This is a genomic window from Streptomyces sp. NPDC097595, assembly GCF_044761525.1.
Taxonomy (GTDB): Bacteria; Actinomycetota; Actinomycetes; order Streptomycetales; family Streptomycetaceae; genus Streptomyces; species Streptomyces drozdowiczii_A.
Window position 1 is genome coordinate 1 of record NZ_JBIWCN010000028.1, and the last position, 105,635, is coordinate 105,635.

Genomic DNA, 105,635 nt, shown 5'->3' on the forward strand with positions numbered 1-105,635 from the left:
CGACGCCGGGCCGCCCAAGCAGCAGACCCGCTTCCGGTACGGCGAAGACCCGAACGCGAGCGGCGACAAGGGCCGGGCTCTGATCCAGCGCCCCGTCCTCCGCCCGCTCCCACCGTCTGGAACCACCATGTCCGGCAAGCACCAGTCCTCCGCGCCCACCGTGAAGTTCCCGCACCGCAGCAGGCGCGGCGTCCTGCTCGGCCTGTCCGTCCCGCAGTTGGCCGTCGCCGGGCTCACCGGCCTTCTCCTTCTCGCCGTGATCCTCGCCCGCGGTGCGGTCGGCGCCCTCCAGCTCATCCCACTGTGGGCCGTGATCGCCCTGCTCGTCTTCGTCCGCCACCGAGGTCGTGCTCTGGCGGACTGGGCCCCGATCGTCGTCCGGTACGCGCTGCGCCGGATGCGAGGCCAGCTCGTCTGGCTCACCCGGCCCTCCCGCCGGCCGATCCGCGAGGGCCTGCTCCACCTTCCCGGCACCGCTGCCAGCCTGCGCGTGACCACTGCTCCCGACGGCAAGTACGGCGCCGTCCACAACCCGCACACCGGGACGCTGACCGCGGTGGTCAAGGTCTCCTCCCGCGCCTACGCCCTGCTCGACCCCGGCACCCAGCAGGCCAACGTCGGCGGCTGGGGACGCGCGCTGGCAGCCCTCGCCCGTACCGGACAGATCGCCCGCATCCAGGTGATCGAGCGCACCATCCCCGACTCCGGCGACACGCTGCGCCGCTACTGGGAAGAGCACGGCCGACCCGCCACCCCGACGGCCGGCGCGATCTACAACGAGCTGATCCAGAGCGCCGGGCCCGCAGCCGCCCCGCACGAGGCGTACGTCGCGGTGTCCCTGGACACCAAGGCGGCCCGCCGGCTGATCAACCAGGCCGGCGGCGGTCTCACCGGTGCCTTCAGCGTCCTCACCCAGCTCACCTCCACGTTCGACCAGGCAGCGCGAACCGCAGGGATCACCCCGACGGGCTGGCTCACCGCCCGCGAGATCGCCGCAGTGGTACGCACCGCCTACGACCCGAAGGCGGTGGGGGCACTCGACCGCTGGTCCACTGCCGGTCGCCCCGAGGCCGAGCCCGCCGCCGCCGGCCCCGTCGTGGTCGTCGAAACTGCGGACCACATCGCCACCGACACCGCCGTGCACGCCACCTACTGGGTGGAGAACTGGCCGCGCACCGAGACCAGTGCCGGCTTCCTGCACCAGCTCCTGTTCACCGGCGGCGTCCGGCGCACGCTGTCGCTCTCCTACGAGCCGAAGAACCTCGACGCCGCCCTGCGCGACGTGCAGCGCAAAAAGTCCAGCGTGATCGCCGACGCCGCCGAACGCGCCCGGCGCGGCCAGGTCGACTCCGAGGCGGACTCGATCGAGTACCAGGACATCAAGTCCCGCGAACGCCAGCTCATCGCCGGGCACGCCGACGTCGCCCTGACCGGTCTGCTGACCGTCTCGGCCGACACCGAGGACGAGCTGCGCACCGCCTGCGCCGTCGTGGAGACCGCCGCTGTCGGCGCCCAGCTCGATCTCCGGCCGCTGACCTGGCAGCAGGCCGAGGCGTTCACCGCCGCCGCCCTGCCGCTCGCGCTCGCCGCCTGACCCTTCCCTTCGAAAGAGCACCCTCATGTCCCGCACCGCCAGCCCGACCGCGCAGGACTTCGTACCCTTCGCCACCGCCGCGCTCGACTTCCACCGGGCACTCAACATCCCCGGCGGCCCGCTGGTCACCACCCGCGCCGAGCTGGACGCCCTGCACGCCCACCTCGTCTCGCTGTACGGGCTGCTCGACGCCCACACCGGACGCACCGGGCAGCTCGTCGCGGTCGAGGGCGACCAGCTCCGTGCTGCCCGCACCCGCATCTGGCAGGCCGCCGAGCACCTCCACGCCGCCTACCACGCGGCGCCCCGGCCGGACTCCGGCGAGATCCCCGCACCGGAGGCGTGCCAAGCCGGCCTTCCAGAGGGCGCACCGGAACTGACCATCTGCCAGCGCCACCAGCGCACCGCGCATCTCGTGCGGCGGCGCACCACCCCGGCCGACCTGCACGCCCCGTTCACCGGCCTCGTCCGCCGCTGACTCACCCCTCACCTGGAGAAACGTCATGCCCCGTACCCGCGCCAGTGCTTCCCCTCTGTTCGTGCCCCGTAAGACGACACGCGCCGAGCAGCGGGCCGCCCGAGCCGGTTTCACCGAGGCCCGCCGCCAGGCACGCCGCGCCGGAAGCCCGCCCAAGCATCGCGCCGAGCAGACCCTCGACCCGGATCTTCGGCCCACCTATCCGCTCGCCGGTCGCCCCGGTCCGGCCTCCGCCCGCGGCGGCAAGCTCGCCCTGCCCGCCCACCGGATGACCACCGCGACAGCCAGCGGCGCGTACCCGTTCGTAGCCGAGGGCGGCCTGGGTGCCGAAGGGGTGTTCATCGGCCGCGATGTGCACGCGGAGGCGGCTTTCTGCTTCGACCCGTTCTCGCTCTACAACAGCGGCAGGGTAGAGGGCTTCACGAACCCCAACGCGGTGCTGGCCGGGATCATCGGCATGGGGAAGTCGGCGTTGGCGAAGTCGATCGCCACTCGGTCGATCGCCCATGGCTACCGGATCTACATCCCCTGCGATCCCAAGGGGGAGTGGACCGGTGTCTCGCAGGCCCTCGGCGGCTACAGCATCGCCCTGGGCCCGGGGCTCCCCGGCCGGTTGAACCCGCTGGACGCCCCGGCCCGGCCCGCCTCCGTGAGCGAGGAGGACTGGTTCACGGAGGTTCGCAAGCGCCGTCTGCTGCTGCTGGCCAGCCTCGCCCGCACCGTGCTGAAGCGCGACCTGCTGCCGATGGAGCACACCGCCCTCGACCTGGCCCTGGATCTGGTCGTCGCTGACGCCGCCAGCCGGGGCACGGTGCCGCTGCTCGGCGAGATCGCGCACGTACTCGGCTCCCCCGAACGCCTCGACCAGGCCCTCGGCCACCAGACGGGGCACCTCGGTTCAGCCGCCCAGGACCTCGCCCATGCCCTGCGACGTCTCGTGCACGGCGACTTGAGCGGCATGTTCGACGCGCCGAGCACCGTGTCGTTCGACCCGACCACACCGATGCTGTCCATCGACCTCTCCCGTCTCGGCGGCTCCGGTGACGACACGGCACTGGTGCTCGCGATGACGTGCGCGAGCGCGTGGATGGAGTCGGCCCTCAGTGATCCCGATGGCGGTCGGCGCTGGGTGATCTACGACGAGGCGTGGCGGCTGATGCGGCACGTCGGGCTGCTGGAGCGGATGCAGAGCCAGTGGAAGCTCTCCCGCGGGCTGGGCATCGCGAACCTCATGGTGATCCACCGGCTCAGCGACTTGCTCTCGGCGGGCGACGCCGGTTCACGCGGCCGAGTCCTGGCCGAGGGGCTCCTCGCGGACTGCAGCACGCGCATCATCTACCGCCAGGAGCCCGACCAGCTCGCCGCCGCTGCCTCTCTGCTCGGCCTGACCGGCGTCGAGACCCAGGCGGTGTCCGCCCTGACCAAAGGCCGAGGTCTGTGGAAGGTCGCCGGCCGCTCGTTCATCACCCAGCACATCCTCCACCCGGCTGAGCGGGAGCTGTTCGACACAGACGCCCGCATGGCCGCCTAGCCCAACGACCAGCACAGCAACGGGAATCGATCATGTCTGCTTCTTCCACTCCTTCCTCCGGTGACAACCAGCCGTCGCAGGCCACCGACCTTTTGGCGTGGCGACGGCACCTTCCTGCACTGGCCTTGGCCGCCGCCGGGATCAACGAGGCGTGCGACGCCTGGGACGCGGTTTCGGACTCGCTCTGCGACGCGGACGGCTGGCCGCTGGACGACAAGATCTACGGGGACGGGAAGGTCAAGCGGGACGCCGAAGCGTGGAAGCACGCCGAGGTGTTCCTTGACCACGGACCCGAGGTGCTGGCCGGGGTCCGCGCCGCCGCCGACGGCCCCGACTACGTCGAGGGACCGATCAGTGACGACCTCCGTCGGATACGCGGGATCGACACCATCCTGTTCCGGGCGGATGAGCTGCGGCACGAATGGGCCGACGTCATGGCGCTTATGGACGGTTCGCAGCCGAGCGTGCTCCACCTCTACCAGGAGCGTGCCGAGGAGCACCGCAACACCGAAGGCTGGCACTACTCACACGAACTCGGCTCCAAGGGAACGGCGTTGGTGCGCGTCGGCGAATATCTAGCTCACCGGGCGGACACCGAACGGCCGGCGCAGACCGAGCGGGCTCGCGTCGCCCTGACCCGCTCGACGCACAACGCCCCTGCCGGATCGCCTGCTTCGCCCCAGGTCCCGCCGGCATCGCAACCGCCGGCTCCCGGTCGCTCGCGGTGATCCCTAGCACGCAGTCACGGCAGCGCCAAACTGCCCGATTTCCGGATCCTCATGGACCACCGCACTCCTTCAAGCTCCACGCCCCGTCGGCTCCCGCCGTGCGGCGGGACGTTCGCAACGGAGAACTCCATGCACCACGAAACCCCGCCCTCGACCGCTAGGTCCGATCCGCGTCGCCTTCAGGCTGCCCTCTGTTCCGCGCTCGGGCAGCGCGGCCTGGAGGGCACCGTCGAGTACGGCCTCAGCGACTACATCGTCCACGCCGAGCTTCCCGACGGCAGTTCGCTGATCATCTCGCCCCCGCAGGAGCCGCCCTCCGAGCACCCCGAGTCCCCGGAAAGCTGGATGGTGACCCGCCACCGGTCCGCTGAACCTTCCGTCTACGAGGTGATCTACGACTCCGAGCCGGACGGTCCGCATGCGCGCCACGGCGGCAGCGTGCCGGATCTCCTCTCCGCTGTCGACGCCCGCCTGGAGCAGCTTGGCGTACCGACACGCCAGGAGCAGGAACGTTCCAGCAAGGCGCACGCCGCCACCGTGCTCCCGCCCGACTCCGCTCCATCTCGGACGAGGGTCGCTCTCGCCTCTTCGCCGTCGGTCGGCCAGCGCGTGCTCCCGACCGGTCCGCCGCCGGAGTCTTCCGCGCGGGCCGCGCCGCCGTCGACCAGTTCCTCATCCGCCCCCCGGCTCTGACCGACCGCGATCCAGGAGTCCTCCGTGCACTGCACCCTCAGAACTGATCCGCCCGTCGCCCGCACCTGTAACCGCACCCGCCTCGGATGGATCTGCCATGCCCAGCCACTACGACGTGCTGCCCGACCTGGCCTTCGGCCACCACCCCGTCCACGGCATCGTCGCCGCGAACCCGAAGAACCTCGCGGCCAGCACCTGGATGCTCAAGGGATTCGACTTCCATCCCGTCCCCGACCAGCCGACGTTGTACGCGCTGGCCGACCAGAACCGTGACGGACACGGCCGTACGAGCCGGGCCATCGAGCTGCTGCGCAAGGCTGGCTACCAGGTCGATGTGGACGTCGCACTTGACCCTGCACTGGCGCCCGAAACGGCACAGGTACGCGACCGCGGTCCGCTCGGTGAACCAGACGTCGCCTTCGCCGATCACCCGCAGCTCGGCATCGTCGCAGCCCTCGACGACCGTGTCTCCGGCCTCAGCGGGCTCGCGCTGATAGAGGACGGCTGGCGGCACAACTCGAGCCTGGACATCTACACGCTCCCCGCGACCACCGATCGCGTCGAGGCGCTAGGGAAATTCGCCGACGCCACGGTGGCCCTGCACCGTTCGGGGCTCCAGGTCGCAGTGCAGCCCCGCCTCGCTCAAGAGGTGACGGCTCGGCCCCGCCCTGCCGCCACGCCGGCCGTCGGCCGTGAGCGCGGCCGTGGTCCCGCTCGCGCGTCTCCGTTGAGCGCCGCCGCGCTCGCCGCCAGCCCGGCCCGTGCCGGTATCCCGGGCAGGGCGCCGGTCCCCGCCGCCGTCACCACACCGGCGGTCCGGCCGGTTGACCCTCGCATCGCGTACTCCCGCGACCGCTGACCCAACTTTTCAAGGAGGCCCTCCTATGACCGTTGTTGGTAAACCTGGCTATCAGGAGTTACGGAATGCTTGCCGGGATGCCGGACGTCAGCACGACGGCCGCCGGATCTCGATTGGACAGCCGTGATGTTCACCGCGGTCAGCAGCAGGTGTGACCGCAGGTTTCCGGTGGACATTCGGTGAGCGGAACTCGTTGCTCGCCGGAGAAGATCTCCCTCACCTCGCGCACGGCGTAGTAGACCAGGACGTATCCGGCTGCCGTGTCGGCCCACCGCCAACCGAAGGCGCTGTTGAAGACCAAGCCGAGCAGGCCGGCAAGCGCGCCGTCGATCAGCGTGACGCAGCCCTCGGTGGTCAGGACCAGGTTGTTCAGCGCCGCACCGGTGCGGGCCTTGCCGAATGCCACAGGGAACATCACCGCCGCAGTGGCTGAAGCCTTTTCAGCGTTGCCTCTCCAGGGTGACGACGGCTTTGGTGACGACGCTCATTCGGTTGGGGTTGATGCGGGAACTGCGGAAAAACTGCCAGGACTTCAGTCGTGCCATGCCGCGCTCTGGGCCAGCCGGTCGAGCAGGCCGGTCAACGAGACCTCAGCCGCCTCAGCGGGGGGCCCGACGCTGCATCCGACGTGTACCCGAGATGAGCCGGCAGAGCCGGCGCGGGCAACACCATTTCGCCGCGCCCGCGTACCGGGCGCGTCCGGTCGGGAGAGATCAGAACTCGCGGTTACGCAGGACCACTTCGGGTGTCGGCGCTATGGTTTCGGGTGCGGAGCGAGTGAGCGAGGGGGCGGCAATGCGTTTTCTGTTTGTCCATGGCACGGGTGTGCGGCGTGCACGGCACGACGTACTTTTGGCGCGGATACACGACGCTCTCACCGCCAGGTTCTCCGATGCGAACGTGACGTCCTGCTACTGGGGCGACCGCTTCGGCGCGACCCTGAGCGCCGGGGGCCTCTCGGTGCCCGGACTTCAGCAGACGCGCGGCGCTGCCGACGATCTCCTCACCGTCGCTCCACCGGACCGGGAGGCGGCCGAGTGGGCGCTGCTGCTGACCGACCCGCTCTGCGAGGTGCGGGTGCTGGCCGAGATGGGCTGGGACGCGGGCGACGACTTCGCCATGCCGGGTGTCCGCTCCGCGGGCGCAGTGGTTCTGGAACTCCTGTCCGGACTGCCGCCCTGCCCCGAAGAGACCGACGAGCTAGGCCGACTGCTCCACGACACCAGCCTGTACGGGGCCTATCCGCAGGCGCTGACGGACATCGCCCACGCACCGGAGGCGACCCGTGCCGCGGGCCGGGCTGAGGGTGATGCCTCTGCGAGGGAACTCGCCGTCGCCGCTGCCAGAGCCGTCGTCGCGGCGGCGCTGGCAGTGGCCGGAGCCGATGCCGACTGCACCGGCGACGAGCGCGACCGGTTGGTGGATCTGCTCACGGCGCGCCTGGGCGGCGACGCCCGCGGCGTCGCCGGCCGTGCAGGGGCCGTTCTCGGCAATCTTGCCCTGCGCATGACGACCCAGCCCGCCCTCAACCTGTGGCGCGGTCCCCTCACCACCAAGTCCACGCCGTTCCTCGGTGACATCCTCCGCTATCAGGCCAGGGGCGCGGCGCTGCGGAACCTCCTCCACGAGCAGATCACGGCGGAGCCCGGACCTACGGTGCTGATCGGCCACAGCCTCGGTGGCATCGCGCTCGTGGACCTACTCGCCCTCGCCGCGGCCCGGGGCGAGCCGGTCCCCGGCATCGAACTGGTCGTGACCGTCGGCTCACAGGCGCCGTTCCTCTACGAACTCGGCGCCCTGACCGCGCTGGCACCCGGTGAGCCGCTGCCGGCCGGCTTTCCCCGGTGGCTCAACATCTACGACCGGCAGGACCTCCTCGCCTTCATGGCGGAGCCGGTGTTCCCCGAGGACCCGAGGGTCACCGACCACGAAGTCAGCAGTCGCCAGCCGTTCCTGCCGTGCCACAGCGCCTACTGGAAACTGGGCGCCGTCTACGACCGGATCGCGCACGCCGTCGCAGAGATCGCGTGATGGCCCACACGATGCTCCCGGCGGCCGTACGCCCCGAGCGGACCTTCGCCTTCGTGGCAGGGGTCGAGAAGTACGGGATCAGTGGCAAGTGGGATCTGCGCGGGGCGGCTCGCGACGCCCTGCGCTTCAGCGGGTGGCTCACTGGGACCGCGCAGGTGCCGCACGAGAACATCCGGCTGCTGCTGTCGCCGCTCGAACCGGACGCGCTCGACTGGTCCGCTACGCCCCGGCTGGCCGCCCTCAAGGACACGTACCGCCCAGCGACCGAGCAGAACGTCATAACGGCGCTGGTGGACGACCTCGCGCAACGCGACGGCGACCTGCTGTGGATCTTCTGGGCCGGACACGGGTACCTGCTCGGGCGGGACATGATCCTGCCCTGCGAGGACGCCAGCGCGGGACTGATCCGGCACCTCAATCTCGACTCGATGCTGCGCTGGTGGCGCACGGATGCCGTCCGTAGACCCCGCTTCACGCTCCAGGCCGCCCTGGTAGACGCCTGTCGAATCGACGCACCCCGCGACGACCGCTGGAACTTCGGCAGCACCGACTACGGGGGCGGATCGACCCAGCCGTGGCGGCGCCAGTTCCGGCTCTACGCGGCCCGAGAGGGTGAGGCGGCGAAGAACGACAGGGAACGCGCTGCCGGGCAGTTCACCGAAGCCCTGCTTGCCGAACTGGAAGACCGACCACTGCCCGAGGGGACGAGCGAACTCGCGGAGATCGGCCGTGCCGTCCACCGCCACTTCAAGCAGCTTCACGAGCGGGGCGAGGGCTGGCAGCTGCCCGAGTTCGTGGTGGACCGGGACTGGGACGGCTGTTCCTTCCTCGATGTCCTCGGCGACACCGACGGCCCCGTGCCGAAGGCGGGTCGACTCGACCAGAACGCCTGGGACGGACTCGGGGAGACGTTCGGCGACCGACCCCTGCCCCGCTGCACCTACGACGCCTACGCCTGGGCGTTCAAGGCCGCCGGGTGCACGACACCGGTCCGCGCAGGCCTGCCCGCCGACACCCTGATTGAGGTGGCTCAGGATCTCGACGAACGGCAGGGTGGACGCCTGGACGTGCCCCTCGTCGTGCCCTTCGTGCGGTTTCTCGCGCAGCGGTGCGGACTCGCGGACCTGGCGTGGTCGAGGCAACTGCGGGAATGGGAGGAGCTGACCCGGGAGCGTCTGGGGGTGCCGGCCCTGCCGCCGCCCCCACCGCCGCCGCCGCGCACCACCGTGCTGCACGTGCGCCTCGATCCGGCCGCCGACGGGGACCGCCACCTTGTCCGGATGTGGCTGCGCCGCGACACGACCGAGGTCATCTGGGAGTCGGCGGGCCAGCCGCTCACCCTTGATGACGTCAGGGACAAACTGGTCCGGCAACTGAGCCACGTCTCGGCTGCGTTGGGCGCGACCGCTGCCGACGGCGAGTACCCCGTGGTGGAACGGGTGGAGTTCCATGTACCGTTCGACCTGCTCGACATCCCCTTCGACCAGTGGCCGGTCCCGCGCGGCAGGACGGGCAGCCGACCGCGTCCGCTCGGGGTGCTCCACGAGGTCGTCGTCCGCTGCCCCGACGAACGCCACGACGCCCGAGCGCCCTGGCGACGCAAGTGGACCTGGCTGCGCACACATGGCGGGCGGCATCCCTCCGCCGTGCGCGTGGTGGACGACACAGAGGTGAACGACGACCTCGCCGTCGACCTGAGCGCGCACGCCGACCCCGCGTGCGTAGTGGCCCACACCACCGGCACGGGCACGCAGGACGTAATTGACGCCCTGCTCGAAGGGGGTGTGCCCGTGGCCGTGTGGCGGCGCGACGGACCCGCCCGCGACAGCGCGCAGGAGGTCGCCGCACTGCTATCCCCGGACCGCGGACTGCCCGCGGACCTCAACGTGCTGGCGCTGCCCGGCACCATCCGCGACCTGCGGCGCAGCGCAGCGGCCGGCCGATCCGTCGACGGAGCTGACCAGTTGGTCCTGCTGTGGGACGATCCCGACTGCACAATGGACCACCGGTCCCTGGCCTGAGGAGCGACGGAGACAGTGGTGAAGGACTGGTGGATCTACCAAGGGCTAGGCAGTCGGGAGGAGAGGCTCAACCGCCTCATGGAGGCGCCGCCACCACCCTGGCGTAACTTCTCCGGTACTCCCGACCCCGGTTACACCCCGCCCGGTTGCTCTGGAGCGGCCTGGCAGCGGACGGTCGACCGCGGGGAGGGCTATGTGCCCGACGAGCTGGGGAAGGACGTCGTCAACACCGCTCTCTACCTGCGCAGGCCGCTGCTGATCACCGGCAAACCGGGTGTCGGGAAGTCGACCCTCGCCCACAGCATCGCCTCCAACTTCGGCCTCGGGCCGGTGTTGCACTGGCCCGTCACCAGCCGCAGCGCCCTGCGTGACGGCCTCTACCTGTACGACGCCATCGGTCGCCTCCAGGAGGCGAACCTGGAGCAGTTGCGCACGCCCGCGTCCGACGGCGGCCCGCGGTGGTCCCGCGCGAGCCACGTCGCGCCGCCGAGTGCCGCGTCCATCTCCCGCTTCCTGCGGCTCGGACCGCTCGGAACGGCCCTGCTGCCGCAGGACCGGCCCAGGGTGCTGCTGGTGGACGAGATCGACAAGAGCGACATCGACCTGCCCGGCGACCTGCTCACCGTCTTCGAGGAAGGCGGCTTCACCATCCCCGAACTCGCCCGCCTGGGGGGCGAGGAGCCCACGGTGAAGATCGCGACCGACGATGCCGGAGGCGACTGGGTATCGATCGACAGCGGTCGGGTCCAGTGCCGGTACTTCCCCGTCGTCGTCCTGACCAGCAACGGTGAACGGGACTTCCCGCCGGCCTTCCTGCGCCGCTGTGTCCGCCTCCATCTGGAGGTGCCGGACGCGGAGAAGCTGGCCCGCATCATCCGTGGCCGGCTCGGCGTGGACATCGCCGAGCACGACGAGTACCAGCAGCTAGTCCGGTCCTTCATCGACCGCAGCGCGGACGGCGACCTGGCCACCGACCAGCTCCTCAACGCGATCCAGCTCAGGCTTAGCAGGGCATGGACCGGCGAGGAGGACCGCGAACGCTTCCTCGCCACCGTAATGCACCACCTCACCGGGCCGTCGGCATGAGCTCCGTCCGCATGCCCCGTGCCGCCCGGTGATCGAGGAACTGCTCGCCGCCTTCGCCGACGGCGGTCCGGACGCAGGACCGGACGAGATCGCAGACATCCTGTGGCTGGCCGCCCGGGTGGACGCCGCCCACAGGCGTCCGGTCCCAAGACTGCACGGCCCGGGGGCCCACGGCCGCGACGCGGCGGCACGGCGGGAGGGCACGCGTCACGGCACACCGACGATGTCGACGCAGCCTACTGACCAACTGTTCCCGCCCGCCGTGCGCGAGCGTTCCGACGGCTACGGCGACGGCGGTCCCGGAGCAGAGGACGGGCTCCGCGGCGTCCCGCTGCGCTTGGCCCGCGCCGAGATGCTGCACGAGCCCCTGGCCGTGATGCGTTCCCTGCGCCGGGTCGGCAGGCACTCCGACGGCGGAACGGGGGAGGAGCTCGACGAACAACTCACCGTGGAACAGAGCATCGAGCAGCTGATGCCCTCGCCGGTACTGCGTCCCGCCCGGACACGGGGGTCGGACCTCACGCTCGTCGTGGACGCGCACCATTCCATGCTGCTGTGGGATGACCTCACCGAGGAGCTGCGCCGGGCCTTCACGCGCAGCGGTGTGTTCCGCGACGTCCGCACGTGGTTCCTGACGGGCACGGCGGCCGGTGGGACGCCCATGGTCGCCCACCGGCGCGAAGCGGCACCGCGCCATCCGCAGGAGCTCGCCGACCCGTCCGGGCGCCGGCTGATCCTCGTGTGCACGGACCTGGTGGCAGGCGGCTGGCGGGAGTCCGGTGTGCAGAGCGTGCTCCGCCAGTGGGGCAGGCACAACGCCGTGGCCGTGCTGAACGTACTCCCTGAACGGCTGTGGACTCGGGGCGCCGTCCGGCCCGACACCTTCGCGGTCCGGGCCGACCAGCCCGCCGCAGCGGGCCGGACCTGGCAGCTCGGGGCCACCGCGCGGCGCCCGCACCGGCGCGGAAAACGGGCGGTGGCCGCCGCCCCGGCGGTCGCACCCGTCGTCTCAGCGTCCCCGGACAGCCTCGCCCGGCTGGCTCACCTGGTTTCGGGGGACGGCCGGTGGTGGAACATGCATTGCCTCCGGCTCGACGCCGCCGCCCCGCCGGAGCAGCCGGTGGCTGCCCCTGGCCCTACGGCCGTCGGGCTGGACGCGGTCGAGCGCTTTAAGGCCGCCGCGTCCCCCACGGCCCAGCAGCTCGCGGCGCACCTGGCGGCCGTGCCGCTGACTCTGCCCATCATGACGCTTGTCCGCCGCTCCCTGCTGACGGACTCCGACCACGGCCACCTGGCAGAGGTCGCCCTCGGAGGGCTGCTCGAGCCTTGGAGCGCGCAGCCCGTCGGCACGGGGCCGGACGACCTGCACTTCGACTTCCTGCCCGGTGTCCGCGAGGCTCTGCTCGGCTCCCAACTCCGCGGGGACGTCGCCGCGGTGCGTGAGTTGGTCCGGCGCGGTGTGTGGGAGTACATCGCCCGCAGTCGTTCCAGCGGCCGGGAGTTCTCCGCGACGCGGGTGACCGGAGCGACAGTCGGCAGCCGCCGCGTGGATGCGGGACAGCAGCCGTTCGCGGAGCGGCCGGCGCTGCCGGTGGCTGCCCCACCGACGGACACCGAGGCGGCATCCGGATTCCAAGGGACCGGGCAGAGCACGGACTTCGAACCGTCCGCTCGTCTCGTCGCGCTGAGAACAGGGCACGGCTCGGGCATGAATTCCGGTGCCGGTGTTCTCTTGACACCCCGTCTCGTGCTGACCTGCGCCCACGTGGTGAACGCGGGCACAGAGATGTGGGCCGTGGGCAGGGACGGCCGGGAGATCGCCTGCACCACCGTGTGGACGGGGCAGGGGTCGCTGGACGCCGCCCTGGTACATGCGGAGGAGAGCATTCTCGAAGGCGAGGAGTGGGAACGTCTCCTTCCTTCACGGCTCAGGTGGGGGCGCCTGCCTGACAGCGGTCCGATACCCGTGCGTGTCAGCGGCTTCGGACGGTCGGGTGAACAGAGGGAACTGCTGGGGACGACGCTGCCCAAGACGCGGACGATCACCATCGAACTCATGGCACCCTTCGAGAGCGGCGATCTGATGGGGCTGTCCGGCGCCCTCGTGTCCCGTGACGGCTTCTTCGTGGGAACGGTCGCCCGGCGACACACACAGCGTCCCCAGATCGAGGCGGTGTCCGCTGCCGAGCTGCTCGAGGACACGGGCTTCCGCCGAGCGCTGGCGACGCACATGACGACCCCGTACGAGATCGAGGACCTGGGCGGCGAGCCGGCCCCGCATCCGTCGCCGGAAAGCCCTGCCGTGTGCCTGGCCATCGAGATAAAGGAAGTCAGCGGCGACACCGACGCGCCCTACACAACTCCGGAGGCACGGCATGACATCAGGGAGTCCCTTACTGCGATCATGCGGCGGACAGGCATCGACGGTGTCGTCACCGAAGTGGCCGGAAACGGTGCGGCACCAGATCTGTTGATGATGCTGGACGGCCCGACGGCCGTGCAGGATGTGGGCCGCGTGCTGGCCGAACTGCAGACCGTTGTGGCTGGGCGCCCTTATATGACGGTCGCGGTCGCGGTCTCTCTCGGTGAGGTGACGGACACTCGCCTGGGGCTCGTCGGTGGCGCGGTGTCGGACGCCGCCCGGCTCGTCGGCGACCCGTTCTTGAACGCCCAGCTGCGCCAGGCGGCGCGCTTCGTCGATTCGCCCGTGTACCTCGCCGTCTCCGACGCTATGCGCGACCGGATCGCCGTAACGCTGGGTCCCGCCTGGGAAGACCGACTCGTGCCGCTCGGGGGGCGTTCGGAAGCGGAGCCCGGGGGCGGCTGGCTATACGAGGGTCCCGTCGAGGCACTGGGGCGGGCGATCGGCGCCGCCGCGGCGGCTGAGGGCGGCCCGACGGGGCCGGGACCCTCCTGGGTGCGCTGCGGCACCGGGGCGACGGCGGAGGATCCGGACGGCTGCACCGGAATCAAGCTTCCTGGGTGCGAGAAGTGCCTGGCCCACGTGTCCGACTCCGAGCGGGCCGCGTTCTTGGCCACACTCGCGCCGGGCGCGTCGGTCGACTTCTCGGGGACGACGTTCACGTCCCAGCTGCTGAACGAGGTTGTGTCGGCGGTCCGGGAGGCCGAAGGGGGCCGAGTCCGCCTGGGCCGTGCGATCTTCAACGAGGCGGTACTGCCCGGGATGCCCCTGCAGCAGGCCCTCTTCGACGAGGCGTCGTTCAAGGGGGCCACGTTCGGTGGCCGGGCCCTCTTTGACGAGGCGGTGTTCCGGTCGGGTGCGCATTTCGGCCACGCGACATTCCTCAGCAGTGCCCTGTTCAGCGGCGCACGGTTCGAGGGCGGTGCCTCCTTCGAGTACGCGACCTTCGTCGGTGACGTGGACATGGGTGACCTCACGGCGGAAGGGGAGGTCACGTATCACCACGCCACTTTTGGCGGCGATGCCACATTCCAAGAGGCTGTTTTCCGGGGCCCTCTCTCCTTCGACTACGCCACGTTCCAGAGGCGTTCGTTCTTCACCCGGGCCGAGTTCGGCCGCCGAGCCGCGTTCGAATACGCGACGTTCCAGCGGCGCACCGGCTTCGACAGTGTCCACTTCCTCGAGCGGGTCTCGTTCGACTACAGCACGTTCGATGATGGCCTGGAGTCCCTCGAGGCGTTGTTTGAGGACCGCGCCTCCTTTGCCTACGCGACCTTCAACGGCCCGGTCCTGCTGGCCGGTGGGAAGTTCAGAAGCACGGCGTCCTTCGACTTCTCCACCTTCCTGCGCCCCCTCCTCTGCAGAAGCCTGTTCTTTCACGGGCACGCCGGTTTCCGCAGGGTCACGTTCCGCGAGGGTGCGGAGTTCAGCGACGTCACCTTCATGGAGGGTGTCGAACTCCCTGGAGCCCTCGTCGCCGGCGAACGGACCGATCTCGAGGTTCCGCCCACCGAGCCGGAAGAGTGACCGCCTACAGAGCCCTGCCCCGTCACGACCGTCGGAACCCTTCGGTCGGCGCGATCGTCGCGATCAGAAGAAATCCAGGTCACCGCCACCCTGGACCCGACGGTACACGCCGAGGTGAGCGCGATGCGGGCCGCCTGCAGGCAACACATCGCCTCTGCAAACGCACGCGGAAGCTGGCGCCACGTACAGCCAGAGGTAGCCACGAAGATGACCGTCGCCAGAACCGCACGGTCGCCAGCCCAACGCCGCCCTTCACCCTGCGGACGCCTCACCTCCGTGGGCGGCACCACCGCCGGAACAACACCCACAACTCATCCGGCACCAACCGTTCACTCAGATCCGCCATGCACAGACCAATGAGCCTTCACGCCATAAGAAGCGATGTCTAAGACCGTGTCCTACGTGGGGCGGGCTCGTTGGGCTCGTCATGGGGCGGGGTACGTGGAGTTGGATTGTTCCGGACGGGCTATGGGAGATCGCCGAGCCGCTGATCCCACCGTCGAAGGTGCGGCCGCAGGGCGGCGGGACGCAGGACACGCCTGATGAGACGCTGTTCGCCGCGATCATCTACGTCCTGGTCAGCGGATGCGCCTGGCGGGCCTTGCCGCCGTGCTTTGGGATATCGAAGTCGACAGCCCACCGCAGGTTCCTGATCTGGTCGAGAGCCGGTGTCTGGGGCCGACTACACGAAGAGATCCTGCACCGCCTGGACGACGCCGGCCTGCTCGACCTGTCCCGGGCCGTGCTCGACTCCGCGCATGTGAGGGCTAAAAGGGGGGCGAACTCACAGGTCCGAGCCCCGTGGACCGGGGCAAGCCGGGTTCCAAGATGCACGTCCTGTCGGACGCGAACGGACTGCCCCTCCTCGTCGGCCTCTCCGCGGCGAACACCCACGACAGCCTCGCCCTGAAGCCCATGATCACAGGTCACCAAACGAGACACGACCCCCACCGCGGCCGCTACTTCAAGCCCCAGCGCCTGCATGCGGACAAAGCATACGACGTCCCCCACCTGCGGAAGTGGTTATGGGGCAAGCACATCGGCGTGCGCATCGCCCGCAAGGGAGTCGAGTCCAGCGAACGCTTAGGGCGCCGAAGATGGGTCATCGAACGCACCATGTCCTGGCTCACCGGCTACCGCAGACTCAACCACCGCTACGAACGCCAACCCCGCAACTACCTGGCCTTTCTCGGCCTCGCCGCCGCCCTCTGCTGCTACAAACGACTCCGCCGACTCACCACATAGGACACGGTCTAAAGGTCCTACGCGAGCACGAACCGGAGTACGTACTGCTCGACGGGACGCTCGCCGAGTGCGACCGTGTGGGCGACGGCCGCGCCGACTACTCGCACAAACATCGTCGCCATGGCGTGAATGTGCAGGTCGTAGCCGATTCGATCGGGCAGGCACTGTGGATCTCCCCGGCCCCGCCAGGCCGGCGCCACGACCTGACCGCGGCCCGCGCTCACCGCATCATCCGGATCTGCGAACGCCAGGGTATCCCGTCCTGGCCGACCGTGCATATCAGGGCGCCGGTCCCTAGGCCACCACCACGCACAGACGGCCACCCGGCGGACACTTACCCAGCCAACAGACGGTCAATCGGGCCCTGGCCGCGTCCCGGGCACCCGTCGAACGGGTTATGTCTGCTGAAGTTTGACGGATCTTCTGAAGATCCCGGATCAGCCCAAACCGCATGATGTCAGTCGCCAAGGCGGTCTTCGCCCTGTAAAGGCAACGCTGAAAATACTCCCTGCGGTCCAAGCGATGCCGAGCGGGTCCGACCAGCCGACGGAGAACCCCTTCTTATGCCCGATCGGGTGCCGGGCTAGGGCGGCGCCCTGGCCTTCTCTGGCTGCCACCGCACGGCCCATACCAGCGATCCTCGGCCGGGCCAAAACCCAGATTTGCCGGACGCTCTGCCCACTGGCCCACCTCCAACGGGTCCTTCGCTCCCTCTGCCCCGGAGACTCCCGTGCCTACCTCGATCACCATCACGTCCGAGTTCAGCGGCAGCGTCGTTGCCAAGGGCGCTGCCGATGACCTCTCCGCACAGCTCCTCCGCCACGCCGGCTTTAAGCAGATCGACGACTGGCACGGCCGACGCCATCGCCTGCCCACCACCACTCCGCTCGCCGACCAGGTCGCCATCGCCACTCATGCGGCCGAGATGCTCCGAGCCGCTCGCTACGACGTCACCCTTCCGCCCTCTCTCGACACGGCACGGATGAGCCCTCCAGTGCATGCGCTCGGGCCCTACGCCGCCGGAGCCGAACTTCTCAGCATCACGGAGCAGATCCGGGCGGCCGAAGACGGGGCCAGCCTTCAACGAGCAGTTGACCACCTCCTTCACCCCGAGCACGGTGCGCTGGAGCGTGTCCGGGAGGCGCTGGAAGCAGCGGGAGAACAGGTCAACGACTTGGACGACGACGCGTATGCGCTCGCCGACCGGTTCGGCTTCGCCTCGGAGTTCGTCAGCTCGGCCCAGTCCGAACTCGTCGACTCCGAGGCCGAGCTACGCCGCGTCGGCGACGCTTCGACGAGCTACTCCCCAGCACGGACCGTCCGTGATCACCGTGGTGCCGCTCTCGCCACTTCTCCTGCGGCGAACCAGGCCAAGGTCTCCTCGGCGTCCAGTTCCCAGACGGCGCCTTGCTCTGCGACGGGTCACCCACCGCGCGCCTCAACCCCCCGACGGTGACCCCGGCCGCCCTCTCCGCCGTCGGCCTCCAGTACGTCGCGCGCCCCCGCTCGACTCACCCGTCAAGGACCACTCACCCGAAGAGGCAAACGTGCCCGAGTACTACTCCAGCATCGGCGAGGCCGTCGGTGCGGCCATGCAGCACAACATCCGGCTCGCCCACCGCAGCGTGGCACCGGGGTCCGACAAGCCGCTGCAGGTCAGGCACCTGCCCAGCGCTTCCGCCGATCCGTACTCGGTTCGCGGGATGATTTCTCGCCTCCACGAGGACGCCTCGCCCGATGAGGTGGCGGGCATCATCGAGGAGGTCAACGGCGCGCTGGTCGGGGCTCTGCCCGAGCTGACCGAACTCGTCGCCTCTGCCGCCGACTGGACTCGCGCCCGTCTCGACTTCGACGACCCGCATCACAATCCGACTTTCGAGACGTGGACCCGACTGGCAGCCGCGTACGGGATGCTCCAGGACGTTCGTGAGCAGTTGGAAGTCGCCGAGGACGGTCTCGCTGCCTGTCCCGCAGAGCGCACGGACCCCCGGCACCACCAGATGGTCAACGTCTTGCGCAGCCGGGAGTTGCTCGACGATGTCCTCGGTGCCGAGGCTGCTCCTGTGCCGTCCGCTGCCCAGAACGTCGATTCAGACCGGCAGCGGGCGGCCCGCGCCTCCTCGCCGCGTGCCGGAACATCGCCCTCGACCGGCAGTCCGCCGGCCACCGCAGCACCTCCGCCCGCGCCTCGTTCTGCCGGCCGACCCCGCTGAAACGTTCCGCCTCAGACGTCCAGGAGTACCCCCATGATCTGCACGAGAGCCGAGTGCGCCCCGCCCCTGCCCGCTCGCACACCCAAGGAACGCCGTGCCTTCCCCGCGCACCAGCGCGCCCTCGACCACCACCGGGTCGGATGCGCTCCTCTACCTCCTGTTCGGCATCCTCGGCGCCGCCATGGCCTTCGGCTCCCTGGTCTGGCTGACCGGAAATCTCACCAACACCTTGGTCGGGAGCGGGACATGGGCCCCCTTCCGCATAACGGACGCGCTGCTGCACCCGGAGGTGATGTGGCCGGCCTTGAGCACCAGCATGCTGATGGTCAGCGCCCGCGTCGTCCCCGCCCTGTTCACCGTTGCCCTGGTCGTCACCGCTGCCGTGTTGTGGATTCGCTGGCGTGCCGGGTCCAAGTCCGGCCTCGCCCGCAAGGCGGACTTGGCGCCGCTGCTGGACAAGGAGATCGTCGCCAAGGCGAAGAGCCTGCGCCCGAGCCTGGGCGGCCGGGAGAGTAAAAGAGGTCCTGCCCGCTGACCGCGGCATCCTGCTCGGCACCCTCGACCCCGGTCGTGCGGAGATCCGCGCGTCCTGGGAGGACGTGATCGTCGCGATCATGGCCCCGCGTTCCGGCAAGACGTCCGGGCTGGCGATCCCCGCGATCCTCTCGACACCGGGTCCAGTCCTGCTCACCAGTAACAAAGCCGCGAACGACGCCTTCACCACCACGGTGGACGCCCGTGCCGAGGTCGGCACGATCTGGACCCTCGATCCGCAGCAGATCGCCCACCACCCGCGCGAGATGTGGTGGGACATCCTCGCTGACGCCCGCGATCTTGCCGGGGCTAAGAGGTTGGCGGGGCACTTCGTGACCGCGAGCGTGGACGAGTCCAGCGGCTCCGACTTCTGGTCGACCGCCGCGAGCAACACCCTCGGTGCCCTCTTCCTCGCCGCCGCGTCCCACCGGCGGCCGATCACCGACGTCCTGGCCTGGCTCGCAATGCCGGCCGACCGCACCCCGGTGGACCTGCTCACCGACGCCGGCCACCATGCGGTCGCCGCCCAGCTCCAGGGCACCGTCTCCGGCGCGACCGAAACGCGCGACGGCATCTATGAGACCGCGAGGCAGTACGCGAGCTGCCTGCTCGACCAGGACGTCGCCGCCTGGGTCACCCCCAACGACGACCTTCCCGAGTTTCAGCCGTTCGCCTTCGCCACGTCCCGCGACACCTTGTACCTGCTGAGCAAGGACGGCGGCGGCAGCGCGTCGGCGATCATCGCGGCGGCGGCCGACGCCGTGATGCGCGCGGCCGTGATGGTGGCCGAGCGCTCCGGCGGGCGACTCGACCCGCCCGCCCTGTGCGTCCTCGACGAGGCGGCGAACGTCTGCCGCATCTCGGACCTCCCTGATCTCTACAGCCACCTGGGCAGCCGGGGCATCATCCCGATGACGATCCTGCAGTCCTACCGTCAGGGCCAGCGGTGCTGGGGCGAGGCCGGTATGGACGCCCTGTACTCCGCCGCCACCATCAAGATCATCGGATCGGGCATCGACGACGCGGACTTCGCCGACCGGCTCAGCCGTCAGGTCGGCGATCACGACGTCCAGACCACCTCGGTGTCGACCAGCGAGGGCGGCAAGTCCACCTCGGTGAGCATGCGCACCGAGCGGATCCTTCCGCCGGACGCCATCCGCGCCCTACCCAAGGGCAAGGTGCTGCTACTGGCCACCGGCATCCGGGTCGCCATGCTCAACCTCAAGCCCTGGTACAAGGAGCCCTCCGCCAAGGTGGTCGGACCGGCTTCCGCTCGCGCCACGAAGGCCATCACCGAGCGTGCCCTCGCGAAGAGCATCGACCAGGACGATCTTGGACTGTCGGCATGAGCGCGCCCGCACCACAGCAGGGGCGGTTGGCCCACGCTCCGGTCGTCCTGCGCGGTGGACGGTGGTGGCTTGACGGCGGGGCAGGCTCGGTTCCCGCCTCCGATCCCGCCTTCACCACTGTCCTAGACAACTTCGCGCTGTCGATGGCCGCTGCCGACCAGGCAGTCGCCGACCTCCTCATCCGGCAGGACGAGGCGTCCTGCGTTGATCCCGGAGGCCGGTGGTGAACCCGCTGATGAGTGCAGAGCAGGCGGTCCTCGGTGCCGCACTCCTCGACCCCGAGCAGCTCACGCACCTGGAGTGGCTCGCTGCGGACCACTTCTATCGGCCCTTCCACCAGGCGCTGTTCGCCGCCCTCCGCAAGCTGCGCAACGACGGGCATCCCGCGCTCTCGGTCGATGGTCCGTTGCCGCTGTCGTGGGTGACCGACGCGGTCGAGGAGGCCGGACAGCACGTGCGCGGGCTGACCGCGGTGTACGCCCACACCCTGATCCAGGCGTGTCCCCGAACCGAGCACGCCCCGGTGTACGGCCGCATGGTGCTGGAGGGGGCGATTCACCGCACCGTCGCCCAGCACGCGATCCGTCTCCACCAGGCGGCTCGGGCCGACGCCGTTCAGGGCGAGGTCGAGGGAGCGTTGCGCACGGCGGACGTCTTGACCGGCGTACTCACCGATCTTGCGCGTCGCTGGGGAGCCGACCCTCGACCGGTCCCACCCACCGCTGGGCCCTCCGCCGCCACCAACACCCTGCCTCCCGCACAGAGCGGCCAGGTCGCCGAAGACGAGCGGTTCCTTCTCGCCGTACTCGCCGAACAGCCGGGGGCCATGGGCGAGGTGGTGGCCTGGCTGCGGCCGGGAGACTTTGCCGACCCGACCCACGGGCAGCTCTACCGGTGCCTGGGCGCGCTGCACCACCGGGGCGAACCCATCGACCGGATCACCCTGCTCTGGGAGGCCCAGCGACGCGGTCTGCTGGCCGACGGCACTGTGTCGAGCGAGCAGCTGACCGCCGTCTGCGAAGGCACGGTCCCCGGAAGCGCTGACTGGTTCGGACAGCGGGTGATGCGCTCCTCCGTCACCCGCACCGCCGCCGCCTCCGCGCGATCCATCCGGACCCTGGCCCAGGACGAGGTTCTGGGGCCCGGCCGGCTGATCAACCACGCCCTGCACGAACTCGGTCCGCTCGACGAAGTACGTGCCCGCTGGGCCACCGCGAACAGCAGTCCGGCTCCGAAGGCCACGGCATCCGCTCCGTCGGCGGCCGAGCCGCCGTCCGACCGAATTAAGGCCGCCCGCGCCCGCAGCACACCACGCCCAGGCGCGTCACCCCCAGCCCCGGCCAGCCGTCTCCCCACGCTGTCGACGGCCCGACCACCCTCGCGCGGCCACCCGTGAGGCCCCCTCCCCACCAGCCTCTTCTGCCTCTGGAACTCGTCTTGATCTACCCCATCTCCGCGCCCGCGCTGGACCTGCGCGCCTCGGCCCCGAGCCTCGCGGCCCCGTTGATCGGGTCTCTCTGCTCGGGGTACGGCGGCCTCGACCTGGGTGTGCAGTCCGCGCTCGGCGGCACGCTCGCCTGGCATGCCGAGGTCGACCCGAACGCCTCACGCATCCTGGCCCGCCACTGGCCCGGCGTCCCGAACCTGGGCGATATCACCGCCGTCGACTGGTCCACCGTCCCCCGGGTGTGCGTCCTGACGGCCGGCTTCCCCTGTCAAAGACGTCTCGGTCGCCGGCCGCCGGGCCGGACTCAACGCCCAGACCCGCTCCGGGCTCTGGCTGCACGTCGCCCGTGCGGTCGCAGCCCTCCGACCCTGCCTGGTTGTGATCGAGAATGTGCGCGGCCTCCTCACCTCCCCCGCCGGTTCCCCTGGCGACGTGGAACCCTGCCCGTGGTGTCTGGGAGACACCGCAGGTCAGCCTGCTCTGCGGGCACTCGGTGCCGTACTCGGATCCCTGGCCGACCTCGGGTACGACGCGAAGTGGCTCGTGCTTCGCGCCTCCGACGTCGGGGCCCCGCACCGCCGCGAGCGGACCTTCCTCGCTTATCTGGACAGTTTGGGGTTCTGTGGCGGTGGCTTCCTTCGATCGGGTGTCACCCTGCCGAGTGGGGGGTCGTCATCTCCTTGCCGTGCAGTGTCTGGCGCTCTCATCAGCGACAACACAGAGCTGGCCGATGAACTCGCGGTAGCTGTCGGGGGCGTCGCGGTCCTTGCTGGGCGGTCCATCGATCCACTGCTGCCAGAGTCCGTCCGGGGTGAGGAACCGGGCCGCCTGGCCGGCACCGGGCCGGGTGTCAAGCAACAGGAGCGCGCCGAGGGCGGCTGTCTGGTCGTAGTAGAGGTCGGGGCGGCGCAGGTAGCGGTCGAGGTAAGCGACCAAGAGGTCGGCGTCGGCAGGGGTGCCGAAGGTGGCGAGGGCGACGCAGTAGGCCTGCCCCGCGTAGGGTCCTTCGCTGGCGAGCAGGAGTTCGCCGAGGCGTTCGCGGAACTCGGTCCTGCCGGAAACGGCGATGAGCCAGACTGCCGTCTTGCGCTCGCGCCATCCTCCGTCGAGCAGGACGTCCAGTTCGCGGGGGCTGATCTCACTGGCGGCCTTACCCAGCTTCCGCGTGAATTTGGCGCGTTCGCGCCCGCTCATGCCGAGAAGGCTGCCACCGAGTTTGAGGTACCGCCGGTCGGGTGTGACGTAGCGGCGGATCAGCTTGAGCAGCTCGGATTCTTCGTCAGCATGGTGCATGGCGGCATCCTGTCGCGGACGAGGCTGTTCGACCAGCGATCTGGCTGGGTTGCCGACTCAGCCGGTCGGCTCGTCGTGGGATTCGCCGAGGTCGTCGAGGAGGCTCGTGATGCGGTCGGCGACCCGCTGGTGGCGTTCGATCTCGCGATCCCAGCCTCGGTCCTGGGCATCGGCGATCAGTTGCCGTTCGACGCAGAGGCGTTCGCGCAGCCGGGGTGCGTACTGAGGTGTGGTGACGAACTTCGCGCAGCTCAGGTAGAGGTCGCACTCGCAGGGACCTTCCTGGGGCAGACGCAGGCAGCGGCCGAGTTCGAGCTCGGTCTTGTAGAAGTTGGTCTTGAGCCAGTCCAGCGCGTCCTGGTCCAGCTGCCCGGAGCGCAGAGTGTCGGCGAGCGGCCCGGCGATAACCGCGCCGGGCTTGAGCACCGCCTGGTAGTCGGCCAGGACCGTGGGGTCGGAGATGTGCGTGTAGGTCATCGACATGCCAGGGCTCTTGTGGCCAAGGACCTTCATGATGGTCTGCATCCGGGCACCCTTCTCCGCGAGTTGGGTGCCCAGGGTGTGCCGGAAACGGTGCGGATGGATCGCTGGTTTGCCGACGCCGTTGAGGATGCCGAGCTCCTGGCAGATGGAGCGGAGCGGGTTGGCGAAGAGGTAGTCGGGACCCGCGAGGCGGCCGTTGCGAAGGAACAGGTAGCGCACCGGGCGTCCGAGATCGGGGTCGTGGATGCCGCGGTCGTGCTGGGTCTGCCGCAGTGCGACCAGCGCGCGGATGGCATCGGCTGCTTCCTCGTGGAGCGGAACGGTGCGTTCCTTGAGGGCCTTGCCGGCCGCGAGCCGCAGCCGTGGGGTGCCGTCCGGGTAGGCGTCGAGGCAGTCGAGGTGGAGTTTGCGGATCTCGGTGCGGCGTGCGCCGCTCCACCGGGCGACCAGCAGCGCGCACCGCTGCAACAGACAGTCCAGTTGCCGGACGCGGTCCATGACCGGCGCGAGCTGGTCTTCGGGGATGAATCGGGGGACGCGCTCGACGACGCGGGGCATGTCGGCGTGCGTGATCAGAGGGCGGGCCGGGACGTCGTCCCATTCTGCGACGGCGGCATGGCGGAAGAACACGGCGACAGTCGAGATGATGCCGGCCCGGTAGGCCCGGCTGAGCGGCTCGTCGGGATGCTTGATCTTGCGCAGCCGGTGGACCGACTCCATGAACGCGACCAGGTCGGCGCGGCCCAGCTGGTCGAGGCTGTCGATGTGCGGGCGCTCGGTGTCCAGCCACAGGCCAAAGCGGCGCAGCCCGCCCCGGGTGCTGGACATGCTCTCCGGCCGCAGCACCAAAGCACGTTCGACGAGGAAGCGTTCGAAGACGGCGTCGATCCGCGGTTTGGAGCACAGCCGCGGCGGCGGAATCGTCTCCTCCCGCAGGGGCGGCCGGTCCGTGATGCCGGTGTGGAACAGCGCAAGGCCGGTGCGGAAGGCGTTGGTCGCCCAGGCCAGCTTGAGGGTGGGGCAGTGGTCTGCGCCGACGACCTGGAGCAGGCCGGGGATGCGTTCGCAGTGGCGGATGGCGTGCCGCATCTCCTCGACGTCGTCACCGGTGAGCGTGTTCAGGTCGGCATCGCCGCGGTGCAGGGCCAGCCGGATCAGGCCCCAGGGAACCCGGAATCCCTCATCGTCGCGGACGTGGCCGAGCGCCAGCAGGCTCCCGCGCAGCCGCTCGCTGTGTTCGCGCAGCGGCAGCCCGAGTTGATCGGCGACGTGGAACGGCTTGAGCACGCCGATGCCCAGCAGCCAGCCCCAGTCCATGCGCAGTCGGCTGGTGAGAGCGAGGTAGGTCAGGTAGTGGCGGGCGTTGAAGTTGATCCATCCCGCAGTCGCGTCGAAGCCGGGCTCAGGGGCCAGGCGCCGGTTCTGGCCCTCGCCGTTGCGCCAGCCCAGCCGGACCCGCAGCGGCTGCGTGAACCAGGTTTGCAGGTCCGGGTAGGTCTGGCGGAAGCGCAGGTGGAACTGGGCGTGCTTGCGCCGCCACTGGTCGCTCATCGGCAACGAGGCAACGAAGGCCGCGTACTCAGCCTCCGGGCAGTGCCGGGGAGCCCAGCGTGCGGGGGTGTCCGGTGATGATGCCGCCCGCAGAGGTGCGTTCGCGTTCACGTGTCCCGTTCTCCGATCGCCCGGCGGTAGTCCTTGACGACCTCGGGATCGCTTACCCGGGTATAGACCTTCATCGAGTCGGGCGTCGCGTGGCCGAGCCGGGTCATCAGCGTCAGCTCCCGCATACCGCCCTCGAACATCCTGGTGGCGTGGGTGTGCCGAAGGCTGTGCGGGGTCAGCCACGCGTCCCGCACCCCGGCCCGCTGGGCGGCCCGGGCGAACATCCGCACCAGCGCGTCGTAGCCCAGCGGCTCGCCCCGACGCGTACCTCGGCCTCCGACCAGGAACACCCACGGTGTGTCCACGTCGGACGGACGCTCGCGCATCACGTAGGCGTTCAGCGCCGCCAGCGCCCGCCCCTCCCACAGATCGACCACACGGTCGCGGCGCGACTTCTGCCGCACTCCGCGCGGATGATCGTCCCGCTTGCGGACCGTCACCCGGCGCTGGCCGTAGGAGATGTCCTCCAGTTGCAGTCCGAGCACTTCCCCTGGGCGCAGCCCGCCCTCCCACATAACCTCCAGCAGCGCCAGGTCGCGGCGGGTACGCAGCTCATCGAGCAGGGCCCGGTAGACGTCGTTGGGCATCGGCCGCGGCACCGGCTCCACTGTCTTAACCCGCAACACCCGGCGCACCGGCTGCTGCCGGCGAGCGTTCATGAGCGGTGGCCGGTAGCGGTCCGGCACTCGCGCCGCGGCCTGGTCGACGTTCTTGACGATCGGGTTATCCCGGCCGGCGTACTGCTCGCTGACGATGAGGAACTCGTAGAACGACGACACCGCGGCGAGCACCCGATTGCACGTCTTCGGCGACAGCAACCGCCCCTCGCCGGTCACGACACCGAGTTCCAGGCGCTGCGTGCGCCGCGACGACGACACCAGCCGCAGCCACTCCAGGAACTCCACCGCCCGCGCCGGTGTGAACTCGCCAGCTGCGATCCCGTGTTCCTCGCAGAACAGGTACAGCTTCAACAAATCGTACGCGTACGCACGGACCGTGTTCGTCGAGTACGCACGCACCGTCAACAACTGCAAGAACTCGCCGACTTCAGCCACCGGCTCACCAGCCGCGTCCACCAGCCGCACCTGCGGCTGACCGGCCACGGCATCGGGCACCTTCACCACTCGCACGGCCGGAACCCTACGCACACCGCACAGCGTGCACAGTCGCTGAATCAGGCGAATCGTCCAGATAACTTCGTCGCATGGTCCGCCGGGCACCCTGCTGAAGACGCCGACCAGCAACATCGGGAAGAACGGCGGCAGCCAGCATCCATCGAAGCGGAAGAGCGGGGGGCACGGCCCGAACCTGGCCGACGAGGTCGAGTGGCTGCTACTGCCGACCCCGAAGGCGTCGGACGGAATCAAGGGCTCGCCGAACCAGCGGCACGGCAATGGCGACATGACCCTGCCCAGTGCCGCTGCGTCTCTGTTGCCGACCCCGAGGGCCAGCGACACGGGCACCCCGGGCCGCCGCCCCGGGCAGGGATGGCGGCCTCCCTTGTCGGCGGTGGTCCTGCCCCTCTGGGCGGAGGAGACGCCGGAGGCGGGGGCGCGGACCGGCGATGGGGAGCGTACGGATCCGCCATCACCCGATGGGAGAGCCTCACCCGCCCAGCCCCGGCCCCCACGGACGCGGCCGGTCGGCTCCGCGCGGACTTCGTGGAGTGGATGCAGGGCCTCGACGCCGGCTGGGTCACCGCGACTCCGGGGCTCGGCCGTCCAGCGCAACTCACCGCGCTCGGCAACGGCGTTGTCCCACAACAGGCTGCGCGTGCCTTGCAGTTGCTGGCACCCCCCTTTCCCCGCTGTCCCCGCTGTCCCCGCTGCGCCGACCGATAGCGCTCCACTACCGCGTTCTTCCGGCCGGACCAAACCGCTGATTCTCCGGATCCTCTCGGGCATGTCGCCGTCTCACAGATGGAGCACACCCCCATGGCCGACACCAGCCCGACCTCCCCCGGCCCCGAGCCGTACCGCGTCCCCGACGCAGACCTCGACGACCTCGCCAGCACCCTCGCCAAGACCATGGCCGAGGTCAGGCAGCACGGCGTCATCCTCGACCGCCTCGGCTCCGAGCCCGAATCCGGCGCCATCCAGACGCCGGACGGCGCTCCGGAAGCCGAGGCAGCTGACGGCAAGAAGCCCGACGGCCCCGCCTCGGTGTTCATCCTCGCCCTGGGCGGCGAGGCCTACGCCGTCGAACTCGCTGCCCTCAGCGACTGGGTGAACTGCCTCTTCCTGCCGGTGTACGGCCGAGAGGTCAGCACGAGCCGTCCCTGGTGCGCGCACTGGCACGAACACCCCGAGGCCGTCGCCCGGCTCCACGCACTCTGGCTCGCCTGGCAGCAGTTCACCGACACGGAGGCCGGCCTGTCCGGCCCGTCGACCTGGCACCGCGACCACCTGGACCAAACCCTGGCGCACTTGCGTGCACCCGACGGACCCTTCGCGGCCTGCACGACCAGCGCAACTCGCCCCAATCACCGGGTGCTAGCCACCCCGGCGCCCGAGCAGGCGGGGGTGGCGGCGTGAACGGCATCCTCGACTTCGACCTCGACGATCTCTCGCCGGTCGACGACGACTCCGAGGAAGCGATGGAGGCTCTCTGGGCTGGCGACTTGACGGTGCTGTCCCAACACCACACCACGCCCAACAGTTCGCACAGCTTCGTCCTCGCCCACGACCGTTCGGTCACCTGGGGGGTACCCGGCGAGCCACAGCTCGTTGCGATCGCGGTCGTAAGGGATCTGCGGCAGTCCGCGTTCACGTTCGAGACGAGTCACCACGCCACGGCGTCCTTCGCGCAGAACTGGCTGGCAGAACGCGGCTGCCCGCTCGAACGGATCGCACTGCGCGGTGGCGACTACGTCGAGCCCGCCGACGACCTCACCGTCCAGGTGGAACAGCAGATCCAGAAGTCGGGCACCCGCTACGAGGTCCTCGACACCTATACCTCTGACGACAATCCCAGCGAAGCGTGGACACTCGTCAACGACTCCCAGGCCACCCAGGCACCGGTTCGCCTCTTCTACGAGGAGTGGAACCACGATGCCGGCACGTACACGATGCGCGAGGGCGCCTTCCCCGACGTCGGCGTCGCCCAGACCTGGCTGGACGAGCGCAGCGAACCGCTGCCCGAGCCTCCGGAATACAGCGACCACAACGGTGCTGTCGTCCGGGCCCACATCGCCCGCATCGCTCTCTCTCGGTCCGCCGGTACCTCTCCGACACCGCAGACCGGGCTCGGCGCGCCCCGAGCGACAGCGGCGGTACCGGTTCAGCGCGCGGCCCAGGGGAGGCTGCTGTGAGCCGCGCCCGCTTCGCCTTCGCCGCGCACCCTGACGCCATCGCCGACCTGCGGGTACTCCCTGCTGTAATACGCGATTTGGCTTTGCTGGAGCTGCAGAACCTGGTCCACGGAAGCGACGACTGCTTGCCGTTGAAGGGCCGTCTCGCTGGCTTCCACAAGGTGTACGTCGACCCGGAGGTCTCTTACCGGCTGGTCATCCAGTTCCGCCAGGCCCCACCGACCTCGACCCACAAGCGCGAGATCTACCTCGTGGCGGCTGGCAGCCGGAAGGACTACGCGGTCTACCGCGCGGCCCACCTGCGGACCGGCCCCCAGCAAGGGGTCGGCCCGGACTCCGCCACGGAGGCCCGCGTGCAGGCCGCCCGGTCTCGCTCGACGCTCACCGCCGAACGGCCGACCACGGGCCGCGCGACTGCCCCGCCAACAGCGCCGCCCTCGGCCACTGCTTCCCGAAAGGCCGCCCAGCGATGATCAACGACCGTACTGCGCTGACCCGTTCAGAGCTGGCGGATCTCCTCACCGAGGCCGCTCAGAACGTCGCCGCCATCCCTGCCGCCGAGTACCCGACGGCTGCCGCCCGCTCCTACCTGCACCCCGTCTTGGGTCCTCTGGCCGCTGGGCCCCGTGTGATCACCGGGCTGAACGACCGGTTCGAGGGCTTCATGGCCGCCGAGCCACGCCCCGCTGGTTCGGCGGGCCTGTTCGCTCTGGCCTCATACGCCTCCGCGCTGGGGTGGCTCACCGAGTCGTTCGCCGAGCTGACCTCCTCGGTCGACGAGATCTGTACCCGCGTGGGCATCCCTACGGAGCCTTGCGCCCCGATCATCGCCGCATCCGGCGGGACCGAGCGGGACGACGAGTTCGACTTCGCTTTCAGCGTCCTTGAGTTGGAGGCGGTCCGCAACGCAGCCGACGCCGCCGGCCTCGCGCCGGACGACTACGTCGAGGTTCTCTCCCAGTCGCTGCTCGCCGCCGCCCGGATCACCGACGCCTGCATGGAGATCTCCAGCGGTCTGCTCGATGACGCCGATCTCCTTCGCGAAGCGAGCGACCGCCCTCGGCTCGGCGACGACCCCGGGAGCCTGCCCGCTCTGGTCCGCTCCTTGCTCGCCCGAATGGAGGCGACGGAGTGAACCCGTACGACGCAGACACACACCCTGGGCCTTATCTCGTCGTCGAAGTGCTCGGTGTCGGGGATGTCAGCGTGCCCGCCCTCGCGCCCGGTCCGGGGGAGCCGCTGCACCAGGCCGCTACGCGCGTCATCGAAGCCGCGGCGGCGTTGGACGAGCGACACGAGAGCGTGCTCGCCGCGGTCCGGCGGTCGCAGCGGCTGCTCGGAGGTGCTGGTCGCGGTGAAGTCGGCCGCGCCCAGGTGTCGTACGCGCTGCTGCGGACCGCACTCCCCGAACTCGGAGACATTCTGGCGCAGCAAGACCGGGCGTACAGCCAGCTCGTCGAGTCCCTGTCCGCCTACCGCCGGCTTCCTTCCTCGCCCGAGCCTGCACAACGCGCGACCAACAAGAGCCATGGGCAGGGCCAGAAGACGAGGCCCGACCGGGACGACGACTGGGCCGTCGCCGGGGAGCGCGGGTTGGTAGCCCTCGAAGCCGTTACGGCCGGAGGCGTTCGCTTTCGTCGCAACGCGATCGGCGAGGACCCGTACACCTCGCGGGAGAAGGCCCAGCGGCAGGACCCGGCGGTCTTCCCGCAGACCGTGCAGCGGCTGGTCGCCGACGGGCTACTGCATCAGGACATCACCGAGAACGTGTACCGGCCCGGCCAGCTTCTCTCGCTCACTTCGCAGGGGGAAGCCGCCCTGCGTGATGGTCGCGCGACGACCTCACGGGTGTCCGCCGCCCTCGGCCGCACCACCACGCAGACCACGTCAGGCGCGCTCGCCGACTCGGCCGCCGCGCCCGTCGCCAGGACCTCCCTCGCGACCCCACGCTCACGCTGACCTCATCCCGGTAAGGACCCACCATGCCTACCCCCGGCCTGCCTCCCACCTTCTCCATCGCTTCCATCGACGCCCAGCGCGTCGAGGAGGCTCTCGCCCGGATCGGGCCCAAGTGGACATCCTGGACCGCGATGACCCTGGCCCAGGTGAACGACCCGTGCGCGTCCGCGACGTTGCTGCGCAGCTCCCCTTCTTCAGTGAGCAGTTCGTCGGCAAACGGCTGGCCACGATGCACGCTGACGGACTGGTGATCCGCGATGACGACCGGCGGGGCGCGCCGTACCGACTCAGCGCGCTCGGCACGTCTCTGGCCCCCGTCCTCCGCACGGTGTCGGACTGGTCCCGCACCCACCTGACACAGGAACCGATGGCCGAAGCCGAACGTGTCGAGGACGCGCTGCGCCGCTTGCATCTTCGGCATTCGACTGCCGTGATTCAGGCCCTCGACTCGGCTGACGGCCAGATGCGGTTCGTTCACATCGCCGAGGCGGCCGGTCTGGACAACGGCCTCGCACGGCAGCGACTTGTCCGGCTTCAGACCGATGGCCTGGTCACGCGGACGGGCTCCCGGCACGGAGACCCGTACGTGCTCACCGATGCCGGCCAGGCGTTGGGGGCCGTCTACGCGAGTATCGAGCACTGGAGCCAGCCCTTCGCCCTGCGAAGTGGAACAGCGCCAGTGGCAGCAACGCGCTCCCACGTCGGTATTCCGCTGGGGGCGGGGGCCGACAGCGCCCGGACCGCGGCGGCCCTACGGCGGAGCGCCGCCGCGTCGAACGTCATGTTCAGCCACGCGCCTCAGCCGGAACCGCGGGTGCCGGCGGCCGTGACCGCTCAGTCGGCACCGGGCCGGGGCCGGTGACGGGGGTGAGAACTAAGGCCACTCGCCGCCGCTACGGCATCCGCGTGCGCTCCGGCGGCTCCCGCCGCTGCACACGCGGATCCGTTCTCCTCCTTCGCTTCCGGAGACTCGACCATGTACGCCCCTGATGACCCGACCCGGTACCAAGAGGTATTGGTCAGCCCCATGTATCTGGCTGGTTCCAACGGGACCGGCGAGTCTGGCTTCGCGCCCGTCGCCCACTGGCCTCATCAGTACCTCGATGAGGGCCCCTGCCAGCTCCTCGTGACCTCTCCCGACCAACGGATTCGGATCGGCTGGTTCGGCGACGACTTCGAACTGTGGAAGATCAGCGCAGCCGAGGACGCCTTCTCGGCGCCTCGCTGGACGGCGACGTTCAACCACGTCACCCCGGCCGAGATGGTCGCCGGTCTCACCGCCGCACTGGTCCAGGACTACGACGAAGCCCTCGCCTCCGACACCCCCGGCCGCTTCTTGACAGGGCCAACCGTCCCCTGGAGGGACACCGTCCGGCCGCTGACCGATGCCGGCTGGAACGTTGACGGAGCTGCTGAACTCGGCACCGTCGAGATCATCGCTCCTGACGACCAAGCGGGCATCCTGATCGATCGGCGCGGCTACGGCTCCGACCGCACGACCGTCGAGCTGTGGGCTGGCCCGCCGGGCTGGAGCACTCGTGCCGAAGCGACGTTCACGGCCCGCACCCCGTCCCACTTGATCGCCGCAACCGCCGCTGTGATGGCGAAGTCGACCCCGGTGGTCCGCGAGCGCCACCAAGTCGACAGGCGGATGCAGCACTTGGTCACCATGACCCCTGTCGCTTCGGCCACGCCGATCGCCGAGGCTCAGGTCCCGCGCGCTCCGACTCCGCTGGACGTACGCCGCACCGCGGTCACCCAGGCCGTACACCGTGCCGCGCGGGCACCACGCACAGCAGCCGACCTCCGGGTGATGGCCGCGCAGAGCCGCTCCACGGGGGCGGCGCAGAAACGGACGGGACACCCCGCGCCCGCTACCTCTGCCCAGCTGCCGGCCAGCTCGCCGACGCCCCGGCGCGGACGCTGACTCCCACCCCAGGCCGCACTCCACTCGCGACCGTCCCCGCGCAACAGGAGTTCCACCATGCTCGACCAGGCCACGGCCATGATCGAGAACGCCTGGGGCCAGCCCATCGAAGCTCTTGAGGTCCTAGGGGCCCGCCGCCCCAGCAGAGGATCCGCTCCTGCGCTGCGCCATGCACACCCGCGCGGCCCTGGCTATCACGGACAGCGCGGTAACCGTTCACCAGGACCGTCTTCACGCCCTGTCCCGGCATGGGTACGTGCCTGACTTCTACGAACTCGACCGGATCACCGAAACGGCGGTCAAGTCCGCGTCGCCCCTGCGGAGAGCCGTGCGTACCTCCAGGCGATCCGGCGCGTGGTGGAGGCTCGGGAGGCCGCCGCACCCGAGGTTGAGGCACCGGCGGTTCGGCTGGCTCAGGCCGCTATCGCCCGCTCCGGGCAGACGCGGCACGCCCCGGGGGCCGTGCCCGAACCGTCCTCTCCGGCGGCGGTCGTAGGGCCGTCAGTGCCCACCACGGGGCCCCGACGTTGAACGCTTAGCTCTGATTCCCGTCGCGGTGGCCCTCTTCGGCCCGGGGGCCCACCGCGCGGGCCAGCTCCTCCACTGTCAGCTCCACGCGCCGGCCTTCGGCGACCCGGCGCTCCACCGTCTCCTCGTCCGGCCTCTGGTCGGGCTGTGCGCCGACTCCCCACTGGCAGTCAGCGACCTTCGCGATGTCGCCTACGGTCCACGGCCGCGCGGATCTTGCGCTCCAACCCGGCGTCGTCCCAGTGTCTGCTCGTCTCGGCCATCGCTGTCCCCACTTCTCTCGCCTGCGGCCCGTCACCGCAACCCATGTAGGACAACTGCGGTGACCTGTCCATTCCCCGGTCTCCCGTCACCTGCCGACGACCCCGAGTTCGCCCACGGCAGACGTCACTCCCGGGGAAACGACTACGCACTTCGGCATGACGCATGCCAACGTACGGATGTCGGGAAAACCGCAGGTCAACGAAGGGATCGCCCAACCGTGAGCACCTCTGCCGCCCTCCTGCCCGCCGTAGTCCGCCCCGAGGCGAACACCCCTCACTGGCTTTCCTCCGATCACTGCGCGGGTCCGGTGCTAGACCTCCTGGGCGATCTCGGGTGGGCGGTCGTCGACACCCCGGAGGCCAACGTCCACGCCATCAGCCCCGACGGCCGCGACTACGTCGGCTGGCTCCCCGAAGACCCGGCCGCCTGGAAGCGCGACATCGTCTGGCACGTCCGGGTACGGCCCGCCGACGGCGACGCCTGGGTCCAGGAGTTCGGTCTCTACACCCCCTCCGAGGCCGTCGCCGGGTTCCTCGCCGCCCTGGTAACCCACCACTCGTGCTGACCTTCGATCAGGCCCTCCCCCTTCTCATCGGCTGGCCTGACGGCTCTCGTGCCGTCGGGCCGACCGGCCCCGCCCGTACCCGCCGTTTCCGGAGACTCCCTTGCCCCAATACCTGACCGTCGGCCACCTACTCCGCCAGCTCCAGGACCTCGACCCCAACCTGCCGGTGCGCTTGGCCGTCAACCCCGACTTCCCCTTCACCCACTACGTGGGGACCGAGGTCGTCGTCCAGGACGGCAGGGCGTTCATCCCCGACGACGGCCAAGAGGACTACCTCCCCACGTCGGCACGCAACGCCCTCAACTGGTCCTGACCCCTTCCCCATACACTCCGGAGGCTCCCATCTCGTCGTACGTACTCCCGCTGCACGGTCTCGCCGTACGTCCCATGCCGGACGGCGTGCGTGGCGCGCTGGTCCAGCGCGTCTCCGCAGCACCCGACGGGCCCCTCGACGTCACCTGGCGCACCACCGGAGCCCCGAGACTCCTCTTCGGCCGCATCCTCCTCCGCTGGGAGCCCGCCTCCCCAACGTTCTGGGACGTCACAGCCCACCTGGGCCTGGCCACCACCGAGGTACACCTCGCCTCTTGGCCCTCCGCCCCGGACGGCTGGCCAAGTCTGATTCGCCCGACCCTCCACGAGGTGACCGGCCTCTGCGCCGCTCTCGCGTTCGCGACCGACGCCCTCAACCTCTCGCCCCGTCTCGCCGAGGTCTGACTGAGAACCGCAGCAGGCCGCCCCTCGCCAACAGGGGCGGCCTCGCTCTGCGTCCAGCCGCGTGCCACGTACGCACGTCCCGGACGAATGTGCACTCCTGCTCAACAGGCGCAGTCGTCGTAGTCTTGATATTGACAGCCTTCGCACGGGACACCGATGCGCAGGGGGAACGACATTCTCGCGCGGCCAGCAGTTGCACTCGCCCATCTTCCCCCAGAGACGAAAACGACTCTCGAGCTCGTCAAGCGGCGCGGTGCCCGCTCCACGCGCGGCGACGCTCGGGGCCTGCTCCTCGGTCACCCGCTCCGCTCGACTTTGTCCTTGGCCCACCACAGGAACGCGGCCGAGTGCTGCTGGTTGGCGAAGCCGTCTCCGACGAGGGTGCGCAGGAGGTCGTTGCTCCAGAGAATGAGGCGACCGCGGGTCCAGCTCACCGATTCGGGTGCCGGAAGCTCCAGGCCGTAGACCAGCCGCGCGATCTCGCGCTTGCCGCCCGCATCCGTCATGTACTTGAGGATCGTGAGGAACCGTTCGGGACGCATCACGCACAGGACCTTCGTGAGGAGGGCTTCCTTGAAGCCTGTCATGGCGAACCGCTTCGTGCCCTCCAGCAATTGCTGGAGCCGTTCCTCCAGCGGCACCTCGTCAGGTCCGTGCAGAAGGTACTCGATCGTCGAGCGGGTCGACTCGGCCGCCGCGGCATCGCCCATGTCGTTCCAGGCGGAATTGAACGTGGCCTGGTTCCCGGGTCGCGCGCCGATCTCGGAGTTGGCGAAGTCCTTGAGTATCTGCGGGTTACATGCCCGCAGCCCTTCAGGCGTGAAAACCCCTTGGTACTTCGACCAGTAAGCAGCCACGCGCGAGTCGAAGTCCGGCTTGACGGCGAGATAGCGCGCCTTGAGCCGGGCCACGCGCTCCAACCGCTCGGGATCGACGTCCTCGGGCTTCGGGAAGCTCGCCCTGAGAGCCTCGAAAGAGCGGGCCACTTGCCGCTGCGCTGAGGCGGGCTCGCCGTGCTCCCACTCGAAGCCGCATCGATGTCTGAGCACCCGGCGTCCGCCGTCGAGCGTCGCGCGCACCTCGATGTCCTCGTCGTCACTGCACAGTGGACACATGGCCAAGGACATGGCTACCCCCTGTTCTCATCGCGCCGCCGCCCACCCCTGAGCCAGCCGACTTCAGTCGGTTCGAAGAATGTGGCAACACGGCCACACCGATGGGAAGCGTATCCATCGCAGCCGACATTGGTGGCGCTCCGCCCTCTCTACCCGCAGAACGGCGGTAACTGACAGCGGTGTTCCGGTTGTCGGCAGCCGCGCCGAGAAGTGCCAGCAAACTTCCCTGGGAGCCACTCCATGCCGCCGGATGTACCCGTGCCGGTCCTGGCCGATCCGGGATCGGCTCGGTGCATTCCGGCTGAACCGCAGGGCGTCGAGACGTACACTGCGGCGGTGAGCGCCGACGTCGGCCTTCCGTCGCGCGCCCCTTCGAGGAGGAGATCGCATGCAAGACCCTTCGGACTCGATGGAAACCGTCGAGCCTGAGGAGGGCGACCGGAGCGGTACCGGCGGCTCGCTCACCGCGGGCGATCCGGCACCCTGCCCGGAGCCCGACCCGTCGGCGGCGTCGACCGCCCTTGTGGAGGTCCTTCCGGGGGTTGCCGTCCTCTTCGGCGAGGTCCCCGCGGAACTCGGGCCCGATCTCATCGACTTCGGAATCGTACCGGCCACTGACCGCCTGCAGATCTCTACCGTCCTCGCCTCGATCGGGAACGCGTCGACCGCCGTCGGCGGCCTCGCAAACGCGTTCGCCAGCGCACAAGGGCTCTACCGGCTCAGCAGCGCGACGCAGTCCCTGCTGAAGACCGGCGCAACCCTCGCCGTCAAGGACGGCGCGAACCTCGGAACAGTGATGGTCCCAGGCCGCTTCATCGCCCAGGCCCGCTTCATCCCCGTGACCACGGTCAGCGCGGCGCAGACCGCCGCCGCGCTCGGGCCGGCGCTGGCCATGGTCGCTCTCCAGATGCAGCTGAGCGAGATCACCGGCCTCGTCAGGACCAACATCGAATTGACGAGGCAGGTGCTCGCCACCGTCCGCAAGGAGCAGCGGTCTGAACTGGCGGGGCTCGTCGAGACCATCACCCGCGCGGTCGAGCAGGCACGAGAGCTCGAATCGGTCCCCGTCACCCTGTGGGAGAACGTCGCGGGCAGCGAGGCGGCTCTGCGTAAGCAGCTTGAGCTGTACCGCGGGAACGTCGCCGGCCACATCGAGCAGATCGACCGGTCCGATCCCCGTCGCCGCCGCGAGTACCTCCAGACGAACGCCGAGGCCATCGCCTTTGACGCCTTCGCTCTCCTGGACTGTCTCAAGGCATGGGTCGGATACAAGGCGCTCCAGGCCGGGAGGGCGAGAGACGTCGGCCGCGATGATGCCGCCGAGGCCCGGCTCGTCGACGTCATCATGCGCAACACCCGCGAGGAGTTCGACTCCGTTCTCGCCGGAACGACGAGCCTCGTCGGCTCACTGGCGCAAGAGCTGCGATTCGCCGCCCTGCTCCCCGGGCGCGAGCCCCTGTCGCAGTCGCTGCCGGGGAAGCGGAAGGACGCGAAGGCGGCCCGCGAGATATCCGCCCGTCTCCTGGAGGCGATCGAACCCCTCGCCGACGCCCTCCGTCCGCCGGCCCCTCCACTCGATGCCCCGGACGTCGTCTGCGCACCCGAGTCGCTGGCCCTCGATCCGTACCTCCGCATCCTGCGATGGCTCTTCGACGACGACGAGACCCTGCGCGCCCTCGGCTTCCCCGATCAACTCGACTCCCTCGGCCCGGTCTCCGCGATCTTCGGCGGGGCAAAGGACAAGCTTTCAGCGGCGCGGGACAAGACGCCGGCGAGGACGCTGGTCGCCGTTACGGACTGCCGCATCATCACCGCCAAGACAAACGCATTTCTCGAACAGGGTGAGATTCGCCAGGACATCCCGATCAATCAGGTGCGGTACGTCCGGGCAGCGGCCGCACCGGACAAGAGCGCGCGTTCGGCGATCGACCTCATCACGCGCGACGAGAACATCCGTTGGCTCTTCCACGCAGGCGTCGAAAAAGTCCAGGTGGAGGCGCTCGCCGCCGTGCTCGCCGAGTCGATGACGATCCCGGACGTTGAACGCGACGCGCTTCAACGCGGGCGCCACATCCCCATCGAGGGAGGGGAAAGCGGCGATAGCAGCGGTATGAGGTCCACAGGGCCGACTGGATCCGGGGCCAAGACGCGCGATGTCGGGTAGTCGATCAGGGTCGCGGCCCTACAGCCGAACGGGCTGGGAACACCCATCCCAGCGCAATGCAGCGACCGCGGAGCGCACTCTGGGTGGGTGAGGATGCGTCTGTCGACGTCCGCGGTACCTGTCTCGTGTTCGCCGTAATTCGCCCTGGCAAGTCCTACTCCAGGTAGGTGCCGGCGAAAACACCGTCGAATCCGAGTGCGGCCAAGCCCGCCTCGACACTCGGGTAGGTCGTCCCGTGAGGGCCGCCGACCAGGGCGTCGAAGTCGGCGCGGCTGATCTCGGGCTCGAGCCACTGGTTGCCACACCGGCAGCGGACCCAGACGTTGCGCCCGTGGTTGATGAGCAGCCAGTCGCGTCGGGCACGGCAGGCGGAGCACATCACGGGGATGCCCCCGAGAGCGAGTTCGCGCGAGTGGCCGACGCAGCGAATCGCCCCGGGGCCGTCGGCCGGCCGCGTCTCGGCCTGGAGCTGCAGCAGAGGGTCGGTACCAGTGGGGAGGACGGGCAGCGCGAGTGCTGGATCCGTGGTGCGGGTGGTGCTTCTGAGCACGAGCGTCATCTCCCGGTTGTCGGTCCTGTCTTCATCCGTAACAGCCGGTGGAACCAGCTGTCCATTCATTTCGCAGCGTCCGCTCGGTCGGTGGTCGACTCCCGGTTCGACCTGGTCAGCGACGTGACGAGCGGCGGTTTGGGTCTTGAACAGTCCCGAGCGATGCGGCTGCCGTTGTGTTTCGTTCACTGGTGCGGTTGCTCGGCGTGGTGGCCTGGCGGGTGGCGGCCTGCGGACGATGGGCAACGTCACCCGGGTGTGCCGGGAGCTGGGCGATGCGCCGCAGGCGCCAGACCAGGACGTCGCTCACGTCATCGGCGCTTTCGAGTTCGCGCATGTCGATGGCCTGGCACAGGAGGGCTTCGGAGTCGTGGCCCGCCTGCTCGGCCTGGGCGAGGGTGGCGACCAAGGCGTCGGTCCTCGCTTCCATGCCCCCTGCCCGTACGACCTTCTCCGGCAGGACGGCGCGAAGGGTGGCTTCGTGCGCGCGGCGCTGGGCTTCTGGAAGGGCGCGGCCTTGGTCGTGCAGCATGCGCATCGGGGTGGCGGCGGCCTGCCGGTAGGCGGTGCGTAGGTGCGCGGCGGCTTGTCGGGAGGCGTGGGCCTGCTGGGCGTGTCCGCGGGCGGAGTGCCAGCGGGCGGCGGCGAGGGTGACCAGGACGAGGGTGGAGACGAGCATGGCGGTGGTGCCGCCGTCCTCGCCTCGGCCGAGCGCCCCGCCGGCCTGGACGATGCCCCGGGCGGCCGAGCGCAGGGCGCGGGTGTCGGCGCGTTCGGCGCGGACGTGGCTGCGAGTTGCCCGCTCGAAGGCGCGAGCTGCGGCGGCCAGCTCGGCGCGGGTGGTGGTTGGTGAGGTTTGGGCCACCGCGTCGAGGAGTTCTCCGACGCCGACGAGCTGGGCGGCGGCTTGGCCGTCCTCGTCGTGTTCCAGGAGCGTGGCCGAGCGCTCGGCGATGACGGTGGCGTTGCGTCGTTCGCGGGCGGGCGGTGACCAGTTCGTCCGGTCAGCGGCGACGGAGGGTGCGCTCGGCTCGGCGACCCCGTCGGTGAGGCGTAGGCGGATCTTTGGCAGAGAGAGGTCGGGGGCCAGTTTGGAGCCGGGGTACCAGACCGGGTCTCCGTCGCGGTTGCGGTCGCCGGGCAGGGCCACGTTGTAGCCGAGCGCGTCACCGGACGGTGCGTGCCGCAGCTTCACCCGTACCCCCGCTTCTCGGAGCCGCGTGAAGAACTCCTCTTCCGAATCCGCTCCCGCCACGGCTCGACGAACGGCCTCGCGGAGCGTCTCGCGCGAGGTCTCCGGGCGGCCAGTGCGCTCGGCCTTGAACTTCTCGGCGCTGCTGGGATTCTTCGCTGCGGTTCCGTCGCCCGCGTTCAGGCGCCGCAGGCCCATCTCCTTCTCGATGCGGCGGCATTCGGCCTGGGCCTTGTTGAAGTCGTAGTTCAGGCGCGGGTTGCGCAGGTCGCCGCGTACGAGGGTGGCAACGATGTGGATGTGGTCCTCCGCGTGGCGGACGGCGATCCACCGGCAGCCGTCGGGGTCTCCGGCCGGGGCGATGCCGGTGGCGTGAACGATGCGCTGGGCGACGGCGTTCCACTCCTCGTCGTCCAGGCGCCGGTCCTCGGGGGCGGTGCGGACCGAGCAGTGCCAGACGTGCTTGGCGGGTGCGCGGTCGTCGGCCTGCTTGACCCGCAGGTCCAAGGCGGCGGTGAGCCGGGCGAGGGTGACCTTCGGGTCGGGGTCGAGGCCGGGGTCGGGGGCGAAGCCGTCCCAGGAGCCGACGAGGTGTGCGTCGGTGTGCTCCTCGCGCCGTCCGGGGCCGTACAGGTAGACGAGGAGGCCGTGGGTGCGGGAGCCGCGTCCGATGTCGGGAACCATCACAGCCGCCGGGTCACCAGGTCGTTCGCCGCGTCATCGACGCGGGCGAGAAGTCCGGTCAGCGTGCCCAGCGCGTGTTCGAGTTCACCGGCGCGCGGCTGGCCACCGCTGTTGAGGACGAAGGCGATCTGGTTGATGTTGTTGCCGATGCGGGCCAGCGCGGTGCGCAGAGCGGCGAGTTCGTCGATGGCGGTGTCGAGCTGGTCGTTGCTGTGCACGGCGGCGCATCCGCGGGCGGCGCTCAGGCCGGAGACGGCGAGGAAGCGGGCGACGGTGACGCCGCGCTTGGTGGCGGCCTCGGCGATCTCGGTCTTCTCGGTGTCGGAGAGGCGGGTGGTCGTCTTGCGGGTGCGCTCGCTGGGGTTGCGGGTGCGGCGGCGCGGTTTGCGGTCGGGGTAGGCGGGCGTGCTCGGGCGCGGCTGCTCGCGGTGGTCGTCGCGGTCGGCTTCTCCTCCGGTGACCGGCGCCCCCTGGTGCCGGTTGCCCGGCTGGTCCCCGTGCGCCCTCGCTCGGGGACCAGCCGGGCTTCCCCCGCCCTCCTGGGCGGGGGCAAGTGCGTACGTCGGGCCGTAGGACCGTCGTACGCGATAGCTTGCTCCGCCAGGAGCCGTGGTGGGGTCACGCTGCTGTCCAGCGGCGGTGGCCACCGGGTCGTTGGTGTTCACCGGCTCGTCTCCGGGTCCTGCTGCTGGATTTCGCGGACGAGTTCCTCGATCCAGTCCATGGCCAGGACGGGGTGGTGCAGGGTCCAGGGCCGGTCGTGCTGCTCGCGTTGCACGATCCAGGTGGAGTCGGGGCCGGACTGGGCGCGGTGGAGGTGTCCGTGCTGGTGCAGGACGGTCAGCCAGGAGTCGACTTCGGCGGGCGTGGCCGGGTAAGTGCGCATCGGGTGCTCTCCACTTCTGCTGTGGCGGGGTGTGTCGGTGACATGCGGAGTGGGTGACCGGCCGGGGTGACCGGTTCGGTCACCCCCTCCGTGGAGGTTCGGTCAGGGACGGGAGGAAGTGACCGGCTGGCGGTGCTGCTCGCGCAGCTGAGCCATCAGCGCGGTGAGGGTGTCGCTGGAGAGCGGGATCTGCTGACCTCGGATCGCCTGGGCGACCACCTTGCGGGTCAGTTTGTCCTCGGCCCTGACCGCCGACCGGGCGATCGCCAGCAGCTCCTCGGTGTCCGGGTCAGGACGCCGGTCACCAGTCGGCCGAGCGACCCGGTCAGTGACCGGCGGCGAGGTGACTGGCGGGGCGCTGACCGCCGCCGGGCTGTCTTGGTCATCACCGACCGGGGCCGCACTGCTGGGGCGGTCAGTGACCGTCCGGCCCTTGTCCGCCTGTCCCGGCAGGTCAGGAGCACCGTGGCTGCGGTTGTGGTGGTCGGTGACCGACTGGCCGCTGGTCGCCGGGGCCGAGTCTCCGGTCACTGACCGGGCGGCGGTGTCCTCGTCGGTCGGGGACAGCGGCAGCCGGTCGGTCAGAGCGGTGACCGACTGACCGGACTCGACCTGACCGGCCGCTGACCGCTGCTGACCGGCTCGGTCGGTCCGGGTGACCTCGGTGGCGTCGCTCCGGTCGGTCTCACCGAGGTGACCGGGCTGACCGAGGTTCTGCCGGCCAGAGTCCTCGACCGGGCCCCGGGCAATGAGGATGTAGAGGTGGACCGCTCCGGCCAGTGCGAGCGGGGCGATGGTGGAGAGCACCGCGACCACCGCGTCACCGAGTTGGAGGCCGGTGCCGGCGACCGTGTCCTGGTTGATGCGCACCGCGTGGAGTGCGTTGGCCCAGATGCTGGCGGCGGTGGCCGTGCCGAAGAGCGTCCAGACGTAGAGCCGGGCGCGCAGTGGTGCGTTGCGCAGGACCAGGAGGGCTCGGATGCCGTAGGCGATGAACCCGTCGATCACCAGGGGGAACAGGTAGGTAAGGAAGCCTCGGATGTGGATGGCCACGGCCATCTGCTGCAGGGCGTCGTACGACAGCGCGCACCCCGCGCCCCCGAGCGCCACGACAGCCGCGCGGTCCCACCCGGATATGTGCGCCGTCTTCGACGCGCTTGCGATGTTCATGCCGCCGTCCCGAAGTCGTCGCGGATCAGGCGCTCGCCGCTGGTCTCGCGGGGTCGGGTGTTCGTGGTGAGCTGGTTCAGGGTTCGGTTGCGCTCGGCCCGGCGGATCTCGCGGTACCGCTTCTTGGCGTGCTCCTCGGTGACCTTCAGAAGCCAGGCCAGGCGCTGCTCGCTCACCCCGTGGCGGTAGGCCGCGTACTCGACCGCGCGGCGCTCCGCATGGGTGAGGTGCACGTCGCGCCCGGCGATGGTGGCATTGACGCGGCTGTAGTCGAGGCGGCTGGCAAGCTTGTCGTGCAGCGGCCCACGCTCCTCTTCCGTCAGGCCGCCACGGATCCCGTCGGTGTCACCCCCTTCCAGAGCGGCGTCCAGGCAGGTGCGCCGGACCGGGCACTGGCCGCACAGGGCCTTGGCCGTTGCGATCTTGGCGGTCTCGTCGGGTTCGGGGAAGAAGACTTCGGGGTCCACCGGGTTGTACTCGGTGCTCTGGCAGACAGCGTCGGCCTGCCAGGTCTGGTCGCCCAGCTGACGGTGCTGGGCGGGGCGGTTCATCGTGCTGGTCATGCGGGGTGCTCCGATCGCTCTCCGCGCGCAGGGGCGTCGGCGGAGAGGTGCGCTGGCGGTAGGTGCCCGGGGGGACGGCGGTACGAGGGCGCGGTCCGGCGGGGTGGCCTGTGGAGGGTCAGGCGGCGGCGCTGTGGCGTCTGCGGTCGACGGCCTCAAACTCGACTCGGGTGGTCATCTGCGCGAGCCTGCTGGCGACTCGGTCCCCGAGGTAGGAACGCAGGTCCTTGATCGCCAGGTTGGTCGTGATCAGCGTGGGGAGTTCGTAGTTGTACCGCCGGTTGATCAGCCGGTACGTCACTTCCTCGACCCACTCGCTGGCCTTGGCCGCGCCGAGGTCGTCAATGATCAGCAGCGGGCACCGGCTGACGGCCGCCAGCTCCCGCTCACTGTCGACCCCGGGCCGGGGACGGAGATCGGCGTAGAGGTCGGCAGCGGTGGTCGCGCGCCAGCGAACACCGACCCCGCTCTGCACCAGCCCTCGCACCGCGCCGTACGCCTGGTGCGTCTTACCCGCGCCGACGACCCCGGCCATCAGCAGGCTAGGTCCGGTGGTGATCTGTCGTCGGGCTCCTCGGCTGGGTGCGACGGCCGCGTCGGTGACCTTCCGGACCCACTCCAGGACCGTGGGGTGGTCGGCGACAGCCGCTTGATAGCGCGGGGGCATCCCGGCCAGCAGGGCATCCAGCGGCGAGAAGGGCTCGGCGTCGTCGGTCAGCGCGGCGTCGGCCGGGTCGATGTTGCGGGCGGCCAGAATCCGGGCCATGCGCTCCAGCGTGGCTTCGTTGCCGAGGAGCTGCGGTTCGCGGTGACGGGTGTGCATCACAGCTCCTCGGCGTAGGCGGCAGACGCATTGGCCGGGTTGGTCCAGGCCTGGTGGGCGGGCACGTTAGGCCGGATTCCCAGCCGCGCCAAACCGCCGGGGCGAGCGTTCATCGCCTCGTTGACCATGCTGGTCAGCACGCTTGGGTGCTTCGGGTTGGCCGTGAAATTCGCCAGCCCGGCTCGGATGTGCGCCGGTGCGATGCCCTCGTCCAGGAGCTTCTTGATGATCCGCCCGAGGTGCCCGATCACGTCGCTCGGGGGGCGCTGGTCGCACCCGGCGACGTACTCCCCGACCAGGTCCTTGGCGGAGATGCCGACTGCGGGCGCTGTGCGCCCCGTAGGGAGAGAAGATCCAGGATCCAAGATCCTAGATCCAGGCGCCGAGCCTTCGGGCAGGCTTCGGGGAACGTTCGAGGAGTCCTCGGGGAATGCCTCCTGACCTGGGGTTTCCGCTCCGGAGCGGCCAGGGACGCCGACCAAGTGATCGGTGGCTGCCCGCCGGTCGGCCGGGGACACGATCACGCACCCGGAAGACGTCGAGGTGGCCTGGGCGGGCAGGTCGAGGGGTCGGGGAAAGTTCGGCGAGGTCTCGGCGAGTCCTCCGGGAGTGGTGGGCGAGCCCTCGGTCTGCTTTGTGCAGTTGCCCTTGCAGGGGCCGCACCGGCCGGCAGCCTGGTGCTGCGGGCACGAGGGCAGGCGGGACTGGCTCGGCTTGTCGATCTTCTGGTGCTCGGACCAGGTCACGATGTGGAGGTAGCGACGGCCGTCGCAGCCGGTGTAACGGCAGATCAGGCCGGCGCTCGCGAGCTGGTGGAGATCGTCCTCGACGTGGACCGAGGTGTGCTCGGCGCGCAGGGGCCACAGGAGCCCAGCGATGATCGCGGCGTTGTCGCGGTGCCGTCCGTGGTCGTCGGCCTGCGTGAGGAGGCCGAAGAAGGTCCGCTCGGCCTCGACGCTCACTCCGGCGAGCGACTCGGAGAAGAACGCCTCCGGCTTGATGGTGCGTATCCGGGCCATGTCAGCGGCTCCGACCGGCAGCGGCCAGGTCGCTGCAGGTGAGGGCGGCGCGCTGGATGTCGAAGGTGTGCGGCCGGGTCCAGTCCGCCTCCGGCCAGACCCGCAGGATCCAGCGCGCAGCGACCGTCGCCGTCGTCCGGCTCACCTCCAGGGTCTTCCCGCCCTCGTCCCGGATAGCGGCACGCGGGTGTGGCCATGCCCGGCTCGGGTCGGTGAGGCTGACTCGGATCGTGGCCGCGCCCGGGATCATCTCTGCGAGCTGAGCAGCGAGACGGTGCTGTCGTTGGGTATCCGGGCATGCCGGGTTGACGCTCGGCGTGGCGAGCATGTGATACTCCGTTGTTCGTAGGAACGCGGTGCGGCGGTTCTCGTGCAAAAGCCCCGCCGCCCGCGAGATGTGAATCGATGCCCCTCGGGGTTGTCGGCCCGACGCCTCGGGAGTTGGTAGCTCCCGGGCGCCGGTCTCCTTCGCCCCTGCGGGCTCATGGCCCGTGTGCGTACATCACCCCTCCCCTCCTGGCTCACCCGACCGGTGATTCATTTGCGCGGACCAGGACCATATGGCGAGCCCTGACACAAGTCCAGCCCCTCCATATGCCCTGACCAGGCACTGAACACTGCACTGGATGACTCCAAGCTTCAACGTACACCGCAGTTGCGCACTTCCGTCAACTGTAGTGGCGATACACATAGCACCCTGGTCATGATCACCACTGAAGTGGATACGATGGTGGGCATGACGAAGGGCTGGAGATGACCGAGAGGAACGAGCGCACCTTTGCGGAGCTGCTCGACTACTTGTTCCGGGAGGTGCACCCGAAGGGGCGCAGCCCGTACACGTACGCGGAGGTGTCTCAGGGCATCCGCGACACATCAGGCGTGACCATCTCCGCAAGCGCCATCCAGCAACTTCGAACCGGGACCAACACGAACCCGAAGATGCAGACCATCCGGGCTCTGGCCGGGTTCTTCGGGGTGAGTGCGGGCTACTTCTTCGACGAGGCGGAGGCCGAGCGGCAGCGCGCGGAGATCCAGGTGGTTGCCGCCATGCTCGACCAGGGGGTGCGCCGGGTCGCCTTGCGCGCTAACGGACTCAGCGCGTCCAGCCTGAACATGCTGAACACCGTGATCGACCAAGCCCGTCGACTTGAGGGCATGCCGGATGAGGCGGACGAATCAGGGCTGCTCGACGACGAGTGAGGACATCTCCGTTTTATTCCGGAGTATGCCCCCTCCTGGCGCTCAGGAGCCGGCACCGCCTTCGTCGACTTCCATCAGCACGACCACCCGAAGGTGATCACTACGCATCGGCCGCAATGCGACGATGCGGATCGCGACCTCCCGCCCCTGGTGGTACGGAAGCCTGAGCCGGCGGAAGTCACCGTGCGAATGCTCGGCCATCTCGCGACGCTCCCACATCTCCCGTGCGGCCGGAGATTCCACGAGAATGTCGCGCTCCAGTTGCCGCAGCGCCTCGTTCTCCGGGTGATGCGCGCGCTCATAGCGAATCTGCCCAAGAAATGGGCGCGCCCAGTCCTGCTCCCAGTTCACGAGTTGCTTGCGGGCCTCCGGGTCCAGAAGTGCCCATCTCATCTGATTGGCCCGGCAAGTGACCCAGGGGAACCAATCCACCAGCGGACCGTTATAGCCGATCACGTTCCACGCGAGGTCCGTCGCGAAGGCCGGATTGGGAGTCTGACCGTCCAAAAACCGCTGGAGTAGAAACTCGTCCACTTCCGCAGACCTGTCCGCCTCCAGCACGACAGCAAGCGCTGGAGGGCGGCCGACGGCCCTCAAGTACAGCGCGCGACGCTCGGCGGGGCTCAGCCCGAGCACCGATGAGATCCGATCGAGGAAGTCGGACGAGTACTGGGCTTCATTGCCGCGCTCCAGCTCGCGATACCAACGCTCACTGACGCCCGTCAGGCGGGCCACGTCACGCTGCGTGAGCCCGTCACCCCGGCGCCCCGTAGACACCAAGCCCGGGATTCGTCGAGGATTCGCCCGTCTACGCCACGCCCGTAACAGCTCAGGCAGGGACTCGCCGACGGGGTCACCACTTTCACCCCGCCCGCCCCGAGAATCCATAACGCGAGACTAGGGGCCGCTATTGAGTGACGTACACCACAACCTGCATGAAATGCCTGACGAATGATCATGAGTCAGTCATTCAGCGTAGTCAGACATAACGGGTAGTCGATCCTTCAATTACTTGCGACGTCGCACCCTCCACCCCGAGATAGCGAGCACAAACCCGCTCGGACCACGCTCGGGAAACTCGCCATCCACAGCTCCAGCGCTCCTCGCGATCACCCTTCGTAACCGGAACTCTCGGTTCCCGGAAGTGTGAGTTCCGCCTTCCGCTTGGCATCCTCATCGCTGGTACTCACTAGCGAGTTGGCGCACCGCCGAAGCCGAGGAGGGGGACTTGCGTGCCTTTGCCAGAAATCGACGAGAGCCGACTTCGCACATCATGTGAGGAGCAGGTTGATCTACTGTCCCTGCCACACCGCTTCAGCACGCGTGATTTGCGTGACGCGATAGCAGATCTCCGCGGCAAGCCGATCGTCATGGCGCCGCTGAATACGCTCGGCGCAGTCGACGCGCCATGTGGGATAAGGATCGAAACCCCGACGGTCGACCTCCTTTACTACGAGGAAGGTACGTCTATCCACCACCAGAGACACATCCTGACTCACGAGCTGTGCCACGTGTACTACGACCACCCGGGGAGTCTGGAGGTCGACACGGACATGGCCCGCATCCTCGGTGTGAACCCCACGCTGGTGACGCGCATGTCCGGGCGCACGAGCTACTCGACGGCCGACGAACGGGAAGCGGAGATGATGGCGACGGTCATCCGCCAGCGCATCTACCGCGAGCGTGAATCTCCCTCTCTGCGGCCGAAAAAGGGGCCGGACAGCTGGGACGCACTCTTTGCCCAGCCCATCAGGAAGCGGCGGTTCCGCTCACGATGAACACCGTCTTCCTCGGCATGGCCTCCCTGCTCGCTGCGGCTTCCGGCTACTGGGTGCTCGGGCGAGGCACGCCACGTCCGACCGGAACGTGGGCCATGGGTGCGCTCCTCGCATCGTTCGCCTTGGCCTTCGCCTCCTACGCACCGCTGTTCGAGGACGCTGCCGAGACGGCAGTACCGCACGTCGCCCGGTTGCTGAGCAACTGCGCCTCGGTGGCAGCCGCCACGGCAGTCCTGGCCGTCTCCTTCCAGCTCAACCTCGAGCCCGCGGAGGCACAGCGCCGGATCCGACTGCGCCTCTTCCTCCTCGCCGGGTCGGCCTTCGGCATGACCATCCTGTTCGCCTACGAGCAGATGGCCCACCGCTCTCCGCAGGCGTACGCGCTCTACCTGCTCCTGTACATCTCCTACCTGAGCTTCGCCGTCGTCGACTTCCTGGTGCAAGTCGTGCGCCAGTCGAAGTCAACGCGCCGCAGCAGCGTACGAATCGGTCTCCGGTTGGCAGCGGTTGGCTGCGGATTCGCGCTCGTCTACACGGCGTACAAGCTGACGCGGCTCCTCGATCTGGGTCTGGGTCTCCACCTCATACCCGACCACCCGGAATGCTCGTCACTCGTGACCATGCCGTGCGTCTTCAGCGTGACCTCGCCAGCACTTGCCGTCCTCCTGATCTGCCTCGGCCTCACTCTGCCTGCTGTGGTCTACCCGCTCAGCCAGGCCCGCCGCCGCCGATGGGAGGCGCAGTCCTTCGAGGCGCTCGGCTCCCTCTGGCAGGACCTCTCAGCTGCGATGCCCGAGATCGTCCTGACCGCCGCAGACGATGCCCAGAACTCTTCGAATGACTCGGACTTCCTGCTCCAGCGGCGGGTCATAGAGATCAGCGACGGCAGCCTCGCCCTTCGGGCGTTCCGACCTCGGGCAGTACAGGAGGCGGCCCAGGACGCTTTCGGCACTGGGACAGAGGAACGTGCTGCGGCAGTCGAGGCGGCTGTCGTGAAGGCAGCGCTGGCCGGCTTGAAAACAGGCCGCGTCGCCGACGACGTCGCCCCGCCAGCCGCGGGTGCCGCCTCCCGGAAGGATCTGCGGGCAGCCACGGAGTGGCTCCTTCTGGTAGCTGACGCTTACGTCAACCGTGTCGGGCGTGTCAGAGACGATGGCCGGCCAGAACTGGTTGGAGCCTGAGAGCATGACCGACCCGACGCAGGACCCCCGCTTCGCCCAGGACCCCTACCCCACGTACGCGGCCATGCGGTCCACGTGTCCGGTACAGCCCGTGCCCGCGGGCTCCGGCGGGCGTACCAGTTACCTCGTCACCGGCTACGCCGAAGCCCGGGAAGCCCTCGGCGACGCTCGGCTGTCGAAGGACACAGCCGCATTCTTCGCCGGTAAGGGCACACAGCGTCGGCTACACCCTGCTGTGGCTCACACCATGCTCGCCAGCGACCCACCGCAGCACACCCGGCTGCGCAAGCTGGTAACCAAGGCGTTCACGACCGGAGCCGTCACGAAGCTCCGTCCCTTCATTGCCCAGGTCACCGAGGAGCTGCTGGATCAGTGGCCCGTCGGCGAGCAGTTCGACTTCGTGGCCGGCCTCGCGGTCCCCCTACCGGTCCTGGTGATCTGCGAGCTACTCGGAGTACCGGAGGGAGACCGGTCCGACATCCAGCGGTGGTCCGCAGAACTGTTCGCGGCGGGAAGACCTGACGTCGTCGACGCGGCCTCGCATTCGATGGCCGATTACATGACCAGCCTTATCGCCGCCAAGCGCCTGTCCCCCGGTACCTCTTTGCTTGACCGGCTCATCTCGGCTCGCGACGGAGACGATCACCTGAGCGAGGAAGAACTGGTCTCTCTCGCGGTGCTGCTGCTCGTAGCCGGGCACGAGACCACCACCAACTTCCTCGGCAACGCCGTCCTGGCGCTGCTTCAGCACCCGGCACAGCTGCATCGTCTTCGGGAGAATCCAGACGACGTCCCTGCTGTGCTCGACGAGCTGCTTCGGTTCGAGTCCCCTGTCAGTACAGCCACATTCCGCTTCACCACCGAAGCGGTCAGGCTCGGCGCCACGGACATCCCGGCCGGTGTACCGGTGCTGGTCGCTCTCGGAGCAGCCAACCGGGACCCGAAACGGTTCCCCTCGCCGGACATTCTCGACCTGGAGCGAGACACCGCTGCCCATCTCAGCTTCGGCCACGGCATCCACCGCTGCGTCGGCGCTCCTCTCGCCAAGGCCGAGGCTGAGATCGCCCTACGGATGATCCTGACGCGGTTCCCCGAGGTTCGACTTGCCGTTCCGTCTGATCGACTGGCGTGGCGGCACACCCGTCTCGTTCGCGGGCTCGCGTCGCTCCCTGTCCTGGTGTAGCCGCTCGCCAAGCCCTCAGCAGACCGTCTGCTTGCCGTGCGCGCGGAAGTCATGTTTCTGCCTCGGGGCGAGCAGGATGCTGGCTCGCGCCAAATCTTCTGGAGTCCCCACCGCTATGCCATCGTCCGCGACAAACGGATTGGGCTCGTTCATCCCGCGCCCCCAGACAGGGGTGCGCGAGCCGGTCAGGACTGCTCGACGGCCACCTTCCGCAACCAGCGGCGCGTTTGGCGCCGGTTGGCCAGCAACACCACGTCGGCGCCCGCGCCGAACTCCTCGATCTTCGCCATCACGCGGGGTCGCATCTTGCGCCGGTACGTGGCGACGTACTTGATCACGCCCCAGTGGATACGGTTGTGCACTCCGTTGCCCTTGTGGCCGGCCCCGTGCCGGATCTGCCGGGAGAAGATCCCGTACAGGGCCGCCACGGTCGACACGTCCATCAGGACCACCGTGTCGCAGGCTTCGAGCCGTACCTGCAGCGTCGAGTTGTAGTTGCCGTCGATCACCCACCGCGGCTGCGAGACCAGCTCGCGCTGCACGTCGGTGAACTTGTTCATGGGCAACGCGTTCCACTGGTCGTCGTAGAACGCGGCGTCGAGGTGCGTCACCGGGGCGTCGAGGACCCTGCCGAGCTCACGGGCCACGTGGGACTTGCCACTGCCTCCGCAGCCGACGATGGCGACCTTCCTCATGGTGCTCCAGCGTAGAGAGGTTGAGGTGATCGGCGAGCCGACTCGCGGGACGTGCTGTGTCTGGCCTCTCTCCTACCTGTTCAGTTCGTCGCTCATAGAGCCCTCTACCGACGATGAGCGTCGCTACGCGCCCTGGCTCCCCTGGTGCTCGACGCCGGGCAGGGTGGGCTGCTCTGGCTGCCCAGGCGTTACGCCTCAGCCCGGTGCACCAGTCCCTCCTGCTGTGGGCGGGAGTGTCCGACGCTGGCGCGGATCACCTCGTCGCTGCCCCGCAATGCCTCTGTCATCCTTGCGAGCCAGGGCTCGGGGAGGCTGCCGCTGCCCAGCGCGCATGCACGGACAAGCTGTCGGGCCGCCTCGATCTGGTGCGGCTCGGCGAGGCTGGTGAACCGGTGGTCAGCCAAACACTCGCGAGCGGCGTAGCCGTCGGTCGCCGCGGCGGCCCGGCGGTGGAGCTCTGCAACCATCCGGTGCGCTGCGTCTTCCTGGTGCGGCTCCAGCAGGCCCAGGATCGTCAGGCCGAGGCGCGTATCGAAGACGGTCATGCCCTGGTCGGGTTGGTGCTCGACGTAGTCCTCGACCAGCGTGTCGAGGAGGGGTACGGCCGGGCCGCGAAGGGCCTTTCTGCACATCACGTCGAGGCAGCCGGTGACGGCGTTCTCCCAGCGTTCTCCGGGTGTGGTCATGGTGATGAGCGCTGCGGCGTCGGTGGGGGTGTGGCTGAGTGCGGCCAGGACGGCGACCTGGCGGCCGTCCAGCATGCGCTGCCCGATGCCCCGGTGTTCCTCGATGTGGGCCAGCGCCTCCGCCCAGCGGCCGGCCGTGGTCAGGGTGCGGGTGCCGTCGGCCAGGACTACCTTCCACAGCCAGGTGCGCACCTCGTGGCGGTCGCTGTCGGTGAGGGTGAGGTCGGCCGGGACGTGGACCCCCTCGAACTGAGCGCTGGTGCCTTTGGTGACGGCGTCGAAGAGGTGCAGCAGACGGTGGCGCCCGTCGTCGGCGGCGCCCGCGCGGATCTGGAGGCGGGCGAGGTTCACCACGGGTTCGAGGGCGCGGATCGCGGTCATGCCGGGCAGGGGGGTGGCGTGGAGGTAGGCGGCGGCGTGCTGGTGGCACATCTTCCGCGCGAGGTCGGGCAGCCCTAGGTCGGAGGCAATGAGGGCGGCCTGGTTGTAGACGGCCGAGGCGAGGCCCTGGTCAGCCTTTGCGGCTGCGGCGTCGGCGAGTTCGGCCAAGCCGTGCACGCGCCGGGGCAAGGGCAGGCACGCGGGTCGGAATCGGTAGATAAGCGGAAAGCGCTGGGCTATGGGTCCGTTCAGGTCCATGAGGTCCCCCGGGGATGAAGACGACGAGGAGCGGGGAAGGGCCGCGTGGTGCCCGCCGGCCTGTCGGCAGGCACCACGCAGGCGGATCAGCTACTGCCAGGTGACGCGGACGCGGTTCAGCGGGGTGCCGAGGACGAAGACACCGGGCTGCTCGTCCGCGGGCGCGTCGAGTGGCAGGATCTCGAAGGTGGCGACCCGGCCGCGGTACTCGCGGTCCCAGGCGCGGACGGCCTCGGCGACCTTGGCGGCCAGCTCGTCGCTCCCGGGGCCGTGGCCGATGACGCCGAACTCCCAGAGCTTGTCGCCCTCGGGGGTCTTCTGCTCCGAGGGACGCCGTGCGAGATAGGTGACGGCGCCCTTCTCGACGGCGGCCGTGGCCGAGGGGTAGGGGTCATCGGTCAGCACCGTGCCCTTGGCGGACTGAGGGAAGAGCATCCGGATCAGCCCGGATGGCACGACGCAGGAGACGAACAGCTCCATCCATTCCGGGGACTCCCCCGCGCAGACCGTCATCCCGGTCCACTCCTCGACGCGCGGCTGGTCAAGGACACCGGCAAGGGCGTCGGCGTCGAGCGCCAGGCCGGCCGGGGCCTGGAGGCGCACGGCGCCGTCCGTGCTGAGCGGCACGGCGCGGCGGTCGTCGTCGGCGATGCCCCGGCGCAGCGGCATGAAGGTGTTCATCTCCGAGCCGACCGAATGCCACCGGCCTTCGCGCGCCACGTAGATGATGGAGCGCGAGACGCTGCCCGTGAGTCGCTGCGGGGTGACGAGTCGGCCGCCCTCGGCGAGCTGGTCGAGCCAGGCGTGGGGGATGCCGTGCGCGCCGACGGTGGCGATGATCCGGTCGTACGGGGCACCTTCGGCATGGCCGAGGGCGCCGTCGCGCGTCAGGGCTTCGACGTTGGTGGCTCCAGCGGCGGCGAGGTGGGCTCGGGCGCCTTCGACCAGGTCGTCATCGACGTCGATGGTGGTGACGTGTCCGCTCGGGCCGACGAGGTGGCCGATCAGGGCGGCGTTGTAGCCGGTACCGGCGCCGAGTTCGAGGATGTGCTCGCCCGGGTGGGCTTCGAGCTGGTCCAGCATGAGGGCGACGACGGCTGGCTGGGAGGCGCAGGAGATCGAGGTGCCCTCGGGGTCGTACTTCACGTTGACCGGGCTGTTGTCGTAGGCGTCGGCCAGCGAGGTGTCAGGGACGAACAGGTGCCGGGGCACGGTGCGCAGGGCGGCCTCGACCGCGGGGGTGCGGGCGTGGCCGTCGGCCTTGATCTGGTCGACCAGGGCGTTGCGGAGCTGTTCGGCGTTGGCCCCGGGGGCGGTGAGTGTGTCGGTGTTCACCGTGCTGACGCTATGGGCCGCAAAGCCTGATTCTGTTGCTGACGCGGTGTTTTCACTCGAACCCATGATTGCCTCTCGTGCGATGTTGAACAGGGTGTGCTGGTCGGCGGACGGCAGACCGGCACGGTTGGCGTGGAATATGGCGTGGTGCGCGATGACGGCGCGTAGTCCGCGGGTCAGGTCGCCCTGGGCGGCAAGGTAGGCGAGCGTGGTGCCGACACGCTCGAAGGCGGCGACCCAGTCGCCGTGGCCGTCCAGCGGCCCGCGCTCGCGGCACAGGCTGCGGGCTTCGGTGGTCATCAGAGTCCGCATTGCCGAGGTAAGGCGCGGAGACCCGGGCGTGCCGGTACCGGGGCGTAGTGCGGAGACCTTCGCCCACACGTCGCCCTGCTCGAACCAGTCGAGACCCGAGGCGCGCATCAGGCTGCTCATCAGCAGGATGGCGGTCTCGCGCCGCCCCAGGTGCCCGTCCTTGACGGGATAGGTGAGCAGGTGGCGGCTGTCCTCGTGGAAGAGGGCGTGCGCGGACGTCATGGCGTCCGCCCCGCCGAACGCCTCGGTCTCCGGCTCGTAGTTCCCGGTCGTGCAGGACTGTGCGGTGCCGTCGGCCACCCACTCGTGCAGCAGAGTCAGCACGGTCGGTGACGGCTGGTCGGCGACGTACCGGAGGCGCCAGGGCTGCTTGTTCATGAACCACCAGCCGCTGAACTGCCCGTCGGCCTCGGCGGCGAGCAAAACGGGGGCGAGGCGTTCCGTGACAGCCCGTCGCCCGGTGTCCTGGTCGGGGAAGGTGATGTTGTGCTGCTGCCAGCGGTCGGGGCACATCGAGAAGTCCTTCGGTCGGGTTCAGGCGGTGAGTAGGCAGGCGTCCCAGGCCGTGCGGGGCGGGTCCGTGCTGTCCGCGGTGAGCAGTCCCAGCGCGGTTCCGGCGGCGCCGTCGAGGAGACCGGCGCCCGCCGCGTCCTTCAGCAGCAGGGCGGCGGCGTCGCCGGGGGCGGAGCCGGGCGGGACCAGCACGGTGAGAAGGACGGGGATGGCTGCGCGGAGCTGGCCGGCGGTGGCCCGGTCGGCATCGGCGGCGGCACGCGCCGCGATGTGGATCAAACCGGCGAAGCCGTGGCACAGGCCGTTGTCCGTCGTGACGCGAAGCTGCACGCGGTCGCTCAGCGCGTCCAGCAAGTCGGCCTCGGCCTCGACCTGGAAATCGCTGTCGCCGAGGGCGAGCGCGGCGAGCTGCTGGGCACGGGCCAAGCCCGCGGTGCCGTAGCACCAGCTCGGCCGCCGCGGTGCCGAGGCCGCGGGCCGCCCGCTGCGCAGTTCCTCGCGGGTTATCCAGTACGGCCAAGCCGTGCCGCGCCCGGTGGGCACCTTCCACCGCTCCAGCCAGGCCAGGATGGTGCGCATCGCCTGATGGTGGCCGGTGACGGTGGTGCCGCGGCGGGCGGCGAGCGCCAGCAGCGCGAGGACCGCGCCGATGCCGTGCGCCATGCCGTGGTTGGCGTGCCCGCCGGGGAAGTGGTCGTCCGGACGGCCGGACGGCCCGGTCAGTACCCACCAGCCCGGCAGGCGTTCGCGGCTGTGGATGACCGGCTCGGTCAGGCGCACGCAGTAGTCGAGAACGGCCCGGGTCACCGGGCCCGCCGGGTCGCGGCGCAGCAGGTAGGCGCCGTACCCGCTCAGGCCCCGGATGGCGTCGAACTCGGCGAGCGCCGGAAGCTGCGAGGCGTCGATCCGGCGGTGCGCGAGGTCAAGGCGCCTCCGGGCGTCCGCCGTCACCTGCCGGTCCAGCACATCGAGGCCGCGCCGGTAGGAGTCCGGAAGCTGGTCGGCGGCGCACGCCACGGCATGGGCGAGCGCCGGGGCGCCGTAGAAGGGGTGGCTGTCGGGTCCGCTGGTGAAGGGCTCGCGGGTCGCGGCGGCCAGCCAGTCGTGGGCGCGCTGCCAGGGGGCAAGCCCGGCCGCGGCGCGTTCGATGTGCAACAGGGCGATGCCTGTCGGGCCGTAGGCGAGGTGTTGCCGGCTGGCGTCGTCAGTGGCCGCCGTCGGCGCCTGGTCGGGGTGGGCGAGCCGGTCGGCGATGGCGGCGGCCACCGCGGCTGCTGTGTGGGTCACGGTCGCCTCCCGGCACGGGCGGTGAAGGCCAGGGCGGCGGCCCGGGCCAAGTACTGGCAGACCTCTTCCTCGGGGAAGTCCACCGCGACATGCCGCACGAAGTGGACGTGCAGCAGGGAGGCCAGCACGCCGTCCACGGCGATGCCGTCGGCGTGGGGGCCGGACAGGTGCGGCCCGTACGCGGCGAGCGCAGCGGTGCGCTCGGCCCAGGCGTCCACGATCGCGGCGCCGCCGGGCGCTGACCGCAGGGCCGCCCAGTCACCGCGCGGGTCTGCCAGCCGCACGGCGGCGGTGAACTGCGAGCGGGGTACCGGGTTTGGTGCGGTCGGCTCGATGTGGTCGATCAGCCAGCGCGCGCCGGCGTCCGGGCTGCCGAGGAGGGCGGAGGTGATGGCGAAGAAGTGCGCGGCCACGAGCGTGCGCTGCGCGGGCCGGACGGGCTGGGCGAGCTGCGCCACCGTGGCCAGTGAGTCCGCGCGGAACACGGCCTCGGCCGCGTCCCATGCCGGTCCGGAGCCCCACCGGCCCGTCTCGCGGTAGGAGGTGGGGTAGCGCAGGTCCGCCAACAGCCCAGCGGTCCGCAGCTCGTCGGCCCAGACGCTGACCGTGTGGGTGGTGTCGGCGAAGTCCTCCGGGTCCGGCAGCGCGATCCGCAGGCGAAGGTGCTGCTGGGGGTCGCGGAATCGGACGTACCACCAGCGAGGAAAGCCGAGGCGCCGCATCAGGTCGGGCACGTGCCGGGTCAGCAGGGCGTCTTGACGCCGCGGGTCGCCGTACAGGGCTACGAGGAGCACTGGGGAGGTGGCCGGGGTCTGGATCTGGGCTGGGGAGAGCGTGCGGGCGGTGGTCGGCGTGGGAAGGGCAGGCCAGGCCGGAGACCGGACCGCTTTGAGGGGCACCGCGATCTCGTGGGCCCGGCCCCCGGTCCAGCCGTCCGCCCCGGGAAGAGCGGCTTCCGTCAGCAGCGCCGTACCGGCGCGGTCGAGGTGCTGGCGCAGCAGGCTCCGGTGGCCGGGCTCATCGAGGTCGAGCGGCAGGCGCCGGTCGTCTTGGACGAGGTGCACGTGCTGCGGCAGGCGCCGGCGCTCCCGCCAGCCGGACAGCGCCGCGTCCCAGTCCGCGCCGGGGCGGTGACGGTCGGGGAGGTCGCCGGCCTCCAACCTCCAGCGGGCCGCGACCAGCACGATGCGGCCGTAGCGCAGGCGAGGGAGGAACGGCATCGCTGCGGCGGCGCCCCAGTCGAACCGGGTGACCTGGGCGTTCTGCGCCCGGGACACCTCGGTGATCAGCCGCGCCAGCGGCGGGGTGTGCTCGGCAAGGTTCAGTGCATGCATGCCGACGGCCTCGACGCGCAGCCCGCGGTCCGGAGCCGCCAAGTACATCCGGCGGCCGTCGCACGCCAGCGCCAGATCCGCCGGCGAGAGCACTGCGGCGTCGGGGGCGCGGTGCTCCTGCAGGCTGATCACCAACGGCAGCACGCGCGGGGTTCGGGTGACGTGGGTGCTGTCGGGCAGCAGCGCGGGGAAGGAAAGCTGCGCCGCCACCGTGCCCTCGTCAGCCGTGGGTAGGTCAGCCAACTCCGCGCGCAGGCACTCGCGTTGTGTGGCCGAGAGGACGCTGAGGAAGCGTCCGGCGGTAACCCCGGCTCCGCGTGAAACGCTGGTCAACTCCACGGTGAACCGCCCACGGCGGACTTCGGCGAGGGTGGCCGCGTGCAGCCGCACACTCACCTCCAGGTGGGACGGTATCCGCGGCTCCTGCGGGCCTCGGTCCAGGGCGGCCACGATCTCGTCGGTCAGTACGACTTCGTCGCGGCCGTCGAGCGCGGCGGCCTGGGCGAGGCCGAGCAGCACGTCGTCCCGCGGCGACAGGCGCCGGCGGCTCGCTCCGGTCGGCCCGCCCGGGTATCCGTCGGGGTAGCCGATGCCGCTGTCCGCGACCACCTCCAGCAGCGGCACCATCGTGCCGACGCCGAACCGTTCGTAGAACCGCTGGTGGTACTCGTTCCACGGCTCGGTGCCGTACGGGCGGGCGCAGATCCTGGTGAGGATCGTGGCGGCGCGCTCGACCTCGCGGGCGACCAGATCGGGGAGCACCACGGTGGCGTCCAGGCACAGGTCCAGGGCGAGCGGGTGACGGCGGAGGCCCGGCACCAGATCGCGCATCCGGGTCGCTACGGCGTCCCGGCCCTCTGTGGTGCCGCACTGCTCCAGCCCGGTGTGGACGGCGCGTAGCTCCCGGACGACGGGTGCCAGAAGACGAATGTCCTCGGCACGGACCGCGTCGAGCTGGGTGACGAGGTGACCGAGCACGTCGGTCTCGGTCGCCGGCGCGTGGAGGTTGGTGATCAGCACGCGCCGCTGCACCAGGCCCGCGAGGAGCCGCTTGCCGCGCTCCGGGGCCACGGCCGGGAACTCGGCCATCAGCTTCTCGGCGAGTTCCCCGATCCGGATCGGCGCGTCAGCCGCGCGGAGGATAAGCCGGACCGGCGCCGACAGCTCGACGGACGCCTCGACCGCTCGCCGCTGCCCGGTCGGCCCGTCGTCCTGGTAGGGGACGACGAGACTGCCGTCGCGCTCGAAGGTGGTGTTGTTGACGACGACCGACAGGAGCGGCAGCAGCTCTCCGCTCCTTTCTAACTGCTCGATCAGCCTCCCCACCCACTCCGCACCGGCGCGGGCCACGACCACGTGGTTCTGGCCCCAGCGAGAGTGGGGCTCGGCGTTGAAGGTGGCCGTGGTGACTCCGGCGAACAGTCCGAACGGTGTGGGTCGGTGCAGCGCGCGCAGGAGGTAGCGCGCCACCGACACTCCAACGCGGCGGACTTCGCGGGTAGAAGGGGAGTTAGCACTTTCCAGGACCTCGACTTCGGCGGCGAGAACCGGGCTGGCATGGCGGAGGGCCTGTGCGATGCCCGGGTCGTGCCAGATGCTGCGAATCCAGGCGAGGCGTCCGGTGGTGACTTCCTCCAACTCCTCGGCTCGGAAGGACCGGTCGTCGAAGTCCGGTAGGGGAAGCTGGGTCACCGACGGTCGAGCGGCTGCGCGCACCAGGGCGGTCGCGCCCGCCTTGAACGCTGGGGATATAGCCACGTGACGTGTCCCTTCGTGCTCTGGAGGGGCGGTCGGAGCCGACGCGCCGAGTAGCGCGACAGCACCGACCGCGGTTCATGACCTGATGACCGGGTTCAGACGGTCAGGGTCAGTCGGTGAAGGTGACGCAGGCACCGCAGGAGCTGCCGCACCCGTCGTCGGTCAGGACGGTCAGCCCGGCCGCGTCGGACACCTCCAGGAGGGAGACGTTCAGGTCGAACCCGTCCGACTGGCCGCCGGCCGCCGACTCCTGGACCTGGGTGGTGCTCTTGGGGACGATTCGCATCATAACGACTCCAGGTGATTCGTTGGTGTGTAGGACAGGTGGTGCTTGCCAGCGCACTGAGGACCGTGGCGTAGCGACGGGGCTGCGCCATGGGTTCAGGTTCTGGCCATCCCGGTCCGATGGTCCGGCCGGGAAGCCCTGGGGTGCCGCTCGACGGTCCGGTCCTTTGCCCAGGACCGTCGAGCAGCCGTCTATGCGGCGGGCACAAGATCGTCCAGGCTGACGACCTCGTAGTCCCGCAGTTCGCGTACGAGCTGAGAGGCGAGGAACCACCCGATCTGGGGGTGGTTGTAGGGCAAGGGAGCGTCCGAGGCGGCGAGGGGCTGGATGCCGTCGGCGGTGTACTGGTATGGGGTGCCGATGACGCCGTAGAGCGGGAACCGCGTGGCCAGCAGGGCGACGTGTCCCTTGCTCCTGAGCCGGGGGCACCGCCGGGCCGCCATCCGGGCGTGCTCCAGACACACCGGCGGCTGCGCGGTCTTCACCGGCCCGGTGTAGTCGTCGCCGTCGTCGGCCGTCTCTACGAAGAGGATGCCGTCGCTACGCTTCAGCGGGACCGTGCACACCTGGCAGCGCAGGAGCGCCATCGTGATGCGCTGGCGGAGCGGGTGCACCAGCCGCCACCTCGGGTTCCCGGTGGGCTGTCCCGCGAAGCCGAGTGACATGGAGTACCGGGCCCACAGCACGCCGCGGAGATCTCGGTCGGGCCCTGCCTCGTCCTTGTACCCGAGCCGCGGGCGCCGGTCAGGACCGATGCGTACGTTCAGGTTGAGGAGGGAGTCCGCCTCTTCGCCTTCACGGGCGGTGATGTACGGAACGACCAGGTCGGCTGCGGTGATCGTCATGCCGCGCTTCCGACCGTGAGCGCGAGCGGCCGGTGGGGGGCGACGATTCGGCCGTCGGGGAGGAGTTCTCCGGTGTCCTCGACTATGTCCATCAGTCTTGTGGGTGTCTTTGATGTCCAAATCGCTGCCACGAAGGGGCCTTTCGGTGCTACATGGACGGGTTCTGTTCGCCTGTCCATGTCGGCCTGGGGTGCGGTGTGTCGTTCGTAGTGCAGAGGCTGCGGTTGTCCGAAGACGGTCCGGTCTCGTACACCGTGGTGGGGGACGACGGCTTGCCCGTCGATGACGTGGAGGATTTCCTCGCGTACCTGACGGCGAGGGGTGCATCGCCGAACACGGTTCAGGGCTACGCCTACGACCTGCGCGATTTCTTCGTCTGGCTGGGGCAGATGGGCTTGGACTTCCGGCGCCTGCGGCTGGAGGTGGTCGCCCAGTTCTTCGACTGGCTGCGCCGTCCGAAGCCGGCTCGCGCGCCGGAGGTGTTCGTGCTGCCGGGTGTCGGCCAGGCGCTGGAGAACACCACGTTGCAGCGGAAGCGGGCCGCGCTCGCGTCCTTCTACCGGTTTCACGCCCGGCGAGATGAGAGAGTGCCCGCGCTGTTGGGAAATCTGCTGGCCAGGCGGCCGACAGGCTCCTACACGCCGATGCTTGCGCATACCCAGCGAGGAGGTGAGGTCGAGTACAGCCCGATCCGCATCCACGCCCACCGCAAGCCGCCCCGGACGCTGACCGATGACGAGGTCCAGCGGCTGATGAGTGCCTGCTCCCGGCGCCGGGACCGTTTCCTGATCGCGCTCCTGGACGACTCGGGGCTGCGGATCAGCGAGGCATTGGGCCTGCGGCACGCTGACTTGAACCTCCGCAAGGGCGAGGTGCACGTCGTTCCACGCGAGAACAACGCCAACCGTGCCAGGGTCAAGGGCATGAAGGGACGGATCGTCCCGGTGCGGCCGGAGCTGTTCGACCGCTACGCCGCCTACATGGAGAGCGAGTACGGCACGCTGGACTGCGACTTCGTGTTCGCCAACCTCTTCCGCGCGCCGATCGGCTCGCCAATGACCCGGGCGAACGTCAACGAACTGGTGGAACGCCTGAAGAAGCGGACCGGCATCACGCACTTCTCGCCGCATGCCTGCCGGCACACCTACGCCACACGGCTGCTGCGGGCCGAGGTGCCGATCGAGGTCGTGGCCGAGCTCCTCGGTCACGCCAGTACGCAGACCACCGCCGAGATTTACAGTCACCTCGATGTCGAGGATCATCGCCTGGTACTCCTCTCGGCCGGGATCATCAAGGACGGGGCACCGGCCCGGTGAACACGCCCCGCACGAGTGCAGGCGCCGCCGGCCTGCTGGCCAGGCTGATGGAGACGGTGCGCCCGGAGTTCCGGGCCGAGGTGTTCTGTCCGCCGCGGGAGAGCCCGGTGTTCTTCCCGGGCGAGTGCCGTATTCCGTCCTGTCCGACGACGCTGACGATGGGCAGGCTGAAGCTGTGTCGCACCCACCATCACCGCTGGGCGGCGGCAGGGCGCCCGGTCGACCTGGACGGCTGGTCCGCACAGGAGGACGCGCGACTGCGCCAGCGACGCCAGGTGTCGGCCTGCCTGGTCGCCGGGTGCAACCGAGCCCGAGCCGCCCACGGTCTGTGTCACCGCCACGCCTCGCGGTGGAACCACGCTGGACGCCCACCTCTTGGAACCTGGCTGGGACGGACCCTTTATCAACCGCCGCGCAAGCCCTGGTCCGCCGAGCGGACCTGCGAGTTCCCCGACTGCCCGCGGTGGACCGACAGCACCGACGCTCCGCTGTGTCACACCCACCACAACCGGTGGTGCAAGCACGGCCGACCGGCCCTCGACACCTGGTCCGACGACCTCGCTCACCGCGGAGACCCGAAGATCCGCCTGGAACAGCTGGCCCCCGCCCTGCGCCTGGAGTTCCAGTTCGGCCTGCAACACCGGCTCGACGAGGGACTGCGCTTCACCCCGGCCCGCGACGTCCGGCGCGCGGTCACCTGGGCCTTCGAGGCACCCATCACCAGCCTGCTGGACTGGGACGAGAGCACCTGGCGTGACCACGTCGCGCCGCTCGGACCCGGCGGAAATCGCCACGGCCACAATGTGGTGGCCTTGCGCTTCATCGCGGACACCCGCTTCGCCTTGGAGCACCTGCTCATCGCCGATGATCCGTGGGCCGACCAGTATCCGCGCGACGTGTGGGACCTGCGGCACTTCGCCCTGGCTGAAGGAGAGACGCGCTTTCTGCGCTTCGGCGGCATATCCCAGCCCTGGCTGCGCGAGCTGGTCAAACGATGGTGCCGTTGGCGCCTCAGCACGAACATCAGCGTCAATACCGTCGCGGGAAACCTGCGCTCCCTGCACCATCTCTCTCGGCATCTGCCGCCGAACGCCGCGCCGTCCGACCTGACGCGCGCCAGGATCGAGACGTGGCTCGCCGCCCTGGCCGTCGACTACCCGGATGTGTTCACCCGCCGGGCCACGATCAACGCGCTCGGCCGTTTCCTCGCAGATGCCCGCGCCCACGACTGGCAGCCGGTCCTGCCGCGAGACGCCATCATCTACAACGACGCTCCGCCTCCGCCGCCGGCCAAGCCCCGGTGGATCTCCGAGCACTTGATGCGGCAGATGGAGAACCCCGCCAGCCTGGCGCTGATCTCCACCGACGACCTCCGCCTCATGGTCCCGCTGCTGATCTCCTGCGGCCTGCGTATGAAAGACGCTCGGCGGCTGAAGTTCGACTGCGTCACCCACGATGACACCGGCGCCCCCTACCTGACCTGGGTCAACCACAAGATCCACGGCCGGATCGCGTTCTTCCCGATCAGCCAGGCTCTGGCCGACGAGATCGCCGCACAACAGAAGCGCGTCCAGGCCCGCTTCCCCGCCGGAAGCCGCTTCCTGTTCCCCGGCTGGATGGCCAACCTCAACGGCAGCAAGGCCGTCTCGGACACCTGGTGCCGCGAACAGATGGAGACCTGGCTGGAGCGCATCCGCCTCATCGACGAGCACGGCCTCCCAGCTCGCGTGACCTTCCACCAGTTCCGCCACACGCTGGGCACCCGACTGATCAACGCCAACGTCCCGCAGCACATCGTCCAGCAACTGCTCGACCACATGTCGCCGCAGATGACGGCCATCTACGCCCGGCTGCACCAGAAGACCCTGCGCGAGCACTGGGAGAAGTCCCTCAAGGTCAACGCCGAAGGCGAAGCCGTCGCGCTGCCGGTAAACCATCCGCTTGCCGATGCGACCTGGATGCGCTTGTCCCTGGTCCGCGCCAAAGTCAGCCTCCCCAACGGCTACTGCGGGGCTCCCATCCAGACAGACTGCGAGTACGCGAACCCCTGCCTGGACTGCCGCTTCTTCATCACCACCGGTGACTTCCTCGACCAACACCGACGTCAGCGGGAAGAGACCCGCAAGCTCATCGGCGACGCCGAACAAGCCGGCCTGTCGCGCATCGTCGAGAAGAACACCCGCACGCTCGGCAAGCTCGACACGATCATCGACGCCCTGGAACAGGCCGGACCGCAACAGATCTTGGCCGGCGGAAAGGTGACCGATCTCAATGCCACCGGCTGACAACGCCCGCTTCCTCGTCGAAGCGTCGAAAGCACGCAGCAGACAAACACGCGAGGCCGCCGAAGAAGCCATCAAGGCAGCCGCCCGCCGCAACGAACGGCCCACCGTCGTCGGCATCGCGAACGCGGCCGGTGTCTCCAGGTCCTGGCTATACACGCAGACCGACCTCATCACCGCGATCAACCAGCTCCAGCAGCGAGCCCCGGCCCTCCACCGCAGCCCCCGGAACGCGGCCAGCGACGCCTCCCTGCAACGCAGGCTGGAGACCGCGCTCGAACGCAACCGGCAACTACGCGACCAGGTCGCCGACCTCACCCGAAAACTGGAGACCGCCCACGGCGAGATCCGCCGCCTCCGCACCCTGGCTGGTAAGCCATCGAGCGCCGTGATTGGACCCTGCTGAACCCGACCACATACACGGGCACAGAGACCGAACCAGAGGAGCAACCCCTGCTTCAGCAGGCGTGAGGCAAGATCAGTCTCATGACGAACACCATTTCGAGCCTGCCCATGTCCTTCCGACAGGCCGATGAGAGTGACCTCTCCGAACTCGTTCGCCTTCGAGATGCTGCTGCACACTGGCAGATCGAGCGCGGCATCGATCAATGGAAGCCGGGCGAGCTGGGACGATCGCACTTCCGCACACGCCTGCACGACGGGGAAGTGTGGATCGCCACGCTTGGGCCGGAAGGTCCGACCGCTGGGGCATGGGAGCTGTGGTGGGACGACCTCCCCGCATGGGGAGAGCAACCACCGGTCGCCGGCTACGTGCACCGGCTGATGGTCGACCGCGTGACGGCGCCGTCCGGTGCCGGACTCATCATGCTGGCTGAAGCCGAGCGGCGGATCTTCGTGGCCGGCCGGGCGATCTGCCGACTGGATTGCCTGGCCAACAACACGCGGTTGCGCCGGTACTACGAGGACGCGGGGTACACGGTGGTCGGCGAGCAACCCTCGAAGAACGGCGACGGGGGGAAGAGCTACGGCGTCACGTTGCTGGAGAAGCACCTCGGCGCAGAGTGAGCTCGTGCCGCCGTCCCTCACGGACTGCTGAGAAGACATGTCCAACTCGCAAGCGAGCAGCTCAGGTCCGTAAGCCGCGCCTGAGATCGACATAACCTCGAAGACAAGCACTCCGTTGCACAGCAGGCTCCAGCCCTGCTCAGGGCGGTGCGCGACGGGGCGCGCGGCCTCCCTGTCGGGAGCCATGGCCGTGGGGCACGGCGGGTTGTGCGCACACATGGTGCTCGTCCTCTCGGGTGGGAAGTTGGGCCCTCTTCGGCCAGCTACGGTGCCGTGGGGGAACACGGTTCGGGCACGGCCGAAGAGGGGGACTTGTGGCACCGCCCCATGAAGGCCGCTATTTCTGCTTCGCCGTAGCCGTAGAAGCGCCCCAGGGTGGTGGCAGTGCGGTCGCCCTCGAGCGTGAGTGGTCTCTCCTTAACTCGACGACGAAGCAGGGATCCGGGTGAGACGACCACTGCACGCGCAGGTCTCTTCAATCGCGGTCATGCCGCGCCCTGCGGGTCACCTGCAGGCACAATGCGAAGGTCGAGTCCCACCTCACAGAGCGGCAGGAAACGTATTGCCTGGTCGGTGTATCCCTCGAACGTCAAAACGGCCCTCCGATCAGGCGGATTGGTAGACGGTGACGAGCACTGCGAACACGGTGACGACGAGGAGAACCTGAGCGCTGGCCTGTCTCCAGCCCCAGCCCTTCGCATCCATCCACCGCAACGGTCGCCTTCAAGTCGGACCGGACAGCTCCTCGGGGATCACGAGGTGAATGAATGCCTGGTACCGCTCACCCAGCTCCTTGATCACAGCGCGATACTCGTCGTCATCGGAGCTGATGTTGTGCCGGTCGAGGACGATCACGCCGTCCGCGAAGCCGCCTCGGATCAGTCGCTCGACCTCCCCCCAGCCAGGGCGCTTCCAGGGCGGCGTGTAGACGCCACAGCCGGCACCCGAGCCGGGGAGGCACGTCGTGGTCACGGGAACGGCTACGTCGTGAAACCTCGCCCCCATTGCGTAGCCACGCTGCTCAGCCTCGGTCTGGAGAGTGTTCCAGTCCTCATCCGGCCTGGCACTCCTGCTCAGCACCAAGCTGTACGCCAACACCCGGAGACGGCGATCACCGGAGCGGGGGTCGCACCTTTCGTTCGCCTTGCGACGGAACTGCTGACGGAGCCGGACGAGCTCGCCGCTGCGCGCCGGACGCTCCAGCGGGGCGGGTTTGCGGTGCCACTCCTGGGTTCGAGCAGTCTCGGCGTCCGTCCCGTTCCGGGATCCCATCAGGCTGACCCTCGGACTGGAGACGGCGATCATCTCGCCCAGGCTTCTACGTGTCTTCATGGTCGCCTTCCCCTAGATCGCGCACAGCCCGCGCAGGGCTCATCCGACGGTTGCGCAATGCGTTCGGTCCGACCGACCACTACGTTCGCTACTGACGTGAATCAGGTCCGTGCCAGGCGCCGTTCGGATACCGTGTGATCAGCTCGTACCGACGATGAAAGCGGTACGGAACCCCGGTGGGCAGGCCCTGGATGGAGCCTCACACGCTGGCTCCGCAGGCCCCATGGAGAGCCGCCCCTGTCGCTGACATCGACCGCGGGTGAACGAAAGTCCACGGTGGAGGAGGAAGCGTGGGGCAGCAGCCGAACGAGCTGACTCCGGACGCCGGCCCATGGCACCGCTGGGGTTACGAGCTACGCCAGTTCCGTGAGGCCCGTCTGCTGTCACAGCAGGCTCTGGCTCGCAGGGCGTTGATCGACCGTTCACACCTCGGGCGCTTCGAGCGCGCTGAACGTCCCGTCCCGAAACATGCGGCCACCACTCTCGACGACATCCTCGATGCCGCCGGTGCATTGGTTCGTGGCTGGGACAGCGCGGAGCGCGAGGCCCCCCAGGATTGCTCTGTCCCGGTGTCCAGAGCCGGGACAGCGACTCATGGGGCCAGTCCACGGAGCCATGGGGCCAGCGCCCCGGAGGCCCTGGCCATGAACGCGGTCGTGCGGGCAGGCTCGCTTGGAGACGACACGGACACGGTCGTCGTCCCCGCCCGCATCCACGGAAGGATCCTCTTCGTGCCCGTGCCCCGCCGCGTCGTTCTCGCCTCAGGGATCGCCGGCCTGGCTGCGACAGCCATGCCGGCCGCGACGCCGGCGGCTGCCACCGAACTCGCCGACATGGGGTCTCCCTTCGAGCACTTCGCGCAACTCCGCCGGGTCATGATCCAGACCGACAACCTCATCGGCCCCCGGCACGTGTTGCCCGCCCTGCAACAACACCTCGTCTCCCTTGCCACAAGACGTCGATCCGCTCGTGGCACCGACGCCATCAAGCTTCTCGCCCTGGAAACGCGATACGAAGAGCTGGCAGGCTGGTTCGCCCAGGACATCGGCGACGAGCGCACCGCCCACGGCCACACCGCGAAAGCACTGGACGCTTCCCACATCACCGGCGACACCGATCTCACCGCGTACATCCTCGGCCGTAAGGCACAGCTCGCTGTCGACACCGGTCATCCTGTCGACGCTCTCGGCCTCGCCGCAGCCGCCCGACGCACCGCCCGCCCCGGGAGCCGCCTCGAAGTCATCGCCGTTCTGCACGAGGCCCACGCGCGTGCCGTACTCGGTGAAGGCAGCGAAGCCCACAGGGCTTACGACACCGCGCTTGCTCTTCTCGGGCGCGCGGGCTCCGACGGTGTCTGGGGTTCCTGGCTCGATGCGGCGTACATCAGCACCGCCCGAGCTCGCTCCCTCGCCGCACTCGGCGAGTATGAGCAGGCCGCGGCAGGCTTTGACAGCGCCCTCGCAGTGCTCCCGTCCGCATATCGCCGGGACCGCGGTGTCTACCTCGCTCGCGCTGCACGTGCCCATGCGGGCACAGGCAACGTGAGCCTTGCTGCCCGAATCGGCGGGCAGGCCGTCGGGATCGCCGCCGAGACCGGGTCTGCCCGCATCTTCGGACAGCTCGACCGGCTCGACCAGGCACTGGCCCCCGCAACCGGCGAGGACGGCGTCGCCGAGTTCCGCGCCTCACTCGACCGCATCGTCCTGCATCCCGCCTGACCCACCCGCGCACACCGCCTGGAGATACCGTGCCCCGCCCGTACGTCCTGCTGTCCGCAGCTGTATCAATCGACGGCCACCTCGACACCCGCCCGGGCGAGAACCGGCTCCTGCTCTCCAACAAGGAGGACTTCGAACGCGTCGACTCCGTACGCGCCAGTGTCGACGCGATCCTTGTCGGCGCTGGCACACTCCGCGCCGACAACCCGCGCCTCCTCGTCAACTCGGCGGAACGCAGGGCGTCCCGGGTCGCCGCCGGTGAGCCCGAATACCCGCTGAAGGTCACCATCACTGGCACGGGCAACCTCGATCCCGGCTGGAAGTTCTGGCACCACGGCGGAGACAAGCTCGTCCTCGCCGTGGGCCACGAGGCCACCGCGAAGGCTCGCGGCAACCTCGGTGACCTGGCTACCGTTCAGAGCGTCCCCGAGGAGGCCGTATGGCCGACCGCGCTCGACATCCTCGGTGACGAGTACGCCGTCAAGCGGCTCATGGTCGAAGGTGGTGGCACCGTTCACACACAGCTCCTCGAAGCCGCTCTTGCCGACGAACTCCAACTAGTCATCGCCCCGCTCCTGGTCGGCCAGTTCGATGCGGTAAGGATGCTCGGCCCCGCGAGCTACCCTGGCGGCCCCGCCGCCCGCCTCCGGCTCCTGGAGACCCGCCAGATCGGCGACGTGGTACTCCTGACGTACGCCCCTAAGGACACCTCGACGGAGCCCCGATGAACGCCACCTCTTCAGCCGGCGCCCCCGGCACCGGCCGCGAGCCCAACACTGCAGACCGGAACTGGCTCATCCTCGCCTGTGAGCTGGCCGCTCTCTGCCCACCTTCGGAGACCGCCTTCAGCGTGGGGGCAGTCGTCGTCGCGGCCGACGGGACCGAACTCGCCCGCGGCTACTCCCGTGAGAGCGACCCCCACGACCATGCCGAGGAAGGGGCCCTCGCCAAGCTCCCCGCCGAGGACGCCCGGCTCGCCACCGCCACGATCTACAGCTCCCTGGAGCCGTGCGCCAGGCGGGCATCCCGACCTCGCCCCTGCGCCCAGCTCATCCGCGACGTGGGCCTCCGCCGCGTCGTCACCGCATGGAGCGAACCCGATACGTTCGTCGTCGGCGCCGATGGCACCGAGACCCTCGAAGACGCCGGCGTCACAGTTCTTGCACTGCCGGAGTACGCAAACGCAGCACAGGCGCCGAACCGGCACCTCCTCTGATCCTCGGATTCAGGGAACCTCCAGGGTCTGGGCTTGATCTGCTTTGACGGTCATTCGAGATCGGGGTTAATTAAGCCCCCATCGTCGCCCGCGAGGGTGATCGCCGCTGCAAGCTCCCGCCGCACCAACGCGCGCTCGTCGCTCTGGTGCACCTGCGTAAGCACGACACCCCGACTCAGGTAGCCGCTGGCGTCGAGATCTCGGTCGGCACGGCACACGCCTACACCACCGCGGTGATCGGCCTCCTGACCGCGCAGGCCTCCGGCCTGCTCAAGATCCGTCCTGGCGCGTCTCCCGCAGCTCCCGAATTAGGCCCAGCCACATGACGTCAACCGCCAAGGCGGTCCTCACCCTGGAGAGGCACCGCTGGAAATGCACCTAGTCTCCGCCGGGCTGCCGGCGCTCCAGACCAAGCAGCTTCAACAGGTCAGCCGTCACCACCCGGTAGGCGTTGCCGAGGCGCAGCACCTTGACCGGGTACTCGCCCTGTTTGGCGAGTCCCGTCGACATCAAGGTCGTCTCGGAGACTCTCGGCCACTCCGATACCCGGATCACGCGAGCCATCTACCAGTCCGTCCTCGACGACCTCGCTCGCAACGTCGCCGAGAAGGTCGTGCAGCTCGTACCGCACGCCCGCAATCCCCTGGCGGCTGTCCGTGATGTTAGCGCCGAAGGCAGACACGCCTCCTCTGCTGCCGAGGATGGCGCCGCCGCACAGAAACGACCCATCACAGCAGCATCGTTCCGCCTGACGGTGAACGGAAAAAGAGCCCCGGTCAGAGCGAAGCTGACTGGGGCTCCAACTTTTGTTGGTCACAGCAAACCGCGCTGCTGTGCCCATTCGGTGACGGCCCCTGAGGTGCGCTCTGAGAAGCCGGTGGGGTTGAGCTCCCCTGCGCGGGTAATGAGCCCGGTCTCGGGATAGCCATAGGTCTGCAAAAGTTCGTCGGCGAGGACGGCGGTGGCTTGCAGGAGACCGCGCTCGCAGTCAGCGAGGTCGTCAAGGAGGACGCCGGCTTCTGCCGTAGCGTGCGGGTAGTACTCAGCCGTCAGTGGCCGCGGCCGCCCTGTCGCCGGATCGACCCGGTCAACACGGAAAGGCACGATGTCTGGCCGATCGAGATCGATAACCCGGGCCTGCGTCGGATGTGCGGCCATGTCAGCCACCAGGGTGACGTTGGCTTGTGCGAGACCACTGGCGGCTGCCCGGTCGCGTGCGTGGGCTGCCAAGGAAGGCAGGGCGCACAGCAACGGATACACGACGTCTCCGGGCTCCGCGGTGTGGAGTTGGGCTTCCTCGTAGTCGCCCACATGGATCCGCCCATTCAAGGGCAGCGCAATGGTGGCGCTGCCGTCGCGGTGCAGCTCGGCGCGCGCGGAGTACCTGCCGCCCCCATCTGTCACGATCAGCCGCCGCGGACCGACGTTCACCCGACCGAAGTTGCTGGCTGGCTGCCCGAGGTAGAGCTGAGTGCCAAGGAGCTCTCGCTGGTAGCGGGTGAATCGCGCGGAATCGATCACCATGTCGCCGGGCTGCTCGGGAACCACAGTGACAATCACATGCGGTGTGGTGCGAGCCGCCAGGGCGTCGACCAGGTCCTCTTCGATGTCGGCGAGGCGCTGTCCGCGCTCGGCCGCTGCGGTGAAACGTGCGCGGTAGGCGGTGGCGACATCGGTTTCAGTCAGCCACTCGGTTCTGCTGCCACCGCGCCGGGGGTAGCGCAGAACGTCTCTGGACGACTTGCTCGCGGGGGCTGTCACGGCGTGCGGGCCAGCGGGACTGCGTGGCACGGCCAGCAGCAGGAAGCCGTTGCCCGGTGCGTCGGGGTTGTGGACAGGGATGGGCTCGTAGGGAACAGGCGGCGCCGTATTGGCCACGATGACCTGTCGGATATGGCGTAGTCGAGCATCGTCCAAGTCAACGTCGAACACCCGACTGGGCACGCCTCTGCTCTCCGCCATCCCGATGACGAGGAGCCCGCCTGTGTGATTGGCGAAAGCAGCGATGTCCTTGGCCAGCTCCTCGCGACCCCGCTCGTCCTGGCTGTAGTGCGCCTGCTTGTAGTCGAGGTCTTCGCCCTCGGCTGCTTCAGGAGTGCCCACAAGCTCAGCGATGCTTTGGTAGTCCAGTTCATCGAGCCGCCGGCCCAGCAGGGCTTCGATCCTGCCCAGTCGCGTCACCATGTACGGACTCTACTGTCACCCCGAGTCCAACGACTCAGACGGGCTTGTCCACCACTGTCAGCAGCGCGGCGGCAATGGCGATCAGCGCCTTGGCCTCGTCCCGGCTGTACGTGAACGTCTTCGTGACCTCGTCCTCATGCACCGATCCACTGCTCTGGTCCTCCACGGCCACGCGGATCGCCGCCCACCGCTCGTCCTTGCCGCGCTGGCGGGGATCTTTATTGAGAGGCCAGGTCCATCCGCTGTGAAGCCGGATCCACTCCAGGGCCCTGCGGGCTTCCAGAATCGCGCCGTCGATGTCGTCCTCCAGGAGACGACGCTGCGCGGCACGCAGACGCTGGGCCGGCTCCGCGCGGGGGTCGTCCTGAAGAGGGAACGGGACCTGCATCTCGAAGGCGACGGAAGGACCGAGTGCGTTGATCTGATCGATCCAGCGGCTCTTGGCAACGCTGAAATGCAATACCTCCGTCGTGCTCCCGGGGTAGCCGGCAGCCTGAGGAAGCGTGCCGGTGATTTCCAGCTCCATCCGTAGATCTCCACCAAGGCGAGCCTCGTTGACGGCGTGGAGTTGGGCCGGGGTGAGGAGGAACTTCAGGACCGTGCTCGCGGCGCCGATCTTGGGGCTGAACGGGAGCATCTCCGTCACCCGCCCGATGAGCGTTCGCTGGTACGGCTGTCCGGTGCCGTAGAGATCGACCTGCAACGCCAAGAGCCTGCGGCCCTCCGTGGTGGGATCCGGCGCCTTCACCTTCAGGCCCATCTGGAGGCAGATCGTGCCCATGCCCCGGAGAAGCTGCACGCTCTCCTCTTGGATGCTGAGGGCGAAGTCCCCGGCGCCAGTGTCGAAGCGCATCACGTTCACGACTGGTTCCTCCGTAGCGGTGTCCCTGCCGCCGATTCTTCATCAGAAGCCGCCGAAGATCTTCTTCTTTCCGAAACCGGGCTCACGCCGTCTTCTCCAGACGTCACACCGCCCCGTGCGCCCAGACGAATTCGTGCACGCGCCCTTGACCGACAGAGAATGCGCTGGGCCTGGGGCTGCAGGCGAACAGCCGTGGACAGGAGGAACGGCCCGTTGAAGGCATCGTCTCGGAGGTGCTCAGTGCGCCAACCGCGCTCAGTTCATCGGCGAGCACAAGCCAGGCGCTGGGCCCGGGGAGGGTGTACGCGGTCTCACGGTTCGAGTCGCGGTCGGATCGGCGTGACGTTTTCAGTCGGCCGATGAGCTCGCCCGCCCGACCTTCCCTCCCTGGGTCGTGCCCTCCGGCGCTGAAAGAGTGCTTGCCTGCACCGGCCGGCGCAACGCTCGTCCCGTCCTCACCGTCGTCCCAGTGGAACGAACCTGCTGGCACGAGCATCACCTGCATGCTCGTTCCCTCTGCCGCCACGTACGGACCCGCTGCTCGTATCTGGCTTCGAACGCGACTCGCTTGATCGGTGTTTCGCATTTCAGTGAAAGCGCAGGCGGCTTCCGTCTGATTCCGCCCTCCGTCGCAGAGGTACGGGAACAGCGCGGTTGGTTGTCACCGGTTCTGCTGGTGTGCGTCGAGTACCGCGTCGTGCAGTTCGCCCATCACCGACCGTGGGACCTCGTCTCCGGTCTGCTGGTACCAGAAGGTGCCCAGGGGGACTGGTCGGCACCATGCCCAGACCACAGTCACTCCGCCGCAGGCCATCCCCCACCTCACGGCAGTGACAGACTGCGGGAGGGAGCGACAGCGTGATTTCACATCACCCCCGACCAGCTCAGAGGCGTCATCCGCCCCTCCGCTCCAGGGATTTTTCAGGGACTTTCAGCCCTGTCCGAGGGACTTTTCGCTGCCTAACGCAGCAAGCCCCTGAAAGACCGGAAAGTGCTCCGACGCAGGCCAGAGGCCCTTTCCGAGGCAAAGGCCCAGGTGGGAGCAAACGAGTCGGGCTGTACGCCGGGTTCTGTCGCCCGACCAAGGACAAGGGCACCAGCCAACCTTGGCCGATCAGGTCGCGCGATTCACTGCTTGAGCTTCCAGCCATGCCTCTACCTCCGACCAGCGGTAGCGCAAATAGCGCCCGACCTTGTGGGCTCGCGGACCCTGGTGTCGGTGATTCCATATGTATACCGTATTCAGAGGTACGCCCAGGAAGTCGGCCAGCTCCTCCGCGCTCATCAAGGGACAACGGGCCCCCGCGCCACTAGCGGCTTCTTCCGCGCGGGCAGTGGTTCGACGCATGGGCACTCCAGAACGGTTCGAAGCGGGCAGGAAAGAACCACATGAGCGGTATTCCGCCGTGGTGGTGCACGGAACGTTGGCATTAAATTCCGGCCGGACCAAACAGAGGGCCTTTCGACGAAATGCCTACGACACTCGCGAACTCTCGAAGGACACCGGAGAATCTTCGCTGAGGGTTCGGCGAGCCCTCGTCGAACCCTCAGCGAGCATTCGCCTAGGTGAAATCTTCTCTACCACTCTGCACCCTTTGTCACGAAGACCCCAAGAATGCATTTGACATCTTCAGCTCGCCTGGATCAACATCCAATTCACTCAGGGCGCGGTGAACGGGCAGACAATCTCGCCGTCGACGATGGCCCTGATTAAAAGGAGTCCACAAATAGCCTCAAAGGGCCGTTGGAAACTAGGAGTTGAGTCGATGCCGTACGACCGCTGGCACAAGTCGCGCCCGAAAGACGGGGAGTCGACCTGCAAGGAACACGGCAAAGTCCCGACGCGGGATCACGGGACGGGGAAGCGGTGGCAGGCCCGATGGCGCAACCGGGAAGATGTCCAGCAGACGGAGCTGTTCCGCACCGAGGTCGAAGCCCGCAAGCACGAGACCAAGATGCGGTCCGGAGTGGACGACGGCTCGTACATCAACCCTCGTGCCGGCGAGGTCAGGGTCGGTGAACTCGCCCTTACGTGGCTCAAGGGGCACGAACACAAGAATCCACGGACTTACCGACGCCACAAGGAGCGGATTCTCCTGCACGTCGTTCCTACCGCAGTTGGGAAGATGCGCGTAAAGGACGTGAACGCCTCATCTTTGCTGGACTGGCTGCACGACCGTCGCAGGCTGCTCGAAAGTTCCACGCTGCGCCTGGTCTTCGACAATCTTCGGGCTGTCTTTGACCTGGCCGTGGACGACAGCCTGATACACAAAAATCCATGCCTCGCCAAATCGGTGCAGGACGCCAAGCCGAAGCGAGGAGGTGGCGGCCGGGCAGAGCTGACCCTGACATGGGAGAACACCGAGAAGATCCGTGCCGAACTTCCCGGCCGCTATAAAGCACTCGTCGACTGTGGTCGCGGCCTGGGTCTTCGGCAAGGAGAGATATTCGGCCTGTCACCAGAAGATATCGACTGGGCACATCCGGACGGCGCCATGGTGCACGTGCAACGGCAAGTAGTCCACGACGGCTCGTTCCTCGTATACGCCCTCCCCAAGGGCGGAGACGACGAGGACCCGAAGGACCGGTGGGTCGAGCTGACCGACGACGTGGCCATCCCCCTGCGCGAGCACATGGAGAAGTACCCGCCGGTCGAGGTGACCCGACCGTGGGGCAGCAAAGGCGGCGACCCGGTCACGGTGCGGCTGATCTTCTACACCCGGGAGAAGACCGCCGTTCAGTCGAACTGGTTCAACTCCTACCGCTGGAAGCCCGCCCTGGCGTCGGCCGGCCTCATCAAGCCCCTTGAGCCCGACGCGAAGGGACGACGCTGGGAGAAGTCCCGCGACGTGATGATGCACGCGCTCCGACACCTGTACGCGTCGATGATGATCAACGGCGGGGTAGACGTGTACACGCTTGCGGACCGCCTCGGACACGCCGATCCCGCGTTCACCCTGCGTAAATACGTGCACCGGGTCGCGGGAGCCGGTTCCAAGGTCCGCATCGCGGTCCGGAGCGCCTACACCAGGGCGGCGTGACTCCTGCTCCATTCGGCTTGTGCAACAACCGTGCAAGATGATCTTCAAGAGGGGTCATTTGCCCAGGTCAGAAGCTTTGTGCATGAGTTCCGGGACATTTGATACATCGACGCCGGCGCACCCCTCCACGAGGGGTGCGCCGGCGCAGGTGGTTCAGGGCTGGGTCAGGTTCCTGAGCGCGGTGTTGAGTTCCAGGACGTTCACGCGGGGTTCGCCCATGAAGCCGAGGAGCCGGCCGGTGGTGTGGGCCCGGACGAGGTCCTCGACCTTCTTGACGTCGAGTCCGTTCCTCTCCGCGACCCGGTGGACCTGGAGCTTCGCGTACGCCGGTGAGATGTCCGGGTCCAGGCCGGAGCCGGAGGACGTGACGGCGTCGGCGGGTACGTCCTGAGGCGTCACCTTGTACGTGGGCGTGGAGTTGTCCTTGACCACGGCCGCCTTGGCGTCCTTCACCCACCGGATCAGCTCGGCGTTGTCACCGGAGCGGTTGGTGGCGCCGGAGAGGATCAGGGAGTACTGGGTGTTGACGCTGTTGGTCCCGAGGCCGTTGGAGGGGCGGGGCTGGAACCACTTCAGGTCCGCGGCGGGTGACTCCTCGCCCTTCTTCAGGGGGAGGTCGTAGCGCTGTCCGATGAGGGAGGAGCCGACGACCTGCCCCCTCTCATCCTTGATCTCGGAGCCGTTGGCCCGGTCGCTGAAGAGCACCTGCGCGACGCCTGTGACGGCGAGGGGGTAGATGACCCCGCAGACCAGGGTGAGGGCGAGCAGGGCCCGCAGTCCGGCCCCGAGCACGCGCGCTGTGCTGCTGACGGTGTTGTTGGTCATGGCGGATCAGCCGATTCCGGGGATGAGGGAGAGGAGTAGGTCGATGAGCTTGATGCCGATGAACGGGGCGACGATGCCGCCGAGTCCGTAGACCGCGAGGTTGCGGCGCAGCATTCTGTCCGCGCCGGCGGGCCGGTAGCCGACGCCCTTGAGGGCGAGCGGCACCAGGGCCACGATGATCAGCGCGTTGAAGATGACCGCGGAGAGGATCGCGGACTCGGGCGAGGTCAGGCCCATGATGTTCAGCTTGTCCAGCGACGGGTACGCCACCGCGAACATGGCGGGGATGATCGCGAAGTACTTCGCGACGTCGTTGGCGATGGAGAAGGTGGTGAGCGCTCCTCGGGTGATGAGGAGCTGTTTGCCGATCTCGACGATCTCGATGAGTTTGGTGGGGTTGGAGTCGAGGTCCACCATGTTCCCGGCCTCCTTGGCGGCCGAGGTTCCGGTGTTCATGGCGACGCCTACGTCGGCCTGGGCGAGGGCGGGGGCGTCGTTGGTGCCGTCGCCGGTCATAGCGACCAGCTTGCCGCCGGCCTGCTCCCGCTTGATGAGGGCCATCTTGTCCTCGGGTGTCGCCTCGGCCAGGAAGTCGTCGACCCCGGCCTCCTCGGCGATCGCCTTCGCGGTCAGCGGGTTGTCGCCCGTGATCATGACCGTCCTGATACCCATCCGGCGCAGCTCGTCGAACCGCTCCCGCATGCCCTCCTTCACCACGTCCTTGAGATGGATCAGCCCCAGGACCCGCGCGCCGCGAGCATCTTCCACAGCCACCAGCAGCGGCGTACCGCCGGCCTGGGCAATCCGCTCGCCGAGCGCCCGCGCGTCCTCGGAGGCACTGCCGCCCCGCTCCTTCACCCACGCCTCCACGGCACCGGTCGCCCCCTTGCGGACCTTGCGCCCCGCCAGGTCGACGCCGGACATCCGGGTCTGCGCGGTGAACTCCACCCACGCGGCACCCGTGAGCTCGCCCTGGTCCCGCTCCCGCAGCCCGTACTTCTCCTTGGCCAGCACCACGATCGACCGGCCCTCGGGCGTCTCGTCGGCGAGCGAGGAGAGCTGGGCGGCGTCGGCGAGATCCGGCTCTCCCACACCCTCGACCGGGACGAACGCGGCCGCCTGGCGGTTGCCGAGGGTGATCGTGCCGGTCTTGTCGAGGAGCAGCGTGGACACGTCACCGGCCGCTTCCACGGCGCGGCCCGACATGGCCAGGACGTTGCGCTGGACGAGCCGGTCCATCCCGGCGATCCCGATCGCGGACAGCAGCGCCCCGATCGTGGTGGGGATCAGGCAGACCAGCAGGGCCGCGAGCACGATCAGCGAGGTCTGGTCGTCGGCGCCCGCGTAGACCGCGAACGGCTTCAGGGTGACGACGGCGAGCAGGAAGACGATCGTGAGGGACGCCAGGAGGATGTTCAGGGCGATCTCGTTGGGGGTCTTCTGCCGGGCGGCGCCCTCGACCAGGTTGATCATCCGGTCGATGAACGTCTCGCCCGGTTTGGTGGTGATCCTGATGACGACGCGGTCGGACAGCACCTTCGTACCGCCGGTGACGGCCGAGCGGTCGCCGCCGGACTCGCGGATGACCGGGGCGGACTCACCGGTGATCGCGGACTCGTCGACGGAGGCGACGCCCTCGACCACGTCCCCGTCGCCGGGGACGACGTCGCCGGCCTCGCAGACCACCAGGTCGCCGATGCGCAGGTCCGTTCCGGCGGCCCGTTCCTCCTTGCCGCCGACGAGGCGACGGGCGACGGTGTCGGTCTTGGCCTTGCGCAGGGTGTCGGCCTGCGCCTTGCCCCGGCCCTCGGCGACCGCCTCGGCGAGGTTGGCGAAGATCGTGGTCAGCCAGAGCCAGGCGGTGATCGCCCAGCCGAACCAGTCGGCCGGGTCGGTGAGCGCCAGCACGGTGGTGACCACCGAGCCGACCAGCACGACGAACATGACCGGCGACTTGATCATCACGCGCGGGTCCAGCTTGCGCAGCGCGTCCGGGAACGACGTGAGGAGCTGCTTCGGGTCGAAGAGACCGCTGCCGACCCGGCCGGCGGTCCCATGGCCGCCGGCCGGCGGGACGTCTCCGTGCGGAGCTCGGGCAGGGGTGGCGGTGCTCATGAGGCGAGCCCTTCGGCGAGCGGGCCCAGCGCCAGGGCTGGGAAGTAGGTGAGTCCGGTGATGATGAGGATCGTTCCGACGAGCAGCCCCGCGTAGAGGGGTTTGTCGGTGCGCAGCGTGCCCGCGGTCTCGGGTACGGGTTTCTGCTCGGCGAGCGAACCGGCCAGGGCGAGGACGAACACCATCGGCACGAACCGGCCGAGCAGCATCGCGATGCCGATCGTGGTGTTGAACCACTGGGTGTCCGCGTTGAGCCCGGCGAAGGCGGAGCCGTTGTTGTTGGCACCGGAGGTGTAGGCGTACAGGATCTCGGAGAAGCCGTGCGCGCCGGAGTTCGTCATCGAGTGGGCGGGGGTCGGCAGCGCCATGGCGACCGCGGTGAAGCCGAGCACGAGCGCGGGGGTGACGAGGATGTAGCAGGCGGCGAGCTTGATCTGGCGGGTGCCGATCTTCTTGCCGAGGTACTCGGGGGTGCGGCCGACCATCAGCCCGGCGATGAACACCGCGATGACCGCCATGATCAGCATGCCGTAGAGGCCGGAGCCGACGCCGCCGGGGGCGATCTCGCCGAGCTGCATGCCGAGCATCGCGATGCCGCCGCCGAAGCCGGTGTACGAGGAGTGGAAGGAGTTCACCGCGCCGGTCGAGGTCAGTGTCGTGGCGACCGCGAAGATCGACGAGCCGGCGATCCCGAAGCGGGTCTCCTTGCCCTCCATGGCGCCGCCCGCGATCTCGAACGCCGGACCCCGGTGGGCGAACTCGGTCCACATCATCAGGGCCGTGAAGCCGATCCAGATGACGGCCATCGTGCCGAGGATCGCGTACCCCTGCCGCAGCGATCCGACCATGCGGCCGAAGGTCCGCGTCAGCGCGAACGGGATCAGCAGGATGAGGAAGACCTCGAAGAGGTTGGAGAGGGGGTTCGGGTTCTCGAAGGGGTGGGCGGAGTTGGCGTTGAAGTAGCCGCCGCCGTTGGTGCCCAGCTCCTTGATGGCCTCCTGGGAGGCGACCGCGCCGCCGTTCCACTCCTGGGTGCCGCCCATGAACTGGCCGACCTGGTGGATGCCGGAGAAGTTCTGGATCGCCCCGCAGGCGACCAGGACGAGCGCGCCGATCACCGCGATCGGGACGAGGATGCGGACGGTGCCGCGGACGAGGTCGGTCCAGAAGTTGCCGAGTTCGCCGGTACGGGAGCGGGCGAAGCCCCGTACGAGGGCCACCGCCACGGCCATGCCGACCGCCGCGGACAGGAAGTTCTGCACCGCGAGGCCGCCGGTCTGCACGACGTGGCCCATGGCCTGTTCGCCGTAATACGACTGCCAGTTGGTATTGGCGACGAAGGAAGCGGCGGTGTTGAACGCCTGGTCGGGGTCGATCGAGGAAAAGCCGAGCGAGCCGGGCAGCGACCCCTGCATCCGTTGCATCAGATACAGAAAGAGAACGCTCACCGCCGAAAATGCGAGCACTCCGCGCATATAGGCGGGCCAGCGCATTTCGGTGGCCGGATTGGCGCCGATGATTTTGTATATCCACTTCTCCGGCCTGTAATGCCGCTCGGAGGAGTAGACCTTGGCCATGTAATCGCCCAGCGGACGGTAGGACAGGGCGAGCGCGGCGATCAGCGCTACGAACTGGAGCACACCAGCGATCTGGGGACTCATATCAGAACTCAGAACCTCTCCGGATACAGGAGAGCGAGGATGAGATATCCGAGCAGGGCCACGGCCACGACGAGGCCGACGATGTTTTCGGCGGTCACAGCTTGGTCACCCCCCGGGCGATGAGAGCCACCAGCGCGAAGAGCGCGACCGTGGTGACGACGAAGGCCAGATCGGCCATCGCGAACTCCTGATTGACGTGGGGATGAGGAATCGACCGTTTGGTCGATACGAGCAAACCTCGGCTTCACCCCGGGGTTAAGTCGCCTTGACGAGGTCCATACGAAAAGCGTGACCCCTTTGACGCCGGCCTGACGCAGGGTCCCAGGCAGTACCGGGCCACCGGTGGCCAGGGCCGCGCACGACTCCTCCCGCGCCGCCGCACGGCATTTTCCGTATGGACTGGGCGCCGGCCGTCAAGGTTGCGTCAGGCGGCAGGGCTTCCGCCGGGGGGACGGGCATAGCTTCGGCGTCATGCGTCGGCGAGAGCGCCGGTCGCGAACCTTCCGGAGGAAACCCCATGTGCCTCTTCCTGTACGACGACGACCCCGACCCCGACGAACAGGCCCCGGCCGGGCTCCTTCACGTGCCCGTCCGCCGGACGGCGACAGGCTTCGTGCTGCGGACCTTCCGCACCCCGCTGGGTGAACGCACCGCGGTCGCCTTCACCGGCCGCGCCCGGCTGGCCCGGGTCCTCGGCGCCGGTCAGCCCTCCATCAGGCTCGCCGAGCCCGCCCTGCGTTCCCTCGCGTCGCCTCTCGGCATCGGCCGGCTCGTGCTCGACCCCGTCCTCTCGGCGCCGGCCGTCACCGCGGAGCCGGTGCGTGCCGAAGCGGCCGTCGGCACGCTGTGACCCGCCCGCCGTCCCCCGCCCGTCGAGGAGACGCCCCCATGTCCGCTCCCTCCCCCACCCGCCCGGCGGGCCTGGACGACCTCTCGGTCTGGCCCGCCTCCACCACCCGCCTTCCGCAGGGGCGACTGGCCGTGGGCGGGGTTCCGCTCGCCGACATCGCCGACCGGTTCGACACCCCGGCGTACGTCCTGGACGAGGACGAGGTGCGGACGCGCTGCCGGACCTACCGTGCGGCGTTCCCCGACGCCGATGTGCTGTACGCGGCCAAGGCGTTCCTCTCCCGGGGCATGGTGCGCTGGATCGAAGAAGAGGGGCTCGGGCTCGACGTCTGCTCGGCCGGTGAACTGGAACTCGCCCACGCCGCCGGGTTCCCGCCGGCGCGCGTGGTTCTGCACGGCAACGCGAAGTCCCCGCGCGACCTGGAGACCGCGCTGCGGCTCGGGGTCGGGCGGATCGTCGTCGACAGCTCCTCGGAGGTAGCGCGGATCGCCGCCCTGGTCGGGCCCGAGGGGCGGCAGAAGGTCATGGTCCGGGTGGTCCCGGGCGTCTCCGCCGGTGGTCACGAGAAGATCCGGACCGGTACGGACGACCAGAAGTTCGGCCTGTCTTTGACCGACGGGTCCGCCCAGCACGCCGTCGCCCGCCTGCTCGGTCAGTCGCAGCTCGAACTGACGGGCCTGCACTGCCACATCGGCTCCCAGATATCGGATGTGAAGCCGTACCTGGTGGCCGTCCGCCGGATGGTGGGACTGATGGCCCGGATCAGGGACAGCCACGGTGTCACGCTCGCCGAGCTCGACATGGGCGGCGGCCACGGCGTCGCGTACCGGCCCGGCGACCCCGCGCTGGACCTGCCCTCCCTGGCTCGCCGGCTGCGCGCCGAACTCACCGCGAGCTGCGCGGCGGCGGGGCTGCCCGTGCCCCGGCTCGTCATCGAACCGGGGCGGGCGATCGCGGGTCCGGCCGGTGTGGCGCTGTACCGCGTGCTGGCCGTCAAGCACACCGGGGAGACGGTGTTCGTGGCCGTCGACGGCGGCATGAGCGACAACCCCCGGCCCGCTCTGTACGGGGCTCGCTACGCACCACGCCTGATCGGCCGCCGCCCGGCCGCCGAGCCCGTGGTGGCCACGGTCGTGGGCCGGCACTGCGAAGCCGGCGACGTCCTCGCGGCCGCTGTCCCGCTGCCCGGCGACGTACGCCCCGGCGATCTGCTCGCCGTACCCGTGGCAGGCGCCTATCAGCTGTCCATGGCTTCGGGCTACAACCTCGTCGGCCGGCCGCCGGTCGTCGCGGTGCGCGGGGGAACGGCACGCCTGCTGGTGCGGCGCGAGACGCTACAGGACCTGCGAGGCCGTGACGTGGGCGATTAGGGCCTGTGCTGTTCCAGGGCGACGCGCGACGCGCCGGTGGCCGTCGCGCGTTCGCGGGCCGCCTGCTCGGGGTGGCGGCGCCGCCAGTAGGGGTTGTCGTGGGAGAGCTTGCTGGACACCCGGCCGTACATACCGAACGTGGCGATGACCAGCCCCATGACGAAGCTGAAGATCACGTTGGTCATACCGAAGTCGAGGATGTTGGCGGAGCGGTCCAGCACGAAGATGTGCGCGAAGCCGCTGAGGACGAAGAGCCCGCCGACCGTCATGTTGAGGACGGAGGCGAAGTTGCCGCCGATCACCGCGCCGGCGAGCAGCGCGAGGCCGACGACCGTGGAGATGACGCTGAGGGCCACGTTGGTGGTCATGCCCGCGATCGTGTCGCCGGCCGTGTCGAGGGGGCTCAGCGCGTCGGCGAAGCCGAGCCCCGCGAACGCCAGCAGGATGAGGCCGCAGAAGCCCGCGCCGTAGCGGTAGACGGTGGCCAGATGGTGGTCGAGAGGCAGTTCGTCCTTGAGGTTCATGACAGTGATTCGGCCCGTCCGCCCGCTTTGGATGCATACGGGATGAATCGGGGCGCGACGAGCGCGGTGGCGCCAGGGGCGCCATGATCGGTCGGTAGAGGGGCGGGCACGCCCGCTCGGGCCCACCCGCCTTGGCCCGCCCGCCGTCGCGACTGAGGGGACACCGCTGTGCACTGGCTCTTCGGCGACCAGCTCGGCCGACACTTCCTCACCCCGGACGCGAGCGGGGACGGGCCCGCGCGTGACGCGCCGCTGCTCATGATCGAGGCCCGTTCCGTGTTCCGGCGGCGCCGGTTCCACCGGGCCAAGGCCCATCTCGTCCTGTCCGCGATGCGCCACCGCGCGGCCGAGCTCGGCGACCGGGTCACCTATGTGCGTGCCGACACCTACCGCGACGGCCTGGACCGGGCCGCGCACGGGCGTGCCGTCGGTGTCCACCACCCCACCTCGCACGCCGCGCTCCGCCTGGTGCGGGACCTGCCGGGGGTGACGGTGGGCCCGGCGCGGGGGTTTCTGGTGCCGATGGCCGAGTTCACCGAATGGGCGGACGGCCACGGCGGGAAGAAGCTGCGGCAGGAGGACTTCTACCGCTGGGTCCGCCGCGGCCACGACCTCCTGATGGACGGCGACCGGCCGGCGGGTGACCGCTGGAACCTGGACCACGACAACCGGGAGGCCCCGCCCCGCGACACCCCCGCCCTCCGGGTCGGCCGTCCGTACCGGCCGCGCGAGGACGACATCGACGCGGAGGTCCGCCGCGACCTCGACCGCTGGGAACGCGACGGGGACGTCTCCTTCGTCGGCCGGGACGGGCCCCGCCTGTTCCCCGCGACCCGGGCGGAGGCGCTGCGGGCCCTGCGGCGCTTCGTCGAGCACCGGCTCGCCGCGTTCGGCCCGTACGAGGACGCGATGCTGGCCGCCGACCCGGTCATGAGCCACAGCCTGCTCTCCTCCTCGCTCAACCTCGGTCTGCTCGATCCCGCCGAGTGCGTCGAGGAGGCGGAGAAGGCGTGGCGCGCGGGGCGGGCCCCCCTCAACAGCGTGGAGGGCTTCGTACGGCAGATCGCCGGCTGGCGCGAGTACGTCTGGCAGCTCTACTGGTACTTCGGCGAGGGCTACCGGCGCTCCAACGAGCTGCGGCACACCGCGCCCCTGCCCGACTGGTGGAACGACCTGGACGCGGACGCGGTCCGGGCCAACTGCCTGCGTACGGTCCTGGCCCAGGTACGCGACACGGGGTGGACGCACCACATCCCCCGGCTGATGGTCCTCGGCAGCCACGCGCTCCAGCGCGGCTGGGACCCCGCCGCCGTCACGGACTGGTTCCACCGCTGCTTCGTGGACGGCTACGACTGGGTGATGCTCCCCAACGTCATCGGCATGTCCCAGTACGCCGACGGCGGGCGCATGACGACCAAGCCGTACACCTCGGGCGGCGCCTACATCAACCGGATGAGCGACTTGTGCGGCCCCTGCGCCTACCGGCCGGGCGACCGCACCGGGGAGCACGCGTGCCCGTACACGGCGGGCTACTGGGCCTTCCTCGACCGGCACCGGGAACGGCTGGCGGGCAACCAGCGCGTCGCCCGGCCGGTCCGGCAGCTGGACCGGCTCGCCGACCTCGCGGACGTCCGCGCACAGGAGCGCGCCCGGGGCGACTCACCGCCGTAGCGCGTCACGGGGCGTCCGGTGCCAGCGCGGCGACCGCCTCGGCCAGCCCCGGCGGCCGCGCGAGACCGGTCACCGCCTGCCCCGCCCAGCCCGGGCCCAGGGTCAGGACGGCCGGACTGCGGCGGGCTCCGCGCACCCCCCACTCCATGGCGGCCACGTGCTGGGCCAGCGGCCGGCTGGCGGTGGCGCGGGACTGCGCCCACAGGGCGACGGCGGCCGGTCCGGTCCTGCGCACCGCCGCGAGCAGCGGATCGACGGGCAGGGCGCCGCCGAACATGCGTACCGGGACGCCCCGCTCCGTCAGCGCGGCGGACAGCACCTCCAGCGGCAGCGTGTGGGTCTCCCCCGGTGTGCAGGCGAGCACCACGGTGGACCCGGGCCGGTCCGGGACGGTCCGGGGCGCGGCCTGCCGCAGCGCCCCGGAGACGTGCCAGGACAGGAAGTGCTCCACCTCGATGTACTTCTCGCCCGAGGTCTCCCATTTGCGGCCCACGGCCTGGAGCGTCGGCACGATCACCTCGGTCCAGGCGGCCACCAGCCCGTGTTCGGCGATCGCGGCCGTCAGCAGGTCGTCCAGGGCCGCCGCGTCCAGCCGCAAAGCGGCTCGGGCCACTCCCCGGCACTCCTGCCGTACGTCGCCGAGCCGCAGGCCGCTCCCCGCCCGGCTGCGGCGCCCGGCCGGAGCGGGTCCGGGGCCGGTCGCGCGTACGGGGCCCGCCCCCGGTGGCCCGGCGCCGCGCGCGAGGCGGGCCGCCTCGGCCGGCGGCAGCCCGGTCGCGGTCAGGGCGCACATCCGCTCCAGCTTCGCCACGTCGGCCGGTGTCCAGCGCCGGTGCCGGCCGTCCGTGTGCGCCTCCGGACCGAGTCCGTACCGGCGGTCCCAGGTGCGGACCGTGGTGGGGGCGACCCCGAGGCGCCGGGCCACATCGCCGGTCGTCAGCCCTGCGGCCGGGGGGCCGCCGGAGCTCTCCCGGTCTTCACCATTTCGTCCGCGTGCGCTCACATATCCCACCGTACGACGCACTAACGACGCATGTTGCCTGCGTCGTTTGTGCGTCCAAGACTGGAGTCCAGGCAGGAGGAACGGCCATGGACACCTATGCGCGACCGACCACCACCGTCGTCCCGCCCGTGCGGGAGACGCGGTACGAGGAGGATCTGGCCGACGGTCTCCGGCGCGCCGACGAGGAGACGTTCGCGGCCATCTACCGGCGCTGGGGCTCCCTGGTGCACACCATGGCGACCCGGTCCCTCGGTGACACGCACGAGGCGGAGGACGTCACCCAGCAGGTGTTCATCGGCGTCTGGCGCGGTCGGCACGGCTTCCGGCCCGAGCGCGGCACCCTCAGTGCCTGGCTGGTGGGCATCACCCGCCGCAAGATCGTGGACGCGCTGGCCGCCCGGGGCCGGCGGCTTGCCCTGGTCGAGTCGGCCGCCCGGGACGCCGCCCCCGCCCGGCCCGCCCGGCAGGCACCGGAGGAGGTGCTCGACCGGGTCCTGCTCGTCGAGGCCCTGTCCCGGCTGCCGCACGCCCAGCGCGAGGTGCTGTGCATGGCGTTCTACGAGGACCTGACGCAGGCCCAGATCGCGGAGCGCACCGGAGTCCCCCTGGGCACGGTCAAGAGCCACACACGCCGGGGCCTGCACCGGTTGCGCACGGTGGTCGACCTGGGCGGCGCGCACCACCCGGGCGGCTGAGCGGACCGGGAAGGCGCGGCCCGGGTGCATCCGCCGCGCCGCCGCCCCGCGAAGCAGGAGTGAGAGACCCCGCACATCCGGACTCCCCCGAAGGGATGATCCACATGACGTACCGGACCACCATCGCCGCCGCCGCTTCGGCCGGGGCCTGCGCCCTGGTCCTCGGAGCCGCCGCCCCGGCCGCCATGGCCGCTCCCGAACGGGCGCAGGACAAGGGAATGGTGTCCGTGTTCCACGGCATCCCCGGAATGACGGTCGACGTGTACGCCGACGGCGACCCGTTGCTCAGCGACTTCAAGCCCGGCACGGTGACCGAACCGCAGGCGCTCGACGCCGGGACGTACGACATCAAGGTCTTCGAGGCCGGCCAAGGACCGGACGGCAAACCCGCCCTGGAGAAGCAGGTGAAGGTGACCGAAGGCGGCAACGCCACGGTGGCCGCCCACCTCTCCGCCGACGGCGACCCCCAGCTCACGGCGGACGCCAACGACGTCTCCGCCGTGAAGTCCGGCGAAGCGCGTCTGACGGTCCGCCATGTCGCGGCCGCTCCCGCCGTGGACGTACGCGCCGGAGGCCAGCCCGTCTTCAAGGACCTGACGAACCCCAAGGAGGACACCACCTCCGTCAAGGCCGGCACGGTGAACGCCGATGTCGTCCTGGCCGGGACGGACACCGTGGCCATCGGACCGGCCGACCTGAACCTCAAGGAGGGCACGAGCAACGTCGTCTACGCCTGGGGCAGCGCCCAGGACAAGAACCTCGCCCTTGCCACCCAGACCCTCGACACCACGAAGATGGAGAGCGGCGCGTCGCACGCCGGCATCGCGCCGAACTCCTCCGCCGGGTGGCTGAACTGGGCCGCGGCGGCCGGAGCCGTCACGCTGACGGGCGTCGTGGGGGCCCGCCTGGCCGCCGGACGGCGCGGCTGACACCGCGCCGCCACCCGAGTGGCCGTCCGCAGAGCCACCGTCGGCCGGGGTTGAGGTGCCCGGCCGACGGTTCCCCGTGCGCGCGTCAGACCAGGCGCAGCCCGGTGCGAGCGGTCGCCGCCGAGCTCGTGCCCGTGTAGACGTCGATACGGCCGCGTTCCAGGACGTACGTGCCCGAGGGGTCGTTGGTCCAGAAGCCGAGGTCCTCCGCGCCCAGCGTGAAACGCAGTCGGCGTTCCTCGCCCGGGGCGAGGGTGACGCGTTCGAAGGCGCGCAGCCTGCGGACCGGCTGGACGACGGACGCCGCGACGTCGTGGATGTACAGCTGGACGACCTCGTCGCCGGTGCGGTCGCCGGTGTTGGCGACGGAGACGGTGACCTCGACGGTCTCGCCGCGTTCCAGGGCGTCCACCGCGATCTCGGTGCGGCTGAGCTCCGGTTCGCCGGTCGTGAAGGTGGTGTAGCTCAGCCCGTGGCCGAAGACGAACTGCGGGCCGTCCGGCAGGTCCAGGTACTTGGAGACGTACTTCTCGGCCTCGTCGTACGGGCGGCCCGTCGACTCGCGGTTGTAGTAGACCGGGATCTGGCCGACCGTCCGGGGGAAGGACACCGGCAGCTTGCCGCCCGGGTTGACCGCGCCGAACAGGATGTCCGCGACCGCGTTCCCCGCCTCGATGCCCGCGTGCCACGCCTCCAGGACGGCCGGTGCGCGGTCCGCCCAGCCGCCGATGGTGAGCGGGCGGCCGTTGACGAGGACGACCACGAAGGGCTTGCCGGTCGCCGCGACGGCCTCGATCAGCTGCTGTTGGCCGGCGGGGAGGTCGATCTCGCTGCGCGACGCGGCCTCGCCGCTGATCGCGGAGTCCTCGCCGACCACGACGAGGGTGACGTCGGCCGCCCAGGCGGCTGCCGCGGCCATCGACGGGTCGCCGCCACCGGAGTGCCGGACATCGGCGCCCGGCGCGGCCGCGCGGATCGCGTCGAGCACGCTGACCGTGTCGAACACCAGCCGGCCGGGGCCCGCCCAGGTGCCGTGCTGGTCCGTGGAGTCGGCGTGCGGGCCGACCACGGCGATCGTGCCGCCCGGCTTCAGCGGCAGGACACCGCCCTCGTTCTTCAGGAGCACCATCGACCGGGCGGCGGCCTCCCGCGCGGCGGCCCGCGCCTCGGCGGTGGGGCCGGCGATCTCGGCCGCCGCGTCGGTGTACGGGTCGTCGAAGAGGCCGAGGGCGTACTTCAGGCGCAGGATGCGGGTGACGGCGTCGTCCAGGCGTTCCATGCTGATGCGGCCCGCGTCGAGCAGCTCGGTGCCGTGGTCCGCGATGTGCGTGGACACCATCTCCATGTCCAGGCCGTGCATGAGCGCGAGCTCCGCCGCGTGCGCCGCGTCCTCGGCGTAACCGTGCGCGACCAGCTCCATGACGCCCGTGTAGTCGCTGACCACGAAGCCGTCGAAGTCCCACTCGCCCTTGAGGATGCTGTTCATGGTGTGGCTGTTGGCGTGCGCGGGGACGCCGCCCACGGTGTTGAACGCGGCCATCACCGTCGCCGCGCCCGCGTCCAGCGCGGCCTTGAACGGCGGCAGGTAGTGGTTGCGCAGCCGCTGCTCGGAGAGGTCCACGGTGTTGTAGTCCCGGCCGCCCTCGGCGCCGCCGTAGGCCACGAAGTGCTTGGCGCAGGCCGCGACGTGTTCCCCGGACCGGAGCCCCGAGCCGTCGGCGGGCCCCTGGTAGCCGCGTACCTTCGCCACGGCCAGGACGGCGTTCAGGTAGGGGTCCTCGCCGCTCGATTCGGCGATCCGGCCCCAGCGCGGCTCGTTCGTCACGTCCATCATCGGCGAGAACGTCCAGCGCACGCCCTGCGAGCGGGTCTCGGCGGCGGACACCCGGGCGTCGGTCTCGGCCACGGCCGGGTCGAAGGCGGACGCCTGCGCGAGCGGGATCGGGAAGGTCGTCCAGAAGCCGTGGATGACGTCGAAGCCGAAGAGCAGCGGGATGCCGAGCCGGGACTCCTCCACGGCCAGGCGCTGGAGGTCGTTGGTCCACTTCGCACCGTGCAGGTTCAGCACGGAGCCGAGCCGACCGGCCCGGGCCAGCGCCTCGATCTCCTTCGTCTGGCCGCCGCCCGGCCCCGTGTCCCCGGTCCAGGTCAGCTGCTGGACCTGGCCGAGCTTCTCCTCGGTCGTCATCCGGCCGAGGAGTTCCTTGACCTTGTCGTCGTGCGATCGGAGCATGTCGGGTCCTTCGTAACCGGATAGCGGGGGCGAGCGGACTCCCGGGCGGGAGCCTTGCCGGACGGAACAACGGCGGGCTAACGTCGCTCGCAGCAGAATGTAAGCGCATTCAGGCGCAGGGGCAAGGAATCCTGGTCCCTCGTGACGGAATCGATGAGTCAGCACGGGAGACATCCATGGCCAACAGCGCGTCGGCCCTGCGCGTCATGAGCTTCAACCTCCATGTGGACTGGGACGGTTCGCCCCGTCCCTGGTCCGGGCGCCGGGACGCGGTGGCAGGCGTGCTGCGGGCGGAACGGCCCCAGCTGCTCGGCACCCAGGAGGGCCGCCCGCACCAGATCGCCGATGTGCTCGCCGCCCTCGGTCCCGGTTACGCGAGGACCGGCCGGGACCGCGACGGTGACGGGACCGGCGAGCACACGGCCGTCTTCCACGACCGCGCACGCCTCGACGCCCTGGACCACGGCGACTTCTGGCTCTCGGACACGCCCGAGGTGCCCGCCTCCGAGACCTGGGGCGGCGCCTGCCCGCGCATGGCCACCTGGGTCCGCTTCCGGGACCTGGCCACCGGGGGCGACTTCCTCGCCGTGAACACCCACCTGGACCATGTGAGCGCTTACGCGCGCGCCCGGGCGGCCGGGCTGCTCGTGGAGCGGTCCGCCGCGCTCGCGCCCGGTCTGCCGGTCGTCGTCACCGGCGACTTCAACACCCCGGCCGGGGAACCCGAGGTGCACGGGACGCTGCTCGGGGAAGGCGGCCTCGATGACACCTGGGACCGCGCCGAGGAGCGCGGGCCCGCGTACGGCACCTTCCACGACTACCGCGCGCCGGTCGCGGACGGCCCCCGCATCGACTGGATCCTCGCCTCGCGCGGTACGCGGGTGCGGGAGGCGTCGGCGGTGCTGCCGGACGCGGTGGCGCCGAGCGACCATCTTCCCGTGCGCGCCCTGATCGAGCTGCCGCCGGCGCCCGTGGCGCGCTGAACCCGCACTCCCGTAAACCACCCCGCACACCCTCACCGGAGGAACCCGCATGTCATCCCCCCGCCCGGCGACCGAATGGCTCGCCGACGCCGTGCTCTATCAGATCTATCCGCAGTCCTTCGCCGACTCCAACGGCGACGGGATCGGCGACTTCGCGGGGATCGAGGCGCGGCTCGACCATCTCCAGTGGCTCGGGGTGAACACCGTGTGGTTCAACCCGTGCTTCGTGTCGCCGTTCGACGACGCCGGTTACGACGTGGCCGACTACCTCAACGTCGCCCCGCGCTACGGCACCAACGAGGACCTGGCCCGGCTCACCGAGGCCGCCGGCCGACGCGGCATCCGGGTGCTGCTCGACCTGGTCGCCGGGCACACCTCCGACCAGCACCCCTGGTTCCGGGCGTCCGCGAACGACCCGGCCGACCAGCGGTTCATCTGGGCGGACACCGAGGTTGCGCCGCCCGGTTTCGTCGCCTCGCCCGGCAGCCGGTCCGGGTTCTACCAGCCGAACTTCTTCGAATCGCAGCCGGCGCTCAACTTCGGCCACGCGCGCATGGACCCGGCGGAGCCCTGGCGGCTGCCCGTCGACGCCGAGGGGCCCCGCGCCAACCGGCAGGCGCTGCGCGAGATCATGGACCACTGGCTGTCCCTCGGCCTGTCCGGCTTCCGGGTCGACATGGCCGCCTCGCTGGTCAAGGACGACCCGGGGCAGGCCGAGACCGCGAAGCTCTGGACCGAGCTGCGCGGCTGGCTGGACCGGGCGCACCCGAGGGCGGCGCTGCTCTCCGAGTGGGGCGACCCGCAGGTCTCGGTCCCGGCCGGGTTCCACGCGGACTTCTTCCTGCAGTTCGGTCCGCGCGGTGACGGGCTGCCGCTGCGGTCGCTCTGGAACAACTGGGAGGGCACGGTCAGCGAGCCGTGGGAGCCGCTGGAGCCGTATTTCGGTGCCGGGGGCGAGGGCGGGTTCGCCACCTTCCTCGACGCCTGGCGCGAGGCGACGGAGGTCATCGGTGGCGCGGGGTTCATCTCGCTGCCCACGTCCAACCACGACTTCTCGCGCCTCGCCACGGGCCCGCGTACGGCCGAACAGCTGCCCGCCGCCTTCGCGTTCCAGCTGACCTGGCCGACGCTCCCCGCGATCTACTACGGGGACGAGATCGGCATGCGGTACGTGCCCGGCACGCCCACCCGCGAGGGCAGCCGACTGGGTCCGCGGTACGACCGCGCCGGGTCCCGTACGCCCATGCAGTGGGACGACTCGCCGAACGCCGGCTTCTCCACCGCACCCGCCGACGCCCTGTACCTGCCGCTCGACCCGGACCCGGCCCGTCCGACGGTCGCCGCCCAGCGCGCCGACGAGGGCTCCCTCCTCCACCTGGTCAGGCGCCTGATCGCGCTCCGCAAGGCCACCCCGGAGCTGAGCGGCGGGGGCTCCACGGAGGTGCTGCACGACGGGTATCCGCTGGTGTACGTCCGGGGCGGGCGCTACCTGGTCGTGGTCAACCCGCGCTCCGAGGCCGCCGAGACCGCCGCGCCGGCCGGCCGGGCGACCGCCGTGGAGGCACGCGGGGTCACCGTCGCGGACGGCCGTATCCGGGCCGAGGGCTTCGGCTTCGGCGTCTTCGCGCTCGACGCGGGCTGACCGGTTCCGCCCCCGCCCGGTCCGCCGGGCGGGGGCGAAGGCCGTACGTCAGCCGGGGGTGTCACCGTACTGCCGTTGCAGCGCTGCCAGTTCGGCGGTCAGCTCCGCGACGAGGTCCTGGTAGGCCGGGTCCTCGTACCGGTTGTGCAGCTCGTCCGGGTCGGCCACCAGGTCGAACAGCTCCCACTCGGGAGCGCGGGTCTCGTCCTTGGCGCCCGGCTGGCCGGAGCCGTGGCCCGGGTAGTGGATCAGCTTGTGGGTGTGCGTACGGACGCCGTAGCTGGCCTGGACGTTGTGGCAGACGTCCAGGTGCTCGAAGTAGCGGTAGTACACCGACTGCCGCCAGTCGTCCGGCCGTTCGCCCCTGAGCAGCGGGACGAGACTGCGGCCCTGCATCCGTGGATGCGCTTCCACTCCGGCGAGGTCCAGGATCGTCTGGGCGTAGTCGACGTTGATCACGAGCTCGTCGCGGCTGCTGCCCGGCGGGGTGACACCCGGCCACCGCACCACCAGCGGGATGCGCAGCGACGGTTCGTACATGAACCGCTTGTCGAACCAGCCGTGTTCGCCCAGGTAGAAGCCGTGGTCGGAGGTGTACGCGACCGCCGTGCTCCGGTCGAGTCCGCTGACGTCCAGGTAGTGGAGGACCCGGCCGACGTTCTCGTCGAGGGCCGCGATGACCCGTAGGTACTCCTTGATGTAGCGGTGGTAGCGCCACTCGCGTTCCTCGCGCTCGTCCAGGCCTTCGGGGACGGGTGCCTTGAGGTCCTGCGGGAGCAGGTCGCGCATCCGCATCTCCGCCTCGGCGGCCGCGCCCGCCCGGTGGCTGTAGTCGTCGTGGAGCGTGCGGGGTGCCGGGATGTCCACGTCCTCGTACAAGTGCCGGTGGCGTTCGGCGGGTTCGAAGGCGCGGTGCGGGGCCTTGTGCTGGATGAACAGCGCGAAGGGCTTGTCGCGGTCGCGGCGGTCGAGCCAGTTGAGCGCGAGGTCGGTGATGAGGTCGGTGACGTAACCGGTGTGCTGCCGTTCCCCGTCGCGGGTGACGAACGTCGGGTCGTGGTAGACGCCGTGTTCCGGCAGCACCTCCCAGTGGTCGAAGCCGACCGGGTCGGAGCAGCCGCCGTGGCCCAGGTGCCATTTGCCGATGATCGCGGTCTGGTAGCCGGCCTCCTGGAGCATGCGCGGGAAGGAGGGCTGGGTGGCGTCGAACTTCTGGCCCTCCTGTTCGAGCGTCGTCATGCCGTTGACGTGGCTGTAGGTGCCGGTCAGCAGGGACGCGCGGGCGGGCGAGCAGATCGAGTTGGTGCAGAAGGCGTTGTCGAAGCGCATGCCCTCGGCGGCCAGCCGGTCGACGGCGGGCGTCCTGTTGATGACGCTGCCGTAGGCGCCGATCGCGGGCACGGCGTGGTCGTCGGTCATGAAGAACACGAGGCTGGGGCGCTCGGTGCCGGTGGTGCTCATGGCCCGGGGTCCTCCTTGGCTGGTGCGGGGTGCGGGCGGGGCCGGTCGGGGGCCAGCCGCAGCGTGCGGCTGGCCGGCATGGGCAGGTCGAGCGTGGTGCGTACGAGACCGTCCGGGCCGGTGTGCGCGAGGGCTTCGGGGCCGGTGTCACCGGCGGGGCGCAGCCGGTAGCGGGCGCCCGGTTCGAGGCCGGCGACCTCCACGGTGACGCGGCGGCCCAGCGCCGGTACCGGTATCACGCAGGGCCGGTCGGCGGCGGCGTTGACCACGCGCACCTCGACCGTGCCGTCGCGCGCGGTGACGGTGGCGGTCACCAGGGCGCGGGCTCCGTCGCCCGTGAGGTGCGCGGGGCGGTGCGGGGCGCCCGCGTCGATCCGGACCCGGACGCCGGCGGGTGCGCTGCCCGGGGCGAGCGCGCAGCCGCGCACGGGGCCGGGGAGCGGTGGCTCGGGGCCCTCGGCCGTCCTGGGCGCGATCCGGTACCAGTAGCCGCGGCCGGGCTCGGCGTGCGTGTCCGCGTAGGGCGGGAGGACGGGGCCGGTGTGGAGGGGCGCGTACGGTCCCTCGTAATGATCGGAACGGTGTACGACGTAACCGGCCGTCCCCGGCGCCGGCACCCAGTCGAGCAGCACATGGCCGATGCCGTCCGTGGAGAGCAGGGCCGTGGCGGGCGGGGGCAGTACGCCCGCCGGGGCGAGGCCGGGGCGCCCGTTCACTTCAGGCCGGAGGTCGCGATGCCCTGGGTGAAGTGCCGCTGGAGGGCGATGAAGACGGCGACGACCGGGAGCACCACGAGCAGGGCGCCGGCCATCAGCACACCGTTGGACCCGGCGGCCTTGGTGGGGTCGGTGGCGAAGGTGGCGAGGGCGACGGGCAGGGTGTACTTGTCGGGGTCGTTGGTCGCGACGAGCGGCCACAGGAAGTTGTTCCACGAGCCGAGGAACACGAAGATCGTCAGCGTGGCGAGGGCCGGCTTGACCAGCGGGATCACGATCCGCCAGAAGATGTACCACTCGCCGGCGCCGTCGATGCGGGCCGCTTCGAGGAGCTCGTCGGGAATCGCCGCCATGAACTGCCGCATGAGGAAGACCCCGAACGCGCCGGCCGCGAAGGGCAGGATGAGCCCCGCGTAGCTGTCGAGCAGCCCCATCTTGCTCATCATCACGAACTGCGGCAGCAGCATCAGGTTGCCCGGCACCATCAGAGCACCCAGCACGATCGCGAGCACGCCCCGCTTGCCGAAGAAGTTGAGCTTGGCGAGCGCGTAACCCAGCATCGAGCAGAACACCAGGTTGCAGAGGGTCACGGCGACGGCGACCACCGCGGAGTTCAGGAAGTTCCGCGCGATGTCCATCAGGTCGAGCAGTTCGCGGAAGTTCGCGAGGGTCCACTCGGTGGGGATCCACACCGGCGGGCTGGCGCCCAGGTCCTGCGGGGTCTTGAAGGCGGACACCGCCATCCACAGGAAGGGCGCGGCCATCACGATCAGGCCCAGGGTGAGCAGGGTGTACGTGAGGGCCGAGGTGCCCGGACGGCGCGCGGTGGCGGTGCGCCGCCTGCCCGGGGCGCTCTTGGTGGGGAGATCGGTGGCGCTCATCAGGTCTTGTCCTTCAGCAGGCGGAACTGGAGCAGCGTGACGGCCAGGACGATCGTGAAGAGGACGTAGGCCATGGCGCTCGCGGAGCCCATGTGGAAGAAGCTGAACCCTTCCTTGTACATGTGCAGTGACACGGTGAGGGTGCTGTCGTCGGGTCCGCCGTCGGTCATCACGAACGGCTCCTCGAAGACGTTGAGGAAGCCGATGGTGGTCATCACCGCGACATACAGCATGGTGGGCCGCAGCAGGGGGACCGTGATCCGGCGGAACTCCTGGAAGGCGCCGGCGCCATCCAGCTTGGCGGCCTCGCGGACCTCGACCGGGATGGCCTGGAGGCCGGCGAGGAAGAGGACCATCGCGGTGCCCATGTTGCGCCAGACGGCCATGACGATCAGGGACGGCATGGCAAGCGCCTTGGAGGCGAGGAAGTCCGGCGTGGAGAAGCCGAGCTGCGCGCCGAGCCCGGCGATCAGGCCCTCCGAGGGGTCGAGCACGAACCGCCAGATGACGGCCACCGCGACGATGGCGGTGACCACGGGGACGTAGAAGCCGACCCGGAAGAAGGTCCGGAGGCGGTCGATGCCGGAGTTGAGGAGCACGGCGGCGATCAGTCCGCTGCCGATGGTCAGGGGGACACCCAGCACCACGAAGTAGCAGGTGTTGAAGAGCGCCCTCATGAACGTCGGGTCGTCGAACAGCGCGGTGTAGTTGTCGAGACCGACGAAGTTCGCGTCGAGCGGGTGGGTGACGTTGCGCAGGCCGAAGTCGGTGAAGCTCATGAGGAGCGTCGCGACGATCGGGAACGCCATGAAGGTCAGGAAGAGGGCCAGGAACGGCGTCGAGTACAGCCAGCCGGCGAGGTTCTGCCGGGAGAGCCGGTCGGGGCGGAGCGTCCGGCCCGCCGGGTCCTGCTGTCCGGAAGGGCCGCCGGCCTGGGCCGGGGCGCGGTCCAGGCCTGCCCCGGCCCGGGTGGCGGCGGTCTTCACTTGGAGATCAGCCCCTCCGTGACGGTCTGGAGCTTCTTCGCCTCGGTGGCCGGGTCGCCGCCCTGCGCGACCTTCCCCAGGGTGGCCTCGATGGCGGCGGCGATCTCGTTCCACTTCTCCAGGGCCGGGACCTCCCGGCCGGTGTCCAGGGCCTTGCGGAAGACCTTCAGGCTGTCGGCCTCGGCGCTGTCCTTGATCTCCGGGAGGTCGTAGGCGGCCTTGTTCGCGGGCAGCGACTTGGTCACGCCGTACCAGGCGGCCTGGGTCTCGGGGGTGGTCAGGAACTGGGTGAACTTCTCGGCGGCGGCCTTGTGCTCGCTGTCCTTGAAGGTCACGAGCGAGGCGCCGCCGACCCAGGAGACGGAGCCCTTCGGACCGGCCGGCAGCGGGGCCGTCTTCCACTTGCCCTTGAGCTGCGGCTGCTGCTCGTTGAGGTTCTGGACCATCCAGGGGCCGGACATGAACATCGGCTCGTCGCCCTTGGCGAAGGTCTTGCCGACGTCAGAGCCCGGCACGAAGTTCTTCTTGGCCAGGCCGTCCTTGAAGTAGCTGCCCCACGTCTCGAACGCCTTCACGGCCTCCGGGGAGCCGAGCGCGGACTTTCCGTCCTCGCCGACGATGCTGCCGCCCTCGGAGTACAGGAACTGCACCCAGCTCTGCCAGGCCCCGGTGTTGCTGGGCTGGAGCGCGGTGCCCCACTGCGAGCCCGCCTTCTGGTACGCCTCGGCGAGCTTGTGGTGGTCGTCCCAGGTGACGGGCGCCTTGTCGTCGCCGGCCTTCTTCGCGAGGTCGGTGCGGTAGTAGAGGCCGCGTACGTCGGCGTACCACGGGACGCCGTAGGCGGTGCCGTCCACGACGTTGCTGTTCCAGGTGGCGGGGAAGAAGTCGGACTTCTTGAAGGTCTTGGTGTTCACCGGCTCCAGCACGTCGAGCGCGATGTACTGCCCCATCATCGTGGAGCCCATCTGCGCCATGTCGGGGAGCTTCCCGGCGGCCGCGGCGGCGGTCATCTTCTGTCCGACGACGTCCCAGCCGATGGGGGTCACCTTGACGGTGATGTTCGGGTTGTCCTTCTCGAAGTCCTTGGCGACCGTGGCGAGCCGCTTGGCCTCCTCGCCCATGCCCCAGACGGTCAGGGTCTGCTTGGCGTCGGCGGACTGCTGCGCGCCACCGCCGCCACCGCAGGCGGTGAGGGACAGCGCGGCGGCCACTGCGACGGAGATACCTATGACGGTCTTGGCGGGGCGTGCCATGAAGCTCCTCCTTGAGCTGTGTATGCGCTATCTGAAAGCGCATACAGGACTCTGCAATACGGGTCAGGATCGCTCAAGAGGGATGGGATAACGCTTGGATAACGGAGGGGGTGGCGGGGTTGACCCGGGCATGCGTGAGGGGGTTCACGCCGTGTGTACGAGAATGGGCGTGCGGGGTCCGCGTACGCCCCTGACCTGGGCCTAAGGGGCAGGGCCCCGAGGCCCGCGACCGCGCCCCGACCTGGGCGTACGGCCCCGTTCCCCGCCTCTACGCCGACGCGTCCGCCGGGCAGCCGCAGCTGCGGCGCAGCACCGCCGAGACGGGCAGGAGCCGCTCCTGCGGGGGTCTGTCGCGCTCGGCGAGCCGGGCCACCAGCAGCTCGACGGCCTCCACGCCCAGCAGGCCCATGGGCTGCCGGACCGTCGTGAGCGTCGGCCGTACGAGCCGGCTGAGCGGGATGCCGTCGAAGCCGGTCACGGCGATGTCCCCGGGCACGTCGATGCCGCGCGCCTCCAGGGCGTGCAGCGCGCCCACGGCCATCTGGTCGTTGGCGAACACCAGGCCCTGGGGCCGGGGCCCCTCCGCCGCCGCCCCGAACAGTGTCTCCACCGCCTGGCGTCCGGCGGCCTGGGTGAGGTCGCCCCGCAGGTCGGGGGCCTTGGGCAGCGGGAGACCGGCTTCGAGGTGGGCCGCCTGGTAGCCGAGGAACCGGGCCTCGCCGTCCGGGGAGTCCTCGGGCCCGCCGACGAACGCGAGCCGCCGCAGCCGGTGCGGGCCGAGCAGGTGCCTCGTGATCTGCAACTGCCCGTCGAAGTTGGCCACCTTCACGTGGTCGATGCCGTCGTACGGCTCCCCCGCGAGCAGCACGACCGGGACCCGCCGGGCCACCATCTCCAGGATCTCGTCGGGCACCGCCTGGGCGAGGACGGCGAGCCCGTCCACCCGGCCCGCGACCTCGGTGAGCCGGGCGCCCGCGTCGTCGGCGTGCGAGGAGGCGATGAGCAGCGCGTAGCCGTGGCGCCTCGCGGCGCGCTCCATGCCCCTTATGACCTCGTCGGAGTAGAGGGTGACCTCGCCGGGGTCGGCGGCGGGCGCGCTGTCGGCCTCCGCGTCGTGGAAGTCCGGGTAGCACAGGCCGAGTACGCCGGTGGAGCGGCTGGCGAGGCCGCGGGCGCTGCCGCTGGGCACGTACCCGAGTTCGCGTGCGCTGGCCAGCACGCGTTCGCGGGTCTCCCCGCGCACCGATTCGGGGCTGCGGTACACCCGCGACACCGTGGCGATGGAGACCCCCGCCCGCTCGGCAACGTCGTACACCGTCGGAGTACTCATCGCGCCGCGTCACCTCTCTTCCGCTGTGGTGGAGAGATGTTCCCACATGCGGGGCGGGTGTATGGAAGCGCATTCACGCCCCGGCCGCCGGAGGGCCGGGCACGCAGAATTCGCCCGGCGTTCCCGGGCCGTCCTTCCGGGGGACGGCATTCCGTTCGGCCGGGGCCGAGAGCGTCGGGCCGCCCGCCTCCTCACGACCTCAGGATGGATTCCGTGACTGCACCGCTCCCCCGGCCCCGCGCCCTCGCCCGTTTCCTCGTCGCCGCGCCGCTGCTGGCCGCCGGTGCGCTGACCGGTGTGCCGGCGGCGCACGCGGCCCCGGCCGACGACGTGCGTATCAACGAGGTGGTGACCACCGGCGACGTGAACGACTCGGTCGAGCTGTACAACAAGGGCGGCTCGTCGGTCGACGTGTCGGGCTGGATCCTGAAGGACGACGACAACGACCACACGTACAAGATCCCCTCGGGGACGACGCTGGCGCCGGGCGGCTTCCGGGCGTTCGACGTCAGCGGCGCGTTCGGGCTGGGCTCGGCGGACCAGGCCCGGCTGTACCTGGCGGACGGCAAGACGCAGGTGGACGGCTTCTCGTGGAGCAGTCACTCGAACCCGTCCTGGTCGCGCTGCGCCGACGGCACCGGCGCCTTCAAGCAGGCGGCGTCGGTGACGCTGGGCGCCGCGAACGCCTGCGGTACGGGTGGGGGCTCGACGACCCCCGTGGCGTGGCCCGGGGGCGGCTCGGTCGCCACGGCGGACGGCTCGAACGTCTTCGGCGAGGACCTGAGCGGCCTCTACCAGGACGGCAGCGTGCTGTGGGCGGCGCAGAACAGCGGCAAGCTGTGGCGCCTGGTGCGGGACGGGTCCGGCGGCTGGAAGCCGGACACCGCGAACGGCTGGTCCTCGGGCAAGACCCTGCGCTTCCCGGGCGGCTCCGGCAGCCCGGACAGTGAGGGGGTCACGGTGGCGGCCGGCGGGCTCTTCGTCGCGAGCGAGCGCAACGGGGACGCCTCGGGCACGAGCCGCCTGTCGGTGCTGCGGTACGACGTCAGCGGTTCGGGTTCGTCGCTGACGGCCACCAAGGAGTGGAACCTCACCTCGGACCTTCCGTCGACGGGCTCCAACCTGGGTCTGGAAGCGGTGACTTGGGTGCCGGACGCGTCGCTGACCGCCGCCGGATTCAAGGACGCGTCGACGGGCGCGGCGTACGACCCGGCCCACTACGCCGCCCACGGCAACGGCGTCTTCTTCGTCGGCGTCGAGGGCACGGGCATGGTGTACGGCTATGTCCTGGCCGACTCCGGCTCGTACACCCGGATCGCCTCCTTCAGCAGCGGTCTGTCCGGCGTGATGGAGCTCCAGTGGGAGCCCCAGGCGTCCCGCCTCTGGGCGGTCTGCGACGACACCTGCGACGGCCGCCACCAGACCTTCACGGTCAGCGCGGCGGGCGCGTTCGCCCCGGCCGCGACGTACAACCGCCCGTCCGGCATGGCGAATTACAACAACGAGGGCTTCGCCCTGGCGGGCGCCGACGAGTGCGTGGCCGGGTCGAAGCCGGTGTACTGGTCGGACGACGCGAACGACGGCGGGCACGCGCTGCGGCGGGGCAGCGTCAGTTGCTGACCGGGTGCGGTGCGGCCGCTCACCCCTGTGACGCCTCATAGGCGGCGCGGATCGCGGCGGGGACGCGCCCACGGTCATTGACGAGATGGCCGTGGGCGCGTGCCCAGAGGCGCATCGGCTCGTCTCCCGGACGGGACCCGGACCTGCGGCCGGGGCCTCGCCAGTCTCCCGAGGAGACACCCTCCATCCGGTCCGCCGCCTCTTGGAAGAAGGCGAACAGCGAGGCGTACACGCTCTCTTCGGGGCCGCATGCCTCGTCCCAGCTGCCGATGGTTCCGTTCAGCGTGTCCAGGAACGTTCCGTAGAGGCCGTCGCGCTCCGCTGCGATGGGCACCCACGCGCGGCGCCAGAGCGGATGGCTCGGGTCTGCGGAGGGCTGCGCCTCCGCCAGCCTCATCCGCTGCGCGTACAGCCGCTGAATGCCCGTCAGCCCGAGGAGGAGGTGGCCGCCGGGGATGTACGTCTCACACGCCGGCGCCACCGGACTCGACAGGTCACCTGGCCGCCTGCCGGCATCGATGTCGTTGGCCAGGAGCCACTGCCGCATCTCCGTCGGCAGATCCAGCCCCATGTCCAGCTCGGCTTCTCTGATGGCCGCGGGACTTCCCGGCCCACCGAGCGCGGCGAAGGCTTCAGGGGCGTGGCGCTCAAGCCACGCGGTCACCCGGCCCCACGCCTCGCGCACGTCTCCCGTGTCACGCATCGGGGTCTCGCTCACGTATGACCTCCATTCCGGCGGGACGCGCCTCTATGGGAAACCGTACGCGGGGCCTCTGACAGGTACGGCGTACGGCGGGCCTCTCACCTGCGGAGGGCGGTGTCCAGTGCCGTCATGAGCTGCGCGGCGCGGGTCCTGCCGGTGGGGGCGGGAGGGTAGCGGCGGAGGATGTCGATCAGGGCGGGGGTGGCTCGTTCACGGGCCCTTTCGATCGCCCGGTCCCCCGCCGCAGGCTCCGCGATCTCCGCGACGCGGGCCGCGTTCGCCGCCGCGCGCAGGATGTGGGCGACCTGGTGGGCCTTGGCGATCGGGTGCAGGTAGGCGGCGGACGCGGCGTCGCCGGCCGCCTGCGCGGCGAGGCGGGCGGCCTCCGTGGCCGCGTCCTTCGCGGCGCGGTGGGCGTCCATCGACGCGACGCGCTGGAGCCGGGTCCTGGGCGCGCCGTCGATGAACTCCCGGGCCGCCTCGATGGCGGCCCGGGGCCGTACATCTCCGGGGTGTGCGTCTTCGAACACCGACAGGACGTCCTGCGCCGCCTCGGTGGCGTAGCGCGCTACGGCCCTCAGCTCGTCCAGGGACAGTTCGAAGTCGCTCGTCACGCCGGTGATCCTCGCACGGGCGTCCGTTCAGCCGAGCCGGTCCGCCGTGTACGCCTCGATGGCGTCGCGCTGGAACGCGGCGAGGCCGGGCGCGATGGCCTCGTAGGCCGCGCGCCAGTCGGGGTTGTCCACGACGGAGCGGCCCATGGCCAGGTGCTCGTCGGCGGTGACCAGGCGCAGGGCGGAGAGCAGCCGGTAGTGGGCGTCGACCTCGGCCTGGACCGGGGCGGAGTCGGCCGCGTGACCGGCGGCCCGGAGTTCGGCGAGGCGGATCATCCTGGCCGTACGGTCGCGCTGGCCGGCCTCGATGTCCTCGGGGCTCCTTCCGCCGACGTGCTCGGCGACCCGCTCGGCGTGGGCGGGGAAGTCGCGCAGGCTGTCCTCGTACTGGTCCGGCTGTACGCCCTCGAAGAGGTTCTCCGGTCGGTTGATGGTCATGGGTGCGTCGTCCTTCCTGGACAGTTCCAGTTCGGCGATCGTGCGCGAGACGGTGGTGGCCAGCGTGTCGAGCCGGTCCCGTTCGGCCAGGAGCCGCCGGTGGTGGCCGCGCAGGGCCTCCACCGCGTCGACCTGCTCGGCCAGGACACGGCCGATGTCCTCCAGCCCGAGACCCAGCTCCCGCAGGACCAGGATCTGCTGGAGCCGCAGGAGCTGGTGCTCCCCGTAGTACCGGAGCCCGCCCGCCCCGGTCCGGGCGGGCGGCAACAACCCGATCGCGTCGTAATGCCGCAGCGTCCGGGCGGTCACCCCGGACACCCGCGCCACCTCAGCGGTCGGCCACTCCATCCCCGTCACCCCGCACTTTCGCCGTACGGGGCCGGCGTTTCCGGCCCTGTCCCATGAACGTAGAAGCTGCCGCTGCGTCAACCGCAAGGCGTTGCGTCCGTCACCCGAAAAAGGGTGGGCGGACCGTAGGTCCCCTCTGCCAGGATGGCCCGCCATGACCGCAGCGCGCGCCACCGCCCTCTTCGACCAGCTGGCCCCGGTGTACGACGAGGTGTTGCCGTTCTTCACCGGGTTCGCGCGGCAGCACATGGAGTGGCTTACTCCGGTGCGTGGTGCCCGGGTCCTCGATCTGGGGGCCGGGCGGGGTGCGCTGACCGGTGCCGCGCTTGCTCGTGGGTGCCGGGTGACGGCGGTGGACTGCGCTCCCGGGATGGTCGAGCGGCTGGCGGTCCAGTATCCGCAGGTGTGCGAGGCGCGGGTGATGGACGTTCACCGGCTGGGCTTCCCCGACGGCTCGTTCGACCTGGTCTGTGCGGGGTTCGTCGTCCATCTGCTCGATGATCCGGCTGCGGCGGTGCAGGAGATCCGGCGCGTCCTCGCTCCCGGCGGGGTGTTCTCCTTCTCCGTCCCTGGTGAGGTCGAGGACGCGCCGGAGTGGGAGTTCTACGGGGGCCTCTTCCGGGAGTTCCAGCACCTGATTCCCGAGGGACAGGGGCGGCTCAGTCGCCCCCTGGACGCGGAGGGGCTGCTCTCGGCCGCGGGGTTCACCGGTATCGGTGAGGCCGGCATCGAGCAGCGCCTGCCCGTCCCCGACGCCGACACGTTCTGGGACTGGGGGCTCTCGCACGGCTCCCGCGCCTACTTCGACGCCCTGCCGGCCCATGCGCGTACCGAGTTCGAAGCCCGGGTGCGGGCGGAGCTGTCCGCCATGGACCCGATCGTGTTCGCCGCCGGTGCACGCCTCTGGAGGGGCACCTCAGCGGCCTGACCTCGGGCGGCGAACCACACCATCGTTCGTGAGGGCGAAGCCCCGCAGCGGGGCCTGGGGTTCGCCCGCCGTGTTCACCGGCTGCGGCGTCTTCGCCGGCCTTGGCGTGGTCATCGCACTCGCGTCAAGCGCGGTACGGCACGCCGAACTGCCCCGGAAGGCGCCGAGCGCGTCGTCGCCCGGGCCGCCGGCTGTTGAGGGCCTCACTCGCCCGTCTCGCCGTCGATGAGCTCGCGCGCGATGTCGAGGTGGCCGACGTGGCGGGCGTACTCCTGGAGGAGATGGAAGAGGATGCGGCTCAGCGCGGGCGCTTGGCCGGGTGTCTTGAAGCGGCCACCGAGACGTGCCTTGTCGCTCAGGACGGCCTCCGATACGAGAGACTGCGCGGCCGCCACCTCCGCCTGGTACGCGGCGATCACCTGCGCGGTTGGGGTGTCGGCCGCAACCGTCCACTCCTCGGCGTCTCCGCCGGGCGGATAGGCGATGACGTCCTCGGCGGCGAATCCCCACCGAAGCCAACGGCGTTCGACCCAGCCGAGGTGCTGTACCAGGCCCAGCGGCGACCAGCCCAAGGGTTCGACAGGCGTACGAAGCAGCTCGTCGGGGAGTCCGGCGAGCTTCCGCATCAGGGCCTCGCGGTACCAGTCCAGATAACCGAGGAGGAGTTCGCGGGCATCGGTGACACCCACGGCCGGTCCGTCGAGGAGCGCGGGCTCCTCCTGCGAAGGCTGTTGCATACAGCGAACATAGCGCCGAGTCGGCCGCCGACGTCAGACACCGTTCGCCGGCCCGGTCCGCGCCCCGGGGATCTCGTACTCCGCCCACACCGTCTTCCCCGGTGCCCGCGTCCTCGGGTACCAGCCCCAGCGTGTGGCCATGCCCTCGACGAGGAGCAGGCCGCGGCCGTCGTCCGCGAGGCCGGCGGCCGGGAGATTGCCGGGGCGGGGCGGGACGCGTTCGCCCCGGGTGTCGGTCACCTCGATCCGGGCCGTCGGACCGGGGCGCTCCACGACGCGCAGCAGCAGGCGGAAGTCCCTGCCCTGTACGTGGCCGTGGCGCACCGCGTTCGCCGTCAGCTCCGCCGTGATCAGGACGACCGCTTCGTGCGTCTCCGTCCCGTACGGCAGACCCCAGGCGGCGGGCCAGCCTCGCGCCCCGGGGCGTGGGACCATCAATGGTCAACCCGGCACATACAGAGCGCTGTTGAGAGAGTCATGGACATGACCGAACCCCTCGCCTGGTTCAAGAGCATCGAGGTCGCAGCCAGCGCCCGAGCCGTGCACGTCCGTGACTCCAAGGACGCGGCCGGGTCCGTCCTCCACCTGTCGCGCGACGCCTGGGCCGGGTTCGTCGGACTCGCCACAGCGGAGTAGTACAGGCCGCGTCTGTACGCAACAGAGCCCTGCCGGTCCGAGGCGGACCGGCAGGGCTCTCGCGTGCGCGGGTAAACGGTCAGGGGCGCCAGCCGTCCGGCTTGCTGCCCTGGCGGACCTGGGTCGTACCGTTGCACAGGCCGTTGTCGGACGGCTGCCAGATGTTGATCACGTCAACGTCGTTCGCCCACGTGCCGCCGTTGGGGTGGGCGTAGGCGCCGAGGTTCACGGCGGTCTTCCGCGGAATGCAGATGTAACGGTCCGGGGACGGGCCGGTGTCGAGCAGCCAGACGGAGTCGTCGTTACGCGTGTTGACCACCGCGTCCGTGACGTTCCGGTAGGCGGTCGGCATCGACTGGTAGCCCGGGTCCTGGTAGCGGCCCCAGATGGTGCCGGTTGTATAGGAACCCTTGTACAGGCAGACGTTCGGGTAGCTGCATCCGTGCATGCTGGCGGCCTGGGCCGGTGACGCCGCCAGGGGCATCGCGGCGGCGGCGACACCCAGGGCGAACAGCGTTGCGGTGAGTCTGGTCTTCAGCGACATCGGGCTCCCATTCCTGCTTCGGAGGTTCGTGACGGTCTCGCTGATGGACCTTAGGGTCGTCGGCGGTGGCTGACTTTGCCCGTTGCGCACGGCTCTTTGCCCGTCGTGCGCCGCTCCGGACCGCACACCCGCACCCCGCGTCACATCCGTTGCACCATGGGAGCGTGTACTCCACACTCGTCTGCGACCGTTCATGTCGAAGGGGGCGCACATGAGTCCGGCACTGGATACCGCGTACATACGGCCGCAGGACCGCGAGGAGATCATCCGGCACGCGGTATGGGAATCGGTGGTGCCGGTCGACATCGATCACCGGGCGCCCGACGGGCAGATACGGGCCCGGATGGACGTGAGGGCGGTCGGGGCGTTACGCGTGTCTTCAGCCCGGTCGTCGGCGGTGACGTTACGGCGGACCGAGCAGCTGGTGCGTAAGGACGAGGAGCCCTCGCTCTTCATCAGTCTTCAGGTGACGGGCACCAGCATGGGGGCGCAGAACGGGCGCCAATGCGTCATCGGTCCCGGGGAGTTCGCGGTGTTCCGGTCGGACGCGACCTACACGATGCTCTTCGATGAAGGCGTCGACCACCACTTCCTGCGGCTGCCCCTCTCCGTGCTCGCGCTGCCCGACCGGCTGATCCGGGACACCACCACGCTCACGTTCGGCACCGACGACCCGCTCGCGCGGCTGGCGTACACGTACTTCTCGCAGCTCGCCCGGAGCGACGAGCTGCACCGCAGCGACCGGGCGGATGCCGTGCTGCCGCCGAGCGTGGAGCTGCTGCGGGCCGTCCTGGTCTCCCGGCACGGGGACATCGTGCCGGCGAAGGAGCCGATGGAGGCGACGCTCGGGCTGCGGATCACGCACTACATCCGGGAGCATCTGGCCGAGCCCGATCTGTCGGCGGCGCGCATCGCGGCCGCGCACGGCATCTCCGTACGGCATCTGTACACCGTGCTGTCCCGGGCCGGGATCGGCCTCGGGGACTGGATTCGGGCCCGGCGGCTCGAAGCGTGCAAGCGGGAGCTGGCCGGGCCCGCCGGGCGGGCGCGGACCGTGGCGGCGATCGCGCGGAGCTGGGGCTTCGTGAACGCGGCGCACTTCAGCAAGGTCTTCAAGGATGCTTACGGTGTCTCTCCACGGGCGTGGGGGGGGGGGGGGGGGGGGGGGGGGGGGGGGGGGGGGGGGGGGCCGGGGGGGGGCGTCGGCGGTGACGCCTGGGCGTGGGTCGTGGGTGGGGAAGCTGGTGATGCGGGGGTGCGGGGTGTGGTCGACGGCGGCGCCGTGTCCGGTGCTGGGT

At 69.9% G+C, this 105,635-nt stretch carries 94 protein-coding genes and 9 pseudogenes; 53 read left to right on the forward strand and 50 right to left on the reverse strand.

The annotated features are described in order from the left end of the window. The first annotated feature begins 127 nt into the window (after positions 1 to 127). The 6 genes from ACIQZN_RS32235 to ACIQZN_RS32260 all read left to right on the forward strand — a co-directional run bounded on the left by ACIQZN_RS32235 (position 128) and on the right by ACIQZN_RS32260 (position 5,883). Entirely contained in the window at positions 128 to 1,594 is a 1,467-nt protein-coding gene (locus tag ACIQZN_RS32235; RefSeq protein WP_404001846.1) for an SCO6880 family protein, read from the forward strand. Positions 1,595 to 1,619: 25 nt separating this feature from the next. Beyond that, positions 1,620 to 2,072 (forward strand): DUF6238 family protein, encoded by a 453-nt coding sequence (locus ACIQZN_RS32240; protein WP_404001610.1) that lies wholly within the window; start codon positions 1,620 to 1,622, stop codon positions 2,070 to 2,072. A gap of 25 nt (positions 2,073 to 2,097) precedes the next feature. Further along, positions 2,098 to 3,603, forward strand: coding sequence for an ATP-binding protein (locus ACIQZN_RS32245; protein ID WP_404001613.1), 1,506 nt, complete (start codon positions 2,098 to 2,100; stop codon positions 3,601 to 3,603). Between the two features lie 32 nt (positions 3,604 to 3,635). After that, positions 3,636 to 4,331, forward strand: coding sequence for a hypothetical protein (locus tag ACIQZN_RS32250; protein ID WP_404001616.1), 696 nt, complete (start codon positions 3,636 to 3,638; stop codon positions 4,329 to 4,331). Positions 4,332 to 4,460: 129 nt separating this feature from the next. Then, the gene (locus tag ACIQZN_RS32255; protein WP_404001619.1) at positions 4,461 to 5,024 is read left to right on the forward strand and encodes a hypothetical protein; all 564 of its coding nucleotides are present in this window, start codon (positions 4,461 to 4,463) and stop codon (positions 5,022 to 5,024) included. A gap of 97 nt (positions 5,025 to 5,121) precedes the next feature. Beyond that, the gene (locus ACIQZN_RS32260) at positions 5,122 to 5,883 is read left to right on the forward strand and encodes a hypothetical protein (RefSeq protein WP_404001621.1); all 762 of its coding nucleotides are present in this window, start codon (positions 5,122 to 5,124) and stop codon (positions 5,881 to 5,883) included. 139 nt (positions 5,884 to 6,022) lie between these two features. On the opposite strand, the gene ACIQZN_RS32265 is transcribed toward ACIQZN_RS32260, so the two are convergent. Together ACIQZN_RS32265 and ACIQZN_RS32270 are read right to left on the reverse strand one after the other, a co-directional pair. After that, positions 6,023 to 6,298 (reverse strand): hypothetical protein, encoded by a 276-nt coding sequence (locus ACIQZN_RS32265; protein WP_404001624.1) that lies wholly within the window; start codon positions 6,296 to 6,298, stop codon positions 6,023 to 6,025. Positions 6,299 to 6,323: 25 nt separating this feature from the next. Beyond that, positions 6,324 to 6,455: pseudogene (locus tag ACIQZN_RS32270) on the reverse strand (IS5/IS1182 family transposase); the annotation flags it as partial. 328 nt (positions 6,456 to 6,783) lie between these two features. Here ACIQZN_RS32270 and ACIQZN_RS32275 point away from each other — a divergent pair. Genes ACIQZN_RS32275 through ACIQZN_RS32290 form a run of 4 tightly spaced genes read left to right on the forward strand, consistent with a single transcriptional unit; the run spans position 6,784 to position 14,970 of the window. After that, the gene (locus tag ACIQZN_RS32275) at positions 6,784 to 7,914 is read left to right on the forward strand and encodes an alpha/beta fold hydrolase (protein WP_404001626.1); all 1,131 of its coding nucleotides are present in this window, start codon (positions 6,784 to 6,786) and stop codon (positions 7,912 to 7,914) included. Further along, entirely contained in the window at positions 7,914 to 9,935 is a 2,022-nt protein-coding gene (locus ACIQZN_RS32280; protein WP_404001629.1) for a hypothetical protein, read from the forward strand. The genes ACIQZN_RS32275 and ACIQZN_RS32280 overlap by 1 nt, the downstream gene beginning before the upstream one ends. An 18-nt stretch (positions 9,936 to 9,953) precedes the next feature. Next, on the forward strand, positions 9,954 to 11,021 hold the full coding sequence (locus ACIQZN_RS32285) for an AAA family ATPase (protein WP_404001632.1): 1,068 nt from the start codon (positions 9,954 to 9,956) through the stop codon (positions 11,019 to 11,021). A 28-nt stretch (positions 11,022 to 11,049) separates the two neighbouring features. Next, complete coding sequence (locus ACIQZN_RS32290; RefSeq protein ID WP_404001635.1) at positions 11,050 to 14,970, forward strand: SAV_2336 N-terminal domain-related protein; 3,921 nt, start codon at positions 11,050 to 11,052, stop codon at positions 14,968 to 14,970. Positions 14,971 to 15,137: 167 nt separating this feature from the next. Here ACIQZN_RS32290 and ACIQZN_RS32295 read toward each other — a convergent pair. Beyond that, positions 15,138 to 15,316: pseudogene (locus ACIQZN_RS32295) on the reverse strand (transposase); the annotation flags it as partial. 81 nt (positions 15,317 to 15,397) lie between these two features. Here ACIQZN_RS32295 and ACIQZN_RS32300 point away from each other — a divergent pair. The 9 genes and pseudogenes from ACIQZN_RS32300 to ACIQZN_RS32340 all read left to right on the forward strand — a co-directional run. Next, positions 15,398 to 16,215 (forward strand): IS5 family transposase gene (locus ACIQZN_RS32300; RefSeq protein WP_404001638.1). Its coding sequence is split into 2 segments (ribosomal slippage): positions 15,398 to 15,740 and positions 15,740 to 16,215, totalling 819 coding nucleotides; the frame shifts between segments, so codons are not numbered across the junction. 8 nt (positions 16,216 to 16,223) lie between these two features. After that, a pseudogene (locus ACIQZN_RS32305) lies at positions 16,224 to 16,639 on the forward strand (transposase family protein); the annotation flags it as partial. A gap of 306 nt (positions 16,640 to 16,945) precedes the next feature. Next, positions 16,946 to 17,671: a hypothetical protein gene (locus ACIQZN_RS32310; protein ID WP_404001641.1), complete on the forward strand. Its 726-nt coding sequence runs from the start codon at positions 16,946 to 16,948 to the stop codon at positions 17,669 to 17,671. 91 nt (positions 17,672 to 17,762) lie between these two features. Beyond that, positions 17,763 to 18,428: a hypothetical protein gene (locus ACIQZN_RS32315; protein ID WP_386413492.1), complete on the forward strand. Its 666-nt coding sequence runs from the start codon at positions 17,763 to 17,765 to the stop codon at positions 18,426 to 18,428. A 94-nt stretch (positions 18,429 to 18,522) separates the two neighbouring features. Beyond that, positions 18,523 to 18,963 carry a hypothetical protein gene (locus tag ACIQZN_RS32320; protein WP_404001645.1) on the forward strand — a complete coding sequence of 147 codons (441 nt, stop codon included), beginning with the start codon at positions 18,523 to 18,525 and terminating at the stop codon, positions 18,961 to 18,963. Positions 18,964 to 19,042: 79 nt separating this feature from the next. After that, complete coding sequence (locus ACIQZN_RS32325) at positions 19,043 to 20,311, forward strand: type IV secretory system conjugative DNA transfer family protein (protein WP_404001648.1); 1,269 nt, start codon at positions 19,043 to 19,045, stop codon at positions 20,309 to 20,311. A gap of 223 nt (positions 20,312 to 20,534) precedes the next feature. After that, entirely contained in the window at positions 20,535 to 21,707 is a 1,173-nt protein-coding gene (locus ACIQZN_RS32330) for a DnaB-like helicase N-terminal domain-containing protein (RefSeq protein ID WP_404001651.1), read from the forward strand. Between the two features lie 152 nt (positions 21,708 to 21,859). Further along, a pseudogene (locus tag ACIQZN_RS32335) lies at positions 21,860 to 21,961 on the forward strand (DNA methyltransferase); the annotation flags it as partial. A gap of 121 nt (positions 21,962 to 22,082) precedes the next feature. After that, a pseudogene (locus ACIQZN_RS32340) lies at positions 22,083 to 22,295 on the forward strand (C-5 cytosine-specific DNA methylase); the annotation flags it as partial. A gap of 135 nt (positions 22,296 to 22,430) precedes the next feature. Here ACIQZN_RS32340 and ACIQZN_RS32345 read toward each other — a convergent pair. From ACIQZN_RS32345 to ACIQZN_RS32355, 3 genes are all read right to left on the reverse strand, one after another. Next, positions 22,431 to 23,051 (reverse strand): DUF6000 family protein, encoded by a 621-nt coding sequence (locus tag ACIQZN_RS32345; protein WP_404001654.1) that lies wholly within the window; start codon positions 23,049 to 23,051, stop codon positions 22,431 to 22,433. Between the two features lie 57 nt (positions 23,052 to 23,108). Further along, positions 23,109 to 25,085 carry a tyrosine-type recombinase/integrase gene (locus ACIQZN_RS32350; RefSeq protein ID WP_404001657.1) on the reverse strand — a complete coding sequence of 659 codons (1,977 nt, stop codon included), beginning with the start codon at positions 25,083 to 25,085 and terminating at the stop codon, positions 23,109 to 23,111. A gap of 107 nt (positions 25,086 to 25,192) precedes the next feature. Then, positions 25,193 to 26,653: a tyrosine-type recombinase/integrase gene (locus ACIQZN_RS32355; RefSeq protein ID WP_404001660.1), complete on the reverse strand. Its 1,461-nt coding sequence runs from the start codon at positions 26,651 to 26,653 to the stop codon at positions 25,193 to 25,195. 477 nt (positions 26,654 to 27,130) lie between these two features. Here ACIQZN_RS32355 and ACIQZN_RS32360 point away from each other — a divergent pair, with 477 nt between their 5' ends. The 10 genes from ACIQZN_RS32360 (at position 27,131) to ACIQZN_RS32405 (ending at position 34,466) form a co-directional block, all read left to right on the forward strand. Beyond that, a complete protein-coding gene (locus ACIQZN_RS32360) occupies positions 27,131 to 27,730 on the forward strand; it encodes a DUF4913 domain-containing protein (RefSeq protein WP_404001663.1) in 600 nt (199 codons plus the stop codon). Continuing rightward, positions 27,727 to 28,506: a glycosyl hydrolase gene (locus ACIQZN_RS32365; RefSeq protein WP_404001666.1), complete on the forward strand. Its 780-nt coding sequence runs from the start codon at positions 27,727 to 27,729 to the stop codon at positions 28,504 to 28,506. The genes ACIQZN_RS32360 and ACIQZN_RS32365 overlap by 4 nt, the downstream gene beginning before the upstream one ends. Then, positions 28,503 to 28,979, forward strand: coding sequence for a hypothetical protein (locus ACIQZN_RS32370; RefSeq protein ID WP_404001669.1), 477 nt, complete (start codon positions 28,503 to 28,505; stop codon positions 28,977 to 28,979). Before ACIQZN_RS32365 ends, ACIQZN_RS32370 begins: the two co-directional genes overlap by 4 nt. Further along, positions 28,976 to 29,641, forward strand: coding sequence for a hypothetical protein (locus tag ACIQZN_RS32375; RefSeq protein ID WP_404001672.1), 666 nt, complete (start codon positions 28,976 to 28,978; stop codon positions 29,639 to 29,641). The genes ACIQZN_RS32370 and ACIQZN_RS32375 overlap by 4 nt, the downstream gene beginning before the upstream one ends. Then, positions 29,638 to 30,465: a large ATP-binding protein gene (locus ACIQZN_RS32380; RefSeq protein WP_404001675.1), complete on the forward strand. Its 828-nt coding sequence runs from the start codon at positions 29,638 to 29,640 to the stop codon at positions 30,463 to 30,465. The genes ACIQZN_RS32375 and ACIQZN_RS32380 overlap by 4 nt, the downstream gene beginning before the upstream one ends. Positions 30,466 to 30,622: 157 nt before the next feature. Then, the gene (locus ACIQZN_RS32385; protein ID WP_404001678.1) at positions 30,623 to 31,327 is read left to right on the forward strand and encodes a winged helix-turn-helix transcriptional regulator; all 705 of its coding nucleotides are present in this window, start codon (positions 30,623 to 30,625) and stop codon (positions 31,325 to 31,327) included. A 114-nt stretch (positions 31,328 to 31,441) separates the two neighbouring features. Next, positions 31,442 to 32,392 (forward strand): DUF317 domain-containing protein, encoded by a 951-nt coding sequence (locus ACIQZN_RS32390; RefSeq protein ID WP_404001681.1) that lies wholly within the window; start codon positions 31,442 to 31,444, stop codon positions 32,390 to 32,392. A gap of 1,009 nt (positions 32,393 to 33,401) precedes the next feature. Further along, entirely contained in the window at positions 33,402 to 33,749 is a 348-nt protein-coding gene (locus ACIQZN_RS32395) for a DUF317 domain-containing protein (RefSeq protein ID WP_404001684.1), read from the forward strand. Positions 33,750 to 33,849: 100 nt separating this feature from the next. Continuing rightward, the gene (locus tag ACIQZN_RS32400; protein WP_088575444.1) at positions 33,850 to 34,062 is read left to right on the forward strand and encodes a hypothetical protein; all 213 of its coding nucleotides are present in this window, start codon (positions 33,850 to 33,852) and stop codon (positions 34,060 to 34,062) included. 74 nt (positions 34,063 to 34,136) lie between these two features. Continuing rightward, positions 34,137 to 34,466, forward strand: coding sequence for an esterase (locus ACIQZN_RS32405; RefSeq protein ID WP_404001687.1), 330 nt, complete (start codon positions 34,137 to 34,139; stop codon positions 34,464 to 34,466). A gap of 296 nt (positions 34,467 to 34,762) precedes the next feature. On the opposite strand, the gene ACIQZN_RS32410 is transcribed toward ACIQZN_RS32405, so the two are convergent. Then, entirely contained in the window at positions 34,763 to 35,593 is an 831-nt protein-coding gene (locus ACIQZN_RS32410) for a hypothetical protein (protein ID WP_404001690.1), read from the reverse strand. Positions 35,594 to 35,990: 397 nt separating this feature from the next. Between ACIQZN_RS32410 and ACIQZN_RS32415 the strand changes: the two genes are divergently transcribed. After that, on the forward strand, positions 35,991 to 37,745 hold the full coding sequence (locus tag ACIQZN_RS32415) for a hypothetical protein (RefSeq protein WP_404001693.1): 1,755 nt from the start codon (positions 35,991 to 35,993) through the stop codon (positions 37,743 to 37,745). Between the two features lie 154 nt (positions 37,746 to 37,899). Here ACIQZN_RS32415 and ACIQZN_RS32420 read toward each other — a convergent pair whose 3' ends face one another. The 9 genes from ACIQZN_RS32420 to ACIQZN_RS32460 all read right to left on the reverse strand — a co-directional run bounded on the left by ACIQZN_RS32420 (position 37,900) and on the right by ACIQZN_RS32460 (position 44,882). Beyond that, the gene (locus ACIQZN_RS32420; protein ID WP_404001696.1) at positions 37,900 to 38,304 is read right to left on the reverse strand and encodes a hypothetical protein; all 405 of its coding nucleotides are present in this window, start codon (positions 38,302 to 38,304) and stop codon (positions 37,900 to 37,902) included. A gap of 106 nt (positions 38,305 to 38,410) precedes the next feature. After that, the gene (locus tag ACIQZN_RS32425) at positions 38,411 to 40,171 is read right to left on the reverse strand and encodes a relaxase/mobilization nuclease domain-containing protein (RefSeq protein WP_404001849.1); all 1,761 of its coding nucleotides are present in this window, start codon (positions 40,169 to 40,171) and stop codon (positions 38,411 to 38,413) included. Continuing rightward, a complete protein-coding gene (locus tag ACIQZN_RS32430) occupies positions 40,171 to 40,836 on the reverse strand; it encodes a plasmid mobilization protein (RefSeq protein WP_404001699.1) in 666 nt (221 codons plus the stop codon). Before ACIQZN_RS32430 ends, ACIQZN_RS32425 begins: the two co-directional genes overlap by 1 nt. After that, a complete protein-coding gene (locus ACIQZN_RS32435; protein WP_404001701.1) occupies positions 40,833 to 41,057 on the reverse strand; it encodes a hypothetical protein in 225 nt (74 codons plus the stop codon). The genes ACIQZN_RS32430 and ACIQZN_RS32435 overlap by 4 nt, the downstream gene beginning before the upstream one ends. A gap of 102 nt (positions 41,058 to 41,159) precedes the next feature. Beyond that, positions 41,160 to 42,227: a DUF2637 domain-containing protein gene (locus ACIQZN_RS32440; RefSeq protein ID WP_404001704.1), complete on the reverse strand. Its 1,068-nt coding sequence runs from the start codon at positions 42,225 to 42,227 to the stop codon at positions 41,160 to 41,162. Next, complete coding sequence (locus ACIQZN_RS32445) at positions 42,224 to 42,790, reverse strand: WhiB family transcriptional regulator (protein ID WP_404001707.1); 567 nt, start codon at positions 42,788 to 42,790, stop codon at positions 42,224 to 42,226. Before ACIQZN_RS32445 ends, ACIQZN_RS32440 begins: the two co-directional genes overlap by 4 nt. Positions 42,791 to 42,908: 118 nt before the next feature. Next, entirely contained in the window at positions 42,909 to 43,613 is a 705-nt protein-coding gene (locus tag ACIQZN_RS32450) for an ATP-binding protein (protein ID WP_109881860.1), read from the reverse strand. Next, positions 43,613 to 44,632 (reverse strand): hypothetical protein, encoded by a 1,020-nt coding sequence (locus tag ACIQZN_RS32455; protein ID WP_404001710.1) that lies wholly within the window; start codon positions 44,630 to 44,632, stop codon positions 43,613 to 43,615. The genes ACIQZN_RS32450 and ACIQZN_RS32455 overlap by 1 nt, the downstream gene beginning before the upstream one ends. 1 nt (position 44,633) lies before the next feature. Next, positions 44,634 to 44,882 (reverse strand): transcriptional regulator, encoded by a 249-nt coding sequence (locus ACIQZN_RS32460; RefSeq protein ID WP_404001713.1) that lies wholly within the window; start codon positions 44,880 to 44,882, stop codon positions 44,634 to 44,636. A 503-nt stretch (positions 44,883 to 45,385) separates the two neighbouring features. Between ACIQZN_RS32460 and ACIQZN_RS32465 the strand changes: the two genes are divergently transcribed. After that, positions 45,386 to 45,832, forward strand: coding sequence for a Secondary metabolite protein (locus tag ACIQZN_RS32465; protein WP_129856960.1), 447 nt, complete (start codon positions 45,386 to 45,388; stop codon positions 45,830 to 45,832). 42 nt (positions 45,833 to 45,874) lie between these two features. On the opposite strand, the gene ACIQZN_RS32470 is transcribed toward ACIQZN_RS32465, so the two are convergent. Then, on the reverse strand, positions 45,875 to 46,720 hold the full coding sequence (locus tag ACIQZN_RS32470) for a helix-turn-helix domain-containing protein (protein ID WP_404001716.1): 846 nt from the start codon (positions 46,718 to 46,720) through the stop codon (positions 45,875 to 45,877). Between the two features lie 440 nt (positions 46,721 to 47,160). Between ACIQZN_RS32470 and ACIQZN_RS32475 the strand changes: the two genes are divergently transcribed. The 3 genes from ACIQZN_RS32475 to ACIQZN_RS32485 are packed head-to-tail and all read left to right on the forward strand — an operon-like array spanning position 47,161 to position 49,974. Beyond that, entirely contained in the window at positions 47,161 to 47,610 is a 450-nt protein-coding gene (locus ACIQZN_RS32475) for a regulator component (protein WP_238441908.1), read from the forward strand. Further along, entirely contained in the window at positions 47,607 to 48,791 is a 1,185-nt protein-coding gene (locus ACIQZN_RS32480) for an MAB_1171c family putative transporter (RefSeq protein ID WP_404001720.1), read from the forward strand. The genes ACIQZN_RS32475 and ACIQZN_RS32480 overlap by 4 nt, the downstream gene beginning before the upstream one ends. Before the next feature lie 4 nt (positions 48,792 to 48,795). Further along, complete coding sequence (locus ACIQZN_RS32485) at positions 48,796 to 49,974, forward strand: cytochrome P450 (protein ID WP_404001723.1); 1,179 nt, start codon at positions 48,796 to 48,798, stop codon at positions 49,972 to 49,974. 185 nt (positions 49,975 to 50,159) lie between these two features. Here the strand turns inward: ACIQZN_RS32485 and ACIQZN_RS32490 are convergent, their stop codons facing one another. The 7 genes from ACIQZN_RS32490 to ACIQZN_RS32520 form a co-directional block, all read right to left on the reverse strand. After that, positions 50,160 to 50,669, reverse strand: coding sequence for a topology modulation protein (locus ACIQZN_RS32490; RefSeq protein ID WP_268208987.1), 510 nt, complete (start codon positions 50,667 to 50,669; stop codon positions 50,160 to 50,162). 188 nt (positions 50,670 to 50,857) lie between these two features. Continuing rightward, positions 50,858 to 51,994, reverse strand: coding sequence for a hypothetical protein (locus ACIQZN_RS32495; RefSeq protein ID WP_203183109.1), 1,137 nt, complete (start codon positions 51,992 to 51,994; stop codon positions 50,858 to 50,860). Between the two features lie 90 nt (positions 51,995 to 52,084). After that, positions 52,085 to 54,154: a methyltransferase, FxLD system gene (gene fxlM / locus ACIQZN_RS32500; RefSeq protein ID WP_404001726.1), complete on the reverse strand. Its 2,070-nt coding sequence runs from the start codon at positions 54,152 to 54,154 to the stop codon at positions 52,085 to 52,087. 21 nt (positions 54,155 to 54,175) lie between these two features. Further along, positions 54,176 to 55,441 (reverse strand): lanthionine synthetase C family protein, encoded by a 1,266-nt coding sequence (locus ACIQZN_RS32505; RefSeq protein WP_404001729.1) that lies wholly within the window; start codon positions 55,439 to 55,441, stop codon positions 54,176 to 54,178. Then, complete coding sequence (locus tag ACIQZN_RS32510) at positions 55,438 to 58,533, reverse strand: lantibiotic dehydratase (RefSeq protein WP_404001732.1); 3,096 nt, start codon at positions 58,531 to 58,533, stop codon at positions 55,438 to 55,440. Before ACIQZN_RS32510 ends, ACIQZN_RS32505 begins: the two co-directional genes overlap by 4 nt. A gap of 109 nt (positions 58,534 to 58,642) precedes the next feature. Continuing rightward, the gene (locus ACIQZN_RS32515; protein WP_404001735.1) at positions 58,643 to 58,822 is read right to left on the reverse strand and encodes an FxLD family lanthipeptide; all 180 of its coding nucleotides are present in this window, start codon (positions 58,820 to 58,822) and stop codon (positions 58,643 to 58,645) included. Between the two features lie 188 nt (positions 58,823 to 59,010). Continuing rightward, positions 59,011 to 59,664 carry a hypothetical protein gene (locus tag ACIQZN_RS32520; RefSeq protein ID WP_327272348.1) on the reverse strand — a complete coding sequence of 218 codons (654 nt, stop codon included), beginning with the start codon at positions 59,662 to 59,664 and terminating at the stop codon, positions 59,011 to 59,013. A gap of 197 nt (positions 59,665 to 59,861) precedes the next feature. Between ACIQZN_RS32520 and ACIQZN_RS32525 the strand changes: the two genes are divergently transcribed. The 4 genes from ACIQZN_RS32525 (at position 59,862) to ACIQZN_RS32540 (ending at position 64,288) form a co-directional block, all read left to right on the forward strand. Next, complete coding sequence (locus ACIQZN_RS32525; protein WP_404001738.1) at positions 59,862 to 60,980, forward strand: tyrosine-type recombinase/integrase; 1,119 nt, start codon at positions 59,862 to 59,864, stop codon at positions 60,978 to 60,980. Continuing rightward, on the forward strand, positions 60,977 to 63,265 hold the full coding sequence (locus ACIQZN_RS32530; protein WP_404001741.1) for a tyrosine-type recombinase/integrase: 2,289 nt from the start codon (positions 60,977 to 60,979) through the stop codon (positions 63,263 to 63,265). Before ACIQZN_RS32525 ends, ACIQZN_RS32530 begins: the two co-directional genes overlap by 4 nt. Continuing rightward, positions 63,252 to 63,668, forward strand: coding sequence for a DUF6262 family protein (locus tag ACIQZN_RS32535; protein WP_404001743.1), 417 nt, complete (start codon positions 63,252 to 63,254; stop codon positions 63,666 to 63,668). Before ACIQZN_RS32530 ends, ACIQZN_RS32535 begins: the two co-directional genes overlap by 14 nt. Positions 63,669 to 63,748: 80 nt before the next feature. After that, positions 63,749 to 64,288, forward strand: a complete 540-nt coding sequence (locus ACIQZN_RS32540; RefSeq protein WP_404001746.1) for a GNAT family N-acetyltransferase — start codon at positions 63,749 to 63,751, stop codon at positions 64,286 to 64,288. A 96-nt stretch (positions 64,289 to 64,384) separates the two neighbouring features. On the opposite strand, the pseudogene ACIQZN_RS32545 reads toward ACIQZN_RS32540, so the two are convergent. Both ACIQZN_RS32545 and ACIQZN_RS32550 read right to left on the reverse strand, forming a co-directional pair. Beyond that, positions 64,385 to 64,507: pseudogene (locus ACIQZN_RS32545) on the reverse strand (DUF5999 family protein); the annotation flags it as partial. A 504-nt stretch (positions 64,508 to 65,011) separates the two neighbouring features. Next, positions 65,012 to 65,620: a hypothetical protein gene (locus tag ACIQZN_RS32550; RefSeq protein ID WP_404001749.1), complete on the reverse strand. Its 609-nt coding sequence runs from the start codon at positions 65,618 to 65,620 to the stop codon at positions 65,012 to 65,014. A 290-nt stretch (positions 65,621 to 65,910) separates the two neighbouring features. Between ACIQZN_RS32550 and ACIQZN_RS32555 the strand changes: the two genes are divergently transcribed. From ACIQZN_RS32555 to ACIQZN_RS32565, 3 genes and pseudogenes are all read left to right on the forward strand, one after another. Continuing rightward, on the forward strand, positions 65,911 to 67,338 hold the full coding sequence (locus ACIQZN_RS32555; protein ID WP_404001752.1) for a helix-turn-helix domain-containing protein: 1,428 nt from the start codon (positions 65,911 to 65,913) through the stop codon (positions 67,336 to 67,338). 29 nt (positions 67,339 to 67,367) lie between these two features. Beyond that, positions 67,368 to 68,554, forward strand: a pseudogene (locus ACIQZN_RS32560) (dihydrofolate reductase family protein). Between the two features lie 80 nt (positions 68,555 to 68,634). Beyond that, positions 68,635 to 68,829, forward strand: a pseudogene (locus ACIQZN_RS32565) (transposase family protein); the annotation flags it as partial. 103 nt (positions 68,830 to 68,932) lie between these two features. On the opposite strand, the gene ACIQZN_RS32570 reads toward ACIQZN_RS32565, so the two are convergent. The 4 genes from ACIQZN_RS32570 to ACIQZN_RS32585 form a co-directional block, all read right to left on the reverse strand. Then, positions 68,933 to 69,064 carry a hypothetical protein gene (locus ACIQZN_RS32570; RefSeq protein ID WP_404001755.1) on the reverse strand — a complete coding sequence of 44 codons (132 nt, stop codon included), beginning with the start codon at positions 69,062 to 69,064 and terminating at the stop codon, positions 68,933 to 68,935. A gap of 303 nt (positions 69,065 to 69,367) precedes the next feature. Beyond that, positions 69,368 to 70,738 carry a helix-turn-helix domain-containing protein gene (locus ACIQZN_RS32575; RefSeq protein ID WP_404001758.1) on the reverse strand — a complete coding sequence of 457 codons (1,371 nt, stop codon included), beginning with the start codon at positions 70,736 to 70,738 and terminating at the stop codon, positions 69,368 to 69,370. A 34-nt stretch (positions 70,739 to 70,772) separates the two neighbouring features. Beyond that, positions 70,773 to 71,600, reverse strand: a complete 828-nt coding sequence (locus ACIQZN_RS32580; protein ID WP_404001761.1) for a hypothetical protein — start codon at positions 71,598 to 71,600, stop codon at positions 70,773 to 70,775. A gap of 1,114 nt (positions 71,601 to 72,714) precedes the next feature. Next, positions 72,715 to 72,948: an AlpA family transcriptional regulator gene (locus tag ACIQZN_RS32585; protein ID WP_078863285.1), complete on the reverse strand. Its 234-nt coding sequence runs from the start codon at positions 72,946 to 72,948 to the stop codon at positions 72,715 to 72,717. A gap of 418 nt (positions 72,949 to 73,366) precedes the next feature. Here ACIQZN_RS32585 and ACIQZN_RS32590 point away from each other — a divergent pair, with 418 nt between their 5' ends. Further along, entirely contained in the window at positions 73,367 to 74,641 is a 1,275-nt protein-coding gene (locus ACIQZN_RS32590) for a tyrosine-type recombinase/integrase (RefSeq protein ID WP_404001764.1), read from the forward strand. A 153-nt stretch (positions 74,642 to 74,794) separates the two neighbouring features. Here the strand turns inward: ACIQZN_RS32590 and ACIQZN_RS32595 are convergent, their stop codons facing one another. The 5 genes from ACIQZN_RS32595 to ACIQZN_RS32615 are packed head-to-tail and all read right to left on the reverse strand — an operon-like array spanning position 74,795 to position 79,477. Next, the gene (locus tag ACIQZN_RS32595; protein WP_404001767.1) at positions 74,795 to 75,466 is read right to left on the reverse strand and encodes a potassium-transporting ATPase subunit C; all 672 of its coding nucleotides are present in this window, start codon (positions 75,464 to 75,466) and stop codon (positions 74,795 to 74,797) included. A 6-nt stretch (positions 75,467 to 75,472) separates the two neighbouring features. Further along, positions 75,473 to 77,581: a potassium-transporting ATPase subunit KdpB gene (kdpB, locus tag ACIQZN_RS32600; protein WP_404001770.1), complete on the reverse strand. Its 2,109-nt coding sequence runs from the start codon at positions 77,579 to 77,581 to the stop codon at positions 75,473 to 75,475. After that, positions 77,578 to 79,242 carry a potassium-transporting ATPase subunit KdpA gene (gene kdpA, locus ACIQZN_RS32605; protein ID WP_404001772.1) on the reverse strand — a complete coding sequence of 555 codons (1,665 nt, stop codon included), beginning with the start codon at positions 79,240 to 79,242 and terminating at the stop codon, positions 77,578 to 77,580. Before kdpA ends, kdpB begins: the two co-directional genes overlap by 4 nt. Before the next feature lie 8 nt (positions 79,243 to 79,250). Continuing rightward, a complete protein-coding gene (gene kdpF, locus ACIQZN_RS32610; RefSeq protein ID WP_361448262.1) occupies positions 79,251 to 79,340 on the reverse strand; it encodes a K(+)-transporting ATPase subunit F in 90 nt (29 codons plus the stop codon). Further along, complete coding sequence (locus ACIQZN_RS32615) at positions 79,337 to 79,477, reverse strand: hypothetical protein (RefSeq protein ID WP_404001775.1); 141 nt, start codon at positions 79,475 to 79,477, stop codon at positions 79,337 to 79,339. Before ACIQZN_RS32615 ends, kdpF begins: the two co-directional genes overlap by 4 nt. A gap of 282 nt (positions 79,478 to 79,759) precedes the next feature. Here ACIQZN_RS32615 and ACIQZN_RS32620 point away from each other — a divergent pair, with 282 nt between their 5' ends. Then, positions 79,760 to 80,092 (forward strand): SAV_915 family protein, encoded by a 333-nt coding sequence (locus tag ACIQZN_RS32620; protein WP_404001778.1) that lies wholly within the window; start codon positions 79,760 to 79,762, stop codon positions 80,090 to 80,092. Between the two features lie 38 nt (positions 80,093 to 80,130). Continuing rightward, complete coding sequence (gene lysA, locus ACIQZN_RS32625; protein ID WP_404001782.1) at positions 80,131 to 81,462, forward strand: diaminopimelate decarboxylase; 1,332 nt, start codon at positions 80,131 to 80,133, stop codon at positions 81,460 to 81,462. On the opposite strand, the gene ACIQZN_RS32630 is transcribed toward lysA, so the two are convergent. Then, positions 81,459 to 81,986, reverse strand: coding sequence for a DUF4383 domain-containing protein (locus tag ACIQZN_RS32630; RefSeq protein ID WP_404001785.1), 528 nt, complete (start codon positions 81,984 to 81,986; stop codon positions 81,459 to 81,461). The genes lysA and ACIQZN_RS32630 overlap by 4 nt on opposite strands. 168 nt (positions 81,987 to 82,154) lie before the next feature. Here ACIQZN_RS32630 and ACIQZN_RS32635 point away from each other — a divergent pair, with 168 nt between their 5' ends. Continuing rightward, positions 82,155 to 83,657: a cryptochrome/photolyase family protein gene (locus ACIQZN_RS32635; RefSeq protein WP_404001788.1), complete on the forward strand. Its 1,503-nt coding sequence runs from the start codon at positions 82,155 to 82,157 to the stop codon at positions 83,655 to 83,657. Positions 83,658 to 83,661: 4 nt separating this feature from the next. On the opposite strand, the gene ACIQZN_RS32640 is transcribed toward ACIQZN_RS32635, so the two are convergent. Beyond that, positions 83,662 to 84,660 carry a MerR family transcriptional regulator gene (locus tag ACIQZN_RS32640; protein WP_404001791.1) on the reverse strand — a complete coding sequence of 333 codons (999 nt, stop codon included), beginning with the start codon at positions 84,658 to 84,660 and terminating at the stop codon, positions 83,662 to 83,664. Between the two features lie 86 nt (positions 84,661 to 84,746). Between ACIQZN_RS32640 and ACIQZN_RS32645 the strand changes: the two genes are divergently transcribed. Together ACIQZN_RS32645 and ACIQZN_RS32650 are read left to right on the forward strand one after the other, a co-directional pair. Beyond that, entirely contained in the window at positions 84,747 to 85,355 is a 609-nt protein-coding gene (locus tag ACIQZN_RS32645) for a sigma-70 family RNA polymerase sigma factor (protein WP_404001794.1), read from the forward strand. 104 nt (positions 85,356 to 85,459) lie between these two features. Then, the gene (locus ACIQZN_RS32650; protein ID WP_404001797.1) at positions 85,460 to 86,284 is read left to right on the forward strand and encodes a DUF4397 domain-containing protein; all 825 of its coding nucleotides are present in this window, start codon (positions 85,460 to 85,462) and stop codon (positions 86,282 to 86,284) included. Between the two features lie 85 nt (positions 86,285 to 86,369). On the opposite strand, the gene ACIQZN_RS32655 is transcribed toward ACIQZN_RS32650, so the two are convergent. After that, entirely contained in the window at positions 86,370 to 88,517 is a 2,148-nt protein-coding gene (locus ACIQZN_RS32655) for a glycoside hydrolase family 3 N-terminal domain-containing protein (RefSeq protein WP_404001800.1), read from the reverse strand. A gap of 176 nt (positions 88,518 to 88,693) precedes the next feature. Here ACIQZN_RS32655 and ACIQZN_RS32660 point away from each other — a divergent pair, with 176 nt between their 5' ends. Together ACIQZN_RS32660 and ACIQZN_RS32665 are read left to right on the forward strand one after the other, a co-directional pair. Further along, entirely contained in the window at positions 88,694 to 89,500 is an 807-nt protein-coding gene (locus ACIQZN_RS32660) for an endonuclease/exonuclease/phosphatase family protein (RefSeq protein ID WP_404001802.1), read from the forward strand. Between the two features lie 49 nt (positions 89,501 to 89,549). Then, entirely contained in the window at positions 89,550 to 91,142 is a 1,593-nt protein-coding gene (locus ACIQZN_RS32665) for an alpha-amylase family glycosyl hydrolase (RefSeq protein WP_404001804.1), read from the forward strand. A 48-nt stretch (positions 91,143 to 91,190) separates the two neighbouring features. On the opposite strand, the gene ACIQZN_RS32670 is transcribed toward ACIQZN_RS32665, so the two are convergent. The 6 genes from ACIQZN_RS32670 to ACIQZN_RS32695 all read right to left on the reverse strand — a co-directional run bounded on the left by ACIQZN_RS32670 (position 91,191) and on the right by ACIQZN_RS32695 (position 97,769). Beyond that, positions 91,191 to 92,603: a sulfatase gene (locus ACIQZN_RS32670; protein ID WP_404001806.1), complete on the reverse strand. Its 1,413-nt coding sequence runs from the start codon at positions 92,601 to 92,603 to the stop codon at positions 91,191 to 91,193. Beyond that, the gene (locus tag ACIQZN_RS32675) at positions 92,600 to 93,319 is read right to left on the reverse strand and encodes a hypothetical protein (RefSeq protein WP_404001808.1); all 720 of its coding nucleotides are present in this window, start codon (positions 93,317 to 93,319) and stop codon (positions 92,600 to 92,602) included. Before ACIQZN_RS32675 ends, ACIQZN_RS32670 begins: the two co-directional genes overlap by 4 nt. Beyond that, a complete protein-coding gene (locus ACIQZN_RS32680) occupies positions 93,316 to 94,200 on the reverse strand; it encodes a carbohydrate ABC transporter permease (RefSeq protein WP_404001810.1) in 885 nt (294 codons plus the stop codon). Before ACIQZN_RS32680 ends, ACIQZN_RS32675 begins: the two co-directional genes overlap by 4 nt. After that, on the reverse strand, positions 94,200 to 95,186 hold the full coding sequence (locus ACIQZN_RS32685) for a carbohydrate ABC transporter permease (protein WP_404001812.1): 987 nt from the start codon (positions 95,184 to 95,186) through the stop codon (positions 94,200 to 94,202). Before ACIQZN_RS32685 ends, ACIQZN_RS32680 begins: the two co-directional genes overlap by 1 nt. Further along, positions 95,183 to 96,439, reverse strand: coding sequence for an extracellular solute-binding protein (locus tag ACIQZN_RS32690; protein WP_404001814.1), 1,257 nt, complete (start codon positions 96,437 to 96,439; stop codon positions 95,183 to 95,185). The genes ACIQZN_RS32685 and ACIQZN_RS32690 overlap by 4 nt, the downstream gene beginning before the upstream one ends. Before the next feature lie 268 nt (positions 96,440 to 96,707). Then, positions 96,708 to 97,769 (reverse strand): LacI family DNA-binding transcriptional regulator, encoded by a 1,062-nt coding sequence (locus ACIQZN_RS32695; RefSeq protein ID WP_404001817.1) that lies wholly within the window; start codon positions 97,767 to 97,769, stop codon positions 96,708 to 96,710. A 204-nt stretch (positions 97,770 to 97,973) separates the two neighbouring features. On the opposite strand from ACIQZN_RS32695, the gene ACIQZN_RS32700 reads away from it, so the two are divergent. Next, the gene (locus ACIQZN_RS32700; RefSeq protein WP_404001819.1) at positions 97,974 to 99,389 is read left to right on the forward strand and encodes a lamin tail domain-containing protein; all 1,416 of its coding nucleotides are present in this window, start codon (positions 97,974 to 97,976) and stop codon (positions 99,387 to 99,389) included. A 19-nt stretch (positions 99,390 to 99,408) separates the two neighbouring features. Here ACIQZN_RS32700 and ACIQZN_RS32705 read toward each other — a convergent pair whose 3' ends face one another. From ACIQZN_RS32705 to ACIQZN_RS32715, 3 genes are all read right to left on the reverse strand, one after another. After that, positions 99,409 to 100,107 (reverse strand): histone-like nucleoid-structuring protein Lsr2, encoded by a 699-nt coding sequence (locus tag ACIQZN_RS32705; RefSeq protein WP_404001822.1) that lies wholly within the window; start codon positions 100,105 to 100,107, stop codon positions 99,409 to 99,411. A gap of 83 nt (positions 100,108 to 100,190) precedes the next feature. Continuing rightward, a complete protein-coding gene (locus tag ACIQZN_RS32710; protein ID WP_404001825.1) occupies positions 100,191 to 100,706 on the reverse strand; it encodes a putative immunity protein in 516 nt (171 codons plus the stop codon). 27 nt (positions 100,707 to 100,733) lie between these two features. Continuing rightward, on the reverse strand, positions 100,734 to 101,492 hold the full coding sequence (locus ACIQZN_RS32715; RefSeq protein WP_404001828.1) for a MerR family transcriptional regulator: 759 nt from the start codon (positions 101,490 to 101,492) through the stop codon (positions 100,734 to 100,736). A 154-nt stretch (positions 101,493 to 101,646) separates the two neighbouring features. Here ACIQZN_RS32715 and ACIQZN_RS32720 point away from each other — a divergent pair, with 154 nt between their 5' ends. Continuing rightward, positions 101,647 to 102,420: a class I SAM-dependent methyltransferase gene (locus ACIQZN_RS32720; RefSeq protein WP_404001831.1), complete on the forward strand. Its 774-nt coding sequence runs from the start codon at positions 101,647 to 101,649 to the stop codon at positions 102,418 to 102,420. Between the two features lie 203 nt (positions 102,421 to 102,623). On the opposite strand, the gene ACIQZN_RS32725 is transcribed toward ACIQZN_RS32720, so the two are convergent. Further along, on the reverse strand, positions 102,624 to 103,157 hold the full coding sequence (locus ACIQZN_RS32725) for a DinB family protein (protein WP_404001834.1): 534 nt from the start codon (positions 103,155 to 103,157) through the stop codon (positions 102,624 to 102,626). A gap of 33 nt (positions 103,158 to 103,190) precedes the next feature. Then, entirely contained in the window at positions 103,191 to 103,592 is a 402-nt protein-coding gene (locus ACIQZN_RS32730) for an ATP-binding protein (protein ID WP_404001837.1), read from the reverse strand. 42 nt (positions 103,593 to 103,634) lie between these two features. Between ACIQZN_RS32730 and ACIQZN_RS32735 the strand changes: the two genes are divergently transcribed. Then, complete coding sequence (locus ACIQZN_RS32735; protein ID WP_404001840.1) at positions 103,635 to 103,793, forward strand: DUF397 domain-containing protein; 159 nt, start codon at positions 103,635 to 103,637, stop codon at positions 103,791 to 103,793. 79 nt (positions 103,794 to 103,872) lie between these two features. Here ACIQZN_RS32735 and ACIQZN_RS32740 read toward each other — a convergent pair whose 3' ends face one another. Continuing rightward, complete coding sequence (locus tag ACIQZN_RS32740) at positions 103,873 to 104,337, reverse strand: hypothetical protein (RefSeq protein ID WP_404001843.1); 465 nt, start codon at positions 104,335 to 104,337, stop codon at positions 103,873 to 103,875. Between the two features lie 211 nt (positions 104,338 to 104,548). Here ACIQZN_RS32740 and ACIQZN_RS32745 point away from each other — a divergent pair. Next, positions 104,549 to 105,484 (forward strand): annotated as a pseudogene (locus ACIQZN_RS32745) (helix-turn-helix domain-containing protein); the annotation flags it as partial. Positions 105,485 to 105,635 lie beyond the last annotated feature (151 nt).

Coding starts and splice junctions, on each gene's coding strand:
- ACIQZN_RS32235 (WP_404001846.1), top strand. CDS start 128: ATGTCCGGCAAGCACCAGTCCTCCGCGCCCACCGTGAAGTTCCCGCAC.
- ACIQZN_RS32240 (WP_404001610.1), top strand. CDS start 1,620: ATGTCCCGCACCGCCAGCCCGACCGCGCAGGACTTCGTACCCTTCGCC.
- ACIQZN_RS32245 (WP_404001613.1), top strand. CDS start 2,098: ATGCCCCGTACCCGCGCCAGTGCTTCCCCTCTGTTCGTGCCCCGTAAG.
- ACIQZN_RS32250 (WP_404001616.1), top strand. CDS start 3,636: ATGTCTGCTTCTTCCACTCCTTCCTCCGGTGACAACCAGCCGTCGCAG.
- ACIQZN_RS32255 (WP_404001619.1), top strand. CDS start 4,461: ATGCACCACGAAACCCCGCCCTCGACCGCTAGGTCCGATCCGCGTCGC.
- ACIQZN_RS32260 (WP_404001621.1), top strand. CDS start 5,122: ATGCCCAGCCACTACGACGTGCTGCCCGACCTGGCCTTCGGCCACCAC.
- ACIQZN_RS32265 (WP_404001624.1), bottom strand. CDS start 6,298: ATGTTCCCTGTGGCATTCGGCAAGGCCCGCACCGGTGCGGCGCTGAAC.
- ACIQZN_RS32280 (WP_404001629.1), top strand. CDS start 7,914: ATGGCCCACACGATGCTCCCGGCGGCCGTACGCCCCGAGCGGACCTTC.
- ACIQZN_RS32325 (WP_404001648.1), top strand. CDS start 19,043: ATGGCCCCGCGTTCCGGCAAGACGTCCGGGCTGGCGATCCCCGCGATC.
- ACIQZN_RS32345 (WP_404001654.1), bottom strand. CDS start 23,051: ATGCACCATGCTGACGAAGAATCCGAGCTGCTCAAGCTGATCCGCCGC.
- ACIQZN_RS32350 (WP_404001657.1), bottom strand. CDS start 25,085: ATGAGCGACCAGTGGCGGCGCAAGCACGCCCAGTTCCACCTGCGCTTC.
- ACIQZN_RS32360 (WP_404001663.1), top strand. CDS start 27,131: ATGGCCGACACCAGCCCGACCTCCCCCGGCCCCGAGCCGTACCGCGTC.
- ACIQZN_RS32375 (WP_404001672.1), top strand. CDS start 28,976: ATGATCAACGACCGTACTGCGCTGACCCGTTCAGAGCTGGCGGATCTC.
- ACIQZN_RS32390 (WP_404001681.1), top strand. CDS start 31,442: ATGTACGCCCCTGATGACCCGACCCGGTACCAAGAGGTATTGGTCAGC.
- ACIQZN_RS32405 (WP_404001687.1), top strand. CDS start 34,137: ATGCCGGACGGCGTGCGTGGCGCGCTGGTCCAGCGCGTCTCCGCAGCA.
- ACIQZN_RS32410 (WP_404001690.1), bottom strand. CDS start 35,593: ATGTCCTTGGCCATGTGTCCACTGTGCAGTGACGACGAGGACATCGAG.
- ACIQZN_RS32415 (WP_404001693.1), top strand. CDS start 35,991: ATGGAAACCGTCGAGCCTGAGGAGGGCGACCGGAGCGGTACCGGCGGC.
- ACIQZN_RS32420 (WP_404001696.1), bottom strand. CDS start 38,304: ATGACGCTCGTGCTCAGAAGCACCACCCGCACCACGGATCCAGCACTC.
- ACIQZN_RS32425 (WP_404001849.1), bottom strand. CDS start 40,171: ATGGTTCCCGACATCGGACGCGGCTCCCGCACCCACGGCCTCCTCGTC.
- ACIQZN_RS32435 (WP_404001701.1), bottom strand. CDS start 41,057: ATGCGCACTTACCCGGCCACGCCCGCCGAAGTCGACTCCTGGCTGACC.
- ACIQZN_RS32440 (WP_404001704.1), bottom strand. CDS start 42,227: ATGAACATCGCAAGCGCGTCGAAGACGGCGCACATATCCGGGTGGGAC.
- ACIQZN_RS32445 (WP_404001707.1), bottom strand. CDS start 42,790: ATGACCAGCACGATGAACCGCCCCGCCCAGCACCGTCAGCTGGGCGAC.
- ACIQZN_RS32450 (WP_109881860.1), bottom strand. CDS start 43,613: ATGCACACCCGTCACCGCGAACCGCAGCTCCTCGGCAACGAAGCCACG.
- ACIQZN_RS32455 (WP_404001710.1), bottom strand. CDS start 44,632: ATGGCCCGGATACGCACCATCAAGCCGGAGGCGTTCTTCTCCGAGTCG.
- ACIQZN_RS32460 (WP_404001713.1), bottom strand. CDS start 44,882: ATGATCCCGGGCGCGGCCACGATCCGAGTCAGCCTCACCGACCCGAGC.
- ACIQZN_RS32465 (WP_129856960.1), top strand. CDS start 45,386: ATGACCGAGAGGAACGAGCGCACCTTTGCGGAGCTGCTCGACTACTTG.
- ACIQZN_RS32470 (WP_404001716.1), bottom strand. CDS start 46,720: ATGGATTCTCGGGGCGGGCGGGGTGAAAGTGGTGACCCCGTCGGCGAG.
- ACIQZN_RS32480 (WP_404001720.1), top strand. CDS start 47,607: ATGAACACCGTCTTCCTCGGCATGGCCTCCCTGCTCGCTGCGGCTTCC.
- ACIQZN_RS32485 (WP_404001723.1), top strand. CDS start 48,796: ATGACCGACCCGACGCAGGACCCCCGCTTCGCCCAGGACCCCTACCCC.
- ACIQZN_RS32490 (WP_268208987.1), bottom strand. CDS start 50,669: ATGAGGAAGGTCGCCATCGTCGGCTGCGGAGGCAGTGGCAAGTCCCAC.
- ACIQZN_RS32495 (WP_203183109.1), bottom strand. CDS start 51,994: ATGGACCTGAACGGACCCATAGCCCAGCGCTTTCCGCTTATCTACCGA.
- fxlM (WP_404001726.1), bottom strand. CDS start 54,154: ATGTGCCCCGACCGCTGGCAGCAGCACAACATCACCTTCCCCGACCAG.
- ACIQZN_RS32515 (WP_404001735.1), bottom strand. CDS start 58,822: ATGATGCGAATCGTCCCCAAGAGCACCACCCAGGTCCAGGAGTCGGCG.
- ACIQZN_RS32520 (WP_327272348.1), bottom strand. CDS start 59,664: ATGACGATCACCGCAGCCGACCTGGTCGTTCCGTACATCACCGCCCGT.
- ACIQZN_RS32535 (WP_404001743.1), top strand. CDS start 63,252: ATGCCACCGGCTGACAACGCCCGCTTCCTCGTCGAAGCGTCGAAAGCA.
- ACIQZN_RS32540 (WP_404001746.1), top strand. CDS start 63,749: ATGACGAACACCATTTCGAGCCTGCCCATGTCCTTCCGACAGGCCGAT.
- ACIQZN_RS32550 (WP_404001749.1), bottom strand. CDS start 65,620: ATGAAGACACGTAGAAGCCTGGGCGAGATGATCGCCGTCTCCAGTCCG.
- ACIQZN_RS32570 (WP_404001755.1), bottom strand. CDS start 69,064: ATGTCGACGGGACTCGCCAAACAGGGCGAGTACCCGGTCAAGGTGCTG.
- ACIQZN_RS32575 (WP_404001758.1), bottom strand. CDS start 70,738: ATGGTGACGCGACTGGGCAGGATCGAAGCCCTGCTGGGCCGGCGGCTC.
- ACIQZN_RS32585 (WP_078863285.1), bottom strand. CDS start 72,948: ATGCGTCGAACCACTGCCCGCGCGGAAGAAGCCGCTAGTGGCGCGGGG.
- ACIQZN_RS32590 (WP_404001764.1), top strand. CDS start 73,367: ATGCCGTACGACCGCTGGCACAAGTCGCGCCCGAAAGACGGGGAGTCG.
- ACIQZN_RS32595 (WP_404001767.1), bottom strand. CDS start 75,466: ATGACCAACAACACCGTCAGCAGCACAGCGCGCGTGCTCGGGGCCGGA.
- kdpB (WP_404001770.1), bottom strand. CDS start 77,581: ATGAGCACCGCCACCCCTGCCCGAGCTCCGCACGGAGACGTCCCGCCG.
- kdpA (WP_404001772.1), bottom strand. CDS start 79,242: ATGAGTCCCCAGATCGCTGGTGTGCTCCAGTTCGTAGCGCTGATCGCC.
- ACIQZN_RS32620 (WP_404001778.1), top strand. CDS start 79,760: ATGTGCCTCTTCCTGTACGACGACGACCCCGACCCCGACGAACAGGCC.
- lysA (WP_404001782.1), top strand. CDS start 80,131: ATGTCCGCTCCCTCCCCCACCCGCCCGGCGGGCCTGGACGACCTCTCG.
- ACIQZN_RS32630 (WP_404001785.1), bottom strand. CDS start 81,986: ATGAACCTCAAGGACGAACTGCCTCTCGACCACCATCTGGCCACCGTC.
- ACIQZN_RS32645 (WP_404001794.1), top strand. CDS start 84,747: ATGGACACCTATGCGCGACCGACCACCACCGTCGTCCCGCCCGTGCGG.
- ACIQZN_RS32650 (WP_404001797.1), top strand. CDS start 85,460: ATGACGTACCGGACCACCATCGCCGCCGCCGCTTCGGCCGGGGCCTGC.
- ACIQZN_RS32655 (WP_404001800.1), bottom strand. CDS start 88,517: ATGCTCCGATCGCACGACGACAAGGTCAAGGAACTCCTCGGCCGGATG.
- ACIQZN_RS32660 (WP_404001802.1), top strand. CDS start 88,694: ATGGCCAACAGCGCGTCGGCCCTGCGCGTCATGAGCTTCAACCTCCAT.
- ACIQZN_RS32665 (WP_404001804.1), top strand. CDS start 89,550: ATGTCATCCCCCCGCCCGGCGACCGAATGGCTCGCCGACGCCGTGCTC.
- ACIQZN_RS32670 (WP_404001806.1), bottom strand. CDS start 92,603: ATGAGCACCACCGGCACCGAGCGCCCCAGCCTCGTGTTCTTCATGACC.
- ACIQZN_RS32680 (WP_404001810.1), bottom strand. CDS start 94,200: ATGAGCGCCACCGATCTCCCCACCAAGAGCGCCCCGGGCAGGCGGCGC.
- ACIQZN_RS32690 (WP_404001814.1), bottom strand. CDS start 96,439: ATGGCACGCCCCGCCAAGACCGTCATAGGTATCTCCGTCGCAGTGGCC.
- ACIQZN_RS32695 (WP_404001817.1), bottom strand. CDS start 97,769: ATGAGTACTCCGACGGTGTACGACGTTGCCGAGCGGGCGGGGGTCTCC.
- ACIQZN_RS32700 (WP_404001819.1), top strand. CDS start 97,974: ATGGATTCCGTGACTGCACCGCTCCCCCGGCCCCGCGCCCTCGCCCGT.
- ACIQZN_RS32715 (WP_404001828.1), bottom strand. CDS start 101,492: ATGGAGTGGCCGACCGCTGAGGTGGCGCGGGTGTCCGGGGTGACCGCC.
- ACIQZN_RS32720 (WP_404001831.1), top strand. CDS start 101,647: ATGACCGCAGCGCGCGCCACCGCCCTCTTCGACCAGCTGGCCCCGGTG.
- ACIQZN_RS32725 (WP_404001834.1), bottom strand. CDS start 103,157: ATGCAACAGCCTTCGCAGGAGGAGCCCGCGCTCCTCGACGGACCGGCC.
- ACIQZN_RS32730 (WP_404001837.1), bottom strand. CDS start 103,592: ATGGTCCCACGCCCCGGGGCGCGAGGCTGGCCCGCCGCCTGGGGTCTG.
- ACIQZN_RS32735 (WP_404001840.1), top strand. CDS start 103,635: ATGGACATGACCGAACCCCTCGCCTGGTTCAAGAGCATCGAGGTCGCA.
- ACIQZN_RS32740 (WP_404001843.1), bottom strand. CDS start 104,337: ATGTCGCTGAAGACCAGACTCACCGCAACGCTGTTCGCCCTGGGTGTC.